This is a genomic window from Streptomyces sp. NPDC013317 (assembly GCF_055563155.1).
In genome coordinates this window covers 1-107598 of record NZ_JBVHDX010000010.1, presented here as the reverse complement: position 1 = coordinate 107598, position 107598 = coordinate 1, and the positions used below count along the sequence as shown (strand labels likewise).

The following is a 107598-nucleotide window of genomic DNA, read 5'->3' as shown; positions in this document are numbered from 1 at the left end:
TTCGTCCTGGTCACCGAACCGCTGCCGCGTGTGGTCCGCCACAAGGTCTACGCGGCCGACTACGTGGCCGACGTGGCCAGCGGATCGGCGGCCCTGCAGACCTCGGCGGTGGTCGAGGGGACCCCGGCCGGTCCGGTCCTCATCGGCGCCAGCCGGGAGCGCGTCGGCTTCGACCGCACCCTCTCCACCGAGGTGCTGCGACGCCTGGCCGCCGGGGCCACCGAGCTCTTCCCGGTGCTCGCCGGGGTCCGGGCGATCCGGACGTACGCGGGCTTCCGCCCCTACATGCCGGACCATCTGCCGGCGATCGGCCCGGACCCACGCGTCCCCGGCCTGTTGCACGCCTGCGGCCACGAAGGGGCCGGGATCGGTCTCGCGCCGGTGACCGGACAGATCGTCGCCCGCTGTCTCACCGGCGGCGACCTTCCGCTCGACATCACGCCCTTCCGGCCCGAACGATTCGCCTCCGCGTCCTTCTGATCCCCAGCCGTCCACCGTCCCGAGAGGAGAGGCCCCGTGGCCCGTACCCCCACCGCCCTGGTCGGGGCGCAGCCAGGTCCGCCGTTCGAGTTCACCTTCGACGGCCGCCCGGTCACCGCCCTGCCCGGCCAGTCCGTCGCCGCCGCGCTGTGGGCGGCCGGAGTCCTCGCCTGGCGCACGACCAGGAAGGGCGGCCGGCCGCGTGGCGCGTTCTGCGGCATCGGCCAGTGCCACGACTGCCTCGCCACGGTCAACGGGCAGCCCAACCGGCGGGCCTGTCTCGTCCCCGTCCGGCCCGGCGACACGATCACCACGCAGGAAGGGCAGGGCCATGACGACCTCGGGGTGTGAACGGGACGAGCCGTACGACCTCGCGGTCATCGGCGCGGGCTGCGCAGGAATGGCCGGGGCCGTCGCCGCGTCCGAACTCGGCCTGACCGTCGCCCTCGTGGATGCCTCGCCGCAGACCGGCGGGCAGTTCTACCGGCATCCGGCACCGGCGCTGGGCGCCGCACGGCCGGAAGCGCTGCACCACGACTGGTCCGCGTTCCGCGACCTGAACCGCCGCCTGGCAGCGGGCGATGTGACCCATCTGGCGGGGCATCACGTATGGGGCCTGACCAGGAGTGACGCTGCGCCCGACGGTCCGTGGACCGTGCACGCCGTCACCGGATGCGACGGCACGGGGGAGTCCCCCGCGACGGTACGCGCGCGCGCCGTCCTGCTCGCCACGGGAGCGTACGAGCGTCAACTGCCCTTCCCCGGCTGGACCGTGCCCGGGGTCGTGGGGGCCGGGGGAGCGCAGGCCATGCTCAAGTCCGGCCTGGTGCTCCCCGGCAGGCGGATCGTGGTGGCCGGCAGCGGCCCCCTGCTCCTCGCGGTCGCCTCGTCGCTGGCGGTGGCCGGGGCGCGGGTACCGGCCGTGGTGGAGGCCTCCGGGTATCTGCGGTACGCCCGGAGTCCGCGGGCGCTCGCGACCAACCCGCGCAAGGTCGCCGAGGCCCTGCTGCACGGCGGCGCGCTGCTGCGGCACGGCGTACGGCTCCGGACGCGCAGCGCCGTCACCGAGGTCCACGGCGCCGACCGGGTGGAAGGCGTCACCGTCTCGCGACTCGACCGTGACTGGCGGCCCGTACGGGGGTCGGGCCGGCTGATCGCCTGCGACGCGCTGGCCGTCGGGCACGGGCTGGTTCCGCAGATCGAACTGGCCACGTCACTCGGCTGCGCCACCCGTCGACTGCACGACTCCACTCTCGCCCTGGACCTGGACGGACTCCAGGAGACCTCGGTGCGCGGCCTCTGGGCGGCGGGCGAGCCGGCAGGCGTGGGCGGTGCCGAACTGGCGCGTACAGAAGGTGAGCTGGCCGGAATCGCGGTGGCGGTACGGCTGCGGGGGACCGGTGCTCCTGCCGGCAGGGTCCGTGAACTGCGCCGCCGCCGGGACCGGATGCGCGCCTTCGCCGACGTCATGACCGCCGCCCATGCGCCCGGCCCGGGGTGGTCGCGATGGATGACGGACGAGACGGAGGTGTGCCGCTGCGAGGAGGTCACCGCCGGCGGGGTCCGTGAGGCGGTCGCCGACCTCGGGGCGCGCGACGCGCGGACCGTCAAGCTGTTCACCCGGGCCGGCATGGGCTGGTGCCAGGGCCGGATGTGCGGGACGGCCGTGGCCTGCCTGGCCGCCTCCGGGGGCGCGTCCGCCCCCGAACCTCCGTCCGAACGGCGCCCGTTGGCCGTCCCCGTCCCGCTCGCGGCGCTGGCCTCGCTCGACGAGGAGTCCTAGGCGGCCCGCCCCTTGTGGGCGCCTCGGAACGCTCAGTAAAATGTCACACCATACAGAAAGGTACGTCGACATGACCGGCACCTCCTGGACCGTCACCACCCCCTGGCGCGGCATCATGGTCGCCACCACCCTGCCCCTGCGCGACGACCTCTCGGTCGACCACGACGCCTACGCCGAGCACGTCCGACGGCTCATCGACAACGGCTGCGACGGAGTCGTCCCCAACGGATCGCTCGGCGAGTACCAGACCCTCACCGACGAGGAGCGCGCCCGCGTGGTCCGCACCGCCGTCGAGGCGGCGGGCGACGGGGCGCGCGTGATGCCCGGCGTGGCCGCCTACGGCAGCGCCGAGTCCCGGCGCTGGGCGGAGCAGGCCGCCGAGGCCGGGTGCGGCTCGGTGCTCCTGCTGCCGCCGAACGCCTACCGCGCCGACGAGACGGCCGTGCGCGCCCATTACGCCGACGTGGCCGGCGCGGGGGTGCCGGTGGTCGCGTACAACAACCCGATCGACACCAAGGTCGACCTCACCCCCGACCTGCTCGCCCGGCTGTACGACGACGGCTCCGTCGTCGCCGTGAAGGAGTTCAGCGGTGACGTCCGCAGAGCGTATGAGATCGCCGAACTCGCCCCGGAAATCGATCTGTTGATCGGCGCCGACGACGTCCTGCTCGAACTGGCCCTCGCCGGGGCCGTCGGCTGGGTCGCCGGCTACCCCAACGCCTTCCCCGCCACCTGCGCGGAGCTGTACCACGCCGCGGTCGCCGGAGACCTGGCCATCGCGCTGCCGCTCTACAAGTCCCTGCACTCGCTGCTGCGCTGGGACTCCAGGACGGAGTTCGTCCAGGCGATCAAGCTGTCCATGGACATCGTCGGTCTCCCCGGCGGACCCACGCGTCCGCCGCGCCTCCCGCTCACCGGCGAGACGGAGGCCCGCGTGCGGACCGCCACCGAGAAGGCCGTCGCCGACGGCCACCACTGACCACGGCCAACGGACCAGGCCACCAGCGACCATGACCCACCCACCGGGCCACGGCGCACCACCGGGCCACGGCCCACCACCGGGCCACGGCCCACCACCGGGCCACGGCCCACCCCACCCCGTCCAGCGAAAGGAAGCCCGTGCGGACCCGTCATGTCTTCCACGCCGTCGACTCGCACACCGAGGGCATGCCCACGCGTGTGATCACCGGCGGCGTCGGAGTGATCCCCGGCGCCACCATGGCCGAGCGCAGGCTGCATTTCATCGAGCATCTGGACCACCTCCGGACGCTCCTGATGTACGAGCCGCGCGGACACGCCGCCATGAGCGGAGCCGTCCTCCAGCCGCCCACCCGGCCCGACGCCGACTACGGCGTCCTCTACATCGAGGTCTCCGGGCTGCTGCCGATGTGCGGACACGGCACGATCGGCGTCGCGACCGTTCTCGTGGAGACCGGCATGGTGCCGGTGACCGAGCCGGTCACCACCGTGCGGCTCGACACCCCGGCGGGACTCGTCGCCGTCGACGTACAGGTCGAGGACGGCGCCGCGAAGTCGGTCACCTTCACCAACGTGCCCGCGTTCTGCGTCGGCCTGGACCGCAAGGTCACCGTGCCCGGGTACGGAACGGTCACCTACGACCTCGCCTTCGGCGGCAACTTCTACGCCTTCGTCCCTCTGGACGACCTGGGACTGCCCTTCGAACGTGCCCGCAAGGACGACCTCCTGGCCGCCGGACTCGCCGTCATGGAGGCGGTCAACGCCTCACCCGACCGCCCCGTCCACCCCGCGCAGCCGGAGATCGCAGGGGTCAAGCACGTCTATCTCGCGGCCCCCGGCTCCGACGTCCGCCACTCCCGCCACGCCATGGCGATCCACCCCGGCTGGTTCGACCGCTCCCCGTGCGGAACCGGCACATCGGCGCGGATGGCTCAGCTCCATGCCCGGGGCGAGCTGCCGCTCGACCGCGACTTCGTCAACGACTCCTTCATCGGGACGAGCTTCACCGGCAGGCTCGTCGCCGAGACCGAGGTCGCCGGAGTGCCCGCCGTCGTACCGACCGTGACGGGCCGGGCCTGGATCACCGGCACGGCGCAGTACTTCCTCGACCCGGACGACCCGTTCCCCGGAGGCTTCCTCCTGTGACCGCCCACCGCACCGACCGCAGCACCCTCACCGATCCCCTGGCCCTCACCGACGCCCCGGTCCTCACCTCCCTCAACCCGGCCGATCCGGCCGACGTCGTCCTGCGCATCCCGACCCCCGGCGCCTTCGCGGTGGCCGACGCGGTCGAACGGGCCCGCGCCGTCCAGGCCGACTGGCTGCGCGGCGGGGCGGCGGCCCGCTCCGCCGCCCTCGGCGCCGTCGCGGCGGCCGTCGAGGCCGCGGGGCCCGAACTCGCCGCGCTCGCCGTACGCGAGGTGGGCAAGCCGCTGACCGAGGCCAGGGCAGAGGTCGCCCGGACCGTCGCGATCTGGCGCTACTACGCCCAGGCCCCCTTCGCGGCCACTGGGGCCGTCCACGAACCCGCCGCCGGGCCCGGGCTGCTCCTGACCCGGCGCCGGCCGCACGGCGTGGCGGGGCTGATCACCCCGTGGAACTTCCCCTTCGCCATCCCGAGCTGGAAGGCCGCCCCGGCCCTCGCCGTCGGCAACGCCGTGGTCCTCAAACCCGCCCCCGAGGCCAGCGCCTGCGCGCTTCGCCTGGCCGAGATCGTCCGGAAGGAGCTGCCCGAGGGGGTGTTCACGGTGCTGCCCGGCGGGGCGACCGAGGGCAACGCACTGGTCTCCGCGGCCGACGTCGTCTCCTTCACCGGCTCGACCTCGGTCGGCCGGGCCGTCGCCGCGTACGCCATGGCCCGCGGGGTCCCGGTCCAGGCCGAGATGGGCGGTCTGAACGCGGCGATCGTGCTCCCGGACGCCGACATCGGCCGGGCCGCGGCCCACATCGCCATGGCGATCGCCGGGTACGCGGGTCAGAAGTGCACCGCCACCGGTCGGGTCGTCGCCGTCGGAGCCGCCCTCGACCCGCTGCGCGAGGCCCTCACCGAGGCCTTGCGCGCCCTCCCGGTCGGCGACCCCGCCGACCCTGGCACCGTCTGCGGCCCGCTCGTCGACCGGCGGGCCCGCGACCGGGTCGCCGCAGCCTGGCTGGGGCTGTCCACGCTCGCCGGCGGCACGCTCCCCTCCGGGGGGCCCGGCTGGTACGCGGCACCGACGCTGGTCGAGAAGGTCGCCCCCGAACACCCGCTGCTGCACGAGGAGGTCTTCGGCCCGATCGCCGCCCTGCTGCCCGCCGACGATCTGACCCAGGCCGTCCGGATCACCAACTCCGTGCCGTACGGCCTGGTCACCTCGGTCCACACCGCCGATCTGACCACCGCCCTGCACGGCCTCGACGCGCTCGACACCGGAATGGTCCGGGTCAACGCCCCCTCCAGCGGGGTGGACTTCCACCTGCCGTTCGGGGGGTCCAAGGAGTCGAGCCTCGGGGCGCGCGAACAGGGCGGGGCCGCGCTCGACTTCTACACGTCGAGTCGCACCTACACCCTGTCACCTGCGGAAACAACGTGACATTGTACGGTGGTGGTTCAGAACCGAACCAACGGACCCGGTCCGGACCCGAACGAAGGGACCACCGTCACCATGGGGCATCTGACCCACCGCGACCTCAACGCCTCCGTGGAGCGGCTGCGCGACCAGGTCGCCCACGCCCTGCGGGCGGCGCTGATCTCAGGCGAACTGCGGCCCGGTGTCGTCTACTCCGCGCCGACCCTTGCGGAGGACTTCGGGATCTCCGCCACCCCCGTCCGTGAGGCCATGCTCGACCTGGCGCGCGAAGGCCTGGTCGAGCCGGTCCGCAACAAGGGGTTCCGGGTCACCGAGGTGGACGAGCGCGACCTCGACCAGTACACCGAGATCCGCGCGCTCATCGAGATCCCGGTGGTCGGACGGGTCACCCGCACCGCCGCCCGGGAGGACCTTGAGGCGCTGCGGCCCGTCGCCGAGGAGATCGTGCGCGCCGCCAGGGAGCACGACCTCATCGGCTACCTGGAGGCCGACCGGCGGTTCCACCTCACGCTGCTCGGGCTCGCCGGCAACGAGCGCCTCGTCGAGACCGTCGGCGAGCTGCGCAAGCGGTCGCGGCTGTACGGGCTCACGGCGCTGGACGAGCGCGGCGAGCTCATCCCCTCGGCCGAGGAGCACCTGGAGCTGCTCGACCTGATGCTCGCGGGGGACGCCAAGGGAGCGGAGCGGTGCATGAAGAGGCACCTGGGCCATGTCCGCTCCCTGTGGGCCACGAGCGACCGGGCCACGAGCGACCGGGCGACGAGTGGCCGGGCGACGAGCGGCCGGGCGACTCGCACCACCGGGTGACGCCGGCCCCCGGTGACGCCCCGGCCGCGGCACCCGCCCGGTCACTCGTGACGGGCCTCCTTCGCACCGAGCGTTTTCGCACCTAAGGTGGGGCTGCGTCGAGGAGACCGGGAGCACGATGAAGATCCTGATCAGCGCCGACATGGAGGGCGCCACCGGTGTCACCTGGCCTGGGGACGTGCTGCCGGGTACGCCCCAATGGGAGCGGTGCCGGGCCATGTTCACCTCCGATGTGAACGCCGCGGTGCTGGGGTTCTTCGACGGGGGCGCCGACGAGGTGCTCATCAACGAGGCCCACTGGAGCATGCGGAACCTGCTGCTCGAACAGCTCGACGAGCGCGCCGAGATGATCACCGGGCGGCACAAGACGCTGTCGATGGTCGAGGGAGTGCAGCACGGTGACGTGGACGGCATCGCCTTCGTCGGCTACCACACCGGGGCCGGTACCGAGGGCGTCCTCGCTCACACCTACCTCGCCAACTCCGTCACGGGCGTCTGGCTGAACGGCGTCCGGGCGAGCGAGGGGCTGCTCAACGCCCATGTGGTGGCGGAGTACGGCGTGCCCGTCGTCCTCGTCACGGGCGACGACCTGACCTGTGACGACGCGCTGGGCTACGCGCCCGAGGCGCGCAAGGTCGCCGTCAAGGACTACGTCTCCCGGTACGCGGCCGTGTGCCGGACCCCGAAGCGTACGGCGAGCGACATCCGGGCCGCCGCGCAGTCCGCGGCCGCCCTCGCCGTACGGTACGAACCCGAGCCGGGCGGGCCGTTCACGATCGAGCTGGAGTTCGACGCCGAGCATCTGGCGGGCGCCGCCACCGTCGTCCCGGGCGTGGCCTGGAGCGGCGAGCGCCGGGTCGCCTACACCAGCGAGGCGATGTACGAGGGCATTCGCACGTTCAAGGCGGTCACCACGATCGTCTCCGCAGCGGTGGAGGAGCAGTATGGCTGAGCCTGCCCAGGACGGCCCGGACGCCGCGGCGCTGGACGAGGTGGTGACCTTCACCTCCGAGCTGATCCGCATCGACACCACCAACCGGGGCGGCGGGGACTGCCGCGAGCGGCCCGCCGCCGAGTACGTGGCCGAGCGCCTCGCCGCCATCGGCCTGGAGCCCACGCTCCTGGAGCGCACCCCCGGCCGTACCAACGTGGTGGCCCGCATCGAGGGCACCGACCCGTCCGCCGACGCCCTGCTCGTCCACGGCCATCTCGACGTCGTCCCGGCCGAGCCCGCCGACTGGGCCGTCCACCCCTTCTCCGGAGAGGTCCGCGACGGGGTGGTCTGGGGGCGCGGCGCCGTCGACATGAAGAACATGGACGCGATGGTCCTCGCCGTCGTCCGCTCCTGGGCGCGCCAGGGCGTCCGGCCGCGCCGGGACATCGTCCTCGCCTACACCGCGGACGAGGAGGCGAGCGCCGTGGACGGCTCGGACTTCCTCGCCGAACGGCACCCCGGGCTCTTCGAGGGCTGCACCGAAGGCATCAGCGAGTCCGGCGCGTTCAGCTTCCACCCCAGCCCCGGCATGACGCTCTACCCGATCGCCGCGGGCGAGCGGGGCACCGCCTGGGTCAAGCTCACCGCCCACGGCCGCGCGGGCCACGGCTCCAAGGTCAACACCGCCAACGCGGTCACCCGCCTCGCCGCGGCCGTCGCCCGCATCGGCGCCCACACCTGGCCCGTACGCCTCACCGCGACTGTACGGGCCTCGCTCACCGAACTCGCCGCCGTCCAGGGCATCGAGACCGACGTGAACGCCGAGGGATTCGACGTCGACCAACTCCTGGAGAAGCTCGGACCGGCCGCCGCCCTCGTCGAACCGACCGTGCGCAACAGCGCCAACCCGACGATGCTGGAGGCCGGTTACAAGGTCAACGTCATCCCCGGCCACGCCGTCGCCTACGTCGACGGCCGGATGCTGCCGGGCGGCGAGGAGGAGTTCGCCGAGACGATGGACCGGCTCACGGGACCGGACGTGGAGTGGGAGTTCCACCACCGCGAGGTCCCGCTGGAGGCTCCGGTCGACTCGCCGACCTTCGCCCGGCTGAGGGCCGCCGTCGAGCACTTCGACCCGACCGGGCACGTCGTCCCGTTCTCCATGTCCGGCGGCACGGACGCCAAGCAGTTCTCCCGGCTCGGCATCACCGGCTACGGCTTCTCCCCGCTGAAGCTACCCCCGGAACTCGACTACGGAGCGCTGTTCCACGGCGTCGACGAGCGGGTTCCGGTCGAGGCCCTGCACTTCGGCGCACGAGTCCTCGACCGCTACCTCAGGTCCGCGTAGCTTCGGTCGGGTTCGACCGCGTCACATCACGTCCGCGTATCCGCGTAAAGGAAGTCGCGATGGTCCCCACGGGCGCCTACGGCACCTGGCCCTCCCCGATCGACGCCCCGCTGGCCGCCCGCCACGACGGCCGGCCCGAGTACGTCGGCGTCGTCGGCGACGAGGTGTGGTGGACCGCGCCCCGCCCCACCGAGGGCGGCCGCCGCGCGCTCGTACGCCGACGGGCCGACGGCACCGAGGAGTCGGTCCTCCCCGCCCCCTGGAACGTCCGCAGCCGGGTGATCGAGTACGGCGGACAGCCCTGGGCGGGCCTGGCGCGCGAGGACGGCGGACCGCTCGTCGTGTTCAGCCACTTCGACGACCAGCGGCTCTACGCCTACGAACCCGACGCCGGTACGGAGAGCGGACCCGGCCCCCGCCCCCTCACCCCCGTCTCCGCCGTGGGCGGCGGACTGCGCTGGGTCGACCCCGTGCTCCACCCCGAACGCGGCGAGGTCTGGTGCGTCCTGGAGGAGTTCACCGGCCCCGCACCCACCGACGTGCGCCGCGTGCTCGCCGCCGTACCCCTCGACGGATCGGCGGCCGACGACCGGGCGGCGGTCCGCGAACTCTCCGACGGACGGCACCGGTTCGTCACCGGACCCCGGCTCTCCCCGGACGGGCGGCAGGCCGCCTGGATCGCCTGGGACCATCCCCGGATGCCCTGGGACGGCACGGAGGTGCTCCTCGCCGACATCACCCCCGACGGCGCCCTGCGCGGGGCCCGACCCGTCGCCGGCGGCCCCGAGGAGTCCGTACCGCAGGTCGACTGGACCGCCGACGGGCGGCTGCTGTACGTGAGCGACGGCAGCGGCTGGTGGAACCTCTACCGAGCGGAACCCGGGGGAGAACCGGTCGCGCTCTGCCCCCGCGCCGAGGAGTTCGGCGGACCGCTGTGGAAGATCGGGCTCAGCTGGTTCCAGCCCCTGGCGAACGGCCTCGTCGCCGTCATCCACGGCAAGGGCGCCACCGCACTCGGCATACTCGACCCCGAGAGCGGCGAACTCGTCGACGCCGCCGGCCCCTGGACCGAATGGGCCGCCACCCTCGCCGTGCAGGGCGACCGGGTCGTCGGCGTCGCCGCCAGCCCGCGCAGCGCCTACGAGGTCGTGGAACTCGACACCCGCACCGGGCGGGCCCGGGTGATCGGCTCGGCACACGACGACCCGGTCGACCCGTCGTACTACCCCGAGCCCCAGATCCGCACCTTCACCGGGCCGGACAACCGCGAGATCCACGCCCACGTGTACCCGCCGCACAGCCCCGACCGGATCCCGCCCGGCCAGGAACTGCCGCCCTACGTGGTGTGGGCCCACGGCGGACCGACCGGCCACGCGCCGCTCGTCCTCGACCTGGAGATCGCCTACTTCACCTCGCGCGGCATCGGCGTCGCCGAGGTCAACTACGGCGGCTCCACCGGCTACGGCCGCGCGTACCGCGACCGGCTGCGCGAGCAGTGGGGCGTCGTCGACGTGGAGGACTGCGCCGCCGTCGCCGAGGCGCTCGCCGCCGAGGGCACCGCCGACCCCGCCCGGCTCGCCGTCCGCGGCGGCAGCGCCGGCGGCTGGACCACGGCCGCCTCCCTCGTCACCACCGACGTCTACGCCTGCGGCACGATCATCTACCCCATCCTCGACCTCCTGGGCTGGGCCACGGACGAGACCCACGACTTCGAGTCCCAGTACCTGGAGTCGCTCGTCGGCCCGCTCGCCGACGTGCCCGCCCGGTACCACGAGCGCTCGCCGCTCCACCACGTCGACCGGATCTCCGCGCCGTTCGTGCTGCTCCAGGGTCTCGACGACGTGATCTGCCCGCCGGCCCAGGCCGAGCGGTTCCTCGCGCGGATGGCCGGGCGGGGAATCCCGCACGCCGCACTCACCTTCGAGGGCGAGGGCCACGGCTTCCGCATGGCCGAGACGATGGAGCGGGCCCTGGAGGCCGAACTCTCCCTGTACACACAGACCTTCGGCATCTCCCGATCCGACGTCCCCCTCCTGGAGCTGAAGAAGTGACCGTGACTCCCCTGATCCGGCCCCCGCGACTCCGCCCCGGCGCCCGCGTCGCCGTCGTCGCGCCCAGCGGGCCGGTCCCGGAGGAGCGGCTCGCCGCGGGCCTGGACATCCTGCGCGGCTGGGACCTCGAACCGGTCGTCGCACCCCATGTCCTGGAGGTGCATCCGGAGTTGGGGTACCTCGCCGGCGCGGACGAGAACCGGGCCCGTGACCTCCAGGAGGCCTGGTGCGATCCCGCGGTCTCGGCCGTGATCTGCGCCCGGGGCGGCTACGGCGTCCAGCGGATGGTGGACCTGGTCGACTGGACGGCGATGCGGGCGGCGGGCCCCAAGGTCTTCGTCGGCTACAGCGACGTCACCGTCCTCCACGAGGCGTTCGCCGTCCGCGCCGGGCTCGCCACCCTGCACGGGCCGATGGCCGCCGCGTCCACCTTCCTCAAGGACCCCCGCACCCAGGAGTCCCTGCGGGCCACCCTCTTCGAGCCCGAGTCCGTACGGACCCTCGGCCTGGACACCGCACGCCCGCTGGCCCCCGGCCGGGCCCACGGCGTCACCCTCGGCGGCTGTGTGAGCCTCCTCGCCTCCGACCTCGGCACCCCGCACGCCCGCCCCTCCGCGCGCGACGGGCTGCTGCTCCTGGAGGACGTGGGGGAGGAGCCGTACCGCCTGGACCGGATCCTGACCCAACTGCTCCGCTCCGGATGGCTGGACGGGGTCGCCGGGATCGCCCTGGGCTCCTGGGCGGAGTGCGGCCCCTACGACGAGGTCCGCGCGGTCCTCGCCGACCGGCTCGGCACTCTCGGCGTGCCCGTGGTGGAGGAGCTGGGCTTCGGGCACAGCGAGACGGCGCTCACCCTCCCGCTGGGCGTCCCGGGCGTGCTGGACGCGGAATCCGGGACGCTGACGCTGGACGTGCCGGCGCTCGGCTGACCCTCCCCGACTTTCACCGAATCTCCGTCAGCAACCGCTGTCCGGCGCGTTGACGGGATCTGACACGTGTCACACCATGGGCCCGGTTCGGTACTTACCAGTCGGTATCCTCAGCGTGGAGGCCCCGTGTCCGTGTCCCGTGCGCTACCGCTCTCCCGGAAACTCCTCGCTCTGGCCGCGAGTTCGGCGCTCGCCGCGCCGCTCGCCCTCGCCGGCCCCGCCAGCGGCGCCGAGCCGGCGCCGTACACCGTCACCCCGCTGACCTTCACCGTCGAGGCGGGCGGGCGGACCTGCGCGGTCGACGCCGATCTCTACCGGCCCGCCGGTGTCGACGCCGGGCATCCGGCGCCCGCCGTCCTCGCCACCAACGGCTTCGGTGGGAGCAAGGCCGACGGCTCCACCGACGCCATCGGGAAGGCCTTCGCCGCCCGTGGCTACGTCGGACTCGTCTACTCCGGCCTCGGCTTCGGCGCATCCGGCTGTCTGATCTCCCTCGACGACCCCCGCATCGACGGGCGGGCCGCCACCGCGCTCGTCGACTTCCTCGGCGGCACCCGTGCGGCCGACGACGGCTCCCGCGCGGACTTCGTCACCCGGGACGGCGCCGGCGACCCGCGCGTCGGCATGATCGGCGGTTCCTACGGCGGCGCCGTCCAGCTCGCCGCCGCCTCCGTCGACCGCCGACTCGACGCGCTCGTCCCGCTCATCACCTGGAACGACCTCGCCTACTCGCTCGCTCCCAACGGGGCCGACCGCGACACCCCCGGGGTCTTCAAATGGCAGTGGGCCAACGGCTTCTACCTGATGGGCGAGGGGCAGCCGCTGCTCGTCCCCTCCCTCGACCCCACGCGCGTCAACAGCCTCCGCTGTCTGCACTTCGTCACCGACGCCTGCGACACCGTCCGGCTGCTCAACTCCGGCCGCTACCGCGACGCGGACACCCGGAAGATGCTGGACTTCGCCCGGAGCGTCTCCCCGGTCTCCTACCTCGACCGGGTCGAGGCCCCGACGCTCCTCGTCCAGGGGCAGTCCGACAGCCTCTTCAACCTCAACGAGGCCCAGGACACCTACGATCGGCTCCAGGCGCGCGGTGTCGAGACCAAGATGATCTGGCAGTCGTGGGGACACAGCGGGGGACAGGCGCCCGGTGAACTCGACCTAGCCCAGGGCGATCTGGAGACCAGCTACGTCGGACGGCGCGTCCTCGCCTGGTTCGACCGGTACCTGAGGCGCGACGCGAGCGCCGACACGGGGGCGGAGTTCGCCTACTACCGCTCCTGGCAGAGCGGTTACGGCACGGCGGCCCGGGTGCCGGCCCTCAGTCAGAAGCTCTACCTCTCCGGGGACGGCAAGCTCGTCGACAACCGGGCCAAGGTCGCCCGGGGCTCGCTCGAATACCGCAACCGGCTCGTCCCCACGAGCCACTCGGAGTCCTCGCTCGCCGGGCTGATCGGACTGCCCGACCCCCAGCCGTACGATCTCGCGGGCACCCATCTCGGCTGGACCAGCGCCCCGCTGACGGCCCCCGTCGACGTCGTCGGCTCCCCGAAGGCCACCCTCCGCGTCCTCTCCCCGAGGACCGAGCGCGTCCAGGACTCCGGCGACGCCGCCGACAAGCTGGTGCTCTTCGCCAAGGTGTACGACATCGCCCCGGACGGCAGGAAGACCCTGGTCAACCGGCTCGTGGCGCCGGTACGGGTACCGGACGTCACTCTGCCCTTCACGGTGGAGCTCCCGGGCATCGTGCACCGCTACGAGACCGGTCACCGGCTGGAGTTCGTGATCGCCGCGAGCGACGACGCCTACTCCGGCAACCGGGGCGTCAGGCCCGTGACGGTCACCGCCGCACCCGACGACACGGGCACCCTGGAGCTGCCCGTTGTCAAGGGCCAGGTGAGGTAGCAGCCAGAAGGGTGGATTCACGCGACCTTCGGGTGTTCTTTACCTGTTCTTTTCCCACTCTGCGGGCGGTGGGACGGAGACTGTGCCTCCGCCTTCGCGCCGTGACGTCGGTGCGGGGCGCAGCTCCCTCCTCGCAGAAGGACCGAAGGCCCCGTGCCACTTCCCGTTGTGCTGTCCGGCCGCACCGTACGGCTGGAACCCCTCGCACCACAGCACGCCGCCGCGATCGCCGCGGCCGGCTCCGAGGACCGTACGACGTACGCGTTCACGCCCGTCCCCCACAATCTGGACGCGGCAGAGATCTATATCGAACGTGCCCTGGCCGAACAGGCCGCGGGCCGAGCGCAGCCCTTCGCCGTCGTCAGTACCGCCGACGGGCGGATCGTGGGATCGACGCGGTTCCTGGAGCTGGACTACTGGCAGGGGCCGCTGGTCTGGCCCTCGGTGCCGGGCGTCCCACACGGTGATCCGCTCACCTCCGTCCCGGACGCGGCGGAGATCGGCAACACCTGGCTCTCGCCCCGGGCCCAGGGCACCGGCGTCAACACCGAGGCCAAGCTGCTGATGCTCCGGCACGCCTTCGAGGCGTGGGGCGTCCGCCGGATCTCGATGCGCGCGGACGCCAGGAACCTGCGTTCCCGGGCGGCCATCGAGCGGCTCGGTGCCACCTGCGAGGGCGTGCGCCGGGCCCATTCGCGCGGCCTCGACGGGGCCGTACGGAGCACCGCCTTCTACTCGATCCTGGACGAGGAGTGGCCCGCGGTGCGGGCCCACATCGAGGCGCGGGTCGACCGCGCCACCATGCTCGGCCGCTCCGCCCGCTTCGACGCGGTGCCAGGCCTCGACACGGCGCCCCGAGGACCTCTGGTCCCGGCCTAGGCAGCCGGCGCGCCACAGCGCGAAGAGCCCCCGTCCCGCGCAGGACGGGGGCTCTTCGCGTGGCCCTCGGCGTTACGCGCGAGCCGCGAGCGCCGCGTAGCCGGGGCGGACGACCTCGTCGATCAGCCGCCGCCGCTCCGGCAGCGGCAGGAAGGCCGCGTCGAGCGCCGCGACGGTGAACTCCTCGAAGACCTCCGGGCCGTAGCCGAAGGTGTCCGCCATGTGCTGGAACTCCTCGCTCATGGTGGTGCCCGAGACCAGCCGGTTGTCCGTGTTGAGCGTGATCCGGAAGCCGAGGCGGCGCAGCTCGTCGATCGGGTGAGAGGCGTAGTCCTTGGCCGCGCCCGTCTGGAGGTTGGAGGTCGGGCAGACCTCCAGGGCGATCCGGTTGTCGCGGACGTACGCGGCGAGGTGGCCGAGCGTCCCGTCCTCGGCGATGTCGTCCGTGATCCGCACGCCGTGACCGATCCGCTCGGTGCCGCAGACCTGGACGGCCTCGTGGATCGACTCCGCACCCACGGCCTCGCCGGCGTGGATCGTGAAGTGGCAGTTGTGCCGCTTCAGGTGCTGGAAGGCCGGGAGGTGACGGGCCGGGGGGTTGCCGATCTCGCCGCCGGCGATGTCGAAGCCCGCGACGCCGTTCCCGCGGTGGGCGACCGTGAGCTCCGCGATCTCGAGCGACCGGTCGGTGTGGCGCATGCCGGTGAGGAGCGTACGGACGGTGATGCGGCCGCCGGAGCGGAGCTCGCCCTCACGGAAGCCGTCGTTCACGGCCTCGACGACCTCGTCGAGGGTCAGCCCGGCCGCCAGGTGCTGCTCGGGGGCGTAGCGGATCTCGGCGTACACGACACCGTCCGCCGCCAGGTCCTCGGCGCACTCGGCCGCGATGCGGTGCAGCGCCTCGCGGGTCTGCATCACCGCGCAGGTGTGGGCGAAGGTCTCCAGGTACCGCTCCAGCGAGCCGGAGTCGGCGGCGTCCCGGAACCAGACCGCGAGCGCGGCCGGATCCTCGGTGGGCAGCGCGGTGTAGCCGCACTCCCGGGCCAGTTCGACGATCGTGGCGGGGCGCAGGCCGCCGTCCAGGTGGTCGTGGAGGACGGCCTTCGGCGCGCGGCGGATCCACTCGGCGACGGGTATGGAGACCGGGCTGCTGAGCGGGGCGGCAGGGTTGTCAGACAAGTGCATGGCGCGGAAGTGTACGCCACGCCGGGGGCGGGCCGCTGTGACGGCGGTCGCCCCGGGTGCCGGACCTCAGTTGGACTGGAGCACCGGCAGGGCGGGGGCGCCCGTGGGGAGCATGTGCTTGGCCGCCAGGATCGGGGTGTCCCCGACCCGTACCACCTGGGTGACGAGCACCGCAGGGGTGTCGGCCGGCCGGCCGAGCTGCTCGCCGCGGCGCTGTCCGAGCAGCGTCGCGGTCACGCTGCTGTGCGCTCCGAGCGGCATCCCGCGTGAGGCTCCGGCGAGCACCGCGAGCATCGAGGTCCGCTCCGGCGCGGGCGTCGTGCGCAGCGCCTCGGCGAAGTCGGGATGCGTCGCCTCCAGGACGTCGTCGGCCGCCGCCCACTCCTGGCTGAGCGCGGTCGCCGCACCCTCTCCGGCCAGCAGTGACTCCCAGAAGCGCAGCTCCGCCCTGGCGGGGGCGAGCAGGTGCTGGGTGGTGAAGTCGGTGGGCTCCTCCACCGCCCGGAGCAGGGCGCGGACGCGCAGCGGGGCGCCCGCCCCGATCAGCTCCTCCAGGGGCTGGATGTGCTCGAAGCCGCGGCGCGGCGGGTGGTCGTTGACGGTCCGCCCGACCCCGCGCCGGACGGACAGCAGGCCGTCCTCCTGCAGCAGCAGCAGGGCCTCGCGCAGGGCGGGCCGGCTGACGCCGAGCTCGCCGGCGAGCTTCGGCTCGGAGGGGAGGGTCGAGCCCGGGGGATAGGTGCCGTCGTGGATGGCGTCCGCGATCCGTTCGTAGAGCACCACGACCGGTCGCCGCTGCTGTCCGCCGACTGCCACTGCCCCTCCTCCGCTCGGTTGTCGGCAAGTGAACGGTATTCGGAATCACAGGTCAAAGGGACTTGACGTTTTACGCGCGTAGAACTCACTCTGTCTGGGCGCTGCTTGTCTGACAAGCTCGGTTTCATCGAATGACATCCACGGCAAAGGGGCCCACATGTCAGCCACATCCGACCTCAAGGGCCGCGGGCCCATGCTCCTGGCGATGGTGCTCGCCGTACTCGGGTACCAGATCAACGCCACGATGCTCAGCCCCGCCCTGCCGGATGTCATCGAGCGCCTGGGCACGACCACGGCCGCCGCCGGTCTCTCGCAGACCCTTTTCTTCCTGATGGCGGCCATCGGTCAGGTCACCCTCGCCCGCCTCAGCGACCAGCGCGGCCGCAAGCCGATGATGATCGTCTGCGCCTTCGTCCTGATCGCCGGCAACCTGCTCTGCGTCTTCGCGCCGAACATCGAGATCTTCATCGCGGGCCGCATCCTCCAGGGCATCTCGGCCGCGATGTTCACCCTCGCCTTCCTCACGCTGAACCAGCTGCTCACCCCGGCCGGCTTCGGCAAGGCCGCGGGCATCATCACCGCCGTCAACGGCGGCCTCGCCGGCGTCGACGCCATCGCCGGCGGCCAGATCGCCGACACCATCGGCTTCCGCGGCATCTTCGTCTGCTCCACCGTCATCGCCGTCGCCGGCCTGATCGGCGTCCGGAAGTACGTCCCCGACGTCCCGGCCACCGCCGCCGACGGCCGCTTCGACTCCCGTGGCATCGCCGCCCTCGCGCTCGGACTCACCGGCGTCCTCGTCGGCCTCGCCCAGGGCGGCGCCTGGGGCTGGACCTCCGTCCTCACCCTCGGCTTCCTGCTCGGCGGCCTCGCCTCGCTCGTCTTCTTCGTCGTCTCGCAGAAGACCGCCGCCAACCCGGTCATCGACATCGAGGTCCTGGCCTCGCGCCGCGCCTGGCCGCTGCTGCTCACCACCGTCTGCACCCTGGGCGGCGCCTTCGGTGCCGTCGCGCTGACCATCCCGCTCTTCTCGCAGGACGGCCGGGTCGGGCTCGGCCTCTCCGCCGTGACGGCCGCCGTCCTCTTCCTCACCCCGATCCAGCTGATCGGCGTGATCTCCGCCCCGCTGACCGGGCGCCTCGGCCCGAAGATCGGCTGGCGCAGGATCGTCGTCACCGGCGCCATCGCCAACTTCGCGATCTTCCTCGTCGCCACCTTCTTCCTGCACGACGAGTGGGTCCTCGTCGCCTCGCTCGCGGCCCTCGGCGTGACGTACGGCGGCTTCATGCTGACCGGCCTCAACGGCCTCGCCGTCACCACGGCACCCAAGGACAAGCCCGGCTCGCTCTCCGGCCTCAACGGTGCCTGCTTCGGCATCGGAGCCTCCCTCGGCATCGCCCTCGCCTCCGCGATGATCACCGCGGGCAGCGACGCGGGCGGTCCGACCGAGGCGGGCTACCAGCACGCGATGTACACGGCGCTCGCCCTGCTCGGCATCGGCGTGGTGACCGCGCTGCTCATCCAGCGCCCCGACCCCGCAGAGGCGGCCGAGGCGGACGCCGACGAGCAGCGGCTGGTCCTCGCCCACCACTGACCGGGCACGACGGGAGAGGCCGCACCCTCACCCGTACGGCCCCTTCCACCGCCCCCGTGGGGACCGGATCCCTCCATCCTGGTCCCACGGGGGCGGCCGCGTACGACGGAGGAGAGGTCCGGGTATGAGTCCCACCGAGACAGCGAGCGCCGGCGGCCACCGGCGCTGCGGACCCCTCCCGTGCGGCTGGGTCGCGAGACCGGCCGTGCCCGGTCGCGTCGCGCGGGCGAGCGTGCCGGGCGAGGCGTGCGCCCGCCAGGCGGCGGACCGGCGGCGCTCATGAGGAAGGCGGCGCTCCTGGGCGCGGGCGCCGTCGTCGCGCTCGCGGCCATGGCGGTCGCGTCGGTGGAGGAGGTACCGGCGGAGAAGGCGCCGGGGAGGGACGACCGGCCGATGCCCGAGCTCCTCGGCAGGGGCCTCTGGCGGGTCTTCACCGCCCTCGATCCCCGTACCCGCCTCGACATCCATGACGTCGGCGGTCGCGACCGGCGGGTGCTCTGGCCGCCGAACTGGCAGGTGTGCACGCAGTACCCGACCGAGGGCGCGGTGATCGACGGCCGGACGACGGTCGTGATCGGTGTGGTGAAGAAGGGCGAGAGCTGCCCGGCCCGGGTCACCTCGGCCCGCCGCTGACCCGCCACCGGTCCGGCCGCTGCCTCCGGCCGCCGCTCGGTCCGGCCGCTACCCCTCGCCGCCGCTCGGTCCGGCCGCCGGCCCGTCGCCGCTCCCGCCTGCCGACGCCTCCTGCGCCGGCGATCCCGGCCCCGTAGCCTGAGCCCATGTCCGACGATCTTGGTCAGTACCTCACCGGCGGTCCCCGGGTGGGTCTGCGGCCCTACTCCCTCGACGACGCCGAGGAGTTCACCGCGCGGGTGCGCGAGAGCCGGGAGCTGCACCGGCCCTGGCTCTTCCCGCCCGACCGGCCCGAGACCTTCGCCACCTACGCGAGCACGCTGACCGACGACCCCGCCAAGGCCGGATTCCTCGTGTGCGACCGCGGGGCGGGGGGCGGGATCGCCGGATTCGTCAACATCAACAACATCGTGCTCGGCGCGTTCCTCAGCGGAGCCCTCGGCTACGGGGCCTTCGCGCACGCGGCCGGGCGGGGCCTGATGGGCGAGGCCCTCGGCCTGCTCCTCCCGTACGCCTTCGGCCCGCTGGGCCTCCACCGGCTCGAGGCCAACATCCAGCCCGGCAACGCCGCCTCCCGCGCGCTCGTGCTCCGGGCCGGCTTCCGACTCGAAGGCTTCTCGCCCGCCATGCTCCACATCGACGGTGCCTGGCGGGATCACGAGCGCTGGGCGGTCACCGCTTGTAGTTGATCTTCATGGTGTCCATGTCCGTGACGGTGGACCTCAGCTCGCCGTGGCCGTGCCCGAGTTCCCGCAGCGCCGTCTCCACCCGGTCCTCGGCGATCGCTCCGGCCATCTCCGCGCCGTCCGCCGCGTCCGAGACGACGACCAGGCGGTACGAGAAGTGCTTCAGCGTCCTGTCGTAGGCGAGCGAACCGTCCGGGGTGAACCGCATCGCCGACATCCCGTGCGCGTCGACCTCGGCGAGCAGCCGGGACCGGTTCTCCTCCGAGAGCCCCTCGAACGTGCCGCGCACGATCACCCGATAGGTGTGCTGGGTGGTCATTCTCCTGGTCCTCACGTCGTTGTTCCCGCAGCGCCGTTCCGCGCGGAGCGCGTTCGTCAAAGGCGTTGAAGATCCAGAGTACGGCGGCGAGGATGAGGCGCATGCGGAATATCGTCGCCCTCGACGCACCGTCCAACCTCGGCCTGCGTCCGCCGGTCCCCGGCACCGTCCCCGGCTGTCACAAGCTGGCCGGAGCCCTCCGCGAGAACCGGATCGTCCAGCGGCTCGGCGCCCTGGAGGGCGGCGTGGTCGTCCCGCCGCGCTACGACCGGGGTGACTGGCAGGAGGGCGACGGCGTCTTCAACGCCGCCGCGCTCGCCACGTACACCCGTGCCCTGGCGGACCGCGTCGAGCGCCACGTACGGGCCGGTGACTTCCCGCTCGTCCTCGGCGGCGACTGCTCGATCCAGCTCGGAGCCTCGCTCGCCCTGCGCCGCATCGGACGCTACGGCCTCGCCGCCGTCGACGCCTCCCCCGACTTCCGCCACCCCGGCAACTCCGACGGCGTCGGGGCCGCGGGAGGCGAGGAGCTGGCCCTCGCGACCGGGCGCGGCCAGGCCGACCTCACCGACCTGGAAGGCCTGGGGCCCTACCTCCGAGAGGAGGACGTTCGGCTGTTCGGCATCCGTGACGCGTACCAGGACGATCCCGAACTCGTCGAGCTGCGCGCCCTGAAGGTCCCCGTCGTCACCGTCGCCGACCTCCGCGCCTGGGGCCCGGCCGACCTCGCCGCCGCCACGGTCACGGCGTTCGGGGCCCCGGAGCTCGACGGCTTCTGGGTGCACCTGGACGCCGACGTCCTCGACCCCGCCGTGATGCCGGCCGTCGACAGCCCCGACCCCGAGGGCCTCTTACCCGACGAACTCGTCCCCCTGCTGCGGACCTTGGTCCGCGCCGAGCGCTGCGTCGGGCTCAACGTCACGATCTACGACCCCGATCTCGACCCCGACGGCACCGCCGGAGCGCTGCTCACGGACGTCGTGGTCGCCGCCTTTGCCGAAGCCTGACGGACAGACCCCCTGGTCGGACGCCCGTCCGCCGTGTTCCATGGCCGACATGACGACCGTACGACGTGCCGTACTGACCCTGCCCGCCGCCCCGTTGGGCCCGGACAACCCGCTGCCCGCCCTGCGCACCCTCGACGGGGCCCCGACGGTCGACGCCCGTGCAGCGGAAGGACTGCCGCGCGACATGGCCCGGCAGCTCGGGTACGCACCACTGCGCACCGTGCTGCCCGTCCCGCTCCGGGACGGCTACGGACGCGAGCGCGTGGACACGGAAATCGACGCGATCGTCGTCGAGAACGACCGGCTGCGGGCGACGGTGCTGCCCGGCCTGGGCGGTCGCGTCCACTCCCTGCGCCACAAGCCCAGCGGTCGTGAACTCGTGCACCGCAACCCGGTGTTCCAGCCCGCCGCCTTCGCCCTCAACGGCGCCTGGTTCGCCGGCGGCATCGAGTGGAACATCGGCGCCACCGGCCACACCACCCTCTCCTGCGCGCCGCTGCACGCCGCGATCGTCCCGTCCCCCGACGGCGGGGAGATGCTCCGGCTGTGGGAGTGGGAGCGCCTGCGCGACCTGCCCTTCCAGGTCGACCTGTGGCTTCCCGAGGGCTCCGACTTCCTCCACGTGGGCGTGCGGATCCGCAACCCGCACGAGCGGGCCGTCCCGGTCTACTGGTGGTCCAACACCGCCGTCCCGGAGGCCCGCCGGATCCTCGCCCCCGCCGACGGGGCCTGGTTCCACGGATACGAGCGGGGCCTGCGCCGCGTCGCCGTACCGCGCGGCGAGGACGGCGCGGACCACACCTGTCCGGAGCAAGGCGCCCTGCCCGCCGACTACTTCTACGACCTCGCCGACACGCAGCGGCGATGGATCGCCGCCGCCGACGACAACGGCGCGGGGCTCGTCCAGACGTCGACCGACCTGCTGCGCGGGCGCAAGCTGTTCCGCTGGGGCTCGTCCCGGGGCGGGCGGCGCTGGCAGCGGTGGCTCACGGAACCCGGCGCTCCCGGCTACGCCGAGATACAGGCGGGTCTCGCCCGTACCCAGCTGGAGCACCTGAAACTGGAGGGCGGAGCGGAGTTCAGCTGGCTGGAGGCGTACGGGCCGCTGGCCGCCGAGCCCGGGGCCGTGCACGGAGAGGACTGGGCGGCGGCCCGCGCGGAGGTGGAGCGCGCCCTGGAGTCCGCCCTGCCGCGCGCGGCCGTCGACGCCGCCCACGAGGCGTGGCGGAACGGCCCTGCGGACGCCGAGCCGGAGACGGTGCTCGGCGTCGGATCGGGCTGGGGCGCTCTCGAAGTCCTCTGCTCGGGGCATGAACTGCCCGGTACGCCGTTCCCCGAGTCGACCCTGGGGGAGGAGCAGGAGCCGTGGTTGGAGCTGCTCCGCACCGGCGCCCTGCCGCCGTCGGCCGACGGCGCCGTCCCCGGCCCGCCGCTGGTCGCCGACCACTGGCGGGACATGCTGGAGACGGCTCCCGCCACGGCTCCGACCGAGTACCACCTCGGGCTCGCGCAGTGGCGTGCCGGCGATCTCGCCCAGGCCGTACGGAGCTGGGAGCGCGGGCTCCGGCAGGAGGGCCTGCGCTGGCCCCTGCTCTACTGCCTGGCCGTCGCCGACCGGGACGGCGGACACCCGGCGCGCGCCGCCGAACGGTACGCCGAGGCCTTCGACGCCCTGCCCGCCGAGGCCGACGAGGTGCTGACCGGGGCCCTGGGCCGCGAGGCCCTCACCGCGCTCCTGGCGGCCGGGAGCGTGGCGGGGGCCCGGGCGCTCCGTGACGCCCTGCCGGAGACGGTGCGCGCCCGTGGCGCGTTCCGTCTCCTGGAGGCCCGCCTCCTCCTCGCCGAGGGCAGGAAGGACGAGGCCCGTGCGGTCTTCGACGAGGGCTTCGAGGTGGCGGACCTGGCGGAGGGCGCCGAAGTCCTGGGCGAGGTCTGGTCGTCCCTGACGGACGAGCCGCTGCCGGACTTCTACGAGTTCCGCATGCGTCCCTGACCCTCCGCCGGTCCCGCCGGCCCCCGAAGGTCCCCGCCGTCGTTCTCCCGGTCAGAAGATGTGCTGGCCGGGGGTGAGGACGCCGTCGGGGTCGTAGCGGTGCCGCGCGGCCTCGAACTCGTCCCAGAAGCCGCCGAAGTGGCGCACCCAGTCGTCCCTCGTGAGGGGGACCGACCCGATGGGGTACCAGCAGCCGCCCGCCTCGACCGTGGTGTCGTACTGGCGGCGGTTCGCGGCGACCATCTCCTCGGCGGAGTCCGCACCCGGGGAGGCGGTCCTGAGGATCGAGAAGAGGTAGGCGAGCTCCTCGCCCGGCATGACCGGGAGCGGGGTGCGGCACTTGGCGGTGAGCACCGGATAGAGCAGGATGACCGCGCTCGCTCCGATGGCCTGCGGCTTGAGGCCGGCGAGGGTGTCGGTGACGACGCCGTTCACCGCGGAGGCGGGGAGCAGACCGTCGTACCAGGGGTGGGGGCGTGCCCACTCGCCCATGGCCGTGAGGACGTCCACCGTCTCGGCGAGCCGGTTGACGAAGTCGAGGTACGGGACGTCCCGGGCCTCGACGGAGGCGGCCCCGAGGTCGTCCGTGAGCCGGGCGTCGTCGGCGCTGGTTCCGTCGTGGGAGGCCGCCTCCATCATGTACGTCCAGCCGTCCGGGGTGGGCAGGGCCTGACCGACGAGATAGTCGAACCGTCCTTCGCCGATCAGCTGGGCCTGCCGGGACGTGAGTTCGGCGACGCTTCGGAACATCAGGGTGTGGAGCCGGACCGAGCGGGGCGCGGGGATCAGGGAGAGCGTGGCGCGGGTGATGATCGCGCACTGACCGAGGCCGCCGAGGGCGGCGCGGAAGAGGTCGGGGCGCTCGGCGGGGGAGCAGGTGGCGATCTCTCCCTCTCCGGTCACGACCTGGAGTTCGAGCACGTTGTCGGCCTGCGTGCCGTGGTGGCCGATCTGCCCGCCCAGGCCTCCGGCCGACAGGGTGCCGCCGACGGACAGCTCCAGGTAGTCGGTGAAGGCCGGCGGGGTGAGGCCGCGGGCCAGGGAGGCCCTGACCACGGAGCTCCAGAGCGCCCCGGCCTGGACCACGGCCGTGTCGTCGCGGATCTCGACGGAATCCAGCGAGCCGAGGTCGACGACCAGCCCGGAGGGGACCTGTGCCTGACCGTTGGTCGAGTGTCCCTGGCCGCGGGGGGCGATCTTCAACCCGCGCTGCCGGCAGTGGCGCACCATCGCGGCGACGTCCTCGACCGAGCCGGCTCGGAGGACCGCGGCGGGCGGCCGACGGACCAGGCCGCCGAAGTCGGTGGACGCCGCGTCCAGTGCGGCGGAGTCGAAGCGCAGCTCCCCGTCCAGCGCGGGAACCGCGTCGAAGGGGGCCGGGGCCGCGCCCGCACCGCCGACCGGACCGGGCTGTGGCTCGGGGAGTTGAGGAGGCGTCATGGTGACTCCAGATCGACGTGGTGAAAGGAACTCGGCAGGAGTGCACAGTTCCCTCACAATGTGATCATTTTTCCGCCGAATCGGTCATCGGATTTCTCGAATGTCAACTTCGGTTGACATGGCGGGTCGCGTCAACGTAGGTTGACACCATGACCGATGCGACCGATCTCGCGGCGCGGGCGGGTGACCGGGACCCCCGGGTCGGCCTGCGCGCCGTGTCCGCCCTGAGGCGGCTCCTCGAACAGTTGGAGGCCGTCCAGGTCCGCAGTGCCCGCGCCCAGGGCTGGTCCTGGCAGGAGATCGCGGCCGAGCTGGGTGTGAGCCGTCAGGCCGTGCACAAGAAGTACGGGAGGCATTGATGTTCGAGCGATTCTCGGCAGGGGCCCGGGCCGCGGTGATCGAGGCCGTGGAGCTGGCCCGCCGCGGACGCGCCGCCGCGGTCACCGAGGAGCACCTGCTGCTCGCGCTGCTCGACGCGGAGGGGACCAAGGCGTCCTTCGTGCTCCGGGCCCTCGGTGCGAGCGACCGGCGTGCCTCGCTCGAGGCGGAACTCTCCGTGGCCCATCGGCGGGGCGGCCTGTCGAAGGCCGACATGGAGGCGCTCGCGGGTCTCGGGATCGACGTGCCGGAGATCGTCGCCCGCGTCGAGGAGGCCCACGGCCCAGGTGCCCTCGCCGACGACCGCGAGGGGGGTTCCCGGCGCTTCGGAAGGCCCTCGTTCAGCCGGGAGGCGGCGAGCGTCCTGGAGCGCGCCCTGCGGATCTGCCTGGGCCGGCGCGAGGCGGCGATCGGCGACGAACACCTGCTGCTGGCCCTCACCGCCCGTCCGGGCGTCGTCGCCGAGGTCCTCGCCGACCACGGCATCACCTACGCGGCGGTGGAACGCGCCCTCGGGCAGGGCGCGTCCTCCCCCTGATCCGTACGCGACCGGGCCGCTGTCTCAGTGAAGCCGCTGTCTCAGTGAAGGCGATCGCACGCCGCCCGCTGCGGGCGGCTCAGGACCGCCGGTCGACGTACTCGAAGACCGAACCGTCCGGGTGGACCGCGATCAGGTTGCGGCCCACCGGTGTCGGGACGGGGCCGGCCAGGATCTTGGCGCCCGCCTCCGCCAGCGCGGTGAACGCCGCGTCCACGTCCTGGACGGAGATGGTCGCGGCGACCTTGCGCAGGACCTCCAGCTCCGCCTCAGGACCGCTCATCAGGAGGAAGCAGCCGACGGCCGCCACCGACACCCCGCCCCGCTCGAAGCGCAGGGCGGGAGAGCCGGTGAGCCGCTCGTAGAAGTCCACGGCCGGTTCGAGCTCGTCGACGCAGACACGAAGAGTGGTCCCCAGAATCTCCATGCGGGCGAGCCTAGTTGAGGATCAGGAGACCCGGCAGAGGACCTCGCCGTGCGGGACCATGAACCAGGCGTCCTCCTGTCGGCCCCACTCGCGCCACGCCTCGGAGATCGCGTTCAGCGTGTCCGGCGTCGCGTGGCCGCCCTCCACCACCAGCTTCGCATAGACCGACTCCGTCGTCCGGTCCGCCCACAGCCCGCTCCACCACGCCCGCTCCTCCGGCGTCGCGTAGCACCAGGTGGCGGCCGTCGTCGTGACGTCCGTGAACCCCGCCCGCCGTGCCCAGGAGAACAGCCGCCGCCCGGCGTCCGGTTCGCCGCCGTTGGCCCGTGCGACCCGGTGGTACAGCTCCTGCCAGACCTCCAGGGCGGGCGGCTCCGGGTACCAGGCGAAGGCGGCGTAGTCGCTGTCCCGTGCGGCGACCACACCGCCCGGACGGCAGACGCGCCGCATCTCGCGCAGTGCCCGCACGGGGTCGCCGACGTGCTGCAGTACCTGGTGGGCGTGGACGACGTCGAAGGAGTCGTCCGGGAAGTCCAGGGCGTGGATGTCCGCGACCCTGAACTCCACGTTCTGCACGCCGCGTTCGGCCGCCACGGCACGCGCCTTGTCCAGGACGTCCTCGGCGGCGTCGACCGCGGTCACCCGCCCCGGCGCGACCAGCGCCGCCAGATCCGCGGTGATCGTGCCCGGGCCGCAGCCCACGTCCAGGACGTCCAGGCCGGGCCGCAGCTCGGGCAGCAGATACGCCGCGGAGTTCGCGGCGGTGCGCCAGCTGTGCGAGCGCAGCACCGACTCGTGGTGCCCGTGGGTGTACACGGCGGTCTCGTGAGGACTGGACTCTTCGGCGGCATGCGTCATGACCGGACTCCCTCGTATGAGTGGCTACGGCAACGGTACGCGCATCACCCGTATAGTGAGACCGCAATCTCGCGATGTGGACGACGTTCATGGTCGGCTCAGGTGAACAGGCGCCTCCGATACCGGAGTTCGTCGAGGGTCCGGCCCGCCGTCGTGTCCTGGACGACCGTTCCGTCCGGCCGCCAGCCCGCTCCCTCGTAGAACCGGCGCCCCCGTGCGTTGCCCGCGAGGACCCACAGCGCGGCCTCGCGGAACCCGTCCGCGGCCAGCGCCTCCTCGGACGCGGCGAGGAGGCCCCGGCCCACCCCCGCGCCCCACACCTCCGGGAGCGCGTAGAGCGCCGCGATCTCCCCGGTAATGGCGGCGTCGAGGTCGTCGTCCGGCCACGCCCGGAAGCAGCAGAACCCGACCACCCGTCCACCGCTCTCGGTCGCCACCAGCACCGGCGCGGGCGCGGCCGCCGCCAGCCTGGCCGACCAGACGGCGGCGCGCTCCGCGACGTCCAGACCGTCGAGGTACGGGTGCGGGAGCAGGTCGCGATAGGCCGCCCGCCAGGACCGGACATGGACGTCGGCGATCGCCGCCGCGTCCGCGGGGAGTGCTGCACGGATCGACATGCCCCGCATTCTCGACGAGTGCCGGCGCCCCCGGCGAGCGGATATCCCCGGGCATACGGGGCGCAGGCCTGGGTAGCCGGGCGGTGTGGGACCGCCGGCGGCCGGCCGCCGCCCATGCAGGCCGAGGAAGGCTTTCGATGCGGTACGAAACGATGTCCTCGCTCGCCCAACAGCTCCGTGTCGACGCCGTGCGCGCCACCGACGCGGCCGGCTCCGGCCATCCGACGTCCGCCATGTCGGCCGCCGAGATCGGCGCCGTGCTGCTCACCCGGCATCTGCGCTACGACTTCGACCGCCCCGACCACCCCGGCAACGACCGGCTCGTCCTCTCCAAGGGGCACGCCTCGCCCCTGCTCTACGCCATGTACCGGGCCGCCGGCGTCGTCGGCGAACCGGAGCTGCTGACCTTCCGGCAGGCGGGCAGCCTCCTCGAAGGCCACCCCACGCCCCGGCTGCCCTGGGTCGACGTCGCCACGGGCTCGCTCGGGCAGGGGCTGCCCGTCGGCGTCGGCATGGCGCTCGCGGGGAAGTTCCTCGACCGCGTCCCGTACCAGGTGTGGGTGGTGAGCGGCGACAGCGAGATGGCCGAGGGCTCCGTCTGGGAGGCCGTCGAGCACGCCGCGTACTGCGGTCTCGACAACCTCACCCTGATCGTCGACGTCAACCGGCTCGGCCAGCGCGGCCCCACGCGCCACCAGCACGACCTCGGCGCCTACGCCGGCCGCCTGGAGGCCTTCGGCTGGCACACCGTACGGATCGACGGCCATGACGTGCAGGCCGTCGACGAGGCCCTTCGCGAGGCGCGCGCGACCGTCGGCCGGCCCACGGCCGTCCTTGCCGCCACCCGCAAGGGCCGTGGCGTGGCGGCCGTCGAGAACCGCGAGGGCAAGCACGGCAAGCCCCTCCCCGACGCCGGGGCCGCCATCACCGAGCTCGGCGGGTACCGGGACCTGAGCGTCCGCGTGACCGACCCGCCCGCCGCCCTGGTGTCCCGTCCGGCCCCCGACGGCTCGCCGGACCTCCCGAGGTACGAGCGGGGCGAGAAGGTCGCCACCCGGGACGCCTACGGGCAGGCTCTCGCCGCCCTCGGGCAGGCGCGCGGCGACGTCGTCGCGCTCGACGGCGAGGTCGGCGACTCGACCCGTACCGAGAAGTTCGCCAAGGCGCACCCCGAGCGCTACTTCGAGTGCTGGATCGCCGAACAGCAGCTCGTCGGGGCCGCCGTCGGCCTCCAGGCGCGCGGCTACGTCCCGTACGCCTCGACCTTCGCCGCGTTCCTCACCCGCGCCCACGACTTCATCCGCATGGCCGCCGTGAGCAGGGCCGGGATCAACCTGGTCGGCTCGCACGCGGGTGTCTCGATCGGCCAGGACGGGCCGAGCCAGATGGGACTGGAGGACCTGGCGATGATGCGCTCGGTCCACGGCAGCACAGTCCTCTACCCGTGCGACGCCCACCAGACGGCGCGGCTCGTCGCGACCATGGCCGACCTGGACGGCGTCCGCTACCTGCGCACCACACGCGGCGCCACGCCCGTGGTCTACGGGCCGGACGAGGAGTTCCCGGTCGGCGGGAGCAAGGTGCTCCGCAGTCACGGCGAGGACGACCGGGCGACGATCGTGGCGGCGGGGGTGACCGTGCCGGAGGCACTGAAGGCCGCCGACCGGCTGGAGGACGAGGGGCTGCCGGTGCGGGTGATCGACCTCTACTCGGTCAAGCCCGTCGACACCGCGACCCTCGACGACGCGGCGGGGACGACCGGCTGCGTCCTGACCGTGGAGGACCACCGGCCCGAGGGCGGTCTCGGCGACGCCGTCGCCGAGGCGTACGCCAACGGCCACGGCGGGGTGCCCCGCCTGGCCCGGCTCGCCGTCCGCTCCATGCCCACGTCGGCGACCCCGGAGGAGCAGCTCCATGACGCGGGCATCGACGCGGACGCGATCGTCTCCGCGGTCGAGCTGATGCTCGAACGGGTTCTGGTCCGCTGAGCGCGCACGCGGTCCACGTGGCGCACCCCGCACGGCCCGGCGCTCACCCGAACGGCCCTGCGCGTCCCCACCGGGGACGGTGCCCCGGCCTCCCGGGGCGGCGGGACGGAGCCTCCGGCAGCCCAGCCCCCGGCCGGGCGGCGCCCGACCCCGCACCCGCTCCCGTGTCCCCTCCCGTGTCCGCGGCCATGGCCGAGGCCGGGTCGGTGCCCTCTGGAGCGGCGAACCCCCGTCAACCTTCGTATAAAGGGCATTGAGGCGCCGTACGGGGCGGCGGCCGGTGTTCGGGAGGTGCGGGAGATGCGGCAGACGGCCCCGGAAGGGCGCGGCCCGGTGCGCTACGGACCACCCGCCCCGGAGCCCGGTCTGCCCGTGCTGCCCGGGCTCGCCGCGATCCTGGCCGCCGCCGCGGGGCGCACCGCCGTCGAACCGCCCGGCGGCGGGCCCGTGCTCCGCGAGGCCGCGAGCGGCTACTGGTGGCGGCGCGGCCTGCGGACCCACGCCGAGGACGTCGTCGCCGCGCCCGGTGCCCAGCCCCTCATGCTCGCCCTGATCGCCGCCCACGGCGGCGACATCCTGCTGCCCCGGCCCTGTCCCGCCTGGTGGACCCCGCAGGCCCGGCTCCTCGGCCGCCCCGCCTACCACGTGCCCACCCCCGCCGAATGCGGCGGCGTGCCGGACCCGTACGCCCTCCTCGAAACCGTCCGGAGGGTCCGCGCGGAGGGGGGCCGGCCACGGCTGCTGCTGCTCTCCGTCGCCGACGACCCCACCGCCACCGTCGCCCCGCCCGAGCTGGTCCGCGAGGCGTGCGAGGCCGCCGTCGCCGAGGGGCTGCACATCATCAGTGACGAGACCTGGCGCGACACCCTGCACCGCCGCCACGACACCGTGGTCCTCAGCCCCGCCGAGATGTGTCCCGACGACGTGACCGTCCTGTACGACCTGGCCGGCGCCCTCGCCCCGGCCGCCTGGCCCTGCGCCGTGGCCCGCTTCCCGCCCACCGGCCCCGACCGTGCGGACCGGTACACCGACCCGCGCGCCCGCACCCTGGACATCCTCACCGCGCTCGGCGCCTTCGTCGCCGGACCCGTCGCCCCCGCCGCCGCCCACGCGCTCGACGAACCGGAGGAGGTCGCCGTACGGGCTTCCCTCGCCGCGGCCCTCTACGCACGCGTGGGCACCGCCGCCCACCGCGCCGTCCTCGGCGCGGGCGCCCTCGCCAGGCCGCCCCAGGCCGGCCGGCACCTCTACGCGGACCTGGGACCGCTGCGGTCCGGGCTCGCCGCGCGGGGCGTCACCGACTCCATGGAGCTGGAGAACCACCTCGGCCGGCGGCTCGGCACCCCCGTCCCCGGCGGCCACCGCTTCGGCGACGAACTCGGCGCGCTGCGGGTGCGTTTCGACACCGGCGCCTTCCTCGGCTCGACCGAGGAGGAGCTGACGGAGGCCCTAACCTCCGCGAACCCGGTGGAACTGCCTCACGTGGAAAGCGCGTTGAGGTCGTTCGGAGAGGCTCTGGAGGAACTCCGGTGACACGACCGTCCCGACGAACCGCGTAGAACGGAGCCCGCAGATGACGGAACGGACGGCACGGCCCACGCAGGCCCCGCACTCCGTACGCGACGGCCGGACCACCACCGCTCACGCGACCACCCCCACACCCGCCGAGACCTCCACACCCGTCTCGCCCTCTCCCCCCGCGCCCACCCCCACCCCCGCGCCCCTTCCGTCCCCGGTCCTCCAGCCCCTCGGCCGGATCCGGACCGACTGGCCCCGCTCCTTCGTCGAGCGCCTCACCGCCCCGCTCCCCGGCGTCCGCGCCATGGCCCGGCTCGCCCGCGAAGGCGCCGTGCGCCCCGACGCCGACGGACTCCGCGACATCCCGCTGCTGCCCTTCGCCCCCGGCCCGCTGCCCGACGCGGGCCCCGACACCCTCGCCGTCACCTGGGCGGGCCACGCGAGCTGGATCCTGCGCGTCGGCGGCCTCACCGTGCTCACCGACCCCGTCTGGTCCCGCCGCATCCTCGGCACCCCCGCCCGGATCACCCCCGTCGGGGTCCGCTGGGAGGACCTGCCGCCCGTGGACGCCGTCGTCATCAGCCACAACCACTTCGACCACCTCGACGCCCCCACCCTCCAGCGGCTGCCCAAGGACACGCCCGTCTTCGTCCCCGCCGGTCTCGGCCGCTGGTTCCTGCGCCGCCGGTTCAGCCGCGTCACCGAGCTCGACTGGTGGGAGGCGGCCGAACTCGACGGCGTACGGATCGAGTTCGTCCCCGCGCACCACTGGTCCAAGCGGACCCTCCGGGACACCTGCCGCTCGCTGTGGGGCGGCTGGGTGCTCACCGACCGCGCCGGGCACACGGTGTACTTCGCCGGAGACACCGGCTACGGCCACTGGTTCGCCGAGATCGGCGCCCGGCACCCCGGGCTCGACCTCGCCCTGCTCCCGATCGGCGCCTACGACCCGCGCTGGTGGCTCAGCGACGTCCACACCGACCCCGAGGAGGCCGTCCGGGCCTTCCAGGACCTCGGCGCCCGCCGGATGGCGCCCATGCACTGGGCGACGTTCGTGCTCTCCTCCGAGCCGGTCCTGGAACCGCTCACCCGGGTCAGAGCCGCCTGGGAGCGGGCCGGGCTGCCCCGCGAGGACCTCTGGGACCTCCCGGTCGGCGGCTCACGCGTGCTCGTTCCCTGACCCGCCGCCCCGCCCGGAACCCCGTACCCGATGCCCCGCTTCCCGTACCCGCCGCCACAGCGCCGGAGCCAGGCTGATCAGGACCGTGAGCGCCACCGCCGCAAGCACGCCCTGCCACGGCTCCGGAAACAGCGAGCCGCCCAGGATGCCGATCAGCCCGTACGTCGCCGCCCAGGCCAGGCAGGCCGGCAGGTCCCCGCGTACGAACCTCCGCAGCGGCACCTCCGCGAGGAGGCACGCCAGCATCACCGGGATCCGGCCCGCGGGAATCAGACGGGACAGCACGAGCACCGACACCTGATGCGTGTCGAGCTTCTCCTGCGCCTGTGCGAGCCGGTCGGGGGCCGCCCGCCCCCGCAGCACCGACAGCCACCGGGAGCCGTTCTTCGAACGGACCCCGCGCTGCCCCAGCCAGTACAGCGCCACATCCCCCAGGAGCGCGGCCGAGGCCGACACCAGGAAGACGACGAGCAGGGTGAGGGGAGCCGTCTGATGGAAGGCGACCACCGCCGCAGAGCTGACGATCGCCCCTGTCGGCACGACCGGCACCAGCGCCCCGAGCGCCACGAGCAGGAAGAGCGAGGGGTAGCCGACCGCGTGCTGGGTCGACTCGGTCGGCAGGTCGCCCGCCGCGCGCAGCAGAGCGTCGATCACCGGGCGACCTCGGGCCGTACGCGCTCGCCGTGTCCGAGCAGATGCACCGCCACCTTCGGCGCGAGCCGCGCCGCGTGCCGCACGAACTCGTCGCCCGGCGCGTGGAACTCGTGCGGTCGCACGGCGTCCATCCCGATCGGCCAGTACGTGCCGTAGTGCACCGGGACCGCCGCCGCCGGGCACAGCTCCGCGAGCGCCCGCGCCGCGCGCCCCGCGTCCAGATGTCCGTGCCCCAGATACGGTCCCCAGCCGCCGACCGGCAGCAGCGCCACGTCCACCGGCCCGACCGCCTCCGCCATCCCGTCGAAGAGTCCGGTGTCACCGGCGAAGTACGTCCGCGCCTCGCCCTCGACGACATACCCGAGCGCGGGGGCGCGGTGCGGCCCGACGGGCAGGCGCCGCCCGTCGTGCAGCGCCGGTACGGCCCGTACCGTCACGCCCGCCACCGTCACCGAGTCACCGGGGCCGACCTCCGTCAGCCGCAGCCCCCGCCCGTGGAGCCGGCGCAGGCCCGCCACCGACGCGGGCGCACCCCGGGGCACGATCAGCCGCGTCCCGGGCGTCAGGCGGGCGAGCGACGGCAGATGCAGATGGTCGGCGTGCAGATGGGAGACGAGCACCGCCTCGGCGCGCCCGGCCTCGGGCGGCGGCAGCGCGCCGCGCCTGCGCCGCAGATGCGCCAGCCGGCGGGCGAAGAGCGGATCGGTGAGGAAGCGGACCCCGGAGTCCTCGACCGTGCAGGTGGCATGACCCCACCAGGTGACCTCCACCGGCCCGCCGCCCTTCCGCTCGGCACTCCACTTGTCACGAGGGTAGTTCTCCGAAGCGGGCGGCGCGGGGCGTCTACGGTGGTTCGCGGGGGTAGCCATCCGTCAGCACGGGGATGGGAGTCGCGGTGAGCACGATGGGGACGACCTGCAATTCGGCGCAGTGTCCGCGCTGCGGAGGCGTCCTCGCCGTCACCCAGGACGGCTGGAGGATCTGCCACACCTGCGGCTACTCCTCACCGCCCTGAGGTCCGGCCGGACCCCCGGAGGGCCCTCCTCGGGTCCCCGCGATCGGAGTAGGGTCGGGCCATGGACGACGTTCGGGTGGCGGCGATCGCCAGCCTCACCCCGCTCGAGGAACTCGACAGCGACCCCTTCCTGGTCGACACCCGAAGCCAGCACGCCATGTGCGCCCGCTGGGCCCTGGACAAGGGCTACGTGGTGGCGAGACAGCTGCTCTTCTACGGGATCCGGCCCGACCACGCCGCGCTCTGGGCGGACGTGGACGACGGCCATGTCGACCTCTTCGTCGCGCCCAACGAACGCGTCCTGTCCCGGGCGTTGACCGACGTGCCGGGGTTCGCGGCGGAGTGCGGGCGCCGTGGCGTACGGCTGGAGACCGCGGGTCTCGACGAGCCGTCGTACGACGCCGCGGCCAAGGCCGACGTGCACCGCCGCCTCTCCATGCCCACCGCCGGTTACGACGGCTGCTAGGGCGTGTTGCGAAAGTCCCGCCTGCCCCGCGACGCCTGGCACGCACGCTCGCTGCGTTGTCGGGATCGTCCGAGCACACCCGGTACGAGGACGACCCTCCGCCTTGCGATCGCACGCACCAGACGCCGCGGGGCCCGCCCTTCGGGCGGACGGCGCTACTTTCGCAACACGCCCTAGCGGGCGCCCCCGCCCCGCCCTGGCTGCGCCCTGCACCCGCCCTGGCTGCGCCCCCCGGGTGATGTGCCACGCTTGAGGCAGGTGACGGGTGAAGGGTGAACCACGCGTGGGTGACGGGCGATGGCGTACCGCCGGACGCTGGCGGACCGCGGGGAGCGCCCTGGTGCGGGTGATCGTGGTCTGGGCGGTCTCCACCCTGACCATGCTGGCCCTCGCCGGACTGCTGCCCGACTTCGAACTCCAGTCGCCCGACGGCGACAGCATCACCCGTACCGCCCTCACCGCCGTGTGGGCCGCCGGCGCCTTCGGTCTCCTCGGCGCGCTGGTGTGGCCCGTCGTCGTCCGCGCCCTGCTGCTCGTACCGGCCCTGGTCCTCGGCCTGTTGGTCTTCTTCCTCAACGGCTCGCTGCTGCTGATCGCGCTCTGGCTGATCCCCGACGGGCGCGGCGCCGCCGACCCCGAGACCGCCGTCGTGGTCGCCGCCGTCATGTCGGCCGTCGCCTCGGCGACCTCCACCGCGCTCGCCGTGCGCGACGACGACGCCTACCGCCGCCGCCTCCACCGACTCGCCGACCGCACGCGCCGCCGGGCCGTCACCAGGGGCCCCGAGCCCGTCCCCGGCACGCTCTTCCTGCAACTCGACGGCGTCGGCCACCGGGTGCTCCACGACGCCGTCGCCGACGGTCTGATGCCGACCGTCGCCGGCTGGCTCGACACCACCCATCGGCTCACCCCCTGGCGCACCGACTGGTCCAGCCAGACGGGCGCCAGCCAGCTCGGCATCCTGCACGGCTCCAACGAGGACGTGCCCGCCTTCCGCTGGTACGAGAAGGACACCGGCCGGCTGATGGTCTCCAACCGGCCCGCGAGCGCCGTCGAGCTCCAGCGACGGGCCATAGCCCGCACCGGGGACGGCGGGCTGCTCACCGTCGACGGCGCCTCGCGCGGCAACCTGTTCAGCGGCGGCGCCGACCAGCTCGCGCTGGTCCTGTCGATGGCCGCCCGCCGAGGCCGCCGCAACCGCTCCCGGGCCGGCTACTTCGCGTACTTCTCCGACCCGGCCAACGCCGTCCGCACGGCCGGCTCCTTCGTCGCGGAGGCCGTCCGCGAGGTGTCCCAGTCGACGCGGGCACGGCTGCGCAAGGAGACCCCGAGGGTGTCGCGCGGGGGCGCCTACCCGTTCATCCGGGCCTTCGCCACCGTCGTGGAACGGGACGTGGTCGTGGCAGCGGTGATCGGGGACCTGCTGGCCGGGCGGACCGCCGTCTACGCCGACCTGGTCGCCTACGACGAGGTGGCGCACCACTCGGGCCCGCACGGCCACGACACCGACCGGGTCCTCGCCCGCCTCGACCGCTCGATCGCGCTGATCGCCAAGGTCGCGGAGCACGCGCCCCGCCCGTACCGGATCGTGCTCCTCTCCGACCACGGCCAGAGCCCCGGCGCGACTTTCGAGGGGGTGTACGGGCTGTCCCTGCGGGAGCTCGTACGAGCCGGGTGCGGGCTGCCCGTGCCGCGCCGCGTCCGGCGCGCCCGCTGGGGGCACCCCCAGACGGAGGCCGGGGGCGGCTCCGAGGCCCGGGTCGCGGCCCGTGACGCGCTGCGCAGCGCCCTGCACCGGCCGGTCGGCGAGGACGAGGACGGGGAAGGGGTGGGCGAGCGGGTGGGCCGGCACGAGCGGGACGAGGCCGAGCCGATCGTGCTCGCCTCGGGAAACCTGGGGCTGATCTCGTTTCCCGGAGTGCCGCACCGGCTGACCCGCGAGGAGATCGACCGCCGCCACCCCGGGCTGCTGCGTACTCTCGCCGACCATCCCGGCGTCGGCTTCCTGCTCGTCGCGAGCGCCGAGCACGGTTCGGTCGTCCTGGGGCGCGACGGCGCGGAGGTGCCGGTCGCCGAACTCACCGACGACGGGCCGCTCGCGGTCTTCGGGCCCGGCGCGGCGGACGCGGTCCGGCGCACCGACCGCTTCCCGCACGTCGCCGACATCATGGTCAACTCGATGTACGACCCCGCCACGGGCACGGTCCACGCCTTCGAGGAGCAGATCGGCTCTCACGGCGGCCTCGGGGGCGAGCAGGGACGTCCCTTCCTGCTCTGGCCCGTGGACCTCTCCGCGCCGGTGCGGGACGGGGGCGAGCTGGTGGGCGCGGAGCAGCTGCACCAGGTGCTGAGGCGGTGGCTGCGGGAGTGCGCGGGTCCTCAGGTGCCGCTGGAGATTTCCCCGCCCGGCAGCGGTGCGGAAGCGTTTCTTCCGGTTGACGGGCCGGTCGTACGGGAGAAAAAGAGCTGATTTGGTGGCGCGTCTCACGTGTCGGACCATGTCCGGGTTTGCACGACGAGAGGCGCACCACCCCCATGAGCACGGCCCTGTCCGACCGGTCCACAGTCGATTCCCCGGACACCTCCGACACCTCGGACTCCTCCGACTCCTCGGAAACCCCGGTCACCTCCGAGACGTCCGGCGGCCACGGGGAACGGCACAAACACGCCCGGCGGTTCGGACTCCCGATCGCCACCGCCCTGGTCATGGGCAACATCATCGGCGGCGGAATCTTCCTGCTGCCCGCCTCCGTCGCCCCGTACGGCACGATCAGCCTGGTCGCCTTCGGCGTCCTCACCCTCGGCGCCCTCGCCCTCGCCCTCGTCTTCGGCCGGCTCGCCCACCGCCACCCGCAGACCGGCGGACCCTACGTCTACGCCCGTGCGGCCTTCGGCGACTTCGCCGGCTTCCTCGCCGCCTGGTCGTACTGGATCACCGCCTGGGTCTCCAACGCGGCCCTCGCCGTGGCCGCCGTCGGCTATCTCGACGTGCTGATCCCCGTCCACGAGTCGACGGCCGCCACCATCGCCGCCGCGCTCACGCTCCAGTGGCTGCCGGCGCTCGCCAACCTCGCGGGCACCCGCTACGTCGGCGCCGTCCAGCTGGTGGCGACCGTCCTCAAGTTCGTCCCGCTCCTCCTGGTCGCCGTCGGCGGGCTGTTCTTCTTCGACAGCGCCAACCTCGGGCCCTTCCAGGCCGGGGACGGCGGCGCGCTCGGCGCGGTCTCAGCCTCCGCGGCGATCCTGCTCTTCAGCTACCTCGGCGTGGAGTCCGCGGCCGTCAGCGCCGGCGAGGTCCGCGACCCGCGACGCAACGTCGGCCGGGCCACCGTCCTCGGCACCCTGGGCGCGGCCGCGATCTACCTCCTCGGCACGGTCGCCGTCTTCGGCACGGTCGCCCACGACCGGCTGGTCGACTCCTCCGCACCGTTCTCGGACGCCGTGAACGCCATGTTCGGCGGCTCGTGGGGCGGCACGGCCATCGCCTGCATGGCCCTCGTCTCCATGCTGGGCGCGCTCAACGGCTGGACGCTGCTCAGCGCCCAGACCCCGTACGCGGCGGCATGCGACGGGCTCTTCCCGAGCGTCTTCGCGCGCAAGCGGCGCGGCGTCCCGACGATCGGCGTGATCGTGACCGTCGTCCTCGCCTCGCTCCTGACGGTCTACAACTACACGGTCGGCACCGAGGGCGTCTTCGAGATCCTGGTCCTCGTCACCACCTTCACCGCCACCGTCCCGTACCTCCTCTCCACCGCCGCCCAGATCTACTTCCTCCTCTCCGGCCGCTCCGAGCGCGTCGACCGCGGCCGACTGGTCCGTGACGGGGTCCTGGCCGCGGCCGCCTTCGGGTTCTCCATGTGGCTGGTGGCGGGCTCGGGTCACGCGGCGGTCTACCAGGGCGTGCTGTTCCTCTTCGCCGGGGTCCTCGTGTACGCGTGGATGTCGGCGCGCAAGGCGCGGCGTGAGGCGTGCGACGGAGCACCCGACGGAGCAGCTGAGCAGCGGACGGCGCGTCCGAGCGCGTGAATCCGTGCCGGCCCGCGTAGGCCGCCCGGGCGGAACCACCGCTCCCACCGGCACGTCGGGCCCGCCACGGGGCAGTACGCAAGTCCATGAGCCCCGCGCCAGAGCCCCGCACCGAAACCGCCGCCCCGGCGGGCGTGGCCCGGCGCGCCGTGCTCGTCCTGACGCTGGTGCTCGCCGCCCTGTTCGGCGTGGGCGCGGGTGCCGTCTGCCCGGCCGGCGCGGAGGCCAGGCCCGCTTCCGCGAGCCAGGCGCCCGACCTGGGCGGGGAGACGCACGAGGCCGCCGAGGCCGAGGCCACGGCGCCCGGACGGCACCGCCGGCGCCACGGCGACATCCGCGTCCGCGTCGCGCGCCCGGCCCCGGCCGGGATCCGGGCCGTCACCCCCGTACCCGTACCCCGCCCGCGTGGCGAGGCCTGCAGGTGCGTGGTGATGCGCTGCTGAGAGGCCCCACCTCTCCCAGCACCTCACCCCCCCCACCGCAAGGAGCTTCACCATGCCCGTCGACCCCTTCGTCGTGCTGCGCGCCCTGCTGCGCGCCGAGGCCGCCCGCGACGCACGCGTCGCGCCCGGAGAGCCGGAACGCGCGGCGGTCCGAGAACCCGAACCCGCCCCCGCCCGCGACGAGCGACCCGCCGGCTAGGAGGGAGCCGGCGGACCGCATTGCGGAAACGCTGCCCGGTGAGCGAGGCTGAGCCGATGACCTCGACCGACCGGCACACGCCTCCCGATCGGTCCGCCGGCCCGGCCCGCCGCCGCGCCCCACTCCCTCCGAAGACCATCGAGGCGCTCGGCACCCGGCTCGTCTCCGCCGCCCGACGCCCGTACTGGGACCGACCCGACCCCGCGTACCTGATCCGCCGCTGGCCCGACCTCACCGCCCTCGGCGTCGCCACGCTCTTCTTCTGGGCCTCCCTCACCCCCTCGCTCGTCCCGCGTCCCTGGTACCTCCAGGGCGTCGTCGGCGGCATCACCGCGGCCATCGGCTACGCACTGGGTTCCTGTGCCGCCTGGCTGTTCCGGGCGCTCGTGCGCCGACGCCCCGGCGAGCGGACACGGGCCAGGTGCTGGCAGGCGTACTGGGTGATCGCCGTGGTCCTCTCGGTCCGGCTCATCTCCGAGAGCGCCCGGATGCAGCGTCAGCTCCGGGTCCTGCAAGGCCTGCCGCCCGCGCTCACCTGGCACACCCCGATGATCGTGCTCATGACGCTCGCGCTGCTGCTCGCGCTGCTCCTCGTGGCCCGCACCGTCCGGCTCGGCTCCGCCAAACTGATTTGCCGGCTCGGCCGGCACCTGCCCAGGCCCGTCGCCTTCGCCGTCGGGGCGGTCCTCTCCACCCTCGCCGTCCTCGTCGGCGTCCGGGACGTGGTCTTCGACCGGGGAGTCGTGGACATCGCCGACCGGATCGCCGAGGCGACCAACGGCGGTACGAAGGACAACATCCACCGCCCGGTCTCCCGGTACGTCTCCGGCGGCCCGGGCTCCCTCATCCCCTGGCAGGACCTCGGCTACCAGGGCCGCAACTTCACCGGCTCCGTCCCCACCCGCGCCCGCATCACCGCGGTGAGCGGACGACGCGCCGCCGCCGACCCCGTACGCGTCTACATACCCTCGGCGCTGCCGGCCGCCTTCGAGGACGAACGCCCCTTCGCCGCACAGGCCCGGCTCGCCGTCCGCGAACTGGAGCGCACCGGCGCCTTCGGCCGCCGGGTGCTCGCCGTCGCCGGCACCACCGGCACGGGCTGGGTCAACCCCAACGTGGCCGAGCCGCTGGAGTTCATGTACGGCGGAGACACCGCGATCGTCGCCGTCCAGTACTCGTACCTGCCCAGCTGGGTCTCCTTCCTCGTCGACAAGGAGAAGGCCGGCCAGGCCACCCGCGCGCTCGTCCGGGCCGTACGCGCCCGCGTCGACGCGCTCCCCGCCGAGCGACGGCCCAAGCTCCTGGTCACCGGCGAGAGCCTCGGGGCGTACGCCATCGAGGCGTCCTTCGACGGCCCCGACGACCTCCTTGCCCGAACCGACGGGGCCCTGCTGCTCGGCACCCCGAACTTCTCCCCGATCTCGGAGGAGATCCGCCGCGACCGCGACCCCGGCAGTCCGGTGTGGCGCCCCCAGTACGAGGGCGGTGCGCGGGTGCGCTTCGCGCAGTTCCCGGCCGCCGACCTCGGCCGGCCCCCGGCCCGCTGGCAGTGGCCCCGCGCGGTCTATCTGCAGAACGCCTCGGACCCGGTCGTCTGGTGGTCGCCGGACCTCCTCCTGGACCGCCCCCAGTGGCTCGCGGACCCGCTCGGCCCGGACATCACCCCCGAGATCGACTGGTTCCCGTTCGTCGCCTTCTGGCAGACCTCCGTCGACATGGCCGTCTCGTACGGCGTGCAGGCACCGCACGGCCACCGCTACGGAGCCGGGGCCGTGGACGGCTGGGCGGCGGTGGCCCCGCCGGAGGGCTGGACGGCCGCCGACACGGCCAGGCTGCGCGCCTACATCCAGCACCGGGACGCCGCGTACTGACGCGAAGAGGCCTCAGGCTTCGCCGTGGACGCCCTGCGCCCGGGCGCCCCTGCCGTGCAGGAGGACGAGCGCCGTCAGACCGGCGGCGAGCAGTACCAGCGCCACCATGGCCGGGACCAGACCGACGAGCGCGCCCGACGCCAGCGCGCACACCCCGCCCACGGCGAGGACCGTCGGCCGGCGGCCCGAGGTGCGCAGCACGATCGCGGCGCCGCCGAGCAGGAAGACGCCGACACCTCCCGTCAGCGACCAGGCCACGACGCCGTGCAGCGGCTCGGCCAGGCCGTAGTGGCCGGTGTCGGCGACCTGTTGCAGGACCTTCTTCATCCCGAGCGCGCAGAGCACCACACCCGCGACCAGCGGAAGGTGCAGGAAGGTGTACACGTCCCGGGCGAACCGGGTCCGCTCGTCTCCGTCGAGCCCGGCCAGCCGGTGCTCCGCCCCCTCCGCGAGCCGCCGGAAGTACAGCGCCCAGAGCGCGGCCGAGAGCAACAGCCCCGCCGCCGAGGCGCCCAGGACGGCGACCGTGATCGGGAGGCCGGACACCCCGACGCCCATCGCCACGATCGACTCGCCGAGCGCGATGATGACGATCAGCCCGTGCCGCTCGGAGAAGTGCCCGGGGGAGTTGACCCGCCAGCCCGAGGCTCCCGTGACGTAGATCCCGCCGTAGTCGATGACCACCGCGCCCAGCCAGAGCAGGAGCTGGACCTTCCCGGAGTACGCGGAGCCGATCAGCAGCAGCACCATCGGCGGAGCCACGGACAGCAGCGCCGTGCGGCGCAGCGTGGCCCGAAGGGCGGCGTCACCGGGGCTGGAGATCCAGTACGAGACCAGATGGAGCGTGCGCACGGCTCCGTAGCAGAGCACGAAGAGGAGCGGAGCCGAGAGCCCGCCGGGAGCGTCCGCGAACACCTCGGGCACCACGAGCGACACGATGAAGACGACGGCCATCACGACCACGAGCACCGCGAACAGCGCACCGGAGTCGGCCCGGACGACATTGCCCAGCCACGCGAAGCAGCACCAGCACCACCACAGCAGCGCGAGCACGATCATCGCGCCGAGCACGCGGATCACCGACGGATCGGCCGCCATCAGGGCGGTGACCTGAGTGATCGCGTACACGAACACCAGGTCGAAGAAGAGCTCGGCCGGTGTCACCCGGTGTTCGTCCCCGGCCGCCACCATCCCCGCCCGGTCCCTGCGCCACGCCATGTGCGTCTCCCGCCGTCCCGTTGGCGGCCCCCGCCACCACGGCGCGAACATTACCCATGCTCCGCAACGGAGTTGCCGCCGGACGGCTCCGGGTGCCGGCGCGGTGTTCCCGCGGCGGGGCCCCGCTCACCTGCCGGGCCGGTACACCTTGAGGTCACGTACCTCGAACGACATCTCGTCGGTGTCCGCGTCCGGTGCCGGATGGTAACGGCCCGCGCAGACCGACAGATTGACGATCAGACAGGCGTGCCAGGAGTGGCCGACCCCGCGACGGTCGTCGAACACCCGCACGTCGTCCAGCCACCACACCACGGACCGCGCTCCGAACTGCGTCCGCAGCGTGACCCAGCCGCCGGGGCGCACGGCGGGGGAGCGGTGGTAGCGGTGGGCGCCGCGCACACGGTTCGACAGTTCGAGCAGGTCGGGGTTGTCCGGGTGGTACTCGAAGACGTCGATCTCCTGTCCGCCGTCGCGCCAGGTCCAGATCGCCGGCCAGGCCCCGGTCTCCTCGGGCAGCCGGACCCGCGCCTCCAGCACGTCCCCCGCGCGCACCTCGAACCCCTCGGGGCTGCCCTCCGTGGTCAGCAGTCCGCTGTCCCACAGCCCGTCGGGGCGGCGGGTCGCGCGGAAGACTCCGGAACGGCTGTAGGCGGGGTCCTCCACCAGGTGGTCGAGTTTGTTGTCGCCCGGGTTGACCGGCCCGCCGTCGGGATAGGCCCACGAACGGCCGGCGACCCACTGCTCCGGAGAGCTGAAGTCCGCGATGAAGACCGGCTCGGAGGCCGGAGGCGAGGATGACATGGGAGGCTCCCCGGGGTAGGACGGTCGTGCCACAGGCGTTCTGCCCTCACCGGCCGCCGCCATGCGGAGTTCATCACTCCGTGTCGAGAACTCGTCACGAAGAGCAGTCGGGGGTTCGACCCTGCCCCGCCCCTGAGGTGACGGCGGCCGCCTCGGGGCATAGTGGAACCACACCCCCGGTGAGGAGGTCCGCCGTGGCCCCGCCAGCATCCCCCCGAAACCTTTCCGTCGCTCTGGGCGACCACCGCGAGCGCCTCATGTCCGGCGCCCGCCCGGTGGACTTCCCCGAGGGCACCCGACTCTTCGAGGAAGGGGGCATCGCCGACCAGTTCTGGATCATCCGCACGGGTACGGTCACCCTCGACGTCCAGGTGTCCGGCCGTTCCGCCGCCGTCGTCGAGAGCGTGCGCGCGGGCGAACTGGTCGGCTGGTCCTGGTTGTTCCACCCCTACCGCTGGCACTTCGGCGGAGAGGCCATGACCCGGGTGCGCGCCTTCGAGTTCGACGCCCCCTCCGTGCGGCGGGAGATGGCCGAGGACCCCGCGTTCGGCTACGCCCTGGAGCACGCCGTGGGCCAGATGCTGGCACACCGCCTGGTCTCCGCCCGAACCCGCCTGCTGGACCTCTACGCCCCGCACAGAAGCCGCCTGTGAGCACGGGCCCACGCGGTTCCGAACCCTCATTACCTCGCACGTAATCGACCCGCGGCAGGACCGGCGGCATCGTGGTGTCCACCGGGGCTCGGCCGGCGCACTCCGGCCGGGCTCCGGCACCACCATCAGCGGTTACGTCCCCCAAGGAGGGTGATCCGCCATGTCCCAGGCCCTGCTCGCCGGCCTCTCCCGCACCACTCGGCCCCTGTCCACGCTGCGCCGGTTCCTCGCCCTCGACGCCCTCGTCACGGGGGCCAACGGGCTCGCCTATCTCGGCGCCTCCGGGCCGCTCGGCGAGCTGTTCGGCGTCGAGCCCGGGCTGCTCCTCGCCCTCGGCGCGCTGCTCACCGCGTACGCCGCCGCCGTGGCCTGGGTCGGCGGCCGGGCCCGCCCGCCCGTCCTCGGCGTCAGGCTCGTCGTCGACGTCAACGTCCTCTGGACCGTGCTGAGCGTCGTCGCGCTCGTCGCCTGGCTCGAGCCGACCACGGCGGGGACCGTGTGGACCATGGCACAGGCCCTCACCGTCGCCGGCTTCGCCGTCCTCCAGTGGTCGGCGCTGCGCGCCGCTACCCCGTGAGCGACCGCAGGTAGTCGATCGTCGCCGGGTCGGCCGGGAGCAGCGTCTCGATGGCCAGCTCGGCGACGGTCACGTCCGTCGGGGTGTTGAAGGTGGAGATCGAGGAGACGAAGGACAGCACCCGCCCGTCGTGCTCGATCCGCATCGGGAGCGCGAAGTACGGATACGGCTCCGGGTCCTCCCGGTCCTCGGGGTCCGAGGCGCCCTCCGGCAGCGGGTACGCCGCCACCTCCTCGTACAGCGTCCGCAGCGCGGGCGAGCGGGAGAGGGCGATCTGACGCTCCATCTGGGCCAGCAGATGACCCCGCCACTCCCGGAGGTTCCGGATCCGCGGTGCCAGCCCCTCGGGGTGGAGCGTGATCCGCATCGCGTTCAGCGGCGGTGTCAGCAGGTGCTCCGCCACGCCGGAGAGCAGCACGCCGATGCCCTCGTTGGCCGCCACCACCGTGTACGAACCGTCCACCACGAGCGCCGGATACGGGTCGTACCCGCGCAGCAGCTGCTCGATGCCCGCCCGCAAGGTCTCCAGCTGCGGGTCGTCGAGCGTCGACTCGGTGTACTTCGGTGCGTACCCCGCCGCGAGCAGCAGCGCGTTCCGCTCCCGCACGGGCACCTCCAGGTGCTCGGCGAGGCGGAGGATCATCTCCTCGCTCGGCCGGGCCCTGCCGGTCTCGATGAAGGAGATGTGCCGGGCCGAGGAATCGGCCAGCAGCGCCAGCGCCAACTGGCTCAACCGCCGCTGCTCGCGCCAGCCGCGCAGCAGCGGCCCTACTCCCGTGTCGGTCGCGACTGTTGTCATGGCCCGACGCTATCCCAGGTGTCGGCCGGGGTATCGAACCCCCGGGACCGTATCGTCACCGTGAGCAACCCCGACCGGAGGGAGTACGGACATGCCCACAGAGCCGCTGTCGCAGAAGGAGATCGAGGACCGCCTGCGAGAGCTCCCCGGCTGGTCCCTGACGGACGACCGGATCAGCCGCACGTACAGCCTCGGCGACCACTTCGCGGCCACCGCGATGGTGGTCCACGTGGCGCAGATCCAGCAGGAGCTCGACCACCACTCCGATCTGACCCTCGGATACAACACGGTCGCGGTCTCCGTGAACACGCACTCCGCCGGACCCGGCATCACGGACAAGGACTTCGAACTGGCCGCCCGGGTCGACGCCGTCGCCCCCGGCCACGGCGCGAGCTGACCTCCGCGGACTAGGCTCTCCCCCATGGGGGAGACCTTGCTGGACTACGACGCCGAGGCGGACCGTTACGACGAGACGCGCGGCGGAGTCCCGCGGGCGCGGGCCGCCGCCGAGGCGGTACTGCGACTGGTGCCGCCCGGCGCCCGCACCCTGCTCGACCTCGCCTGCGGCACCGGGCTCGTCACCGAGCGGCTCACCCGTCCGGACCTGCGCGTCTACGGCGCCGACGCCGCATCCGGCATGGCGCGCAGGGCCGTTCGGCGCGTCCCGGGCGGGATCGTCCTCGCCGACGCCCGGCGACTCCCGCTCCCGGACGCCTCCGTGGACGCGGTCAGCGCCGTCTGGCTGCTGCACCTGGTCCCCTTCACGGCCGCGATCGTCGCCGAGGCGGCCCGCGTGCTGCGCCCCGGCGGCGTCCTGATCGTCACGGTCGACAAGGACGCCGCCCACGACGTCGGCAGCGACATCGACGCCGTCCTCGCGCCCCACCGGTCCTACGAGGCGAGCACCGACCGGGCCGATCTGGTCGCGGCCCACGCGGCCGCGCACGGCCTCGAACCGGCCGGCGCCACCCGTTTCACCGGCCACGGCCAGGGCAACACCCCGCGCGCCACCGTCGAGAAGCTGCGCCGCGGCTACTTCGCCTCGTGGTTCGACGGCTCCCCCGAGACGGCGGCCGCGCTCGCCGCCGAACTCGGCGCACTGCCGGACCAGGACCGCCCCCGTGACGACCCCGACTACCGGCTCGTGTCCTACCGGCGGCCCGTCAGGCGCGACTGAACTCCATCACCCAGTTCGTCACCCACTCCCCGCCGCCGACCGCGAACGCCTGCTCCCAGCGTGCCGTGTCGGCCGAGATGCCCGACCAGCGGAAGCGCACCCGCACGTCCGTGCCGGCATAGGTGTCCACCCCGTGGAACTCCCCGGTGCCGTCCTCGGACCACCGCCCCCTGACCGGCGGTTCGAGGCGGCCCGTACGGCTGTTGGACCAGTTCAGGGTCCACTCGCCCGTCTCGGGTTCGTACAGCCGCAGCGTCAGCCCGCTGAACCCCTTCGACGGGAAGACGATCTCGTCGACATGGGCGCGGCCGCCCCAGTGGAGACGGCCCGAGGTGTGCCCGTCGAACTCCTCCCAGCCGCTCGCGGGATCGAGGAAGTCGCCGAGGCGGCGGTTGCGGACGTTCCAGCTGCCGTCGAGGAAGTCGAATCCGCCGACGTGGTCCACGCCGCTCACGCGCGGTCTCCCGTCGAGCCGGCGGGCAGGGAGTCGAGCACGTAGCCGTCGAGGTCGGGCGTGTCCGGCGCCAGCATGTGCCGTACCCAGGCGTCCCGTTCGTGCAGGATCGGCGGGAGCTCCCAGACACAGCCGATCCAGGGCTTCGACGTCTTCACGAAGTGGGTGGGGTCGGTGTCCGGGCAGCCGAGGACCGGCTGCCCGGCGGCCGCGCCGCCGAAGTGGAGCACGTTGTCCCACACCCAGCTGTACGCGTTCAGGTAGGCGCCGGTGTCGCCGCCCCGGTGGAGGACGACGAAGGTCGCGGGCGGTGTCCCGTCCGCCTCGGGGAGCAGGTCGGGCAGCAGGGCGTAGGCCGCCTTCTCCACCTCGGGTTCGATCCCGGCCGGGTCCAGGGTGACGTGGTAGCGCTTGATGCGACGGCCGCCCACGTCGAGGGGCGGCGGAACGAAGAGCAACTTCTCTGCGAAAGCCATGGCTGGACTGTAGGAGGGCTTCACTGACACCTTGTGTCAGTGAAGTCCAGCCGTCTGATCTCCGTCCTTCTGCTGCTCCAGACCCGGGGCCGGATGACCGCCGCCCAGCTCGCCGAGGAGCTGGAGGTGTCCGTACGGACCGTCTACCGCGACGTGGAGGCGCTGCACGCGGCCGGAGTCCCGCTCTACGGCGACGCGGGCCACTCCGGCGGCTACCAGCTGCTCGCCGGCCACCGCTCACGGCTGACCGACCTGTACACGGGCGAGGCCGAGGCGCTCTTCCTCGCCGGGATCCCCGGGGCCGCCGCCGAACTCGGCCTCGGCGCGCACTTCGTCGACGCCCAGCTCAAACTGCGCGCGTCCCTGCCCGCGCCGCTGCGCGACCATGTCGACCGGCTGCGGGCCCGCTTCCACATCGACGCCCCGGGGTGGTACGCGGAGGACACCGACGCGCCCTTCCTGCCCCAGGTCGCCGAGGCCGTACGGGCCGGCCGGGTGATCGCCGTCCGCTACCGGCGCTGGAAGGAGCCCACCGACGTCGACCGACGCCTCGCACCGTACGGACTCGTCCTCAAGGCCGGCCGCTGGTATCTGGTCGCGGGCCCCGGACCGCGCACGTACCGGGTGGACCAGATCCTCGCCATCGACGTCACCGACGAGGAGTCCGAGATTCCGGAGGGCTTCGACCTGGCCGCCCACTGGCGGGCGTCCCAGGCCGGGTTCCACGCCCGGCTGCACGTCGGCGACGCGCTCGTCCGCCTCTCCCCGGACGGGGTGAAGCGCCTCACGGGCGCGGCGGCCCGCGCCGTCGCCGCGAACGGATCCGCCGAGCCGGACGGCTGGACGCGCGCCGCGCTCCCGATCGAGTCCCTCGCCCACGCCCACGACACCTTCCTGGGGCTCGGCACGGACATCGAGGTCCTGGAGCCCGCCGAACTCCGTGCCCGCGTCGCCGAGACCGTCGCCCGCCTCGCCGCCCGCTACGGAACCGCCGCCCCACCGACGGCGAGCACTTCGCCGGCCGTCCCCACGCCCCCGCCGGCCGTCCCCACGTCCCCGCCTGGCGTCTCCATGCCCCCGCCGGCCGTCTCCACGCCCCCGCTCGCCGTCACGCCTCCGCCCGCCGTCACGCCTCCGCCGGCCGTCCCCACGTCCCCGCCGGGCGTCTCCATGCCCCCGCCCGCCGTCACGCCTCCGCCGGGCGTCCCCACGCCTCCGCCGCGAAGGCCGTGAAGTCGCGCGGCTCGCGGCCGAGGACCCGCTTCACACCGTCCGTGACCGACGCGTTGTGGCCGTCGAGCAGCATCGCGAACAGCGCTGCGAGCCACTGCGCGTCCTCGGCGGGCAGCCCGAACGTGCCCAGCAGCGCGGCGTATTCGCCCTCTCCCATCGGGATGTACACGACCTCACGGCCGCACACCCGGGAGACCTCCGCCGCCACCTCCGCGAAGGTCAGCGTCCGGGGACCGGTCACCTCGTGGACCAGGCCCGCGTGACCGTCCCGCGTCAGCGTCTCGACGATGACCTCCGCCAGGTCGTCGGCGTCGATGAACGGCTCCGCCGTGTCGCCCGCGGGGAACGCGATCACGCCCTCCGCGACGCCCTCCGCCATCGCGCCCTCGGTGAAGTTCTGCGCGAAGAACGCGGCTCGTACGACGGTCAGTTCGGCTCCCGAGGCGCGCAGCGCCTCCTCGGCGCGGACCGCGTCGGGCTCGCCGCGCCCGGAGAGCAGCGTCAGCCGCCGCACGCCGTTCGCCACGGCCAGTTCGCCGAAGGTCCTCATGGCCTCGACCGCGCCGGGCGCGGCGAGGTCCGGGTAGTAGTTCACGTACGCGGAGTCCGCGCCCCGCAGCGCCCCGGCCCAGGTGGTCACGTCCTCCCAGTCGAACCGGGTCGTACCGGAGCGGGAGCCCGCCCGGACGCTCGCGCCGCGGGCCGCGAGCAGCTCCGCCACCCTCCGGCCCGTCTTGCCCGTCGCGCTCGTCACCAGAATCGTCCGTGTGTCGTTCGTGTGCGTCGTCATGGCTCAAGACTCGTGGGATCCGGGCGCGATTCCCATGTCCCACAGGCTCACTCCCATACGCCTCCGTCCACGACCGCCCTCCGTCTACCCTTGCGCTCCATGGACGCTCTCGCCGGACTCCTCGACGGACCGCGGGCCAAAGGGGCCTTCCTGCTGCGGATGATCATGGAGCCGCCGTGGTCCGTCCGGATCGAGGACCGGGCGCCGCTCTGTCTGATGTGCGTCACCGAGGGAGAGGCCTGGATCGTCCCGGACCGGGGCGAGCCCGTCCTGCTGCGGCCCGGCGACGTCGCCGTCGCCCGCGGCCCGGAGCCGTACACCGTCGCCGACGCCCCCGACGCCCCGCCGCGCGCGACCATCGGCCCCGGCGGTGTCTGCACGACCCTGAGCGGCGAGCCGCTCGCGGAGTCGATGCACCTGGGCGTACGGACCTGGGGGAACGCCCTCGACGGCTCCACCACCGTGCTCGTCGGCACCTACCAGATGGACGGCGAGGTCAGTCGCCGCCTCCTCGACGCGCTGCCGCCGCTGCTCCATCTCCCCGCGGACGCCTGGAACTGTCCCCTGATGCCGTTCCTCGACGAGGAGATCGCCCGCGACGATCCCGGACAGAGCGTCGTCCTCGACCGTGTCCTCGACCTGCTCCTGATCGCCGTCGTCCGGACCTGGTTCTCCCGGCCCGGCGGGCAGGCCCCGGCCTGGTACCGCGCGATGGCCGACCCCGTCGTCGGCCGCGCCCTGCGCCTGCTCCAGGACGACCCGGCCCACCCCTGGACCGTCGCCTCGCTCGCCACCAGGACCGGCGCGTCGCGCGCCGGCCTCGCCCGCCGTTTCGCCGAGCTCGTCGGCGAGCCGCCCATGGCGTACCTGACCGGCTGGCGGCTCGCACGCGCCGCCGACCTGCTGCGCCAGACGGACGCCACGGTCGAGTCCGTCGCCCGCCAGGTCGGCTACAGCACGGCCTTCGCCCTGAGCGCGGCGTTCAAGCGGGTACGGGGCGTCAGCCCGCAGGAGTACCGCCGACGGGAGTGAATCCTTTGCCGGAACGGCAAGAATTCTCGCGTTCCCCGGGTGTCGGCCGCACGCTGACACCATGACTCACGACCACCAGCACACCCACCTCGACTGGGCCGCGATGGCGCCGCTCCTGGAACGCCAGGCCGAACTCCACAGCCCCCTCTACACCCGGGCCGCCACCTGGCTCGGCGAGCTCGTCCCGTCCGTCGCCGTCCGCCGCGTCCTCGACGTCGGCAGTGGTCCCGGGGTCGTCACCACCCTGCTCGCCGAGGCGTTCCCGGCCGCCGAGGTCGTCGCCGTGGACGCGTCCCCGGAGCTCCTGGAGCGGGCGCGCGACCGCGCCGAGGCCGGCGGCCTGGCCGGCCGGGTCACCACGCTCCGCGCCGAACTGCCGGAGGACTTCGACTCCCTGGGCGAAGCCGACCTGATCTGGGCCGGCAACTCCACACACCACATCGGCGACCAGCGGGCCGCTCTCGCCTCCTTCGCCGGAGTGCTGCGGCCCGGCGGCCTGATCGCCCTCGTCGAGGGCGGGCTATACGCCCGCCATCTGCCCGCGAACATCGGCTTCGGCCGCCCCGGCCTGGAGACAAGGATCGAGGCGGCGCACGCCGACTGGTTCGCCGAGATGCGGACCGATCTGCCCGGCAGCAAGGACGAGCCGGACGACTGGCGCGAGCTCCTCGCCTCCGCCGGACTCACACCCAGCGGCACCCGTTCGTTCCTCACCGACGTCCCCGCGCCCGTACCGCCCTTCGTGCGCGAACAGGTCGTCGCCCACTTCACGCGTCTGCGGCACCCGCTCGCGGAGCGGATCGATGCCGAGGACGTCGCGACTCTCGACCGGCTGCTCGACCCGGCGGAGCCGCTCTCCCTGCACCGCCGAGCGGACCTCTTCCACCTCTCCGCCTCGACGCTCCACACCGCCCGCAAGGGCTGAGCGGCCCGCCGACGGTCAGGACACCGGCTCCAGCTGCCACCACTGGGAGGGGGAGTCGGTGTCCTCCCACTGCCGTACGTTGCCCCCGTCGTCCATCGAGCCGTCCTCCACCTCCAGCAGCAGCCCGCTGATGAAGCTCACCAGCGCGACCGTGCCAGGCGCCTGGAGGTCCTGTTCGATGATCCACTCCTGCGCGCCGAAGTTGTTCGCCTTCCACTGCTGGATGTTGGCGCCGTTCTCCGTCGAGGCGTTCGCCACGTCGAGCCGCTTGCCGCTGGCCGCGCTCACCAGGTGGTAGAGGCCGCCGCCGTTCGGTACGGGCACGATGTGCCAGTGCTGTCCGGGCGTACCGTTCTCCTTGCCCTGCTGGACGTTGGCGCCGCTGCGGTTCGATCCCTCGAACACCTCCAGCAGCAGCCCGCTGGCCACGTTCCGTACCCGGTAGAGCCCCTCGTCGACCGGCGCGGGCGAACCGCTCACTGTGCGAACTCCTTTTCCCTGGTGGTGAGATGGAAGGCGCGCCGGTAGGCGGCCGGGGAGATCCCGACCAGGGCGCGCATGTGCTGACGCAGCGAGTTCCCGCTGCCGAAGCCCGTGCGGTCCGCGATGTGATCGATCGTCAGGTCGCTGGTCTCCAGCAACTGCTTCGCCAGTTCGACCCGTTGGGCGGTGAGCCACTGGCCGGGCGTCGTCCCGGCCTCGTCGCGGAAGCGGCGCGTGAAGGTCCGTACGCTCATCCGGGCGTGCTCCGCCAGCTCGGTCAGCGTCAGCGGCCGGTCGAGCCGTTCGAGCGCCCAGGCGCGGGTCGGTGCCGTGGTGGCGGTGGTCGGCTCGGGGACCGGGCGCTCGATGTACTGCGCCTGGCCGCCGTCCCGCCACGGCGGGACGACGCAGCGCCGCGCGACCGCGTTGGCAGTGGCGCTGCCGTGGTCCTTCCGCACCAGGTGCAGGCAGAGGTCCACCCCGGCCGCCGCACCCGCCGACGTCAGGACATCCCCGTCGTCGACGAAGAGCACGTCCTCGTCGAGCAGGACATCGGGGAAGAGCGAGCGGAAGTGGGCGGCCTCCCACCAGTGCGTGGTGGCCCGGCGGCCGTCGAGCAGTCCGGCCGCCGCCAGGGCGTACGCGCCGGTGCAGATCGACACCACCCGGGTGCCCGGACGGATCAGCCCCAGCGCCTCCCGCGTCATGTCGGCCAGGCGGCCCTCGTCGGCGAGCGTCCGCAGCTCGTACGTGGGCGGAACGACGACGGTGTCGGCCGCGGCCAGCTCCTCGGGCCCGCGCTCGGCCACGATCGAGAAGCCGTCGGAGGTGCGGACCGGGGCGCCGTCGAGCGTGCACACGCGGACGTCGTAGAGGGCCGTGCCGTCCTTGGCGTACGCGGCGCCGAGAATCCGGGAGGGGATGCCCAGCTCGAACGGGATCACCCCGTCGAGAGCGAGCACGGCGACCCGGTGGGGCGGCGACTCGCGCGGGGTGCTCTCTGCTGCCGGCACGCATGTGGTCATGGCCAGATTCTGTCACATCATGGCTATCTGGCCAGTACCGGTGGGTGGGAATCTCGCCGAATCTGGGAGTCGACCAGGAAACACCGGCACCAGGAGCCCCTCCCCATGAACGACACCGCCACCGCAGCCCCCACCACCATGCGCGCCATCACCGCCACCGAGTGGGGCGGACCCGAGGTCCTGACCGAGGACCGGATCGCCCGGCCCGAGCCGGGCCCGACCGAGATCCTCGTCCGGGTCCACGCGGCGGGCCTCAACCCCATCGACTGGAAGTCCCGCGCCACCGGCGGCTTCGGCATGTGGGCCGAGACCCCGGTCCTCGGCTACGACGTCTCCGGCGTCGTCGAGGCGGTCGGCCTCGGCGTGACGCTGTACGAGCCCGGCGACGAGGTCTTCGGCATGCCCCGCTTCCCGGAGCAGGCGGGCGGTTACGCCGAGTACGTCACCGCTCCGGCCCGTCACTTCGCCCGCAAGCCCGCCGGCCTCACCCACGTCGAGGCGGCCGCGCTGCCCCTCGCCGGGCTCACCGCCTGGCAGGGGCTCGTCGAGACCGCCGCGCTGCGCGAAGGACAGCGGGTCCTGATCCACGCGGCGGCCGGCGGTGTCGGCCACCTCGCCGTGCAGATCGCCAAGGCCCGCGGCGCGTACGTCATCGGCACGGCGAGCGCCGCCAAGCACGACTTCCTGCGCGGTCTCGGCGTCGACGAGCCGATCGACTACACCACGACCGACTTCGCCGAGGCCGTACGCGACGTGGACGTGGTCCTCGACGCCATCGGCGGCGACTACGGCACGCGCTCGCTGCCCGTGCTGCGCGACGGCGGCACGCTGGTGACGCTGCCGTCGCCCGACGCCGTACCGACGGCCCCCGGGCGCGGCATCCGCACCGGGTTCACCCTCGTCGAGCCGGACTACGCCGGGCTGCTCGCCCTCGCCGAGCTGGTCGAGTCGGGACGGCTGCGGCCCGAGGTCGACACCGTCCTGCCGCTGGCCGAGGCGGCCAAGGCGCACGAGCTGGGCGAGTCGGGCCGGACGCGCGGCAAGATCGTCCTGACCGTCTGAGCCGGTACGCGCGCGGGGGCGCCGGAATCCGGCGCCCCCGCGGCCCATGCTCGATCGGTCGATCGGCCGATCGGTCGATCAGGCGCCGGCGTTGAACTCGCCCGGGTGCGGACCCAGGCGCCGGTCCTCGTCGAGGACGGCGATCGCCGCCATGTCCTCGTCGTCCAGCTCGAAGCCGAAGACGTCGATGTTCTCCCGGATACGGGACGGGGTCACCGACTTCGGGATCACCACGTTCCCCGTCTGCAGGTGCCAGCGCAGCACGACCTGGGCCGGCGTACGGCCGTGCTTCTGCGCGACGGCGACGATCGCCGGCACCTCCAGGAGACCCCGGCCCTGCCCCAGCGGCGACCAGGCCTCGGTCGCGATGCCGTGGCGGGCGTGCGCCTCGCGCGAGGCCGCCTGCTGCAGATGGGGGTGGAGCTCGATCTGGTTGACCGCGGGGACGACGGAGGTCTCGCCGATCAGCCGCTCCAGGTGCTCCGGAAGGAAGTTGGAGACGCCGATCGCCTTCGCCCGGCCGTCGGCGTAGATCTTCTCGAACGCCCGGAACGTGTCGACGTAGGCGTCCTTCGCCGGTACGGGCCAGTGGATCAGGTACAGGTCGACGTAGTCCAGGCCAAGCTTGTCGAGCGAGGCGTCGAAGGCCTTCAGCGTCGTGTCGTGGCCCTGCTCGCTGTTCCACAGCTTGGTGGTGACGAACAGCTCCTCGCGGGGGATGCCGGACTCGGCGATCGCCCGGCCGGTGCCCGTCTCGTTCTCGTAGATCGCGGCCGTGTCGACGGAGCGGTAGCCGGCCTCCAGGGCCGTCGCCACCGCCCGGGTCGCCTCGTCGTCCGGCACCTGCCAGACGCCGAAGCCGAGCTGCGGCATCTCCACGCCGTTGTTCAGGGTGAGGGAGGGGACCCTGCTGTCCATGCTCACGTGCGGTCGATCCTTACGTCGTCGGGTGGTACTCCCCACGTCAACGAGCGGAGGCGCCGTCGCATTCCGCCGCTCCGGGGGCCGTGTCGGTCTCCTCGATCACGTGTCCATGACCGTGCCCGGTGCGGAGCCGAGGTACGCCTCCCGCACCGCGGCGTCCGCCCGGACCTCTGCCGCGCTCCCCTCGGCGAGGACCCGGCCGAGGTCCAGGACCACGACACGCGAGCACAGCTCCATCACGAAGGCCACGTCGTGCTCGACGAGCAGCACCGCGCAGTTCTCCTCGCCGGCCGCGTGGCGCACGACGGCGGCGAGCTGACGGCGCTCCTCGGCGGTCGTGCCGGACGCGGGTTCGTCCAGCAGGAGGACCCGGGGCGGGTCGGCGAGCGCCCGGGCGAGTTCGACCATGCGGGCCTGCCCCACGGGGAGCGCACCCGCGTACGAGCCGGCGAGCGCGTCCAGCCCGCACTCGTGGAGCACGGCGGCGGCCCGCTCCCGGTGGCCGCGCGCACCCCGGCGCGGCCCGCCCCGCCAGTCCTGGGCCACGACCAGGTTGTCCGCCACCGTCAACTGCCCGAAGAGCTGCTGGCGTTGGAAGGTGCGGCGGATGCCGTGGCGGGCCCGCCAGACGGGGGATCGCCGGGTGATGTCCGTGTCGGCGTACTCGATCGAGCCGGCGTCCGGCCGTCTGATCCCCGACAGGACGTCGAAGAGGGTCGTCTTGCCCGCGCCGTTGGGGCCGATGAGACCGCAGATCTCACCGGGGCGTACGGCGATGGTCACGTCGCGCAGGGCGTGGACGCCGCCGAAGCGCACGTCGATCCCCTCCGCGCGGAGCAGCGCACGGGTCATCGGCGGACTCCCGTCCCCAGGTAGGCCTCGGCGAGCCGGTCCGGATCCACCTCGGAGCGAGGCCCGGACCAGGCGATCCCGCCCTGCGAGAGGTACGCGACGGTGTCGGCGATGCCGAGCACCTCGGCCGCCTTCTCCTCGACCAGGACCAGCGCGGTGCCGTGCGCGCGGAGCTCGGTGAGGAGCCGGAAGACCTCGTCCACGACCCGGGGGGCGAGACCGAGGGAGGGCTCGTCGGCGACGAGGACCTCCGGCGGGTGCTGGAGCAGCGGCGCGAGCGCGAGGAGCTGCTGTTCCCCGCCCGAGAGCGACCCGGCGTGGACCGTGCGGCGGGCGGCGAGCACGGGGAAACGGGCGTAGACCGCCTCCCGGTCCCCGGAGGCCGGCAGCTGCAGGGCCAGGTTCTCCTCGATCGAGAGCCCGGCGAAGATCCCCCGGCCCTCGGGCGCGAGCCGCACCCCGCGCCGCGCCCGGTCGACCGCGCCGTCCCGGGTGCCGTCCGCTCCCCGTACCCGTACCAGACCGTCGGCCGGGCGGAGCAGGCCCGCGGCCACCCGGCACACGGTGGACTTCCCGGCACCGTTCGGGCCGAGCAGGACGAGAACCTCGCCGCCGCGCACCGCGAGATCCACGCCGTGCAGCACGGACGCGCCGCCGTATCCGGCCCGTACACCGCGCAGTTCGAGGGCGTACGGCTCCGAAGGGGGGCCAGCCGTGGGGGCGACGCCGGCGCCGTCCGGAGCGAGCCCGGTCGCGTCCCTCGTACCCGTACCCGTACCCGCGGCCGTACCCGTATGCGCGGCCGTACCCGTACCCGTCGCGGCCGCGCGGGCGCTCGTCCGCGCCGCTCGTCTGGACGGCAGCGCCGCGCAGTACCCGTCCGGGTCGTTCGCGAGGGCGAGGCCCGCCAGACCGAAGAGGATCACCGGCAGATGCGCGGACTCCGTCACGTACGTCGCCAGAAGATGCGGGACCACCGCGAAGACCAGCCCCGCCACCACGGCGAACTGCGGCCTGCGGACCCCCGCCGCGACGACGACGGCCAGCCACACCAGCCCCGTCATCGCCGTGAAGTCGGTCGCCGTGATCCGCGTGCTGTACGAGGCGTACAGCACGCCCCCGAAGCCCGCGAGCCCCGCCGACACCGTGAAGAGCAGGAGCTTCGTCCGCACCACCGAGACGCCCGACGCCGCGGCGGCCTCCGGCGCCGAACGGACCGCGAGGATCGCCCGGCCCCACCGGGAGCCGCGCAGCCAGGTCAGCCCCGCCACGACCGCGCCGCAGAGCACCACGAGCGCGAGCCCCAGCGCCCGGTCGTCGGCCAGGTCCACGGGACCCACGACCGGCCGCGGGATCTCCCACCCGGTGTCGCCGTTGCGCAGCCACCCCAGCTGGAAGAGCACCTGGTCCGCGAGGAAGGCGAGGGCCAGGGTGGCGAGGGCCAGCGACCGCCCGCCGAGCCGCAGCGCGGGCAGCGCGACCACCGCACCCAGGAGCGCCGCCGCCGCCGTGCCGGCCGCCGCGGCGGCCACGAACGGCCAGCCGTGGCTCATCAGCAGTCCCGCGACGAGGGCGGCCCCGGTCACGAACGTCGCCTGGGCGAGCGACACCATCGCTCCGAGGCCGGTCACCACGGTGAAGGACATGAACACCAGCCCTATCGCCAGCCCCTGGGCCAGGATCCCGCTCCAGAACGGTGTGGTGACGGTGTAGAAGGCCGTACCGAGCAGCACGGCCGACACGATCCAGGCCCCCCAGCGGCGCCGCCGGCCCTTCCCGGCCAGGTAGTCGACCGGCGGCGGGTCCGCCGCGGCCGTGCCCGCCGCGCGCCGCCGCTGTGCGAGGACGACGAGGCCGGCGAAGAGGATGAGGAACGGTACGGCGGTACGGAAACCGGTGATGTCCTCGGCGAAGGAGGAGTACCCGGCGACGAGGTTCTGCAGCACCCCGAGCCCGAGCCCGCCCGCGAACGCCAGCGGCACCGAGGCGAAGCGCCCGAGGACCGCCGCCGTCGCGGAGACGAAGAGGAACAGGGTGTAGTCATGGGCGGAGAGCCCGAGGAGCGGGGTCGCGAGGACGCCGGCCAGGCCCGCGAGACCGGACGAGAGCATCCACGCGATCGAGGACAGCCGGTCCGCGCTGACGCCCCGCAGCTCGGTCAGCGAGCGGTTGTCGACGGCCGCCCGCAGCAGCAGCCCGAGCCGGGTGTGCCGCATCAGCACCCACAGTCCGGCCGCCGCGAGCGCCGTCGCGACCCAGGTGATGAGCTGGTCGGAGTCGATGCCGACGCCGTCGAGCGGCTGCCAGGACACCGCGGGGCTCGGGCCGACACCGGGCAGCCCGAACTGGTTCTCCGCCGGCAGGACCGGTGCGCCGGCCCGCTCCAGCAGCTCGACCACCCACAGCCCGGCCGCCGGCAGCGCCACCAGCAGGCCGATCGTGGCCACGATCTGTGCCGTCTCCCCTACCTCGGCGAGTCTGCGGAACATCAGCCGGTCGAGGCCCCAGCCGAGCGCGGGCGCGACCACGAACACCAGCAGCAGGGCGGTGGGCACGGCGGGCCAGCCGAAGCCGGAGTGCAGCTCGTAGAAGGCCAGTGCGCAGAGGTAGGCGGTGGCGCCGTGCGCGAAGTTGAAGAGCCCGGAGGCGGAGTACGACAGGACGAGCCCCGTCGCGAGCAGCGCGTACAGCGCGCCCGAGACCAGCCCGCTCAGGACGAAGCCCAGCAGGTCACCCACGCGAACGCGCCTCTCAGCCGAAGGGGATCGGCGGATAGCACCTGAAGGGCACCGCCACCTCGTACCGCCCGTTCTTCAGCCGGACCAGCGCTCCGCAGCCGAAGCTCTCCTTCTGCCCCTTGGGCTCGGCCCGGTCGCCCACGAGCGTCCCGGTGTCGGAGAAGCCGTTCGCGGCCCGCTGGAAGGACTCCACGGTGAGGTCCTCGCCCGCCTTCTCGGCGATGGAGAGGAAGAGGTCGGCGCTCATGTATCCGGTCATCATGTGCATGTTGAGGGAATCTGTAGTTCCGACCCCTTGTCGGCACGCTGACCTGCACTAGACCGTTCCCGTCATGCACCAGTGGGAAACAACTGGGAAACGGGAACTACACGCTGGCCAGCAACCGTCGTCGCGCCTGAAGCACAGAGTTCCTGAGCGAGCCCGGCCGGATCTCCTCCACGCGCGCCAGGACGTGTTCGGGATCGGTGACCCCTTCGGCGAGCAACTGCCGGACGAGCGTGCTGATGGAAGCCACGGCGTTCCGCCTCACAACCCGCTCGTCCCGGACCGGCCGCACCCTCAGCTCCGCAGGCAGAGCCTCCCAGCGGGCCTGCAGAGAGCGCATGATCTGCTGCTCCATCGCGACAGTCAGGTTGCTGTACGTCCCCTCGACGCCCTGCAGTTCGTGACCCATGCGGGCTTCGACGGCGTACCTCGGGTGCCCGTCCTCGTCGAGCCACTCCTTGTGCCCGTGCCGCACCAGGTACTGCCGTTTGCCGGCGAAGCGCTCCACCGGCTGGAGCTCCTCGCGCCACAGCTTCGGCCCGGCCGACGGGGGAGCGCCGTCGGCCACGGGACGCCAGTACTCGCGCGTGAACGACACCGCGCCCAGGCTCCCTCCCTCGATCGCAGGGAACACCCAGGGGGAGTCGTGCGAAGCCAGCAGAGCCTCGAGCAGCGACGCGAGGAAGGGCGGGATGACGAGCGTGCGGAAGCTGTCGTACTTCGGGGGATAGAAACTCAGCGTGCTGTCCTCGTACTGGACTTGCCGCTCCACCCGGATCGCCGGCAGCAGGCCCCCGCCAGCGCCGTAGCGCTGCAGGTCATCGTCGTAGCGCTCGGACTCGGCCGGGTCGAGCCGGAGGTCAGTCTTGGGCCAGTGCGGAAAGCAGTACTCGCGCGTGAGTCCGTACAACTCGGCCGGCCGCATACCCGTCATCGCCATCGTCCACGTATAAACGAAGCCGGCGAAGCCCCACCGGATGTCCGCGTTGTGGGCCAGCTGTGCCACCGACTGCACAGCCATGTCGCGCTTCCGCTCACGCGGCTTCCGCTTGTACTTGCCGCGCCTGCTCTGTCGCTCCACGGGCGCCGACTTGAGGAGGCCAGCTTTGACCGCGTCATCCATGACCGTGGCGAAGGTGCTGAGGATCTGCGTCTGACTCTCGGTGCCTAGCGGCACGGCGGCCAGGTACTTCTTGAAGGCCCGGTGGTCCAGGATAGTCAGCTCACTGACAGGGCGGTCCTTGAAAAAGGCCTTGATGTGCTTGACGCGCCACCGGTAGTTCCGGATGGACAGGTGCCGGAGGTCGAGGGACTCGAACCACTGCTGCACCCACGCGGAAGTGGATGTGGCGCCGTCCCGGTTGCTGATGTGCGTGCCGTGCCGGATCTCGTACAGCTTGTCTTGGCCGTGCCTGTAGGCCGCGCCCTCGTCGACGAAGCCGCCCTTGGACTCGTAGCGCTTGCGACCCGAGGGCAGAGTCTCGCCAGTCCACCACTTCACACGGCAGGTTCCGCCGCGCCACTCGACATGGATGTACTGATCGACTTGGGCCATGAGTCACCCTCCTCTGTGCTGGCGAGGATGCGGTGTCCGGCAGTACCCGCTGCCGGACCTCCGCATGACCATGATCTCAGTCAAGGTCGCGGACAAAGCAACCTCGACAGTCGTCACAGTTCCCTCCGAGCGTCCTCACCAACTCCCGCATGGTGCTTCGTGCTTCGTCGCGGGCCTGCGGTTGGCTAGGGACGGCGCAGACGATCCCGTGGTCGGTCTTCAGGGCCTGGCCGTTGAAGCCGGGTCCGTAGTCGACTATGAGCGCGTCTCGATACAGCATGGCTCCCCCTAGATCCGGGCGGTTGCGGGAGCCTCCAAGGACGTGTTCTGACTCTGCCACGTCTTGTGCAACTTGGAACCACTTGAACGGAAAGTAGCTGGTCCGTTTTTCTCAGTATCTGCACAAGCGGAAAAGGTTGTACGACTTTCGGCTTAGTTTCAGTCGCCGAGCAGCCCGTTCTTGCGCAGGTCTCGCACCACGCGGTCGCTGAGCTCCCGGACCTGTTCGACCGTCAGGCCCTCGGTGGTGGCGATCGCCGCCAGCTTTACGACGTCGCGCACCTCTTCATCGATCATCTCGGGCGGGATCTCGCTGATCACTACGCCGGGCGTGGACTCGGACGGCGTCACCGGAATCGGCTCCTTGCCCTCCCCGATGGCGACGAGGCTGCCCGGTGCCCACTCGAGCAGCACGTCGACCTTGACGTAGTTCATGACGCGGATCGGCAGGCCCTTCTCGACCCTCTGCCAGGTCTTCTTAGAGGTGCCGCCGGCGGCAGCGTTCTTGTCGTTGAGGGCCAGTCCGAGCTGTGCGCGACGCTTGCGCGCTCGCTCTGCGATCCGGCCGAGGTCGAGGTCACTGGGTGCCATGGTGCCCATATTGGCAGGACTCGCGGGGACCAGCCAGGACTGGGGTCACTTTCCGACCCAACTTGGCCCATCGTTTACGCAGCTCAAAGGGCATGTAGGGGTGCCTCGTGTCCACAGCCGGGCACTTACTTACCCACTAGGAGCTAGACGGGATGGGTAGCTAGGGGTAGCTTCTTAGTCATGCACCAACCCGGAGCCACCTTCCAGGTGGATGGGGCGGCCATACGCAAAAAGCGCATGCAAGCGGGGATCGAAACCGAGCAGCTCGCCGAGGCGGTCGGCATCACAGCCAACTACCTCAACAAGCTCGAGCGAGGCGCCCGCAGGCGCTTGAGGCCCTCCAAGTACGTGCGCCTTCGAGCCGCTCTGAACGCTACCGACACTGACCTTCTCGCCTCCAGCGAGGCACAACGAAAGGACTAGGAGTGGCTGCCTACGGTAAGCCCACCAAGCCCGAAGACCCGGACGCCCCGTACCTCAACCCCGCCGAGGCTGCCTGGGTGATGCGGTGCAGCGTCAAGACGATCTATCGGCGGATCAAGGACGGCATGCCTCACAGCCGCGCCGTCGACAACGGCAACATCCTGATCAGCCGCGAAGACCTGGACCACCAGTACAGGGCCCACCGGGTCGAGCCGACCCCGCTCCGCCGCCCGCGCCGTGCAGCTGGCCGGCCCGCGAAGCAGACCCCCATCGCCGCCTAGCCGGCTATGCGGGCCGCCGCCGGTGTGTCAGAGCCCGACGGACGGCCCTCCGAGAGCCACCCCTCCACCGCAATCACCTGCGAGAGAGAAGAGGACCCCGTGTCCCGAGTATCCCCCGGCTTGCCGGAGATCGTCCAACAAACCCCGGTCGTAACCGACTCCAAGGATCTGCTGGTCTCCACCGTTCGGATCGGTGGCGGCTACTACGACACCGTCGTCTTCGACGAGAGCCCCGAGAAGCGCCACGCCGGGATGATCCTGGGCGGCTTCGTCATCAACCACTCCTCGAAGAAGGCCGGTACCCGCGAGGCGGCCATGGAGCAGCATCGTGCGGCACTGCGGGCGGCCCGCAACGAGGAGCCCAAGGCGGTGACGTTGTGATCGCCCTTCAGCTCCCCAAGGTCCCCATGCCGGAGCGGGTCTTCGAGCTCGTGATGAGCGGGATCCCCGAGGCCGCTTGTGAGGCGCTCTACGCCGCCGAGGACGCCAAGCGCGAGGTACTTCGCTACCGCCCCCTGGCCTGCGACGAGGACCGCGCCGACCGCGAGATGGCCCTCGGCCTCATCGCCCGCGAGAACAAGGTCCTCGCCAAGTACGACCCGCGCTTCATCGTGCGAGGTGCCGCATGAACGACTCCCGCAACCTGCTGAACGCCCTCCTCGCGGCGCCGCCGTTCATCCCCGAGCTGCACGCGGACGACTGCGACAACCCGGCCTGTGTCCGGTGCGAGCCGGAGCCGGCGGCCAACCCGATCGAGCGCCTGGATGTCACGCAGGCCGACCTCGAGCAGCAGATCGCCGAGACCCGTGCCAACGTCCTCGCCGCCCACCCTGACCCCGACGGCGCCCACTGGGACCTCATCCACGAGTGGCTCGACATCGACCCCGACCTCCGCGGTCGCGACTACAGGACCGGAGGAACCCGATGAGGGACGAGTACGCCGAGGCCGCCGCCCGCTTCCAACGCGAGGCCGGCAGCCCCCGAATGGAAGTCAAGCTGGACCAGGGCTTGCACCGGCATCTGCGGTTCACCAGCGGCGAAAGCTCCCTCTACTGGTGGGACCTGATCACTTGGCCGTACAACCTCATTGTCAACGGGTCACACGGCAGCTACCACTTCTGCCGGTTCGGCCCCGACACCGAGGACATGTTCCACCTCTTCCGCGGCTCGCGGTCAGGCAGGTCGATCAACCCTGACTACTGGGCCGAGAAGGTCCGGGCGGGCAAGATCCGGGTCTGGTCGGAGACCAAGTTCCGCGCCTGGGTTGCGGAGGAGTCCGCCGCACTGGAGCCGCGATACCCCGGCGTCACCGCAGAGCTGACCGCCAAGGTCCTCCAGTCCGACGATCACAACCTGGAGTACGAGGAGTGCGCTCGCGTAGCCCTCGCCAACTTCTCCTTCGGCCATGCACGCATCCGCTTCCCGGACGCGTGGGAGCTCAAGTTCGACGAGTACCACTGGCAGTACCTGTGGCAGTGCCACGCCATCGTCGCTGGCATCAGCCACTTCGACGCGGTCCGCCAGGACGAGGCGGTGGCGGCATGAGCGACTACCGCGCGAAGCTCGAGCGGGCGAAGGTCAAGGGCCAGAAGCAGGCCGACGCTTGGAACCAGAAGTACTCGGTCGGCACCCGTGTCATCGCCTACCCCGACGTCCGGCCCGAGTATGACGCGGCGGAGGCGGCTAGGACCCGCCTCGTCACCACGACTCGCACCCCGGCCTGGATCCTCGGCCACGGCGAACCGATCGTCTCCGTCCACGGCTACGCCGGCGGCATCACCCTGGAACACGTCGACATCGATCACGACAGCCCGCCCCGGGATGGTGAGCTGCTGGCCCTCACGCTGACGGCCAAGACGCTGACCCGGATCGACAACTGGCTCGACAACCTCGGCGTGTTCGCGAAGGCCTACTGGGAGTACGTCGACGGGAAGCTCACCGTCACCGGCCTCCGTATCGGCTCGGACTACGCGGACCGGGTGGTCGCCAAGTACGGCGACCTGATCATCCGCCACACCGACGGATCCTTCTCCGTCCGCACGCCCGAGGTGGTGGAGTCATGAGCGAGGGCGTAGACCTCACGACTGATGAGCGGTATTCGTTCTGCTCGCACGGAGTCCTTGTCGCGGGCCCGGTCAGCGACAACGTGTTCATGACCGTCCATCCGTGGCCGTGCTCGGCGCCTGGCTGTACACGGGCCCGCTTCGAGCAGTCCCTCGACGAGGCCGTCTCATGACCCCGCAGGCCGGCATCGTCTCGGAGCTCCTGTGCGAGCTGCCCGCTGCCAGGCAGGAGATCCGGCAGACCATCTGCTCCGGACTCCTCCGCGCACTCGACCTCGTCGAATCGGTACAGGCTGCACGGACCGCCGCCGACTACGCCACATCGGACGCTGCCGGCCACGTCGATCACCTCAACGACTGGGCCCGCCGAGTCCTCGGACCGGAGGCCATCACATGACCCGCGCCTGGCTGGCCGTCGCCGCCACTGCCGCCGCATCCGCCGCGCTCCTGGCCCTGGGGCGCCACCTCAACCGTGGGGGAACCCGATGAGCGTCGACGACGACAGCAAGATCCTGAAGGCCGCACCTCCGAGCTCCGACGACTGGGACGACGCGACGTGGGCGGCGTGGTGCCGGTTGGTCGACCGCGTCCACCGAGACCGGCGAGATCGCGTGGCACGCCTGGAAGCCGAGAACGAGCAGCTGCGTACCGAGCTCAACGAGGTGCGCCACGAGAACCGCGACCTGACCCGCGCACTCGGGCTGAACGAGGAGGCCGCGGCGCGATCGAGACCATCGTCCGCTGTCCGATGCCGCGCTGCAGCGTCAACGTGAAGCCCGGCCCGGCCGCGCAGGACGCCATGACCGAGCACCTCATCAGCGCCCACGGCCTGCCCGAAGTGTCGGCCAGCTACCAGGCCGCGCTCCTCCTGCCCGTCACCACACGGGCCGCCTGAACTCGCCGGGCCGGCGGTGCGGACTCACCCGCCGCCCCGGCGCACAACCGCCCAAGCAGGACGCCCCGTCGAGGCGAAGTCGACGGGGCGCAACCCCAGCATCCCACGGAGGACCCGTGACCCAGATCAGCTTCAACCTCGACCAGGCCAACGAAGCACTCGACCAGTTCCTCAACGACGGCGCCCGCGAGCACAACGGCCGCCGCATGAGCCGCAATGTCCTCGACGCCAAGGGCGACGCCTGCCTCGCCGTCATCCTCGACCCGGCCGAGCACCGAGAACTCCTCGACGCCTACCGAGCCTTCCAGGACTCCCAGCAGCCGAAGGACGACGCCGACCTGCCCGCCGGCTACCGGCCCTACCTCCACTCGCCAAACGCCACCACCGACCGGCTCCTGCCCACAGAGCCTCTCCGCGCACCGCTTGCGTGGTCTATGTTCCGCAAGCCCTTCGACGAGCTGACCCAGGGCGAGCAGGACCAGGTGACCGGCGCTGCCATCGGCTGCCTCATCCGCACAACCCTCGACCCAGACAGCCAGGGCGCCGTCCCAATCCTGATGATGAGCCACGCCGAGGACGACCCGGAGCCCCGCCAGTTCTGGCAGCTCGCCTACAAGACCGACGTCGACGGCCTGTTCCTGCGGGCCACGTCGAACGGCTTCTTCGGCGAGGAGTGGGCGATCGTCACCGGCGGCGGCTGGAAGCTCTTCAGCGGCTGGTGGTCCCGCGACGACGCAGCCCGAGCTGCGGCAGCGATCGGCCGAGTCCTGCCCTTCATCGACTGGATGTCCGCCACGCCGGACGCCTTCACGAAGAAGTCCCGCGAGGCGCTCCTGCAGGTGCTGCGCAGGTACCACGTGACCGGCCTCCGTGAGGACCAGCCGGACCCCGAGCCGCTCACCGCCGGCTGACCACAACCCCATAGACGGCGCGTCGATCCCCCAGATCCGCGCCAGCCAGGCCCGCCCCCGCGAGCCCCCGTCCAGGGGCGGGCCTGGTCAAACACACCCTCAGGAGCCCGACATGGACAGCATCACTAGGGACGTCGCCCGCGTCGTCCTATGGCACTACGGCGCCGAAGGAGGCGCCCAGCCCGGCACCTACACCCGCCTCCTCGTGCAAGCCGTCGCGCACGCCGACCGCAAGCACACCGAGATCCTCCGCAACGGCTACCCGGCCCTCGTCGCAGCGATGGCCATGGCAGGCAACGACCCGGATGGCATCGCCAAGCTGCAGCAGATCGCGGGTGTCGGCGAGGTGGCCGCGTGATCGCCTGCGTCCGCTGCCAGAACACGGCCGGCCCGTTCTCCCGGCAGCCCGAGGGCCCGGTTTGCGAAGGCTGCCTCGACGAGCAGGACGGCGAGCAGTGAGCGCCGGGGTCGCCGTCCTGGACGGGATGAGCGCCGACGAGTACCACGCCGACGACTCGCTCTCGTCGACCGGTGCCCGCAAGCTCCTCCCGCCCTCCTGCCCCGCCCAGTTCAAGTACGACCGCGAGCACCCGCCGGCGCCGAAGAAGGAGTTCGACTACGGCCACGCCGCACACAAGCTAGTCCTGGACGACGGCCCCGAACTCGCTCTCATCGACTACGCCACCTACCTCGGCGGCAAGGCCAAGGCGGAACGCGACGAAGCCCGCGCTGCGGGCATGGTGCCGCTCCTGCGCCACGAGTACGAACAGGTCGAGGCGATGGCCGCCGCGATCCGCCAGCACCCCGTGGCCGGGCCCCTGTTCAAGCCCGGCAGCGGCATCGCCGAACGGTCCATTTTCTGGACCGACGAGACCACCGGCATCCGACGCCGCTGCCGACCGGACTGGCTGAAGGAACTGCCCGGCCTCACGATCTGCGCCGACTACAAGACCACCACCGACGCCAGCCCCGAAGCCGTCAGCAAAGCCATCCGGGACCACGGCTACCACCAGCAAGACCCCTGGTACCTCGATGGCCTCGCCGCAGTCGGCGTCACCAACGCCCGCTTCGTCTTCGCATTCCAGTCCAAGAAACCGCCCTACCTGGTCACCGTCCGCGAACTCGACGAACTCGCCCGAAGCATCGGCCGCGCCAAGAACGAGCGCGCTCTCCGCCTCTACGCCGAGTGCATCGCCACCGGCCAGTGGCCCGACTGGACCGGTCCCGCCGACGACATCCCCGTCATCTCCCTGCCCCCGTGGGCGTCCATCAAGGAAGCCGAGGAGTACCTCCAGTGAACGAACTCGCCATCCCCGACCCCACCGGGCAGATCGAGCAGGCCAGCGGCCAGAACCTCGAACCGTCCATGGACAGCGACCTCATGCAGTGGGTGCAGGACGCCCGGCAGGCCGCGCTCGTCGCCCAGTCGCTCGCCAAGACATCGTTCGTCCCGGCGTCTCTTCGTGGGAAGCCCGACGACATCACGGCCGCGATTCTCGCCGGCCAGGAGCTCGGCATGAAGCCGATGGCGACTCTCAAGTCCATCGACGTCATCCAGGGCACCCCCGCGCTCCGGGCCCACGCCATGCGGGCCATCGTCCAGTCCCACGGCCACGAGATCGAACTCGTCGAGTCGACCCCGGAACTGTGCCGGATGCGGGGCCGACGGAAGGGCTCCGAAGCCTGGCAGGAAGTCACGTGGGACATCGCCCGCGCCGAGCTTATGCAGCTCACCGGCAAGGCCGAGTGGAAGAAGCAGCCGCAGACCATGCTCGTCGCCCGCGCCACGGGCGAGATCAGCCGCCTCGTCGCCTCCGACGTCCTGCACGGCATGCCCTACGCCGCCGAGGAACTTGCGGGCGTCGCCCACGCCGAGATCGTCGAGGACAAGCCTCGCCTCTCCATCGCCGAACTCGCCGGAGAGGGGCAGACGTCATGAACTCCATCCAGCCCGCCCTCGACGGCACCGTTCCCGAGCAGCCGAAGGCCCGGCCGCGCGCCGAGGACTACGAAACGTGGCTCGCCCAGGTGTGGCCCAAGTACCTCGAGGCAGCCGCCGTCGGGCGGACGTTCACCTGCTTCGAGATAGCCGACGAGAACAAGCTGCCCGAGCCCCCCGACTCCGCACACCACTGGGGGCGGCTCATGACCCTCCTCAAGGACGAGGGCTACATCCGGACCGCGGGCTGGGCCTGCAGTGACCGGCCCACCGTCCACCACTCCGGCGTCCGCACCTGGAAAGGCACCGCAGCAGCAAGGCGGGCAGCCGCATGATCCCCGCCCCGGCCGGCATCACTCTCGTCATCCTCGTCGCCGTCGCCATCGCGGTCACCATCCGCCGGATCCGCCGGGCCGATACAGCCGCCATCGCCGCCTTCCAGACCCGCGAATCCCTCGCCATCTGCGAAGCCATCTGGAACCTCCCCACCACCCCGCAGCGGAAGGAGAAGTAGCAATGGGACGCACCGGCCCCCTCGTCGACGCAGAACCGGCACGACGCCACGTTCGGGAACTCATGGCTGCCGGCGTCGCCTACGCCCGCATCGCGCAGGCTGCTGGAGTCGCCACCTCGACCATCAACCACATGCTGTACAGCCGCCACAACCGGCCGCCTACAGCCCGACTGAACCACGACAACGCCCGCCGCATCCTCTCCGTCACCGCAGCGGACGTCGTCACCGGCCTGGTGGACTCGACTGGTTCCGCCCGCCGCATCCGGGCGCTCATGGCTGTCGGCTGGCCCCCCATGCACCTCGGGGCAAGCCTGCACACCCACCCCCGCTACGTGAGCGAAATCCACCGGTCCACCCGCGTCTACGCCTCCACGGCACACGCCGTCGCTGTCGCCTACAACAAGTACTGGGACAAAGACCCCCAGCGCTTCGGAGTCAGCCAGCAGGCCGCCAACCGCTTCCGCAACTACGCCCGAGTTCATGGCTGGGCACCGCCCGCAGCGTGGGACGAAGAGACCATCGACGACCCGAACGCGCACCCCGAGTGGACCGGTCACTGTGGCAGCGACCGCGGCTGGTGGACCCACCGCATCGAGCAGATCCCAATGTGCGAGCGCTGCCAGACCGCACACGACGAATGGCTGCAGGAGCGCAAGCACCTCGCACCCGTCGAGCGCGGCAGGGCCCTCGGCAAGGCCCGCGCCGCAGCGTCCAACCGCGGCGCCGCCATCGCCGAAGACGGCCGCGAGCTCATGCGCTACGGCGCCGACTACGAGGTCGCCGCCCAGCGCCTCGGCATCAGCCGGCAGCACCTTCAGCAGGAGCTGTGCCGCCACCCCGAACAGACCGCCGCCTAGACCACCCACCGCCTTAGCCAGAGAGAAGACGACACATGGGCTACGAGCTCCGCCGGCAGCTGCGGGAAGCGCTCGGACCGGACATCACCGGACTGCAGCGTGCCGTGGCCCTCGAGATCGCCGACGACGCCAACGACGTCACCCGCGAAAGTATCGCGCTCCTCGAAGACCTCGCCCGGTGGGCTGGCGCTAAGAGCACCGAGGTTGTCCGGAACGCCCTGAAGCGGCTTGCACAGGACGGTTGGGAGTTCCGCGTCGCGATCGGCAAGGGCAAGGACGGCCGCATCCTCTACGCCGTACCCGGCACCCGGATGACGTTCCGTGTCCCTTCATTCGAAGGGGGAGCCGGGGCTACCCCTAAGGGGGAGCCGGGGCTCACTCAAGGGGGAGCCGGGGCTCACTCTGAACGAGCCACGGCTACCCCTTCGGACGGGCAAGGGGGAGCCCCTGCTCATTCAGAAGGTGCCGGGGCTCATTCAGAAGGTGCCGGGGCTCCCCCCTACTCCTCAGACCCCTCAGACCCCTCAAAGAGAAGTAATAGAGAGGCCGCAGCCCGAGCCGGGGCTACCCCTTCGCCAGCAGAGCGTGACCACCACCTGACGAAGTTCGGCGCCTTCTGGTTCAGCTACCCGAAGAAGAAGGCCCGCGAGGAAGCCAAGAAGGCATGGATCGCCGCCATTGAACGCGGCGCAGACCCCGACCACCTCGTCGCTGCCGCCACGGCCTACGGCCAAGAGCGCAAGAACCAAGACCCCAAGTACACGAAGTACCCGGCCACCTGGCTGAACAAGGGCTGCTACGACGACGAGCCCGACGCCACCCCGCCGGCCGCTCCCAACAACCCGCAGCACAACGACTGGACCATGGAGGACTTCCACAGTGGCTTCGCCAGCTGACAACCACGACGCAGATCAGGAATGGCTCCGCGACCGCGCCACCGCCTTCCTCAACCGCGTCGACGCGGCCACCCCCGCCCTCTACCGCCGGCCCGTCCCCGTACCCGAGACCGTTCAGGCTTGGGCCGAAGGGCGCACCACCACCGGGCTCGCCATCGTCGGCCTCATGGGCCGCGGCAAGACGCACCTCGCCTGGCAGGCCGCCCGCCACTGGGTGACCGCACGGGTCGCCAAGCCCGGCATCCCCAGCGTCATCACGTACCGGGCGACCGAACTCTTCGACAGGCTCCGGCCCGACGCCCACACCAACCCCTACACCGTCCTCGAAGAGGTCAAGAACGTCGGCCTGTTCATCCTCGACGACGTTGCTGCCGCCAAGCCCACCGTGTGGACCCAGGAGCGCCTGTACGAGCTCATCGACGAGCGCTACACCGAACAGCGGCCCCTGCTCATCACAGCGGACGTGCCGCCGAAGAAGCTTGGCGAATGGGTCGGCCCCCGCGTCGCCTCTCGACTTACTGAGATGTGCAGCGTCCAGGTGCTCGACGGCCCTGACTACCGTGCGGCGGTGGCCCAGTGAACGACATGTGGCCCGAGGAGGAGGAGCCCCAGGGGCGAGACGTCTTCAGCCGTCCCGCCGACGTCCTCGCTGAGAGGATTGTGGCCGGCTCGGTCATGGCGCGCCCCGACCTCATCGACGAACTCGCCGCCGATTTCGACCCCGCCGACTTCACCGAACAGCGCTGCGCCTGGATCTGGCACGCAGTCGACGAAATCCGCAACAGCCTCACCGACGGCAAGATCCCGTGGCACGAGGTCTCGATCCAGCTCAAGAAGTGGCAGGCCGAGAAGTATCTGCCGATCGTGCCCTACGACGACGTCGAACTGTCCCGGGTCTACATGGAAGCCGAACCGGCATCCGCCGCCTGGTACGCGGGCCGGATCAACCGGATCGCCGAACGCAACCGAACCCTCGACCTCAGCGCGCGCGCCCGGACCCTCGCCCTGTCGCCCAGCTTCGACCGCGACCGGGACCTGGCTGCACTGCAGCAGCAGTTCGACGCCATCATTCGCGGCCAAGCCGGCAACACGCCCCGCCCCCTCGCCGAACTGCTCGGCGACGCGCTTGAGAGGGCAGTCACTCCCCGCACCAATGAGAACCGGATCCCGACCGGCCTCGCCGACCTCGACGCCCTCACCGGCGGAGGCTTCTCGCCTGGGCGGCTGATCATCATCGGCGCCCGCCCCGGCGTCGGCAAGACCACCGTAGGCCAGGGATTCGCCCGCGCCGCAGCCATCACGAACAAGATCCCCACCCTGTTCACCAGCCTCGAAATGGGCGAGGACGAAATCCTCGAAGGCATCCTCGCCGCCGAATGCCGCGTCCCGCTGAACCACATCAACACCGGAACGACGAGTGACGCCGACGCGTTCCGCCTGGCGAAGGCTGCGGGCCGGCTTGCCGAAGCCCCCCTCTACGTCGATGACGCGACGAACGTGTCCCTGCCCTCACTCCGTGGCCAGGTCCGCAACCTCGTTCGCACCGCCGGCCTGCGCATGGTTGTCGTGGACTACCTGCAGCTCATGCAAGCACCCAAGGCCGAGAACAGGCAGGTCGCCGTCTCCGCCCTCTCCCGAGGCCTGAAGCTCATGGCCAAGGAGTTCGGCATCACCGTCGTCGTCCTCTGCCAGCTCAACCGGGCCTCCGAGCAGCGCTCCGACAAGAGGCCCACCATCGCCGACCTGCGCGAGTCCGGAGCGATCGAGCAGGACGCCGACATGGTGATCCTCCTGAACCGCCCCGACATGTACGAGCCCGAATCCCACCGGGCTGGCGAAGCCGACCTCATCGTCGACAAGCACCGCGGCGGACAGCGCACCACGATCACCGCCGCCTGGCAGGGCCACTACGCGCGGATCTTCGACATGGCCTACACCCCGTCCACCCCCCAGCAGCAGGAGGCTGCCTGATGTCCACCTACCTCGACTCGTGCGGCCGCTGCCTGATACCCGTCACCCCTGCCGCCGGCCTCAGCGACGGCGACTCAGGCCTCGTCTGCGGCTATCGCTGCCCCAACTGCCGTGGCGTGTGGACCTGCTCGTGGATGACCGTCCCCGGCCGCATCGATCCGCCGTCGCACACCGCCGACCCTCACGTGGCCGCCGTCCTGCACGAGCAGGCCGCCATCAACCGGTCGCACAAGAAGCCCGCCCGCGACACCCCCGCCGCCTGACCCAGGAGACCCACATGCCCGACATCCGCATCGCCATCGCCACCGCAGCTGGCCCGGCCCACCCCAGCCGCTACGCCCACACCGACATCGACGGCGACCGACTCCTCATCAGCACCGCCCTCATGCCCGGCAACGCCCCCGGCATTTACTTCCGCACCGACCCCAACGGCTCCTCCGTCCCCCTCACCGACCTGCCTGCCCTCATCGCTCAACTCCAGGTCATTGCCGACGTCGCACAGGCCGAAGCCGACGAGCAGGCCTGACCGCCCGCTGATCCGGTTCCACCACCACACACACAGGAGACCCACCGTGACCGAGCCCACTCTGCGGCTGCTGTCCCTCGGCGCCGGCGTCCAGTCCACCACCCTCGCCCTGCTGTCCGCCGCCGGCAGCCTCCCCAAGCTCGACGGCGCAATCTTCGCCGACACCGGCTGGGAGCCCGCCGCCGTCTACACCCACCTCGACCGCCTGGAGCAGGAGGTCCTGAAGCCCGCCGGGATCCCGCTGTACCGGGTGTCGACCGGCAGGATCCAGGACGACGTCCTCGATCCCGACAAGCAGCGCTCGCTGCCCGCGCACACGCAGGACCCCGAGACCGGCGACCGGGGCATGCTCAACCGGCGCTGCACCCAGACCTACAAGCTGACCCCGATCCTGCGGCAGGTTCGCCTCCTCCTCGGCGCCACCCAGTCCGACCCGACCCCGTGCCGCTACTGCGACGGCACCGGCCGGCGCATCGCCCCCTGGCGCGCCAAGCTCGACGACCACACCCCCGGCGCGTGCTCCGTCTGCACCGGCACCGGCACCCTCGCCCGCGTCGGGCAGCCGCCCAAGGGCGTGTGGGCCGAGCAGTGGGTCGGGTTCTCCACCGACGAAATCGGCCGCGTCTCCACCCGCGCCGACACCCGCTACTCCCAGTCCCGGCACCCGCTGCTGGAGCTGAACATGTCCCGCACCCAGTGCGAGGCGTACCTGAAGCACCACGGCTGCACCTCGGTGGAGAAGAGCTCCTGCAAGGGCTGCCCATTCCACGGCAACGCCGAGTGGCGCCGAATGAGGGATACCTGCATCTGCGGCCATCACCGATCCGCACACAGCCTCGAAGGCATGCGGGACTGCCCAGGATGCGACTGCCCCGGCTTCCAGACCCCGGACTGGGATGAGGCCGTCGCCTTCGATAAGGCGTACCGCACCGGGCCAGGCCTGCGGCACCAGCGCTTCTTGCACATCAGCCGGCTGCCCCTCGACCAGGCGCCGATCGACAAGATCCGGCCGTCCGAATGGCGTCAGGACGACTTCTTCGACGCCGTGTACGACGCCGAACTCGCCGAGAACGGCGACCCCGACGGCTGCTCGCCCTACGCCTGCCGCTCCGGCCACGCCGCCTGACCGCCTCGTAGCCGTCTGCCGGCCCGCCCCACCCGAACCCACGAAGGAGCACCACATGTACCCGACCCTCTTCAGCACCCCCGGCGTGAAGGACTTCGCCGAAGCCATCGACGCCGAGCGCGCCCGCCAGATCGCCAAGTTCGGCGACCAGAAGCACCCCGACGGCACCGGCATCACCGAGGACCGCGAGCGAGCTGACCGGGCCCGCCACACCTGCGAGTCCATGGCTCGCCTGGGGCAACTCACGTGGCGCGACATCCTCCACGAGGAAGTCCAGGAAGCCTTCGCCGAGTCCGACCCGGCCAAGCTGCGCGCCGAGATGCTCCAGGTCGCCGCCGTCTGCGCCGCCTGGGTTTACGACATCGACCGCCGCACGCACGAGTCCTGAGCACGCAACGGCCCGCCCCGCACGAAGGAAGCGCGCGGGGCGGGCGTCACCCCGACCCTACCCAGCCAGGAGAGACCATGACCGACTACCCGCCCACTGACGACCGCCTCCGCCACCTCGTCGCCCAGGAGATCAACCCGAGCGTTGACTCTTGGAAGCTCGCGTTCTCCATCGCCAACGACATCGTCAACAGCCACGAGTTCCGTGCCGAGCTGGACCGCATTGCGGCCGCCCACTCCACGGGTCAGCCGTGCGGCGATCGGAACTGCCCGCGCTGCTTCGAGGCGCAGCTCGCGGCCGGGGTTCGGGACGCCGCCCGCCAGGCCGCCGGACAACCCGCCGCCCAGACGCCGTCCAACTGTGGACTGCCCCACCCCGACTACTCCGAGACGCTGTGCACTCGATCCCCCGGCCACGACGGGCGGCACGGTGGAGCGTTCATCATGTACGGGAAGTCGGTTGGCGGCGCATCGTGGGTCAAGTCCACCCCCGCCGTCGGGGGGCAGGACGCCACACCGCCGGCCGACCGCGCCGTCGACCCGCTGGCCGGTCACGCCACCGAATACCGCGTGCCCGTCGCCGAGAACGGCGGCACCACCCTCCTCGTCCGGCGCCAGGCCTTGGCCCACGGCGACGGATGGGCCGCGACCATCTCGGCATACGGCGGCGGCCGCGCCTGGACCACCGAGGGCTGGCAGGAGTCCATCAGCGCCCTGTCCGTCGACCGGCTCTTCTGCTGGCCCGACGCGGTGACTGCCGTGACCGAAGCCCGCCGCGCACTCACCAACGCCGAGGCCACCCCGTGAGCGGCTGGGCATGGGCCGCCCTCGCCTGGCCCACCACCGCCGTCCTCGCCACCGCCCTGCTCGCCCGCATCGGCTACGTCCTCAAGAAGCCCCGCCGAGGCCCCCGATGATCGCCGTCCTCGCCTTCGTCGCCCTCACCGTCACCCTCGCCGGCCTCCCCTGCGGCCACTGGACCCACCACCCCAGGAGCACCCGATGACCCAGCCCAGCCCTCTCAACCCGTTTGTTCCCATTGGAGAACCCCGCCCCCTCGGTGGCCAGACCTGCGACTACAAGCCCCGCACCGCCACCGACGTCTGCGGCAAGCCCGGCACCTGGCACGTCGCGTGGGACCTCGACCCCCTCGACAACAGCGTCACCTGCGACGAACACATGGCCCTCATCCAAAGCCGCTGGGTCTACGTCGACCGGCACCCGGTGGGCCCCGACTGCACCATGCCCGGAGGGCTCTGGGAGTTCAGCGACAGGTGGTGCGTAGTCCCCGACGACCACCCCGCCCTCGCGGTCGCTCGTGGCATCAGCGGAGACGCCCGATGACCGACCCCACGCCCGCCGAGCAGCTGCTCAACCTCGCCGACAGAGCCGAACGCCACCAGCTCACCGGGGCCGAAGCCGCACGGCTCCGCGAAGGGATCAACGAACTGGTGCTCCTCATCCGGCTGAAGGACGGGCTGCACCGGAGCGCCGAGGCCGCCCTCGAACGCGTCCGCAAGGCACTCCACGGCATCAGCATCGACATCGGCCGCCACCGAGGCACCAGCGACCCCGAGACGCTCGGCTACCACCTCGGACTCATCGACGCCGACCGGCAACTCCGCGCCGCCCTCGACGAGCAGCAGGAGCAGCAGCCCACCCGCCAGCACCACTACTTGTCCACCGGCTGCCTCCACGGCCAACACGACTACTGCCAAGGCAAGACCGGACAGGCCGGCCCGAAGCGCCCCGCGGAGTGCAAGTTCTGCGCCGCGCCGTGCCGGTGCGACTGCCACAACCTGGAGCGGCAGACGTGAGCGCGATTCAACCGCCGCTCTTCCTCGACGGCTGGGAGGCGGAGGCCGACGCACATGCCGGCCGCCGCCCCCAGCCCCGCCGACGGTGGGCCCGCCACGTACCCGCCGACCACGGCCGGTCTTCGGCCAGACCGCAGATACCCGAACGACCCGTCGTGAACGTGATCAGGAGCCTCTGATGAGAGATCCCCGCCCGCTCACCCCGCGGCAGCGAGAGGTCCTCCTCCTCGCCGCCAACGGCAACACCAACGCTGCGATCGCCGCGTGGCTGGGTGTCGGCCATCACACGATCGCCGAGATCCTCACGGCCGCCTACCGCCGGCTCGGCGCCTCCGACCGGGCTCAGGCCGTCGCGATCGCCCTCGCGGTCGGCGAACTCGGCGTCCACCAGATCCACATCCCGCAGCAACACGAGGCGGCATGACCGACCGCACCCGCACCTAGCCCCTGAATCAGAACAGGCCCGAGAAGGCCCCTGGGTGCCCGTCTAAGCGCCGAACTCCCGCCCGGCGCACTCCGCGACGTCGGGCCCCGAGAACGTCAGCGAGGGCCGCAGCCCCGCCGAACCGACCAACCGCCCCGCCCGCACCGCCGCAAGGAGAGAGCCGTGAACGACTTCCCCGCCTGCACCCGCTGCGCCTACGACCTCCGCGACGACGAGCTCGGCCGGCTCCTTTGCTCCCGGTGCGAGGACCGCGTCGGACAGCAACTTGCCGCCATCCAGGGGCCTCGGGGCCTGTACGCCCAGCTCGCCCACCACCTCCAGCGCGGCAGCGGCAGCGGTGGGCCTGCGGTCTCGGGCAGCAAGAGCGCACCAGCGCCGCTGCGGGTCGATGTGCTGTCGCTGCAGTGCGCCGGCGGCGCCGTCCTTGGCCCGCTGGAGACTTGGGTCCGCGACTGGGAGGAGCAGGAGCACGCTGAGCTCAACGAGGGCGGGACGCTGCAGCAGCGCGTCGACCACGCGTGCCGGACGCTCCGCTTCAACCTCGCCTGGTGTGCCGGGAATCATCCCGCGGCCGATGCTTTCGCGAGCGAGGTCGCGCTGATCCACCGGACTCTCCAGGGCATCACCGCCGGCGAGAAGCCGGCCCGCAAGCTGTACGCCCAATGCCCCTGCGGCGGTACGTTCCCGTTCACCCTCGCCACCCACGGCGAGACCTGCCGACGCTGCGGCACCGAATACGGGCACGGGGAGATCATGCGGATGCAGCTTGCGGAGAGGCGGGCTGCGGCGTAGGACTATGGGATTCGCTCGCAGTTGAGGAGGGGTCTTGCCCATCCAACCGATCCAGACCTGGTACGCCGACCACCACTTCCGGTCCCGACTGGAAGCGAGGTGGGCAGTCTTCTTCGACTCGCTCGGCATCCAATGGGAGTACGAGCCGCAGGGCTACCGTGTCGGCCCCGAAAGGCGGCCTTACCTGCCGGACTTCTGGCTTCCCAAAGCGAAGCTGTGGGTTGAAGTCAAGGGCGCCGAGGAGCATCTGGACATAGAACTGCTCCTGCACGCGTGCCTCACCGAAGACGGGCTGCCGCGGTCGGCTGAGCCATACACCATCTCGGAGCACGAGGTTCGCATGCTCGTTCTCGGCCCGCTCGGCCGCGGGGTCGAGGTCGTCCGGCACCAGAAGACGAAGCAGTACCTTGGCTACGTCCAGCCCACTCACGGTGCGATCGTGACCCGTAAGGGCGAGTACTACCAGGCGGACGCCTCCTTCGAAGCAGGCGGAGTTCGCGTGGACGTCGTGGATCGCTCATTCGGAGATGACAGTCCTCAGGTTCACTGGGAAGGCCAAGGGACTGCCTGGGGCAACTTCGTAGGCGGAGGGGCCCTGCTCAGCGACGGAGCGGTGGACGACGCCGTGGTTGACGCTTATCGGGCGGCGATCTCCGCGCGATTTGAGCACGGGGAGTCGGGGGCATCCCGCTAGCCTTCCGCCGGCAGCCGCATCGCCAGATCCCCGGCCAGCCGGCCCGCAGCCTCACCCCGCGGTGTCAGATCCAGCGACTCCAGCAGCTGCAGGTACGACACCGCCTCCCGGGCCTCCGCCGCCGTCAGCAACGGCAGACGCGGGGCATCGAGGGCTGGGTCGGGGGCAGGGGCGGTGAAGGTCTCGTAATCCATGCCGGAACAACCGGCCAGCAGCAGGTCAGGACACGACGAAGCCCGCCACCCGTTGGGGTGGCGGGCGCCTTTGCGTTCAGAGGGCGAACGACTCGACCGTCAACGTCGCAGGCAGCGGAACGAGTGATACACCCAGCGCCTGACCGAGGAGCACTCGTGCAACTGCGTCGCGTTCAGCCGCTGATCGACCGCGCGGCATGAGTAGGGCGATCCCCGCTGGCGACAGGTGCGCGGCGCCGAAGAACTCGACGTCGTCGATCGAAGAATCGATCAGGCAGGCCCCGGCCTGGTCGAGCAGGGACTCGAGAGGGTGTGTCGCTAAATCGGCAGGGCTGGGCTTGAGGCCCTCAGCTACGCTCACGGAGGAACTCCGATTCTGACTGGGTTGGGATTCCTTGATCAGCGAGTTGCACCTCGCTGGTGCTTCACCGGCCGGGGCCTGACCGCCCCGGCCGTTCTGCTGCCTGGCCAATATGCACGTGTAGGCCGAGGTGTTGGGCCAGATCCGGATCATCCGCCGTACCGCTTCGGACCTGCGGTGACCGTCGACTTGACCGACTCGGTAGGATTCGTCGCGCTCCCCTCCATCTCGCGCGGCCGACCATTGGCCAACGATTAGAGCGGCTGGAAAACACCGCCCCGCGACCCAGGTGGCGCAGCCGCTGTGAGACCACTCTGGAGCCTGCGAGGGGTCTCTTTCTACGCTCAATATTTATTAATAATTCGAGCGCCAATAATTGCTGCCGTGAGACAACAGAAGGCCTCACCGGCTTCCCGGCGAGGCCTTCATCCCGCTGCCGGCGTCAGGCGCCGAGCGTCTCATCCAGGTACTCCTGCACCGGCTCGAAAAGCCCCCACGGTACGTAGTCGGGGATCTCTGCCAGTCGGATCCATGCGACCTCGGCCAGCTCCTCCTCGTCCGCGACCCGGGCCTCGCCCCCGACGACCTCGCACGCGACGTAGGACATGTGCCGGCCGGTCTGCGGGTGGACCCGGGCACCGAGGGAGTGGACGGCCTTCACCTCTAGGTCGACCTCCTCCGCGGTCTCGCGCACGGCAGCCTGCTCTGGGGTCTCGCCCTCCTCGATACCGCCGCCGGGGAATGCCCACAGGAGCTTCCCCTCTCGCTCCCGCCGCCGGATCATCAGCACGCGGTCCCCGTCCGTGATGATCGCGGTGGAGATGCCCTGCTCAGTCGTCGTCTCGGTCATGCCAGCGCCTCCAGGATCGGCGGATAAATCTGCTGTTCAGGGATGAAGCGGGTCAGCTGCGACCGCGGCACCCACGCCACGTCGCTGTTCTCGTCGGCGTCGCGGTTCTCCGCGTCGCCGAGCAGATACTCGGCCAGGTGGTACTCCACGAGCACCCCAGTTTTCGGATGGACGCGCTCGCCGAGGAACTGACGGACCGCGCACCTGACACCCGTCTCGGCGCGCGTCTCATCGACAGCCACGGTGGCCCCAGCCCGGCCCGGCTTCACGGTGCCAGCCGGGAACTGCCAGGAGAGCGCGTCGTCGCCGCGTCGGCAGACGAGGAGGACATCCTGTTCGCGGGTCACCACAGCGACCGCGACGCGGAATGCTTGGGCGTGAGGAGCGGCCGGTCGGGGCCGAATGAGTAGGTCGAAGCGCTGCTTGGCCTCCACAGAGGCGCGCTTGTATGCGGCGTCCAGCAGCCGCTGGACATCCGAGCGAGGCCGCCCGTCGTGGCTGCTATGCCACTTGCCTACTGTGCGAACTGATACCTCCACGAACTCGGCGAACTGCTCCTGAGTCATGCGAAGTGCCTCCTGCAGGAAGCACGCTCGCCGACCGTCCCATGCGTCGATCACGTCCACTATCCGGCCTCGGGTGAGTCGTGGGCGGGGAAGTGCTGACAACGTGCAGGCCCAATGCCGACTGCGTGCCGACCTGGGCAAAAGAGCGCTGGGGAGTGCTGACGCCGCTCATGGTTCGGTAAGCCGCTGGCGGCTTGACTCGAAGGCATGAGCTCTTACCCAGCGCCCTCTTCGGCGGCAGAGCGTTCTGCGGCCACTCGATCGGCGATCTTGCGAGCCCACTCCCTGCTGTACGGACTGTGCTCCGCGATCGAAGTGAGGGGGACGCCGGCCGCCCGAGCATCAGTCACCAGGTCGTCCAGCGTCTTGCGGGCGCGCTCGTAAGCAGCCGTCGCGCGGTCCAGCTGGCGCAGCCAGGGCTGCCGATCCTTCTCGTCGAGTCTCGTGGGCGTCGGGGTCATGTCCGGAATCGTCTCATGGCGGACTGCCAACTGAATAGCCGCGCCACGGAAATCAGATCCGCCAAGTTTGTTGCACTCGAAGACCGCGCCGTGCATCATGGGGGTGCCAAGAAAGTTTGCAGCCCCGCCCGGTGCGCCAACACCAAACGGGGCCTAGGCCGCACGCCCTTCACTACAAGGGAGTACAACCGTGAGCACCACTGTACCTAGCGGGACCTGCACGAACGACCCCGCCCCGCTTACCATCGGTCGGCTTCTCGCGGCTCCGCTTCCGGAGCTGCTGGAGACGTCGGGTGCCGAGATCATCGACTCGTCGATCACCGATGCTCACTTCTACGGCGCCGCGGTCCAGCACCGTAGCGGGCGCATCCACCTGCACCTGCCGACGAACCGGTCGGCCCAGGAGCGGGACCTCATGGTCCGCACCCTCGTCGGCCGGCTGATCGCCGAGACGCATGGCGGTGCCCGATGAGCGCCCCCGCGGTCGAGGCCGTCGCCCCGTCCCGTCGCCGGATCGCCGTCGGCAGGAAGACCGGCCGTGGTCCGTTCGTGGTCGAGATGCCGGACGTCGACGAGGCCGCGCACGCCGCGCTGGACGAGCTGTTCCGCCAGCGCCAGGAGCAGTCCCGTATCGCCGAGAAGGCGGCTGAGGACGCGAAGTACCAGGCTGACTGCCTGCTCGCCGCCCGCCGCTAGCACCCCCTAGACCGCCGGGGTCGGCGGTACATCCCCCTGCCGCCGGCCCCGGCAACCCACCCCATCCCGCACCTCTGCCACGAGGAGATTCGCCATGCCGCTCACCCTGATCCCGTCCGATGGCCCGTCCGAGCAGGCCCTCGCCGAGGCTGAGGCCGCCGTCCGCGCCGGTGTCGTCGCCGACTACCTGACCGCTGTCCGCACCGGTGACCGACTCGGCCAGCTGTCTGCCGAGTACCTCGCCGCCCAGATCGACGCCGCCACCTCCGACGGCCCCCGGCTCCTCGACGAGCTCGCCGGCCTCACCCAGCCCGCTGCGGCCTGAGTCATGGCGCAGGACACCTGCCCGCAGTGCGAGGAGCACGCCGAACTCCACCGCGGCAACTGGCTCGGACTCGGCGACCAGAAGACGCCCTGCGGACCGTGCGAGGACCACGCCCAAAACGGCTGCCCCGACCAACGGAAGAGCTGGAGCTGGTGGTAGCCCACCCGCCTACGAAAGGACCCGTCATGCGCTACGCCCGCCATCTGATCCCCGTCTTCGCGCTTCTCGCGCTCGTCGCCCTCGGCCTGAACCTCGGCCCGACCCTCGCCCGGATCGCCAACATCAGCGAGCTTCAGGCCGGCCTCATCTTCGGCGCCGTCATGACCTGGGCCGTGTTCCAGATCGACGCGCTGGCCAGCAGTGCCAAGCCCGAGCCCAACAACCCGCAGAACTAGCCAACCCGGAAGGAGCCCGCCATGGGCCTGTTTAGCCGCTCCGAGTCGAAGAAGGACGACGACGCCCGCACCACCCGCATGCTCCAGGGGCTGGAGGACGCCTACGCCCAGCGCACCGGCGACCCGGTCGACGGCGGCGAGCTGAGCCGCTTCGAGGAGGTCGTCCTCGAGGGCGCTGCGCCCCGCTACGGCGACACGTATCCGCCGGCCGGTCACAGCTACCCGAAGCGGCGGCGCTGACCGCCATTCCCGCCTGACTCCGGCCCCGCCGATCCCGGGGCCGTCACCCAAGGAGAACCGTCATGCTGCGCCGACCCGCCGCTCTCTGGCTCACCGCCCTCATCGCCTTCCTGATCGTCGTGGGCATGTGGCCCGCCGCGATCGCCCCGATCACCCTCGCCACCTCCGGCCTCGCCGCCGTCCTCGCCACCATCCCCGGGCCCGTCTACCTCCTCGCCGGCGCCATCGCCTGGCTCAAGTACCGGCCCCAGCCCAAGCCCCCCGCCACCGCCTAGCCCTCTGACACTCGGAAGGAGAGATCATCGTGGGTACCGCCATCGACAGGGTCAACGGCCACGCCGTTACCGAGTCCCGGTTCGACCCGGTCGCGCTCGCCGAGGCGGACGCCATCCGGAGCCGCACCGAAGCCGAAGCCAAGGCGATCCTCATCGAGGCCGAGGGCAAGGCCAAGGCCGAGCAGCTCCTCGCCGCCGAGGAAGCCGAGAAGCAGCGCATCGCCAACGAGCGCGCCAACATGCGGCTGGAGAAGGAGAAGGCCGACCACGACGCGCACCTTGCGAAGAAGGCCGCGGAGAAGGCCAAGTCGGATGCGGAGAAGGAGCGCGCCGAACAGGCCGAGGCCGAGCGGGAGGCCGACGAGGCTGCCCGTGCCAAGGAGCAGCAGCGCAGCGAGAAGTTGTGGCGGTGGGGCGCCTACGGCATCTACGCCGTCGGTCTTGTCATCGCCGCCCCGGTTCAGTTCCTCGCCTTCTGGGATGAGGAGCGTCCGTTCATGGTGGCCGCCCCTGCGCTACTTGAAGGCCTCGCGCTCGTTCTTGCCTGTGGAGCCGCGTGGGCGGTCGCCCACCGGCGGGATGTGCTGCCGTACCGGATCGGCATCATGCTGGGCGCCGCGGTCGCCGCGACGATCAACCTGTGGCACGGAGTCACCGACCCCGAGATCGGTCTCAACGCCGGCCTCATCGGCGCCCTCGCCTCCCTCGGCGGGCCGATCGTCCTCATGGCCTACGAGCACGGCATCGCGCAGAAGGCCGACGGCATCCCCTCCGCCCGCGAACGGCGCGCCGCACGGCGGGCCAAGGCGAAGGAGGAAGCAGCCCGGCAGAAGTCGAAGGCGGAGAAGGCTGCCGCGGAGACTGCCGCGCGCGAGGCCAGGCGGGTTTCGGAGCTGCGCGAGTCGGAGGAGCAGAAGCGGCGCGACGACGACCGTCGCAAGACCCACGGAGACGTGTGGAACGTGGCCGATGCCCTGCGCTCTGCCCGCGGCTCGGCTGTCGTCACCGAGGCGATCTGGAGTGAGGCTTGGTACCGGGTAACCGGCTCCAAGGTGGTCGGCATCACGGCTGAGATCGAAGCGCAGTCGAAGGCCGCTCAGGCCCGCATGAAGGTGGCGACGGACGTTCCGATAATCGGTGACTTCTCGCAGGTCAGTTCCCAAAAGGACCCGCGCCCGAAGAAGGACCCGAACGCCCCCGACGGACGCCGCTTCAACGGGGGAACCCCGCCCCGCCGCGTGCCTGGTGACACCCCGGCCTACAGCGGCATCGCGAAGAAGCAGGCCGCCCTCGAACAGAACTCCGCCAGCCGCTCCGCCTTCTCCGAGGAGACGTCGTGACCATCGAGACCCTGCCCGGCGCGACCCCCGACCCCGAGTGGGACCGGCTGGTCGCCAACTATGGGGCCACATACAAAGAGCCCGCGCCCGCCGACCCGATGGCCGACCTTCCGCTGGTGCCCGCCTGGACGCGCACCACCGGCGGCTGGAAGGACCGTGGCGGCGCGGCCCGTCTCAACTCCACCCGCGCCTTCCGCCGCTGGGTCCGGCGGCAGGCCACCGAGCACGGCCACACCTCCCAGATCGGCCGCGGCCTGCGCCGCACCTTCATCTGGATCCAGGGCGTCGAAGGCACCCAGGTCGCCGTCGCCAAGCACGAAGCCCGACGCGCCCACCACGACTACAAGGCCGCCAAGTGGGCCCACGACAAGCGCCTCATCCCCGGCAAGGAGAAGGACAAGCGCCGCAGCGACATGGACAAGGCATCCACCGGGTCCGTGTCCGCGATGGCCGGCTACAAGAAGGCCCGCAACGAGGCCCGTACCAAGCGGGCCCTCCGCGGGGCCGCCGCCCTCGCCCCCATAGCTGCCGTCGAGGGCGCCGGCCTGTACCTGATCGGTACGCCCGGCGGGATCCTCGCCACCGGCTCCGCCCTTGTCGCCTTCGCCCTCATGGGCCGCCGTACCGACGACGGGCAGGTCTACAACGACCGCACCGCCAAGATCGGCGACGGCGACCGCATGACCGACGACATGATCGACCGGGCGTTCCGCGACGCCGGCATCATCCGAGGCGACCAGGCCGTCATCTTCCGCAGCCCCGTCATCCAGGACGGCAAAGCCTGGCTCGTCCACATCGAGGTCACCGGCAGCGTCACCGTCGACGACGTCCGCAAGAAGAACAAGCAGCTCGCCTCCGCCCTCGGCACCCAGAGCCACCAGATGGACATTCGCCACGAGGGCCGCGAGGACCACCTCAGCCTGTGGGTGTCCATGACCGACCCGTTCGGCAGGGCCATCCACAACCCGCTGATCGGCACCAGCGACAAGGTCAACGCCTGGCGTGACGGCCTGCCGCTCGGCTTCGACAAGCGCGGCTCGATCGTCCTCGCCACCATCTCCGACTACAGCCTCCTCGTCGGCGGCGCGACCCGCTCCGGCAAGGGCATGGCCGTCGCCAACATCCTCGTCGGCGCCATGCTCGACCCCCGGATCCGTGTCCGCCTTTTCGACGGCAAGGGCACCGGCGAGTACGTCGGCATCGCCAGCAGCCTCGACACGTTCGTCCGCCGCAACCCTGAGCGGCTCCTCGCCTTCCTCAAGGTCCTCGCGGCCGAGCTGGAGAGGCGTACCGAGATCCTTGTCGACCTCGGCGTCTCCAAGGCCACCGAGGAACTTCTCGAAGAGCTCGGCGGGATCGAACTCGTCATCGTCGACGAACTCGCCACCTACACAGTCAAGGGCGGCCTCAACGGCCAGCACGCCGAAGAGATCGTCGAACTCCTCGCCCAGATCGCCGCCGTCGGCGCCGCCGTCGGCATCGTCCTCATCCTCGCAACCCAGGCGCCCAAGGTCGACGTCGTGCCCTCCCGCCTTCGCGGCAACTGCGCCGGAAAGTGGGCCATGCGCGTCGAGTCGGCCGCTGCCTCCAACGCCATCCTCGGCGACGGTGCGGCGGGTGACGGATACGACGCGAGCGAGATCCCCAACTCCAAGGCGACGCGGGGTCGCGGCTGGCTCACCACGCCCGACACCGGCTTCATCGAGGCCCGCAGTCTGTTCGTCGACGTTGAGAGCGGGGACCTCCGCAAGGCGGCCAAGGCCGGTCTTGAACTCCGGCAGGCCGTCGGCCGGGTCCCTGGCCAGTACCCCGACCCCATCGAGGATCAGCTCGCCGAGGAGACCGGCATCTCCATGACGGCCGGCGGACCCACAGGCAAGGGCACCGCCGTCCAGGCGGAGCGTGAGGCCGACGTCCTCGACCACCTCATCAAGGCAGCGACCGCAACCGGGCAGGAGAACCTGTCCCGCGCCGAAGCGTTCGCCCACCTCGCCCACGTGGACGCCGAGTTCGTTCGCGGGGACGACGAAGCGGACGCGGCCTACGCCACCCGAGTCGGCAGCCTCCTCAAGGCCCGCCTCGACGCAATCGGCGTAGAGCTGCCTGTTGCCACCGTTCAGCGCGGCACGCAGCGCCCCCGCGGCTGGCGACTCGAAGACCTCCTCGCCGCCCGATAGATACCGATTCGTCGGCTGCTTGCAGGGTGCGTGAGCCTGCATACGTCCAGGTCAGAGGGTGCATGCAGGATGCGCACCCCGCCTGGAGGCTGCATGACCGCACGCAGTCTCCCATAGCGGCAGACACCCACCAAGCAGACCCCAAACCGCCACAAACCCACCTCGAGGAAGCCATGTCCACCGACCAGGCCCAGCAGCTCATCACCGCCGTCGAAGAAGCCCTCCAGCCCGCCACCAGCTACCGCGACGACAGCCCCCTCCCCGTCGTCGGACCCACCCCGCCCGTCGCCCAGCCCGGCCGGCCCCCGATGAGCAGCAAGGCCGTCGACGACACCGCCCGCATGATCGGCGCCAGCATCCTCATCGCCACCACCGGCGGCGCCACCACCGGCATCCTCTGGGCCTCCGGACTCGCCGACCCCGTCGTCGTCGCGCTCCTCGCCGGCGCACCCACGGCACTCGTGCTCGCCGTCAGCCGCCTCGTCAGCCGCGCGCGGCAGACCGTCACCGGCGACACCCACAACTACTTCAGCGGCAACGTCCAGCAGACCAACACGACCGTCACGTCGCACAGCACGTGGCTCGGCAAGACCACCAACCAGCTCTGAGGAGGCAGGCATGAGCAGCGGCCCCAGCCCCAGCAAGCCCCCCAAGCGATGGTCCGGTATGGCGGACAAGCGGCCCGGCGGGCGGTACTACTTCCGCTCCCGCCCCAACACCGCACCCCGCAGCAGCGAGTACTTCGACACCCAGCGCAAAGAGATCAAGCGCAAGGACTCCTAGACCGACCGGCCCTCGCCGCCCGCGGGGGCCGACGGCGTTGCCCGAGCCAGCCACCGGCCCGTGCCCGACGACTCCGTCGGCGCCAACACCGGCCGCAGACCGAAGTCGCGGCACAAGCGCTCCAACTCCCGCTGGCACTCCGGCAGGGAATCCGACTGCACCGTGAACACCGTCGCCATAGCAGGCAGTCTGTCGCAAGGAAAGGCCCTGGAGAGGGAGAACTTGACATCAGGACAGACCGAAGCCATGATCTGCTCAAATAGAACTTCTGCGCTTTTGAGGCCGCCCCCGGGCGGTCTTTCGCGTTTCAGGAGGTGCCATGCCCTGGCTAGTTGCCGCCGAGGATGCCGCCTACTACGCCGGCCGCCCCGTCGGAACCATCTGGCGATGGGCCTCCGAAGGCCGACTACCCAAGGTCGGGACAGGCAAGAAGGCCCTGTACGACGTGTCAGCCCTCGATAAGGCCATACGAGACGAACAGACGCTGGCGCTCCTGGAGCCCGGCAGGGTCCCGCCACTGCCTACAGGAGCAAAGGCCGCGTAGGTAACAGAACGGAGACACCGCCTCCGCTCACCCCGCCACGGTCGCATGATGAGCCCTCTCATCACGCAACGTCCTGGGGGGACTATGCGACGCATCATCGCCACGGCCTTTGCAGCTCTGCCGCTCGCTCTCGTTGTCGGCTGCAGCTCCTACAGCGCCGAGGACTGCCAGAAGGCCCTCACCGAGTCGTCCACGAAGACGAATCGGCCCACCGAATGCCAGGAGCTCAGTCAGGACGACTACGACACCCTGCTGACCGGCTACGCGCTGAAGAAGGCCCTCGACGGCATGAGCAAGGAAGACCAGGACCTCCTCGACTACCACGACGACGGTTCGATCAACGACAGCATCATGGGCGACTGAGCCAAGGAGGCACCGATGGCAAGTGCCCTGTACCCGTCCTTCAAGCAACTCCTCCTGGGCGGCGACATCGACCTTGCCGCCGACGACATCCGCCTCGCCATCGTGGACACCGCGGACTACACATACAGCGCCGCCCACGACTTCCTCGACGACGTTCCTGCTGGCGCCCGTGTGGCGGTGTCCTCCGCCCTCGGATCCAAGACGATCACGAACGGCGTCTTCGACGCGGCCGACGTCACGCTCAACGCCGTCACCGGAGACAGCGTCGAAGCCATCGTCCTGTACAAGCACACCGGCAGCGACGCCACCGCCTCGTTGATCGCCTACATCGACGGCGTCTCCGTCACACCCAACGGAGGCTCCGTCCAGATCCAGTGGGACGCCGCCGGCATCTTCGCCCTGTGAGGTGAGCCGTGGCCGTAGGTCAGCTCACCCACCTCGCTGACGCCGTCACCCTGTCGACCAACAGCTCGGCGTCCGTCACAGTCCCCAATGACGGCAGCGTAGTCGTCGGCGACCTGCTGCTCGCCGCTTGCGTTATGCCGTCCGGCTCACGCACGTTCGCGATCAGCGGCGGCGCAGGTGCGTGGGCAAGCCTCGGCACCGCCATGCAGGCCGGCCACATGTCCCAGCTGTGGTGGCGGATCGCTGAAGCCGGAGACCTGGCCGCAGTCATCACAGTGACCCCGAACACCGGCAACATCCGCCAGGTACTCCTCCTCGGCCGGATCCGCGGCGCTCTGGCGTCCAACCCGGTCACGGCGGCCACGAACACGTCCGCTGCCGCCGCTACGAAGACCACACCCTCTCTCGGCTCCGTGGGTCCGGCCTGCCGCGAGATAGGTGTCGTCTGGGACTCGCGCGGTGCCACCAGCCCGAACACGTCCGCATGGACCGCCCCAAGCGGTCACACGCGGCGCGGACAGGCCTTCACGACCGCAGGCTCCGGCTCATGCTCAGGAGCATGGGGAGACTCGGACACCACCGGCTCCGGGACCTTCGGATCTCGCATCTGGTCGGCAGACCAGTCGGCACTCGGCTCGGCCTGGACTCTGGCCATCGCCCCTGGCGAGCAGACCGTCAGCCCGGCCCGCATCGCGTCCACTGCAACGCTCGCAGCACCCGCCATGGCGCCAGGCACGGCCACGCTGCAGCCCAGCCTCGTCGGGCCTGCGGCAGCTGTATACGGGTCCTCGCTGACGCCTGGAGCGGTGACGCTCTCCCCGGCGGCCATCGCGGCCACGACGGTCGTACAGGCACCATCGCTGACTCCGGGACCCGTCACACTGGCTCCAAGCCGCGTCGCAAGCACAGCGACCGTCGGCGCCCCTTCACTGGGCGCATTCGACGTGGACATCACGCTCACCGTCGGCCGCCCGGAAGCCCGATGGGCGGTCGACAAGCCGGCCTGGAGATGGGAGGTCGGCGCCCCGTGGTGATCCCCGCCAGCAGCCTTGAGTACCTCAGCGTGACCGTCACCGCGTCACCCGCCGACGTCGTCCTCACAGGGACGACACCACGCTTCGCGTTCCTTCTGACCACGAGCCGGTCCAACCCCACGTCGGGCGACTGGATCGACGGAGAGTGGGACGGCGACAACACGGCCCGCATCCTCATCGGCCCCTCGGGCGACCGGACACTGACCCGCGGCAGTTGGAACGTCTGGGTCAGCATCAATCCACCGAACGACGAGCTGGTCGTCCGAAACGCAGGCGTACTCAACGTCACCTGAGTGAGGGAGCGGCGGTGACGCATGGCCGGCAACCCCCGCAACGGGTCCCGCTATCGGCGCCTCCAGGCGCAGCAGCGCGCCCTGGGTCTGCCCTGCTGGTGGTGCGGCCACGACATCGATTACACGATCACGGGCCTCGAAGCGCAGAGATCCTCGTGGGCCTTCACCCTCGACCACTACAGCCCCGTGTCGAAGCGGCCGGACCTGCTCCTTGACCCCGCCAACGCCCGCTCAGCACACCGACGATGCAACTCGGCCAAGGGTGACAGGATGGGCCGGAGCGCACCACAGCGAGCTTCCCGGAGGTGGTGACCGTATGACCTCGGACGAGGCGATAGCCAACGCTGTGCGCATTCTCCAAGCTGCTGAGGGCGAAACCAACCTCGCCCTCATGGAGCGCCTCGATGAACTTGCCTGCTCGTGGCTGACCGTAGCCAACCTGCTGAGTGAGCGCGAGCGGGCTTGAGGAACCCACGCAAGGGGTGACGCGCCGTGGCGCTCCATGTCATCACCGGCCCGCCGGCCGCAGGGAAGTCCAGTTGGATCGCGGCACGCGCCAAGCCGACCGACATCGTCATCGACCTGGACCGCATCGCCCTCGCATTGGCAGGACCTGGGGCGCCGCAGTGGCAGCACGACGAGACCCTGCTGAAGGTTGCTCACCGTGCACGCTTCGCAGCCATCGACGAGGCGATTCAGCACCGCGACAAGGTCGACGTGTACCTCATCCACACCATGCCCAGCGCCAAGGCCCTGGCTCGCTACCACCGCCTCAACGCCAAGGTTGTAGCGGTAGACCCAGGCAGGGACGTCGTGATGCAGAGGGTCAGGGACATGCGGCACGACGGCATGCTGGCCGTGGCTACACGCTGGTACAACCAGCAGGCCAAGCGCGGAGCATACAGCGTGACTCGCCAGTCATCACGCTCGTGGTGAACTCGCGAAACTCACTCGACGTGATCGAGCACGGCATGACTGCATGTCGCTGGTCGCAGTCAGCGTGGACGAGCGGGAGCCGGGTTGTTGCCGGCGACAGCGCTGACGGGGTTGGCAGCGCGCGGCGTTACGGCGAGCGACTGGATCACGCGATTCCTGGCTGAGCAGCCTGGATCGTGCCCGCCGATCACGGCGGGAGGGGGGCCTCGGGTCATCGTGAAATTCGGAGGACCCGGCGACCCAACCGCCCTTCTCGCCGGGATCCCTCCCCTTGATTTTTTCCTGGCGATCTTGAATTTCAATTTTAGCAACAGTCACTCTCCGTAATCATCGAGATGTGACGTTAAGTCACTTAATGCGCGGTGACTCCTTGTAGTCGCCCTTGATCACAGAATGGCGCCCGCCGTTGATCCCGGCGGGAAGGAAGGCCCGAGTCTCCCGGCTCGGGCCTTCCGCATTTCCGGGAGTCGAACATGATCGGTGTCAAGTCCTTCACTTGCCTCGACTGCGGGTCGACCGGCGAGCAGCAGACCAGGGGGCGTGCCCGGCTCCGATGCACCCCCTGCAATCGAGTGCGTCAAGCAGACCTCGAGTCGGCGCGAGAACGACCCCCTCGCCGACAGGCAACGCTTCCCGTGGCCTCCTGTAGCGGCTGCAGCAAGGTGTACCAACCGCGTCGCCGCGACCAGCGTTGGTGCTCGGGACAGTGCAAGAACGCCCACTACAACGGGCTCTTCCGCGAGTCCGGGGCACTCTCCACTGAGGCTCGTGAACGCCAGCGGCTGTACTGGCAGGCGAAGTGCCGACGCCGTCGCGCAGCCAAGCGAGGAGGCGCTTCAGAGCGGTACTCGCTGCCAGAGATAGCCGAGCGCGACGCCTTCCGCTGTCAGCTCTGTGGAGGGCGAGTTCCGATGGACGTCAAGGTCCCCAACGCCTCGGCTCCGACGATCGATCACGTCGTCCCCGTGTCGCGGGGAGGGGATGACACCAGGGCGAACGTCCAGCTGGCCCACTTTCGCTGCAACAGCGCCAAGGGGGCCCGCGACGTACAGCGGATGTCGCTAGCTGCTCTGGAGGTCGGCAATGGGGCCTGTTGAGGAAGGCGTAGCCGCGGACATCGAGCGACTCGGGCTGGATTCGACCGCTTCCGGGCTTGCCGCTACTGCGCTCGTACTTGCTCGAGCTCTCGACGGTGCTGACGAGCCGCGGGAGGCCGCGGTCGTAGGCAGGGAACTGCGCGCGGTGCTGGCACAGATGGGCGTGAAGCCGGCTGTGGCGCCGAGGAAGGACGTCGTCGATGAGCTCAGTACTCGAAGGCCCAAGCGCCGCCGGGCGTGAGCTGCTCGGCCATCAGCGTCCTCGGATCCTGTCGGTGCCGGAGAGCTACTCCTCGCTCGGGCAGCAGGCGATCGACCTGGCGGCCCATGCCGGACTGCAACTTGATCCGTGGCAGCAGTTCGTTCTCGATCAGGGCCTTGGCCTGAAGGAGGACGAGAAGCACTGGGCGGCCTTTGAAGTTGGGCTCATCGTGAGCCGTCAGAACGGCAAGGGTGCGGTGTTCGAAGCTCGCGAGCTTGCCGGGTTGTTCATCTTCAAAGAGCAGATGATCATCCACACTGCTCATGAGTTCAAGACGGCCCAGGAGGCCTTCCGGCGCATCCTCACGCTGATCGAAAACACCGATGAGTTGCGCCGCCGAGTGGCACGCGTCAGGACCTCGCACGGCGACGAAGGCGTTGAGCTGCTTAGCGGCCAGCGGCTTCGTTTCCTGGCCCGCTCCGGGGGCTCCGGGCGTGGATTCAGCGGCGACTGCGTCATCATGGACGAGGCGATGATTCTGGGTGACTCGGCGATGGGCGCCCTTCTGCCGACGATGGCGGCGAGGCCGAACCCCCAGCTCTGGTACGCCGGTTCGGCTGGAATCGGCCCTCTGTCGACCCAGCTGGCTCACGTGCGACGCCGAGGGCTCGAAGGGGACGATCCTTCCCTGGCCTTCTTCGAGTGGAGTATCGACCCCCACGTGGCGGAGTGCTCCATGGGGTGCTCGGAGCATGATGATCCTGCGGACCCGCAGGCGTGGGCCAAGGCGAACCCTGGCCTCGGAATTCGCATCACCCAGGACTATGTCGCCCGTGAGCGGCCCGCTATGGGCGCTGCGGTTTTCGCTCGTGAGCGGCTCGGTGTTGGCGAGTATCCGTCCGACTCGGCAGACACCTGGTCGGTTATCGGCGAGGATGCCTGGCGGGCGCTGGCGGATGGCGAGTCGAGCGCGGCAGATCCGGTGGCGTTCTCTATCGACATGACCCCTGAGCGGTCTCATGCGTCGATCTGTGTTGCCGGGGCGAACGGTTCGGCGGTCCACGTGGAGGTGGTGGAGAACCGGCCCGGCATGGACTGGGTGGTTGAGCGGGCCCGTGACCTGCATGAACGCTGGTCCCCGCGCTGCTGGGTGGTGGATGCGGGGGGCCCGGCCGGCTCTCTTATAGCCGATCTGGAGCGCGCTCTGGATATCACCGTGCTGTCACCGAAGGTGCGCCAGTACGCGCAGGCGTGCGGCTCTTTCTTCGACGCCGTGGCATCCAGCGACATCGTTCATCTGGACCAGGCACCCTTGTCGACCGCGCTGGCGGGTGCGAGGAAGCGCGACCTGGGCGAGGCCTGGGCCTGGGCCCGCAGGGGTGTCGGCGTGGACATCAGTCCGCTGGTGGCCGTCACTCTGGCCCGCTGGGGCCTGACTGCCGAAGTCGAGGAGCCCGAGGAGGAGGTGGAGCCGTGGGCCGCATACGGATGAGCAGCAAGAGCCTGGCTCGCTGCGGCGTGCTAGTCGGCGGCCTTGTCGCCGCAGTTGGCGTGGGCCTCGCACTGGACCTCGCTGCGGCCCTGATGACGGGCGGCACCGTCTTCGCGTCCTGGTGCCTCTTCCTGCCTGATGTCGTGCCCTCCGAGGGCGGCAGGAAGGCGGGCCGGCCGTGACGAGCCTGTGGCGGATGATCCGAGACCGCCCTCGAGAGCCGGAGCGCGCGATCTCAACGATCGAGGACTACGCGTCGGCCCTTGAGGCGTCTCTGGGGTACGGAGCGTGGTCCTCCCAGGGCGTGACGATGACACAACCGGGGCAGGCCGCAGAGAAGGCGCCGGGCGACTTCCCGGGCTATGCCCAGCTCTTTGCGACGAATCCGATCGTCTGGGCCTGCATGGTGGCCCGCCAGTCGGTCTTCTCATCGGTTCGATTCACGTGGCAGCGCCTGAACGGCGGCCGACCGTCCGAGATGTTCGGCACCACAGACCTCTCGCGGCTGGAGCAGCCGTGGGTCGGCGGGACGACTCAGGACCTGCTGGCGCGTGTGATCCAGGACGCCGACCTGGCGGGCAACTCGTACTGGACGGGGGATGGCCCGGAGCTGGTCCGTATGCGGCCGGACTGGGTGCAGATCGTCCTGGAGCGCCGCGAGATGCACGGCGGTGTCCTTGGGTGGCGCCGGTACGGCTACCTGTACCAGGAGCCGGGCGAGGAGCCGGTGTTCTTGTGGCCGAACGAGGTTGCGCACTTCGCTCCCACTCCGGATCCGCTGGCGACGTTCCGCGGCATGTCGTGGCTGACTCCAGTCCTGCGGGAGACGCAGACCGATGGTCTGATGGTGCGCCATAAAAGGGCGTTCCTGGAGAACGCTGCGACGCCGAATATCGTGGTCCGGCTCGCCCGTGAGGTTACGCCGGAGGCCTTCGAGAAGTTCAAGGCCAAGATGGACAGCGGCCACCGCGGCGTCGAGAACGCCTACAAGACCCTCTATCTCGGCGGTGGGGCGGACGTCACAGTCGTCGGGAAGGACTTTCAGCAGCTGGACTTCGCGAAGGTTCAGGCAGCTGGGGAGACACGCATCGCTGCCGCCGCCGGCACGCCCCCGATCATCGTGGGCCTCTCCGAAGGCCTGCAGGCTGCGACTTACTCGAACTACGGCCAGGCAAGACGCCGATTCGCGGATGGCACGATCCATCCCCTCTGGGGGAATGCTGCCGGGTCCTTCGCAACTCTTCTGCGGTCCCCAGGCACGGCCACCAGGCTCTGGTACGACCCTCGCGACGTCCCCTTTCTCCGCGAGGACCGGAAGGACGCGGCCGAGATTCAGGGCATCCAGACGAGGTCGATCCGCACGCTCGTGGATGCCGGCTACGTCCCGGAGACCGTCGTAGCGGCCGTGGAGGCCGAGGACATGACCCTTCTGAAGCACTCCGGCCTGTACAGCGTCCAACTCCAGAAGCCAGGCGGTAACGGGCCGCCGACCGAGCCCACACCACCTGAGGAGGGGACCTGATGGGCACCCTGCACCCCGCGGCGCGAGACCTGGAAAGGTCCGCGCCGTTCTCATTCCAGCGAGCCGACGACGATGGCGAGGGCGACGGCCGCAGCCTTACTGGCTATGCCGCGGTCTTCGGCCAGGACACCGAGATCGACTCCTGGGAGGGCCGGTTCACGGAGACGATCCGCAAGGGCGCCTTCCGCAAGACGATCCGCGAGTCGACGCCGGTGATGCAGTTCGATCACGGCCGGCACCCGCTGATCGGCTCCCTGCCGATCGGCTCGATCGTCGACCTTCGCGAGGACGACGAAGGCCTTTACGTTGAGGGGCGTATCACCGACAACTGGCTGATGCAGCCGGTCCGCGACGCCATCGCCGAGAAGACCGTGAACGGCATGTCCTTCCGGTTCGAAGTCGTCCGCGAGGAGTGGCGCGACGCGGCGGGCAAGTTGGTGAAGCCGGAGGAGGTTCTCGATCTCCTGTGGATGCCGGGTGACCGCGGTCCGCTGCGGCGGGAGCTCATCGAGCTGAAGTGCCGCGAGCTTGGTCCTGTCGTATTCCCTGCCTATGTCGGCACCTCCGTCAGCGTCCGCAGCGCTGGACTCGCTTCCGAGTTCGTTCGCAGTGACGAGATGGCGCGCCAGATCCGGCAGTCCCTTGCCAGGGATGCAGCTGTGCCGCAGGTCCCTGAAGACCCGGAGCTGCGTCGCGAGGTCGCGACCGCTCTGCTCTTTCCTACCGTGACGCGTGGCCCCCTGCAGAGGGCCGCCCGCGAGGCCGAGCCCCCCAACGGACACCCGGCCCCCGAGACCGACCCGAATGGCGCGCCGCTCGCGCGAGAGCACCCGCCAGCCCTCAGCACCACTGACGCGCCGCCCTCTGGTGGGCACCCGTCGACACCTGACAACGCCAGGCCGCCTTCCGTCCTTCGCGAACGAATCCGCGAGATCGCCGGGCTCATGAAGGACAGGCTGCCGCCCATCGAAGAGGACAAGGACTGATGGAACTTTCCCACTCTCAGGCGGTGATCCGCCTCCAGGACATCCAGGCAGAGCTTGAACGGCTCGGCGAGAAGGATGACCTCACGACTGAGGACGAGACGTCGTTCGACGAGCTCACCCGCGAGTTCGCCGAGGTCGACGGACACCGCCGCCAGCTGGAGCGCAAGTCCGCCCTCGAGCGCGTCCGCTCGGCAACCAAGACGACCGAACGCCGCCCGGCTGCCACTCAGGTCCGTGCCATCGGCGGCAGTTCGTCCGGCGACACCTACGGCAACGACCCGATCCTCAACCCGGACTCCGTTGAGGACTGCCGCTTCCGCAACCCCTGGGACCTCTCGCAGGTCCGCACCTTCGGCCAGTCGAAGGGACAGGTGGCTCGCGAGATGCGTGCCCGCGCCCTGTCGGCCATCACGAAGATGGGCGGCGCCAGTGACCGTGTCCGGTCCGCGGCCACCGACATCATCGAGAAGTGGGACGACGGTGACGGCCGGATCGCCCGTCACTGCCTGGCCACCAGCTCGCCCGAGTACCTGCGCGCCTGGTCGAAGGTCGCGGCCGGCAAGGGCCACATGATCACCCCGGACGAGCAGCGCGCCCTCGAGCGCGCCATGTCGCTCACCGACTCCGCCGGTGGCTACCTGGTCCCGTTCCAGCTCGACCCGACCGTCATCATCACGGCCAACGGATCCCGCAACCAGATCCGCCAGGTCGCCCGCCAGGTCGTCGCCACCGGCGACGTCTGGAACGGCGTCTCCTCTGGCGCCGTGTCCTGGAGCTGGGACGCGGAGGGCTCGCAGGTCTCGGACGACTCGACCACGTTCGCTCAGCCGACCGTTCCGGTCCACAAGGCGGCGGGCTTCGTCCCGATCTCCATCGAGGCCCTCGAGGACGAGGCCAACGTCACGCAGGAGGTCGCGAGGCTCCTGGCGTTCGGCCGCGACACCCTCGAGGCTGCGGCCTTCACCACCGGATCCGGCTCCGGCCAGCCCACTGGCATCGTGACCGCCCTCGCCGGCGGCTCGAGCGAGGTGGCGCCGACCACGGCGGAGACCTTCGCCGCGGCTGACATCTACAAGCTCGACAACGCCCTCCCGGCCCGCTACCGCGCTGGCGCGTCGTGGCTCGCCAACCGGGCGATCTACAACCTCATCCGCCAGTTCGACACCGGCGGCGGCGCGCAGATGTGGGAGCGCATCGGCGCTGACGTCCCGCCCGAGCTCCTGGGCCGCCCGGCCCTGGAGGCCGAGGACATGGACGGCGCGTTCGACGCTGCCGCAACGGCGAACAACTACCTGGCGGTGTACGGCGACTTCTCGAACTACGTCATCGCCGACCGGGTCGGCATGACAGTCGAGTTCATCCCGCACCTCGTGGGCGCCAACCAGCGCCCGACGGGCCAGCGCGGCTGGTACGCCTACTACCGGGTCGGCGCCGACAGCGTCAACGACGGTGCGTTCCGCATGCTCAACCTGGCCACCACCGCCTGACGGTCGCGAGCTCCACAGCGGGCCCCGCATTCCCGGGGCCCGCTGTGCTGCAGAGAGGAAGCAGAACATGGCTATCAAGCGGTGCAAGGCGGCATTCGCCGCCACAGTCAACGGGACGCCGCACATGTTCAAGGTCGGACAGCTCGTCGACGCCAGCGACCCTGTCATCAAGGGGCGCGAGGCCCTCTTCGAGGATGTGGAGACCTACATGTCCGACCGGTCGGCGTCCCGCGTGGAGAGCGCCACGGCCGAGCCGGGAGAGAAGCGTTCCGTCGGCAGGCCAGCAGTCAAGAAGACCGCGGCGCCCGTGAAGAAGGCGCCGGAATCCGAGCCGAAGGCCGAGAGCAAGCCCGAGGACAAGAGCGCTGGCGGAGGTGCCAAGTGAGGTCGAGCCTCTACAACGTCGCGCTGGCCAAGTCGACGATCCTGCCTGCCGCAGCGCGGACTACGGGCGCGACGGGCACGACCGTGGACCGGATGACCGACGAGGGCGGATTCCGTTCCGCACTGGTCGTCATGCATGCCGGGGTCGTCACCGACGGTACGCACACGGTCGAGGTTCAGGACAGCCCGAACGGCTCGGACTGGACGGCCGTGGCTGACCAGTTCCTGCAGGGCACCGAGCCCGCGCTGACATCGTCGAACGACGAGCGGATCCACGAGATCGGCTACACCGGCCACCAGAGGTACCTGCGTGCCGTCGTGACCGCGTCGGGTTCCCCGTCCACGGGCGGCCTCTACTCGGCGGTGATCCTGCTGGGCTGGCCGCGGAAGATGCCCCCGTCGAGGGCGTAAGGGTGGTGGCGGGGAGTGCCTTACGACCTTGGCGGGACCGTGCGCCTTCAGGCCGACTGCAGGGATGCCGCAGGCGCTCTCACCACTGCTGCAGCGGTGTCGCTGACGATCACCCTGCCTGACGGAACGGTTGCGTCGCCGACTGTGGCGGCGCCCGTTCAGGCTGGCGACTACGTCCACGACTTCGTGACCGCGCAGGCGGGTCGGCATACGGTCCGCTGGGTCTTCACGTCGCCAGCGGACGCATATACGGATTCGTTCGACGTCCGGGAGTCGGCGCCACCAGGGATTTTGTCTCTGGCGGACGGGAAGCGACACCTCAGTAAGACTGATACCACGCAGGACGACGAGATCCGCAGCTGGATCGAGTCCATCACTGCCGGCATCGAGGGCTATTGCGGGCCTGTCATTGTCCGGACGGTGGTTCAGCGAGTGGACTTCCGCCGGGCATCGGCAATCGCTCTGCGAGCGACTCCTGCGATCGAGCTCGTCTCTGTGTCGGCGCTGCTGAGCGGTGGCAGCGGCTATGAGATCGGCGACCTGGACCTGGACCCGGACACCGCCATCGTGCGTCGCCTCGACGGAGGCGCGCTCGCCGGTCCGCTGATCTTCACATACAAGGTGGGGCGCCCGATCGTGCCGGCGGCGCTCACCTCGGCTGCCCGCATCATCCTGCAGCACCTGTGGCGGACCAGGCAGGGGCCGACGCGACCTCAGCGCGGGACGCAGGATTTCGATGTGAGCGAGCCGATGCAGGGGTTCGGCTATGCGATCCCGAACCGCGCGCTCCAGCTGATGGAGCCGTACCGACTGCCGCCGGCGGTGGGCTGATGGCTACCTCTGCTGTACCGGGCGCGATCGCGGCGCTCTTGGACATCCTCCGCGCCGCACCAGGCCTGGAGGGTGTCCAGGTCGCTGACGGGCCGCCCACGACCGACCAATCCGATCCCGAGCTGATCGCTGTCGGCTGGACCCCGGAAGGGGACCTTTCTGCCGAGGTGGCTCAGGACTTCAATGCCGCGGGCGCACGAACGCGTAATGAAGACTTCGACATCTCCTGCTGGCTGGACGTCTGGAGCGGGGACGAAGACTTCGCGCCTTGCCGCTCGCGGGCTTACGAACTCCTCGGCGTAGTCGAGGACCTGATCCGCTCCTCTGGCGGAGCGCCGACGGCTCCGACCCTCAACGGGGCAGTGCTGTGGGCGCACCTGACCCGCTACTCCCTGAGGCAGTCGTATGGCGATGGCGGCGTTCACGTGAGCCTGCCGTTCGTCATCTCCTGCCGCGCCCGAATCTGACCACCCCCTTCCGATCAAGGAGTACAGCGATGGCGCGTGTGCGCTTCATCGGCCCGGAGCCGGTCACCGTGCCGGAGCTGGGCGGACGAGAGATCCACCCTGACCAGCTCGTCGAGGTACCGGACAACCGGTTCGAGGCCTACGTCTGCCAGCCCGAGAACTGGAAGGCCGTCGAGGAACCGAAGCGGGCGTCTGCCCCTGCGAGTGCGGCGCCTACGGATAGCGAGCCGGCCGCACCGAAGAAGACCGCGGCCAAGTCCGCAGCGAAGGAGGGCTGATCCATGGCGATCGGTTCCGGGCTTGGAGCCCAGATCGGCATCGCGGCCGAGTCGACCTATGGCACCTACGTGGCGCCGACACGCTTCGTCGAGTTCACCAAGGAATCGCTGGTCCTGAAGAAGACCACCGCACAGTCCAGCGGCATCGCGGCGGGCCGCCTGATGGCGCTGTCGTCGCGACGCGTGGTGACGCAGCGCGAGGTGTCCGGTTCCCTAGAGATGGAGGTCACCAACAAGCGGATGGGCCTGCTGCTCCAGGCCCTCATGGGCACTACGGTGACGCCCGCCCAGCAGGAGGCGACGACCGCCTACCTCCAGACCCACACCCTGGCGGACGTGTTCGGGAAGAGCCTGACGATTCAGAAGGGCGTGCCGCTCACCACGGGCACGGTGACGGACAAGTCGCTGGTCGGCTGCAAGATCATCTCTGCCGAGTTCTCCTGCGAGCAGGGTGGCATGCTCACTGCGTCGTTCGAGATCGACGGCCGTGACTGTGACGAGGGTCAGACCCTGGCGTCCGCGAGCTACGTCTCGATGTCTCCGTTCCACTTCGGGCAGATGGGCGTGAAGGCTGGCACCTTCGATTCGGAGGCTGCGCTCGACGGCGTCCGGAAGGCCAGCCTCAAGATCGAGCGTGCGCAGGCCGTGGACCGCTTCTACGCCAACCAGTCCGCCCTGAAGGCCCAGCCCATCTCCAACGACTTGGTGAAGATCACCGGCAGCCTGGAGATGGACTACGTCGCCACCACGGTCGACGACCTCCACACCTCGGACGGCGCCACGTCCCTCATCTGGGAGTTCATCGGCCCGGTCATTGAGGACGACTACAACGAGATGATCCGGTTCAAGCTCCCCGCGATCAAGATCGACGACGCGCCCCCGACTGTCGATGGGTTCGAGGTCATTCGCCCCACGTTCAACTTCACCGCCCTGTACGACGGCACAAACGCTGTCGCCATCGAGTACATGTCCGTCGACACCACGGTGTGACAGGGGGTAGGTCATGGCCGTCGGCTCGGTACAGATCACCGGCACCGGACAGCTCGTCGAGCTGTCCCGTCGCCTGCACGCCGCCGGCGGCCCCCGGCTCAAGCAGAATTTCTCCCGCCGCATCCGCCGCGCGGCTGAGCCCCTCAAGAGCGACATGCAGCAGACCATCCGGGGCCTGACCATCACGTCCCAGCAGCGCCGCTCGGGCAGCCGAGGAGGTCCCTCACCGACGACCCGCCCCCTGCGGGCGACGATCGCCGAGGCAGTGAAGCTCTCGGTGCGCACGTCCAGCAACCCTGGCGCCCGTGTGTGGATCGACCGGTCTGCCCTCCCGTCCGACCTGCGCGGCATGCCGAAGGTCCTCAACGAGGGACGCGTCCGGCACCCCGTCTTCGGCAACCGGCGCCGCTGGGCGCAGCAGAGCACCACCCCCCTGTGGTGGGACAAGACCGTCCGCACCCACACCCCCCGCATGCAGGCCGAGGTCGCCCGAGTCCTCACCGATGTCCGCCAGTCCATCACCTAGGAGCACCCTTTGCTGATCGTGTACAGCCCTGCCGGCGGAGAGGCCGAGCACTTCGACCTGAAGAGCGTGCGCACCAATGAGGCCGCGATCATCTCCCGCACCGCCGACATGACCTGGAAGCAGGTCAAGGAGAGGCTGGGCGAGGACGATCCCGCCGCGATGCAGGTGGTGGCATGGGCACTGAAGAAGCGGTCCCAGCCCTCGCTGCGGCTGGACGACTTCGACCCGCTCATCGACGAGCTCGCCGTCCGACTCGACAAGGATGAAATCGAGGAGTGGGCGACCACTGCTGTCGAGGGGGCGGCAGGGCACAACCTCACCCCGGAGCAGGTGCTCCTGGCCCTCCAGATCATCGTCGACGTCGCGGTCGATCCTGACTGGGCGCGGGAGCTGATCCTCAAGCTCGCGTCGGCCCCAAAAGACCCGGCGGACCCAGACGCCGTGACACCGGCCCCCAGCGACCAGACCGAGGAATCGAAGCCGACCGAGCCCAGTACCTCGGACTCTTCGCCCACCTCCTCCACATCCCCGCCCCCGTCGTAGACGAGCTCCTGGTCGACGACTTCGAGAGCTACGTGCTGTGGATCGAGCAGTACCTCGCCGACCAGCGATCCGGGGGTGAATGATGGCGGAGCGCCTCACCTTCGTCCTCGACGGCCGCGACAACCTCTCCCGGGTCCTCGGTCATGCGGGAGACTCGGCGGAACGTCTGCGTCGTCAGATGGAAGACGCGTCCGACGGTTCCGGGCAGGCGCTCCTCACCCTGACCCGTGATGCCGACGGGCGCCTGCACGACCTCGAGGGCCGGTTCGTGTCCGTCGCGGATGCCGCGGCGCTCATGGGGCACGAGACCCAGGGGGCCGCCCGGCCGCTGGCGAACTGGTCGCGTGCTGCAGACGAGGCGCGCCGGCTGGGCAAGGAGCTGAAGTGGTCCTGGCTTGCCCTGACGCCCGCCGTGATCCCGATGACTGCCGCGCTGGCGCCGGTCGCATCAGCGACGGCGGCCGTGGGCGTGGGTATGGGCGTTCTCGCCATCGCGGCGGGCCGGCAGGTCGCGGCGATGATGGAGGCGTCGCAGGCGGAGAAGAAGTACACCGACGCCGTCGAGGAGCACGGCCGTAGCTCGGCCGAGGCGACGAAGGCGCAGGTCGCCTACGCCAAGACGATGGCGAAGCTGCCGCCGGCTTCACGTGAGGCCGCAGCTGCGCTTTCTGTGTTCAAGGACGAGTACAAGGCGTGGGCGGACTCCCTCGCCCCGGACACCACGAAGCCGCTCATCAAGGGCATGGGGCTGCTCCAGGGGATTTTCCCCAAGCTTTCCCCGACGGTTGCAGGCGCGGCCGATCAGCTCGACCGCCTCTTCACCATTGCTGGCGGCCGGGTCGCCAGCCCGGGGTTCGACACCTTCATGGCGAAGTTCGAGCGCTGGACCACGGGCACGATGGAGCGAGCCAACGACGCACTCGTTCGCTTCCTTCGCACCTCCGACCGCGACGGCTTCAACAACGGGCTCTCCAGATTCATGGACTTCGCCCGCGCTCAGGGCCCGGCGGTGTCGGCAACGCTGCGGGACCTCGGCCGCGCACTGATGAACGTTCTGGAAGCGGGCGCCGATGTCGGCGTTGGAATGCTCGCCGTGGTCCAGGCGATCAGCCACCTGATCGCAGCGGTGCCCCCTGGCGTACTCACGTCACTGATGCAGATGGCCATCGCGCTCAAGGCCGTAAGCATTGCCGCGGCGGGCCTTGCCGCGGCCCGCGTAGCCATGGCCGCATTTGCCGCGCAGATAGCTGCGACCCGCGCCGCAGCTGCGGGCGGTGCGGGGGCGATGGCCGCGTTCGGTGCCAGCGTCGGAGCAATGTCTCGCGCGACCAAGGTGGCGATCGCAGGCACCGGACTCGGCCTGCTGCTGATCCTGATGACGCAACTGTCTTCGGCGGGCAAGGGCGCCCCGGCAGACCTGGACAAGATGACGTCCAGCATCAGCCAGTTCGCCCGGACGGGGAAGGTCAGCGGCGAGGCCGCACGGATCCTGGGCGCCGACTTCGGCGAGCTCGAGACGTCGCTGCGCACCCTGTCCCGGCCGTCGAACTACGAGGGTGCGATCCAGTGGATCGGCGACCTCGTCGGAATGGACTCGGCTCCGGTCGGTGCGGCCAAAGAGCAGATCGGGGCCCTCGACGACGCTCTCGCGAACCTTGTTCGCAGCGGGAATGCGGAGCTCGCCGAGGCGGCGATCTCGAAGGTTGCCGGCCGGATGGGCAACCTGACTGAGTCGGAGCTGCGAGACCAGCTCACCAACTACAGCGAGACGATCAAGGACGTCGCCTTCGAGCAGGAGCTTGCCGCAGAGAGCATGGGACTCTTCGGGCAGCAGGCCCTGGCTACGAAGCAGAAACTGGACCAGCAGAAGATGGGCGCGGACGGCCTGCGCCAGTCGCTGCACGCCCTGAATGAGACGACCCTGAATGCCCGGTCCGCGAGCCGCGGCATGGAGGCGGCGATCGACGCCGCGAACGAGGCGCTCAAGAACAACGGCCGGACTCTCGACGACAACACCGCCAAGGGCCGTGCCAACAACCAGGCCCTCGACGAAATAGCCAGTACCACCATGAAGGCGGTCGAGGCCAAATACCAGGAGACCGGTTCCTGGGAAGAGGCCATGAAGGTCTGGGAGCGCGGACGCGGACAGCTCGTGTCGGTAGCCACACAGATCAACGGCAACGAGAAAGCGGCCCGGTCCCTGGCCGACCAGATTCTGCGGACGCCGGACAAGACCGCGATGTTGAAGGGCAACCTCGAGGACCTGCAGACCAAGCTAGCCGCGGCCAAGACGCAGCTCGGCAAGGTGCCGGACGCGAGGAAGGCGCAGGTCCGGGCGAACATCGCGCAGTTGGAAGCGCAGCTGGGCGAGGCGCGGCGGAAACTCGCCGCGATCGACGGCACCGTGGCCACGGCCTCGGTCATGGTGCAGTACCGGGCCTCGCACAGCGGTGCGTCGGACTTCGCCAAGTCCATCGGCGGATACGCCGGCGGCGGTACGCCGAAGGCCGGCGAGTGGGCGTGGGTGGGCGAAGAGGGCCCCGAGCTGGTGCATTTCGGGAGCAATGCCCGGGTCTACGACCACAGCACGTCCATGGCGATGGAGTCACAGGTTGGTGCCGGGCAGGATGTCGGCCGAGGCCTCATCGCCGGCATGACGTCGTCCCGGTCCGACGTGGATCGGGCTGCGCGGCTCATGGCGTCCGGTGTCGCCTCGGGCGTCCGGGCCGAGCTCCAGATCGCATCGCCGTCGAAGAAGATGCAAGCCCTGATGCGAGACGTCAGGGACGGCATCATCAAGGGGCTCACGGGATCGAAGTCCCAGATCCAGGCCGTGGCGAAGGATCTGGTCGCGGACATCTGGAAAGCGTGGGAAGGCACCAAGTCCACCAAGGACACCTCCCTGGTCAGGATGGTCAACCGGGAGCACGCCAAGCTGCAAAAACTGGCAAGCCAGCGGGATGCCCTCAAGACAAAGATCGCCGACGCGCAGAAGTTCCGGGCCGACACCCGCACGTCTGCGCGTGACTCGGCGTCGCTTTCGAGCCTGGGCCTGGACCAGGAGCAGGTCAACGCGGGCACCATCCGCGGCGGCCTCGGGCAGAAGCTCGCAAAGCTTCGCCAGTTCCACGCCGCAGTGAAGACGCTGGCGAAGCGGGGCCTGTCCAAGGGGCTGCTGAGTCAGGTGCTGGCGATGGGCCCGGAGAGCGGATTCGCCTACGCCAATGCTTTGGCGGGGATGACGACGACCGAGTTTAAGGACGTCAACAAGCTCCAGGCGCAGATCGACAAGGAGTCCGACAGTCTCGGCATGTCCGCTGCGGACGCCATGTACGACGCGGGGAAGAACGCCGGGAAGGGCTTCCTGACCGGCCTGACCTCGCAGCAGAAAGCCATCGAACAGCAGATGGTCACGATCGCCAAGGGCATGGAGAAGGCGATCAAGAAGGCACTCGGCATCAAGAGCCCTTCGAGGGTGGCGCACGGCATCGGCCTCAACTTCGGCCAGGGCCTGTCCGGTGGCACGCTCGACTCCCTGCCGGTGGTCGGCCGCGCCGCCGATGCTCTCGCCGGGCGGATGGCGGGCATCCGTCCGCTGCCCGGCCGGCCTGCCGCAGGGCGTCCGCTCGCTGCTGGTGCGGGCGGTGGCATGACCGTATACATCACGGTGACCGGGGCAATTGACCCCATGTCGAGTGCCAAGCAGATTCAGCGAGCTCTGCTGGAGCTGAGCCGGACGAGCGGCCAGACGATCACCTTGGGGGTGGGATGACCAGGGTGACCGTGCAGGCCGGGTTCGGGTACTCGGCCGTGGCTCCGGATCTCGCGTGGACCGACATCACGCGGTATGTGCGGATCGCGGGTGGTGGGAGGATTTCCATCACCCGCGGCGCCGCAGATGAGCTGTCCGATATCCAGACCGGAACGATGTCCCTGGAGCTGGACAACAGCGACGGCCGGTTCACCTCAGGCCGGGCGTCGTCGCCCTACTATCCGCACGTTCGCCGCAACTGCCCGATCAGGCTGATCAGCACCGTATTGGGCGGAAAGAACTACCTGACCCAACCTGGCTTCGAGGTCTCGGATAACGGCTGGGAGGAAGACCCTGAGGCTGAGCCGGACCTCGCCACCATCGACACCGATCATATCCGGTCCGGGACTTACGGCTTCAAGATCGGCTGGACCAACTCTGGTACCGGCGGGGTCATGCAGTGCCCGCTGTTCGGACTGACCATCGGCCAGGCCTACACCGCATCCGTGTACGTCTGGGTGCCGACCGGCGACCCGGCCGTGCGGCTAGACATCGATGGGGCCACGGTGGGGACGGCCTCGTCGCTAACCAACCAGTGGCAGAGGATCCACGTCACATGGACGGCCACGGCCGCCTCGCACCAGCTGCGAATTACGACCAACACCACGTCTCCGGCACTGGGGGATCTGGTGTGGCTGGACGAAGCACAGGTCGAGGAGGGAGCCTCGCCCACGACGTGGGATGGGACAGCCGCCACCCACCACCCAAGGTTCTTCGGCATGGTCACCTCCTGGCCGATGGCCTGGGAGGGCCTGCACTCCACGGTTCGGATCGTGGCGTCGGACATGATGAAGTGGCTCGGCAGACGGCCGGCGCTCGGGCCGATGCTCGTCGAGGAGATCCAGGGCGACGAGGCCCAGCTGTACTACCCACTGTCTGAGCCGAGCACCTCAGTGTCGGGCGGTGACCAGTCCGGCTATGCGCGACCGTCGCTGACCATCGGGCAGGCAGGCTCGGGCGGCACGCTCACGTTCGGGACGGGTGAGGGACCGTCGTCGGACGACCTGCCCGCACCTGAGTTCGCGCCGTCGAATAGCACCAACGGCAAGTTCCTCCGGTGCTTCGTCACTCCGCGACTCACCTCAGACGGGTCGACAGGGACGCCGATCCCAGGTGACCTGGCCCTGGAATGCTGGTTCTCGACGTCGACAACGGGCCGCGTCATCATGACGTGGTCTCTCGGCGCCGCTGTGGCGTTCGACTCCGGCATCTACTTCTACCTGGAGTCGGGCACTGGAAAGCTCAAGATCAACGAGTTCTTCCCGATCGGCAACACCTTGACCACGGTTGCCACGCCCAACCTCGCAGACGGGCAGCCTCACCACTTGGTGTGGGACGAAGCCGGGCACGACGTGTGGGTCGACGGTGTTCAATACGCCGTACCGACTGGTATCTGGCAGGACCTCGCTGTGCTGACCGTCGGCGCCACGTCGACCGGCACGGACTTGTGGGCGGGCACCATCTGTCACGTCGCCGCATACGTGCGCAACGGGGGCTTCCCGGCCATCTCCGAGCTCGTCGAGCACTACGCAGCCGGGATGACCGGGCACTCCGGCGAGTCGGCGTGGATCCGCATGTACCGCCTCGCCGGGTACGCCCGCATTCCTGGGGTCACACCGGAGGGGACGTTCTCCGTGGTGGCCTCGCAGGGGCAGCTCGGTTCGTCGGCCCTGTCGCACATGCGGGACGTCGAACGCACCGAGGGCGGGCGGCTGTTCGCCGACCGGGCATCCGCCTGGCTGATCTTCCAGAGCCGGACTGTGCGCTACAACCCTGCGCCGGTTGCCACGATCAAATACGCCGACCTGGAGACCGGCAATGTCGAGTTCTCCGACGACGACCAGAAGCAGGTCAACCTCGTCACGGCCACGCGGCCGGGCGGGGCGACCCAGCGGATCCAGGACGCCGAGTCGATCGAACTCGACGGCATCGCCGAGCAGCAACTCGACATCCTCAAGACCAGCGACTCCGAGGTCATCGACGCGGCCACCTGGCTCGTCGTCCGCTACGCCGACCCGCAGCCCGAGATGCGGCAGCTCCCTGTCGAGGCGTCGACGCTGAGCCTCGCCACCTACCGAGCCCTGCTGGACGCTGACATCTCCAGCGTGTTCACCGTCACCGACTTGCCCGACGAGGCGGCCTCCGCGTCGACGGTGGTCGTCGCCGAGGGCTACACCGAGAGCATCACCGAAGCTCAGCACATCCTCGATTTCCACACCTCGCGTGCGGACCTCGACGCGGTGTGGGTTCTCGATGACCCGGTGTACAGCGTGCTCGGCTCCTCGACCCGCCTGGCCTACTGAGAGGAGATTCCGCATGCGCCCTGTTCTACGGGCCGAGGACTTTTACCAGCCACCGCCACGCATGCGCGCCAACGCGTGGGAGCTGACGCCCCCTGCGATGCGGGCAGTCCGCTGGTACGAGGAGGTACAGCAGCGGCGGATCACCGTCACCGACGGTGTACTGCTCGGCCAGCATCTTTACGCCCGCGTCAACCACGGCCGTTGGGTGGCGGACTGCTCCTGCATGTCGGCGCAGGTCGTCACCCCTGCGGATCCCCGGATGTGGTGCGTCGAGTGCGGCACCGGCTGGTGGCAGCTGCGCTTCCCCGAAGAGCCGGAGGCGGTCGAGCAGGAGATTTCGCTGCTGCCGGTATCGGAGCGGAACTGGTGGCACCCAGACGACCCGGTCCGCATGCTCGCCCCGCCCGCACCTGAGCCTGACGAGCCGGAGGTCCAGCAATGACCCTTGCTACGCCGCGGACCTGGGTCGTCGGCGAGGTCGTCACGGCGGCCATGCAGAACGCCGAGATCCGCGACCAGTTCAACGACCTGATCGCTCCCTGGGTCGCCTACACCCCGGCGTGGGCGTCGACCGGTACCGCCCCCAACATCGGCAACGGCACGCTCGTCGGCTGGCACAAGGACATCGGGAAGACGTGCACGTCCCTTTGGGAGATGACCTGCGGGACGACGACCACCTTCGGTACTGGCACCTACTCGTGGTCGCTGCCGCACACCGCGAAGAACCCGTCCGGCTCCACCACCACCCTGGCCTACCTCGGGCACGCGCGCGGCCACGGCGCGGACTGGTACGCCGGCGTTGTCGGCGTCACGCGTGGCGGCAGCGTCGCGCGGGTCTATTCCCACAAGGAGTCGACGGAGTGGTCGCCGACGATGCCCGTCACATGGACAGCCGCGTCTACCCGCTACATCTCTGGTGAGGTCACCTACGAGATCGCCTGACCCTCGCCCGCCCCGCACGCCCCGCGCCGCCGGCCGGGGCATCTCAATAACCGGTGTCAAGCGGTAGGGGCATCGGCGTGGAGTGGGTGAAGGTGCGTTTGTCGCGCAGCATGGCCCACAGAACATCGAC

133 protein-coding genes (1 of these 133 only partly in view) are annotated in these 107598 nt (G+C 71.1%); 105 read left to right on the top strand and 28 right to left on the bottom strand.

Annotated features, from left to right (window positions below):
• The 13 genes from ACZ3IJ_RS25005 to ACZ3IJ_RS24945 all read left to right on the top strand — a co-directional run.
• Window positions 1-480 carry the end of an NAD(P)/FAD-dependent oxidoreductase gene (locus tag ACZ3IJ_RS25005; protein ID WP_467471633.1) on the top strand. 702 nt of this gene lie to the left of the window's left edge, so only the last 480 of its 1182 coding nucleotides appear in the window; its start codon lies off the left edge, out of view; it ends in the stop codon at window positions 478-480.
• 36 nt (window positions 481-516) lie between these two features.
• Window positions 517-831, top strand: coding sequence for a (2Fe-2S)-binding protein (locus tag ACZ3IJ_RS25000; protein WP_467471632.1), 315 nt, complete (start codon window positions 517-519; stop codon window positions 829-831).
• Window positions 812-2263 carry an FAD/NAD(P)-dependent oxidoreductase gene (locus ACZ3IJ_RS24995; protein WP_467471631.1) on the top strand — a complete coding sequence of 484 codons (1452 nt, stop codon included), beginning with the start codon at window positions 812-814 and terminating at the stop codon, window positions 2261-2263. Before ACZ3IJ_RS25000 ends, ACZ3IJ_RS24995 begins: the two co-directional genes overlap by 20 nt.
• 70 nt (window positions 2264-2333) lie before the next feature.
• Entirely contained in the window at window positions 2334-3242 is a 909-nt protein-coding gene (locus ACZ3IJ_RS24990; protein ID WP_467471629.1) for a dihydrodipicolinate synthase family protein, read from the top strand.
• Between the two features lie 140 nt (window positions 3243-3382).
• The gene (locus tag ACZ3IJ_RS24985) at window positions 3383-4387 is read left to right on the top strand and encodes a proline racemase family protein (RefSeq protein ID WP_467471628.1); all 1005 of its coding nucleotides are present in this window, start codon (window positions 3383-3385) and stop codon (window positions 4385-4387) included.
• A 38-nt stretch (window positions 4388-4425) separates the two neighbouring features.
• Window positions 4426-5814, top strand: a complete 1389-nt coding sequence (locus ACZ3IJ_RS24980) for an aldehyde dehydrogenase family protein (RefSeq protein ID WP_467471905.1) — start codon at window positions 4426-4428, stop codon at window positions 5812-5814.
• Between the two features lie 72 nt (window positions 5815-5886).
• The gene (locus ACZ3IJ_RS24975) at window positions 5887-6618 is read left to right on the top strand and encodes a GntR family transcriptional regulator (RefSeq protein WP_467471904.1); all 732 of its coding nucleotides are present in this window, start codon (window positions 5887-5889) and stop codon (window positions 6616-6618) included.
• Between the two features lie 118 nt (window positions 6619-6736).
• A complete protein-coding gene (locus ACZ3IJ_RS24970) occupies window positions 6737-7570 on the top strand; it encodes a M55 family metallopeptidase (protein WP_467471627.1) in 834 nt (277 codons plus the stop codon).
• On the top strand, window positions 7563-8900 hold the full coding sequence (locus ACZ3IJ_RS24965) for a M20/M25/M40 family metallo-hydrolase (RefSeq protein WP_467471625.1): 1338 nt from the start codon (window positions 7563-7565) through the stop codon (window positions 8898-8900). The genes ACZ3IJ_RS24970 and ACZ3IJ_RS24965 overlap by 8 nt, the downstream gene beginning before the upstream one ends.
• A gap of 59 nt (window positions 8901-8959) precedes the next feature.
• Complete coding sequence (locus ACZ3IJ_RS24960; RefSeq protein WP_467471623.1) at window positions 8960-10951, top strand: prolyl oligopeptidase family serine peptidase; 1992 nt, start codon at window positions 8960-8962, stop codon at window positions 10949-10951.
• The gene (locus tag ACZ3IJ_RS24955; protein ID WP_467471622.1) at window positions 10948-11880 is read left to right on the top strand and encodes a S66 peptidase family protein; all 933 of its coding nucleotides are present in this window, start codon (window positions 10948-10950) and stop codon (window positions 11878-11880) included. The genes ACZ3IJ_RS24960 and ACZ3IJ_RS24955 overlap by 4 nt, the downstream gene beginning before the upstream one ends.
• 132 nt (window positions 11881-12012) lie before the next feature.
• Entirely contained in the window at window positions 12013-13782 is a 1770-nt protein-coding gene (locus tag ACZ3IJ_RS24950) for a CocE/NonD family hydrolase (protein WP_467471903.1), read from the top strand.
• 153 nt (window positions 13783-13935) lie between these two features.
• Window positions 13936-14661 carry a GNAT family N-acetyltransferase gene (locus tag ACZ3IJ_RS24945; protein WP_467471621.1) on the top strand — a complete coding sequence of 242 codons (726 nt, stop codon included), beginning with the start codon at window positions 13936-13938 and terminating at the stop codon, window positions 14659-14661.
• A gap of 72 nt (window positions 14662-14733) precedes the next feature.
• Here the strand turns inward: ACZ3IJ_RS24945 and ACZ3IJ_RS24940 are convergent, their stop codons facing one another.
• Together ACZ3IJ_RS24940 and ACZ3IJ_RS24935 are read right to left on the bottom strand one after the other, a co-directional pair.
• Window positions 14734-15846, bottom strand: coding sequence for an adenosine deaminase (locus ACZ3IJ_RS24940; RefSeq protein ID WP_467471619.1), 1113 nt, complete (start codon window positions 15844-15846; stop codon window positions 14734-14736).
• Window positions 15847-15912: 66 nt separating this feature from the next.
• The gene (locus tag ACZ3IJ_RS24935) at window positions 15913-16662 is read right to left on the bottom strand and encodes a GntR family transcriptional regulator (RefSeq protein ID WP_467471618.1); all 750 of its coding nucleotides are present in this window, start codon (window positions 16660-16662) and stop codon (window positions 15913-15915) included.
• Window positions 16663-16819: 157 nt separating this feature from the next.
• Between ACZ3IJ_RS24935 and ACZ3IJ_RS24930 the strand changes: the two genes are divergently transcribed.
• The 3 genes from ACZ3IJ_RS24930 (at window position 16820) to ACZ3IJ_RS24920 (ending at window position 19578) form a co-directional block, all read left to right on the top strand.
• Window positions 16820-18256 (top strand): MFS transporter, encoded by a 1437-nt coding sequence (locus ACZ3IJ_RS24930; RefSeq protein WP_467471616.1) that lies wholly within the window; start codon window positions 16820-16822, stop codon window positions 18254-18256.
• A 279-nt stretch (window positions 18257-18535) separates the two neighbouring features.
• Window positions 18536-18889 carry a hypothetical protein gene (locus ACZ3IJ_RS24925; protein WP_467471615.1) on the top strand — a complete coding sequence of 118 codons (354 nt, stop codon included), beginning with the start codon at window positions 18536-18538 and terminating at the stop codon, window positions 18887-18889.
• Window positions 18890-19035: 146 nt separating this feature from the next.
• Window positions 19036-19578 carry a GNAT family N-acetyltransferase gene (locus tag ACZ3IJ_RS24920; RefSeq protein WP_467471613.1) on the top strand — a complete coding sequence of 181 codons (543 nt, stop codon included), beginning with the start codon at window positions 19036-19038 and terminating at the stop codon, window positions 19576-19578.
• On the opposite strand, the gene ACZ3IJ_RS24915 is transcribed toward ACZ3IJ_RS24920, so the two are convergent.
• Complete coding sequence (locus ACZ3IJ_RS24915) at window positions 19562-19894, bottom strand: DUF6204 family protein (protein ID WP_467471611.1); 333 nt, start codon at window positions 19892-19894, stop codon at window positions 19562-19564. The genes ACZ3IJ_RS24920 and ACZ3IJ_RS24915 overlap by 17 nt on opposite strands.
• A gap of 101 nt (window positions 19895-19995) precedes the next feature.
• On the opposite strand from ACZ3IJ_RS24915, the gene ACZ3IJ_RS24910 reads away from it, so the two are divergent.
• Both ACZ3IJ_RS24910 and ACZ3IJ_RS24905 read left to right on the top strand, forming a co-directional pair.
• Window positions 19996-20901 carry an arginase family protein gene (locus ACZ3IJ_RS24910; protein WP_467471609.1) on the top strand — a complete coding sequence of 302 codons (906 nt, stop codon included), beginning with the start codon at window positions 19996-19998 and terminating at the stop codon, window positions 20899-20901.
• A 49-nt stretch (window positions 20902-20950) separates the two neighbouring features.
• Window positions 20951-22894 carry a DUF5107 domain-containing protein gene (locus ACZ3IJ_RS24905; RefSeq protein ID WP_467471607.1) on the top strand — a complete coding sequence of 648 codons (1944 nt, stop codon included), beginning with the start codon at window positions 20951-20953 and terminating at the stop codon, window positions 22892-22894.
• A gap of 51 nt (window positions 22895-22945) precedes the next feature.
• Here the strand turns inward: ACZ3IJ_RS24905 and ACZ3IJ_RS24900 are convergent, their stop codons facing one another.
• The gene (locus ACZ3IJ_RS24900) at window positions 22946-24334 is read right to left on the bottom strand and encodes an FAD-binding protein (protein WP_467471605.1); all 1389 of its coding nucleotides are present in this window, start codon (window positions 24332-24334) and stop codon (window positions 22946-22948) included.
• Window positions 24335-24483: 149 nt separating this feature from the next.
• Here ACZ3IJ_RS24900 and ACZ3IJ_RS24895 point away from each other — a divergent pair, with 149 nt between their 5' ends.
• A complete protein-coding gene (locus tag ACZ3IJ_RS24895) occupies window positions 24484-24693 on the top strand; it encodes a helix-turn-helix domain-containing protein (RefSeq protein ID WP_315894318.1) in 210 nt (69 codons plus the stop codon).
• On the top strand, window positions 24693-25250 hold the full coding sequence (locus ACZ3IJ_RS24890; RefSeq protein WP_467471604.1) for a Clp protease N-terminal domain-containing protein: 558 nt from the start codon (window positions 24693-24695) through the stop codon (window positions 25248-25250). Before ACZ3IJ_RS24895 ends, ACZ3IJ_RS24890 begins: the two co-directional genes overlap by 1 nt.
• A 79-nt stretch (window positions 25251-25329) precedes the next feature.
• On the opposite strand, the gene ACZ3IJ_RS24885 is transcribed toward ACZ3IJ_RS24890, so the two are convergent.
• From ACZ3IJ_RS24885 to ACZ3IJ_RS24875, 3 genes are all read right to left on the bottom strand, one after another.
• Window positions 25330-25677, bottom strand: a complete 348-nt coding sequence (locus ACZ3IJ_RS24885; protein WP_383166508.1) for a VOC family protein — start codon at window positions 25675-25677, stop codon at window positions 25330-25332.
• Between the two features lie 21 nt (window positions 25678-25698).
• A complete protein-coding gene (locus tag ACZ3IJ_RS24880; RefSeq protein WP_467471601.1) occupies window positions 25699-26535 on the bottom strand; it encodes a methyltransferase domain-containing protein in 837 nt (278 codons plus the stop codon).
• A 98-nt stretch (window positions 26536-26633) separates the two neighbouring features.
• Window positions 26634-27152 carry a GNAT family N-acetyltransferase gene (locus ACZ3IJ_RS24875; RefSeq protein ID WP_467471600.1) on the bottom strand — a complete coding sequence of 173 codons (519 nt, stop codon included), beginning with the start codon at window positions 27150-27152 and terminating at the stop codon, window positions 26634-26636.
• Between the two features lie 137 nt (window positions 27153-27289).
• Between ACZ3IJ_RS24875 and ACZ3IJ_RS24870 the strand changes: the two genes are divergently transcribed.
• From ACZ3IJ_RS24870 to ACZ3IJ_RS24860, 3 genes are all read left to right on the top strand, one after another.
• Entirely contained in the window at window positions 27290-29140 is a 1851-nt protein-coding gene (locus ACZ3IJ_RS24870; RefSeq protein ID WP_467471598.1) for a transketolase, read from the top strand.
• A 300-nt stretch (window positions 29141-29440) separates the two neighbouring features.
• Entirely contained in the window at window positions 29441-30673 is a 1233-nt protein-coding gene (locus ACZ3IJ_RS24865; protein ID WP_467471596.1) for an aminotransferase class I/II-fold pyridoxal phosphate-dependent enzyme, read from the top strand.
• A 40-nt stretch (window positions 30674-30713) separates the two neighbouring features.
• Window positions 30714-31838, top strand: coding sequence for an MBL fold metallo-hydrolase (locus ACZ3IJ_RS24860; RefSeq protein ID WP_467471594.1), 1125 nt, complete (start codon window positions 30714-30716; stop codon window positions 31836-31838).
• Here ACZ3IJ_RS24860 and ACZ3IJ_RS24855 read toward each other — a convergent pair.
• Both ACZ3IJ_RS24855 and ACZ3IJ_RS24850 read right to left on the bottom strand, forming a co-directional pair.
• Window positions 31818-32492, bottom strand: coding sequence for a DedA family protein (locus tag ACZ3IJ_RS24855; RefSeq protein ID WP_467471592.1), 675 nt, complete (start codon window positions 32490-32492; stop codon window positions 31818-31820). The genes ACZ3IJ_RS24860 and ACZ3IJ_RS24855 overlap by 21 nt on opposite strands.
• Window positions 32489-33262: an MBL fold metallo-hydrolase gene (locus tag ACZ3IJ_RS24850; protein WP_467471902.1), complete on the bottom strand. Its 774-nt coding sequence runs from the start codon at window positions 33260-33262 to the stop codon at window positions 32489-32491. Before ACZ3IJ_RS24850 ends, ACZ3IJ_RS24855 begins: the two co-directional genes overlap by 4 nt.
• A gap of 306 nt (window positions 33263-33568) precedes the next feature.
• Here ACZ3IJ_RS24850 and ACZ3IJ_RS24845 point away from each other — a divergent pair, with 306 nt between their 5' ends.
• From ACZ3IJ_RS24845 to ACZ3IJ_RS24820, 6 genes are all read left to right on the top strand, one after another.
• Entirely contained in the window at window positions 33569-33973 is a 405-nt protein-coding gene (locus ACZ3IJ_RS24845) for a hypothetical protein (protein ID WP_467471591.1), read from the top strand.
• Between the two features lie 283 nt (window positions 33974-34256).
• Window positions 34257-36443, top strand: coding sequence for a phage holin family protein (locus tag ACZ3IJ_RS24840; protein WP_467471589.1), 2187 nt, complete (start codon window positions 34257-34259; stop codon window positions 36441-36443).
• A gap of 236 nt (window positions 36444-36679) precedes the next feature.
• On the top strand, window positions 36680-37999 hold the full coding sequence (locus ACZ3IJ_RS24835; protein ID WP_467471900.1) for an amino acid permease: 1320 nt from the start codon (window positions 36680-36682) through the stop codon (window positions 37997-37999).
• A gap of 86 nt (window positions 38000-38085) precedes the next feature.
• A complete protein-coding gene (locus ACZ3IJ_RS24830; protein WP_467471587.1) occupies window positions 38086-38442 on the top strand; it encodes a hypothetical protein in 357 nt (118 codons plus the stop codon).
• Window positions 38443-38494: 52 nt separating this feature from the next.
• Window positions 38495-38641, top strand: coding sequence for a hypothetical protein (locus tag ACZ3IJ_RS24825; RefSeq protein WP_391796810.1), 147 nt, complete (start codon window positions 38495-38497; stop codon window positions 38639-38641).
• Between the two features lie 56 nt (window positions 38642-38697).
• Window positions 38698-40512, top strand: a complete 1815-nt coding sequence (locus tag ACZ3IJ_RS24820) for an alpha/beta hydrolase (RefSeq protein WP_467471585.1) — start codon at window positions 38698-38700, stop codon at window positions 40510-40512.
• Window positions 40513-40524: 12 nt separating this feature from the next.
• Here ACZ3IJ_RS24820 and ACZ3IJ_RS24815 read toward each other — a convergent pair whose 3' ends face one another.
• Complete coding sequence (locus ACZ3IJ_RS24815) at window positions 40525-41730, bottom strand: low temperature requirement protein A (RefSeq protein ID WP_467471584.1); 1206 nt, start codon at window positions 41728-41730, stop codon at window positions 40525-40527.
• Window positions 41731-41856: 126 nt separating this feature from the next.
• A complete protein-coding gene (locus tag ACZ3IJ_RS24810; RefSeq protein WP_467471583.1) occupies window positions 41857-42531 on the bottom strand; it encodes a beta-glucanase in 675 nt (224 codons plus the stop codon).
• 257 nt (window positions 42532-42788) lie between these two features.
• Between ACZ3IJ_RS24810 and ACZ3IJ_RS24805 the strand changes: the two genes are divergently transcribed.
• Together ACZ3IJ_RS24805 and ACZ3IJ_RS24800 are read left to right on the top strand one after the other, a co-directional pair.
• Window positions 42789-43184: a cyclic nucleotide-binding domain-containing protein gene (locus tag ACZ3IJ_RS24805; RefSeq protein WP_467471899.1), complete on the top strand. Its 396-nt coding sequence runs from the start codon at window positions 42789-42791 to the stop codon at window positions 43182-43184.
• Between the two features lie 160 nt (window positions 43185-43344).
• Entirely contained in the window at window positions 43345-43761 is a 417-nt protein-coding gene (locus ACZ3IJ_RS24800) for a hypothetical protein (RefSeq protein WP_467471581.1), read from the top strand.
• Here the strand turns inward: ACZ3IJ_RS24800 and ACZ3IJ_RS24795 are convergent.
• Window positions 43751-44560 (bottom strand): MmyB family transcriptional regulator, encoded by an 810-nt coding sequence (locus ACZ3IJ_RS24795; RefSeq protein WP_467471579.1) that lies wholly within the window; start codon window positions 44558-44560, stop codon window positions 43751-43753. The two genes, ACZ3IJ_RS24800 and ACZ3IJ_RS24795, sit on opposite strands and share 11 nt — an antisense overlap.
• Before the next feature lie 91 nt (window positions 44561-44651).
• Here ACZ3IJ_RS24795 and ACZ3IJ_RS24790 point away from each other — a divergent pair, with 91 nt between their 5' ends.
• Window positions 44652-44957, top strand: coding sequence for a 4a-hydroxytetrahydrobiopterin dehydratase (locus ACZ3IJ_RS24790; protein ID WP_467471577.1), 306 nt, complete (start codon window positions 44652-44654; stop codon window positions 44955-44957).
• A 36-nt stretch (window positions 44958-44993) separates the two neighbouring features.
• Window positions 44994-45737: a class I SAM-dependent methyltransferase gene (locus tag ACZ3IJ_RS24785; protein ID WP_467471897.1), complete on the top strand. Its 744-nt coding sequence runs from the start codon at window positions 44994-44996 to the stop codon at window positions 45735-45737.
• On the opposite strand, the gene ACZ3IJ_RS24780 is transcribed toward ACZ3IJ_RS24785, so the two are convergent.
• Both ACZ3IJ_RS24780 and ACZ3IJ_RS24775 read right to left on the bottom strand, forming a co-directional pair.
• Window positions 45724-46191: a hypothetical protein gene (locus ACZ3IJ_RS24780; protein ID WP_467471576.1), complete on the bottom strand. Its 468-nt coding sequence runs from the start codon at window positions 46189-46191 to the stop codon at window positions 45724-45726. The genes ACZ3IJ_RS24785 and ACZ3IJ_RS24780 overlap by 14 nt on opposite strands.
• Window positions 46188-46667 (bottom strand): hypothetical protein, encoded by a 480-nt coding sequence (locus tag ACZ3IJ_RS24775; protein ID WP_467471574.1) that lies wholly within the window; start codon window positions 46665-46667, stop codon window positions 46188-46190. The genes ACZ3IJ_RS24780 and ACZ3IJ_RS24775 overlap by 4 nt, the downstream gene beginning before the upstream one ends.
• Before the next feature lie 39 nt (window positions 46668-46706).
• Here ACZ3IJ_RS24775 and ACZ3IJ_RS24770 point away from each other — a divergent pair, with 39 nt between their 5' ends.
• On the top strand, window positions 46707-47900 hold the full coding sequence (locus tag ACZ3IJ_RS24770; protein WP_467471573.1) for a helix-turn-helix transcriptional regulator: 1194 nt from the start codon (window positions 46707-46709) through the stop codon (window positions 47898-47900).
• On the opposite strand, the gene ACZ3IJ_RS24765 is transcribed toward ACZ3IJ_RS24770, so the two are convergent.
• Entirely contained in the window at window positions 47854-48690 is an 837-nt protein-coding gene (locus tag ACZ3IJ_RS24765; RefSeq protein ID WP_467471571.1) for an NmrA family NAD(P)-binding protein, read from the bottom strand. The genes ACZ3IJ_RS24770 and ACZ3IJ_RS24765 overlap by 47 nt on opposite strands.
• 99 nt (window positions 48691-48789) lie before the next feature.
• On the opposite strand from ACZ3IJ_RS24765, the gene ACZ3IJ_RS24760 reads away from it, so the two are divergent.
• Entirely contained in the window at window positions 48790-49722 is a 933-nt protein-coding gene (locus ACZ3IJ_RS24760; RefSeq protein ID WP_467471570.1) for an AraC family transcriptional regulator, read from the top strand.
• Between the two features lie 61 nt (window positions 49723-49783).
• A complete protein-coding gene (locus ACZ3IJ_RS24755; protein ID WP_467471568.1) occupies window positions 49784-50647 on the top strand; it encodes a class I SAM-dependent methyltransferase in 864 nt (287 codons plus the stop codon).
• A gap of 15 nt (window positions 50648-50662) precedes the next feature.
• Here ACZ3IJ_RS24755 and ACZ3IJ_RS24750 read toward each other — a convergent pair whose 3' ends face one another.
• Both ACZ3IJ_RS24750 and ACZ3IJ_RS24745 read right to left on the bottom strand, forming a co-directional pair.
• Window positions 50663-51127 carry an RICIN domain-containing protein gene (locus ACZ3IJ_RS24750; protein ID WP_467471567.1) on the bottom strand — a complete coding sequence of 155 codons (465 nt, stop codon included), beginning with the start codon at window positions 51125-51127 and terminating at the stop codon, window positions 50663-50665.
• On the bottom strand, window positions 51124-52155 hold the full coding sequence (locus ACZ3IJ_RS24745; RefSeq protein WP_467471565.1) for a GlxA family transcriptional regulator: 1032 nt from the start codon (window positions 52153-52155) through the stop codon (window positions 51124-51126). The genes ACZ3IJ_RS24750 and ACZ3IJ_RS24745 overlap by 4 nt, the downstream gene beginning before the upstream one ends.
• A 105-nt stretch (window positions 52156-52260) precedes the next feature.
• Between ACZ3IJ_RS24745 and ACZ3IJ_RS24740 the strand changes: the two genes are divergently transcribed.
• Window positions 52261-53217, top strand: coding sequence for an NADP-dependent oxidoreductase (locus ACZ3IJ_RS24740; protein ID WP_467471563.1), 957 nt, complete (start codon window positions 52261-52263; stop codon window positions 53215-53217).
• A gap of 78 nt (window positions 53218-53295) precedes the next feature.
• Here ACZ3IJ_RS24740 and ACZ3IJ_RS24735 read toward each other — a convergent pair whose 3' ends face one another.
• From ACZ3IJ_RS24735 to ACZ3IJ_RS24710, 6 genes are all read right to left on the bottom strand, one after another.
• The gene (locus tag ACZ3IJ_RS24735) at window positions 53296-54135 is read right to left on the bottom strand and encodes an aldo/keto reductase (protein ID WP_467471896.1); all 840 of its coding nucleotides are present in this window, start codon (window positions 54133-54135) and stop codon (window positions 53296-53298) included.
• 105 nt (window positions 54136-54240) lie between these two features.
• Window positions 54241-54993, bottom strand: coding sequence for an ABC transporter ATP-binding protein (locus ACZ3IJ_RS24730; RefSeq protein WP_467471562.1), 753 nt, complete (start codon window positions 54991-54993; stop codon window positions 54241-54243).
• Window positions 54990-57731, bottom strand: a complete 2742-nt coding sequence (locus tag ACZ3IJ_RS24725) for an ABC transporter permease subunit (protein ID WP_467471560.1) — start codon at window positions 57729-57731, stop codon at window positions 54990-54992. The genes ACZ3IJ_RS24730 and ACZ3IJ_RS24725 overlap by 4 nt, the downstream gene beginning before the upstream one ends.
• 13 nt (window positions 57732-57744) lie before the next feature.
• Complete coding sequence (locus ACZ3IJ_RS24720) at window positions 57745-57999, bottom strand: hypothetical protein (RefSeq protein WP_467471558.1); 255 nt, start codon at window positions 57997-57999, stop codon at window positions 57745-57747.
• 97 nt (window positions 58000-58096) lie between these two features.
• Window positions 58097-59551, bottom strand: coding sequence for a phage integrase SAM-like domain-containing protein (locus ACZ3IJ_RS24715; RefSeq protein WP_467471556.1), 1455 nt, complete (start codon window positions 59549-59551; stop codon window positions 58097-58099).
• A gap of 438 nt (window positions 59552-59989) precedes the next feature.
• On the bottom strand, window positions 59990-60421 hold the full coding sequence (locus ACZ3IJ_RS24710; protein WP_467471553.1) for a hypothetical protein: 432 nt from the start codon (window positions 60419-60421) through the stop codon (window positions 59990-59992).
• Between the two features lie 180 nt (window positions 60422-60601).
• Between ACZ3IJ_RS24710 and ACZ3IJ_RS24705 the strand changes: the two genes are divergently transcribed.
• The 31 genes from ACZ3IJ_RS24705 to ACZ3IJ_RS24555 all read left to right on the top strand — a co-directional run bounded on the left by ACZ3IJ_RS24705 (window position 60602) and on the right by ACZ3IJ_RS24555 (window position 76958).
• Window positions 60602-60844: a helix-turn-helix domain-containing protein gene (locus tag ACZ3IJ_RS24705; protein WP_467471551.1), complete on the top strand. Its 243-nt coding sequence runs from the start codon at window positions 60602-60604 to the stop codon at window positions 60842-60844.
• Between the two features lie 2 nt (window positions 60845-60846).
• Window positions 60847-61125: a helix-turn-helix domain-containing protein gene (locus ACZ3IJ_RS24700; protein WP_467471549.1), complete on the top strand. Its 279-nt coding sequence runs from the start codon at window positions 60847-60849 to the stop codon at window positions 61123-61125.
• A gap of 99 nt (window positions 61126-61224) precedes the next feature.
• A complete protein-coding gene (locus ACZ3IJ_RS24695) occupies window positions 61225-61506 on the top strand; it encodes a hypothetical protein (RefSeq protein WP_467471547.1) in 282 nt (93 codons plus the stop codon).
• Entirely contained in the window at window positions 61503-61754 is a 252-nt protein-coding gene (locus tag ACZ3IJ_RS24690) for a hypothetical protein (protein WP_467471545.1), read from the top strand. The genes ACZ3IJ_RS24695 and ACZ3IJ_RS24690 overlap by 4 nt, the downstream gene beginning before the upstream one ends.
• Window positions 61751-62053 carry a hypothetical protein gene (locus ACZ3IJ_RS24685; protein WP_467471544.1) on the top strand — a complete coding sequence of 101 codons (303 nt, stop codon included), beginning with the start codon at window positions 61751-61753 and terminating at the stop codon, window positions 62051-62053. The genes ACZ3IJ_RS24690 and ACZ3IJ_RS24685 overlap by 4 nt, the downstream gene beginning before the upstream one ends.
• Window positions 62050-62670: a hypothetical protein gene (locus ACZ3IJ_RS24680; RefSeq protein WP_467471542.1), complete on the top strand. Its 621-nt coding sequence runs from the start codon at window positions 62050-62052 to the stop codon at window positions 62668-62670. Before ACZ3IJ_RS24685 ends, ACZ3IJ_RS24680 begins: the two co-directional genes overlap by 4 nt.
• Window positions 62667-63188: a hypothetical protein gene (locus ACZ3IJ_RS24675; RefSeq protein WP_467471541.1), complete on the top strand. Its 522-nt coding sequence runs from the start codon at window positions 62667-62669 to the stop codon at window positions 63186-63188. The genes ACZ3IJ_RS24680 and ACZ3IJ_RS24675 overlap by 4 nt, the downstream gene beginning before the upstream one ends.
• Window positions 63189-63357: 169 nt before the next feature.
• On the top strand, window positions 63358-63585 hold the full coding sequence (locus ACZ3IJ_RS24670; RefSeq protein ID WP_467471539.1) for a hypothetical protein: 228 nt from the start codon (window positions 63358-63360) through the stop codon (window positions 63583-63585).
• Window positions 63586-63673: 88 nt separating this feature from the next.
• Entirely contained in the window at window positions 63674-63961 is a 288-nt protein-coding gene (locus ACZ3IJ_RS24665; RefSeq protein ID WP_467471537.1) for a hypothetical protein, read from the top strand.
• Window positions 63937-64083, top strand: coding sequence for a hypothetical protein (locus ACZ3IJ_RS24660; RefSeq protein ID WP_467471536.1), 147 nt, complete (start codon window positions 63937-63939; stop codon window positions 64081-64083). The genes ACZ3IJ_RS24665 and ACZ3IJ_RS24660 overlap by 25 nt, the downstream gene beginning before the upstream one ends.
• Before the next feature lie 116 nt (window positions 64084-64199).
• A complete protein-coding gene (locus ACZ3IJ_RS24655; protein ID WP_467471534.1) occupies window positions 64200-64994 on the top strand; it encodes a hypothetical protein in 795 nt (264 codons plus the stop codon).
• Window positions 64995-65106: 112 nt separating this feature from the next.
• Window positions 65107-65352 (top strand): hypothetical protein, encoded by a 246-nt coding sequence (locus ACZ3IJ_RS24650; RefSeq protein WP_467471532.1) that lies wholly within the window; start codon window positions 65107-65109, stop codon window positions 65350-65352.
• Between the two features lie 97 nt (window positions 65353-65449).
• Complete coding sequence (locus ACZ3IJ_RS24645) at window positions 65450-66292, top strand: PD-(D/E)XK nuclease-like domain-containing protein (RefSeq protein ID WP_467471530.1); 843 nt, start codon at window positions 65450-65452, stop codon at window positions 66290-66292.
• Window positions 66289-66933 (top strand): hypothetical protein, encoded by a 645-nt coding sequence (locus ACZ3IJ_RS24640; protein WP_467471528.1) that lies wholly within the window; start codon window positions 66289-66291, stop codon window positions 66931-66933. The genes ACZ3IJ_RS24645 and ACZ3IJ_RS24640 overlap by 4 nt, the downstream gene beginning before the upstream one ends.
• On the top strand, window positions 66930-67268 hold the full coding sequence (locus tag ACZ3IJ_RS24635; RefSeq protein ID WP_467471526.1) for a hypothetical protein: 339 nt from the start codon (window positions 66930-66932) through the stop codon (window positions 67266-67268). The genes ACZ3IJ_RS24640 and ACZ3IJ_RS24635 overlap by 4 nt, the downstream gene beginning before the upstream one ends.
• Complete coding sequence (locus ACZ3IJ_RS24630) at window positions 67265-67447, top strand: hypothetical protein (RefSeq protein WP_467471525.1); 183 nt, start codon at window positions 67265-67267, stop codon at window positions 67445-67447. The genes ACZ3IJ_RS24635 and ACZ3IJ_RS24630 overlap by 4 nt, the downstream gene beginning before the upstream one ends.
• 2 nt (window positions 67448-67449) lie before the next feature.
• The gene (locus ACZ3IJ_RS24625) at window positions 67450-68304 is read left to right on the top strand and encodes a hypothetical protein (protein WP_467471523.1); all 855 of its coding nucleotides are present in this window, start codon (window positions 67450-67452) and stop codon (window positions 68302-68304) included.
• Window positions 68305-68339: 35 nt separating this feature from the next.
• Entirely contained in the window at window positions 68340-69200 is an 861-nt protein-coding gene (locus ACZ3IJ_RS24620) for a hypothetical protein (RefSeq protein ID WP_467471521.1), read from the top strand.
• Window positions 69184-69780, top strand: a complete 597-nt coding sequence (locus ACZ3IJ_RS24615; RefSeq protein WP_467471520.1) for a DnaA ATPase domain-containing protein — start codon at window positions 69184-69186, stop codon at window positions 69778-69780. The genes ACZ3IJ_RS24620 and ACZ3IJ_RS24615 overlap by 17 nt, the downstream gene beginning before the upstream one ends.
• Window positions 69781-69785: 5 nt before the next feature.
• A complete protein-coding gene (locus ACZ3IJ_RS24610) occupies window positions 69786-71171 on the top strand; it encodes a DnaB-like helicase C-terminal domain-containing protein (protein ID WP_467471895.1) in 1386 nt (461 codons plus the stop codon).
• Complete coding sequence (locus ACZ3IJ_RS24605; RefSeq protein ID WP_467471518.1) at window positions 71171-71434, top strand: hypothetical protein; 264 nt, start codon at window positions 71171-71173, stop codon at window positions 71432-71434. Before ACZ3IJ_RS24610 ends, ACZ3IJ_RS24605 begins: the two co-directional genes overlap by 1 nt.
• Window positions 71435-71448: 14 nt before the next feature.
• Window positions 71449-71697, top strand: coding sequence for a hypothetical protein (locus ACZ3IJ_RS24600; RefSeq protein ID WP_467471516.1), 249 nt, complete (start codon window positions 71449-71451; stop codon window positions 71695-71697).
• A 46-nt stretch (window positions 71698-71743) separates the two neighbouring features.
• Complete coding sequence (locus tag ACZ3IJ_RS24595) at window positions 71744-72823, top strand: hypothetical protein (protein ID WP_467471514.1); 1080 nt, start codon at window positions 71744-71746, stop codon at window positions 72821-72823.
• A gap of 55 nt (window positions 72824-72878) precedes the next feature.
• Window positions 72879-73211 carry a hypothetical protein gene (locus ACZ3IJ_RS24590; protein ID WP_467471513.1) on the top strand — a complete coding sequence of 111 codons (333 nt, stop codon included), beginning with the start codon at window positions 72879-72881 and terminating at the stop codon, window positions 73209-73211.
• A 77-nt stretch (window positions 73212-73288) separates the two neighbouring features.
• Window positions 73289-74017, top strand: coding sequence for a hypothetical protein (locus tag ACZ3IJ_RS24585; protein WP_467471511.1), 729 nt, complete (start codon window positions 73289-73291; stop codon window positions 74015-74017).
• Between the two features lie 195 nt (window positions 74018-74212).
• Entirely contained in the window at window positions 74213-74554 is a 342-nt protein-coding gene (locus ACZ3IJ_RS24580; protein WP_467471510.1) for a hypothetical protein, read from the top strand.
• Window positions 74551-75027, top strand: coding sequence for a hypothetical protein (locus ACZ3IJ_RS24575; RefSeq protein ID WP_467471508.1), 477 nt, complete (start codon window positions 74551-74553; stop codon window positions 75025-75027). Before ACZ3IJ_RS24580 ends, ACZ3IJ_RS24575 begins: the two co-directional genes overlap by 4 nt.
• On the top strand, window positions 75024-75206 hold the full coding sequence (locus tag ACZ3IJ_RS24570; RefSeq protein ID WP_467471507.1) for a hypothetical protein: 183 nt from the start codon (window positions 75024-75026) through the stop codon (window positions 75204-75206). The genes ACZ3IJ_RS24575 and ACZ3IJ_RS24570 overlap by 4 nt, the downstream gene beginning before the upstream one ends.
• The gene (locus ACZ3IJ_RS24565; protein WP_467471505.1) at window positions 75206-75451 is read left to right on the top strand and encodes a helix-turn-helix domain-containing protein; all 246 of its coding nucleotides are present in this window, start codon (window positions 75206-75208) and stop codon (window positions 75449-75451) included. Before ACZ3IJ_RS24570 ends, ACZ3IJ_RS24565 begins: the two co-directional genes overlap by 1 nt.
• Before the next feature lie 183 nt (window positions 75452-75634).
• Window positions 75635-76264, top strand: coding sequence for a hypothetical protein (locus ACZ3IJ_RS24560; RefSeq protein ID WP_467471504.1), 630 nt, complete (start codon window positions 75635-75637; stop codon window positions 76262-76264).
• Between the two features lie 34 nt (window positions 76265-76298).
• Window positions 76299-76958, top strand: coding sequence for a PDDEXK family nuclease (locus ACZ3IJ_RS24555; protein ID WP_467471502.1), 660 nt, complete (start codon window positions 76299-76301; stop codon window positions 76956-76958).
• Here the strand turns inward: ACZ3IJ_RS24555 and ACZ3IJ_RS24550 are convergent.
• The 5 genes from ACZ3IJ_RS24550 to ACZ3IJ_RS24530 form a co-directional block, all read right to left on the bottom strand.
• Entirely contained in the window at window positions 76955-77152 is a 198-nt protein-coding gene (locus ACZ3IJ_RS24550) for a hypothetical protein (protein WP_467471501.1), read from the bottom strand. The two genes, ACZ3IJ_RS24555 and ACZ3IJ_RS24550, sit on opposite strands and share 4 nt — an antisense overlap.
• Window positions 77153-77228: 76 nt before the next feature.
• Window positions 77229-77513 carry a hypothetical protein gene (locus ACZ3IJ_RS24545; protein ID WP_467471499.1) on the bottom strand — a complete coding sequence of 95 codons (285 nt, stop codon included), beginning with the start codon at window positions 77511-77513 and terminating at the stop codon, window positions 77229-77231.
• 442 nt (window positions 77514-77955) lie between these two features.
• Window positions 77956-78363 (bottom strand): NUDIX hydrolase, encoded by a 408-nt coding sequence (locus ACZ3IJ_RS24540; protein ID WP_467471497.1) that lies wholly within the window; start codon window positions 78361-78363, stop codon window positions 77956-77958.
• Window positions 78360-78989 carry an NUDIX hydrolase gene (locus ACZ3IJ_RS24535; protein ID WP_467471496.1) on the bottom strand — a complete coding sequence of 210 codons (630 nt, stop codon included), beginning with the start codon at window positions 78987-78989 and terminating at the stop codon, window positions 78360-78362. The genes ACZ3IJ_RS24540 and ACZ3IJ_RS24535 overlap by 4 nt, the downstream gene beginning before the upstream one ends.
• Window positions 78990-79144: 155 nt before the next feature.
• Window positions 79145-79489: a hypothetical protein gene (locus ACZ3IJ_RS24530; protein ID WP_467471494.1), complete on the bottom strand. Its 345-nt coding sequence runs from the start codon at window positions 79487-79489 to the stop codon at window positions 79145-79147.
• Window positions 79490-79580: 91 nt separating this feature from the next.
• Here ACZ3IJ_RS24530 and ACZ3IJ_RS24525 point away from each other — a divergent pair, with 91 nt between their 5' ends.
• The 37 genes from ACZ3IJ_RS24525 (at window position 79581) to ACZ3IJ_RS24345 (ending at window position 107468) form a co-directional block, all read left to right on the top strand.
• Window positions 79581-79862 (top strand): hypothetical protein, encoded by a 282-nt coding sequence (locus ACZ3IJ_RS24525; protein WP_467471492.1) that lies wholly within the window; start codon window positions 79581-79583, stop codon window positions 79860-79862.
• Window positions 79859-80086, top strand: a complete 228-nt coding sequence (locus ACZ3IJ_RS24520) for a hypothetical protein (protein ID WP_467471490.1) — start codon at window positions 79859-79861, stop codon at window positions 80084-80086. The genes ACZ3IJ_RS24525 and ACZ3IJ_RS24520 overlap by 4 nt, the downstream gene beginning before the upstream one ends.
• Window positions 80087-80180: 94 nt before the next feature.
• Window positions 80181-80411, top strand: coding sequence for a hypothetical protein (locus ACZ3IJ_RS24515; RefSeq protein ID WP_467471488.1), 231 nt, complete (start codon window positions 80181-80183; stop codon window positions 80409-80411).
• 3 nt (window positions 80412-80414) lie between these two features.
• Window positions 80415-80570 carry a hypothetical protein gene (locus tag ACZ3IJ_RS24510; RefSeq protein ID WP_467471486.1) on the top strand — a complete coding sequence of 52 codons (156 nt, stop codon included), beginning with the start codon at window positions 80415-80417 and terminating at the stop codon, window positions 80568-80570.
• A 26-nt stretch (window positions 80571-80596) separates the two neighbouring features.
• Window positions 80597-80806 (top strand): hypothetical protein, encoded by a 210-nt coding sequence (locus tag ACZ3IJ_RS24505; RefSeq protein ID WP_467471484.1) that lies wholly within the window; start codon window positions 80597-80599, stop codon window positions 80804-80806.
• Between the two features lie 21 nt (window positions 80807-80827).
• Entirely contained in the window at window positions 80828-81046 is a 219-nt protein-coding gene (locus ACZ3IJ_RS24500; RefSeq protein ID WP_467471483.1) for a hypothetical protein, read from the top strand.
• A 62-nt stretch (window positions 81047-81108) separates the two neighbouring features.
• A complete protein-coding gene (locus ACZ3IJ_RS24495) occupies window positions 81109-81321 on the top strand; it encodes a hypothetical protein (RefSeq protein ID WP_467471482.1) in 213 nt (70 codons plus the stop codon).
• 29 nt (window positions 81322-81350) lie between these two features.
• Window positions 81351-82661: a hypothetical protein gene (locus tag ACZ3IJ_RS24490; protein ID WP_467471481.1), complete on the top strand. Its 1311-nt coding sequence runs from the start codon at window positions 81351-81353 to the stop codon at window positions 82659-82661.
• A complete protein-coding gene (locus ACZ3IJ_RS24485) occupies window positions 82658-84838 on the top strand; it encodes an FtsK/SpoIIIE domain-containing protein (RefSeq protein WP_467471479.1) in 2181 nt (726 codons plus the stop codon). The genes ACZ3IJ_RS24490 and ACZ3IJ_RS24485 overlap by 4 nt, the downstream gene beginning before the upstream one ends.
• A 173-nt stretch (window positions 84839-85011) precedes the next feature.
• On the top strand, window positions 85012-85446 hold the full coding sequence (locus ACZ3IJ_RS24480; RefSeq protein WP_467471477.1) for a hypothetical protein: 435 nt from the start codon (window positions 85012-85014) through the stop codon (window positions 85444-85446).
• 10 nt (window positions 85447-85456) lie between these two features.
• The gene (locus ACZ3IJ_RS24475; RefSeq protein ID WP_467471475.1) at window positions 85457-85621 is read left to right on the top strand and encodes a hypothetical protein; all 165 of its coding nucleotides are present in this window, start codon (window positions 85457-85459) and stop codon (window positions 85619-85621) included.
• 319 nt (window positions 85622-85940) lie between these two features.
• Window positions 85941-86165, top strand: a complete 225-nt coding sequence (locus ACZ3IJ_RS24470; protein ID WP_467471473.1) for a helix-turn-helix domain-containing protein — start codon at window positions 85941-85943, stop codon at window positions 86163-86165.
• An 84-nt stretch (window positions 86166-86249) separates the two neighbouring features.
• Window positions 86250-86528, top strand: a complete 279-nt coding sequence (locus tag ACZ3IJ_RS24465) for a hypothetical protein (RefSeq protein WP_467471471.1) — start codon at window positions 86250-86252, stop codon at window positions 86526-86528.
• Window positions 86529-86543: 15 nt separating this feature from the next.
• Window positions 86544-86933, top strand: coding sequence for a hypothetical protein (locus ACZ3IJ_RS24460; protein ID WP_467471469.1), 390 nt, complete (start codon window positions 86544-86546; stop codon window positions 86931-86933).
• Between the two features lie 8 nt (window positions 86934-86941).
• The gene (locus ACZ3IJ_RS24455) at window positions 86942-87967 is read left to right on the top strand and encodes a hypothetical protein (protein WP_467471468.1); all 1026 of its coding nucleotides are present in this window, start codon (window positions 86942-86944) and stop codon (window positions 87965-87967) included.
• Window positions 87961-88260, top strand: coding sequence for a hypothetical protein (locus ACZ3IJ_RS24450; protein ID WP_467471466.1), 300 nt, complete (start codon window positions 87961-87963; stop codon window positions 88258-88260). Before ACZ3IJ_RS24455 ends, ACZ3IJ_RS24450 begins: the two co-directional genes overlap by 7 nt.
• 21 nt (window positions 88261-88281) lie before the next feature.
• Window positions 88282-88572: an HNH endonuclease gene (locus tag ACZ3IJ_RS24445; protein WP_467471464.1), complete on the top strand. Its 291-nt coding sequence runs from the start codon at window positions 88282-88284 to the stop codon at window positions 88570-88572.
• Between the two features lie 4 nt (window positions 88573-88576).
• The gene (locus ACZ3IJ_RS24440) at window positions 88577-88726 is read left to right on the top strand and encodes a hypothetical protein (protein WP_467471462.1); all 150 of its coding nucleotides are present in this window, start codon (window positions 88577-88579) and stop codon (window positions 88724-88726) included.
• A 26-nt stretch (window positions 88727-88752) separates the two neighbouring features.
• Window positions 88753-89196 carry an AAA family ATPase gene (locus ACZ3IJ_RS24435; RefSeq protein WP_467471460.1) on the top strand — a complete coding sequence of 148 codons (444 nt, stop codon included), beginning with the start codon at window positions 88753-88755 and terminating at the stop codon, window positions 89194-89196.
• Window positions 89197-89669: 473 nt separating this feature from the next.
• The gene (locus ACZ3IJ_RS24430) at window positions 89670-90293 is read left to right on the top strand and encodes an HNH endonuclease (protein WP_467471458.1); all 624 of its coding nucleotides are present in this window, start codon (window positions 89670-89672) and stop codon (window positions 90291-90293) included.
• A gap of 200 nt (window positions 90294-90493) precedes the next feature.
• Complete coding sequence (locus ACZ3IJ_RS24425; protein ID WP_467471456.1) at window positions 90494-91987, top strand: terminase; 1494 nt, start codon at window positions 90494-90496, stop codon at window positions 91985-91987.
• Window positions 91984-92169 carry a hypothetical protein gene (locus ACZ3IJ_RS24420; protein ID WP_467471455.1) on the top strand — a complete coding sequence of 62 codons (186 nt, stop codon included), beginning with the start codon at window positions 91984-91986 and terminating at the stop codon, window positions 92167-92169. The genes ACZ3IJ_RS24425 and ACZ3IJ_RS24420 overlap by 4 nt, the downstream gene beginning before the upstream one ends.
• A complete protein-coding gene (locus ACZ3IJ_RS24415; protein ID WP_467471453.1) occupies window positions 92166-93509 on the top strand; it encodes a phage portal protein in 1344 nt (447 codons plus the stop codon). Before ACZ3IJ_RS24420 ends, ACZ3IJ_RS24415 begins: the two co-directional genes overlap by 4 nt.
• Window positions 93509-94495 (top strand): HK97 family phage prohead protease, encoded by a 987-nt coding sequence (locus ACZ3IJ_RS24410; RefSeq protein WP_467471451.1) that lies wholly within the window; start codon window positions 93509-93511, stop codon window positions 94493-94495. Before ACZ3IJ_RS24415 ends, ACZ3IJ_RS24410 begins: the two co-directional genes overlap by 1 nt.
• A complete protein-coding gene (locus tag ACZ3IJ_RS24405; RefSeq protein ID WP_467471449.1) occupies window positions 94495-95982 on the top strand; it encodes a phage major capsid protein in 1488 nt (495 codons plus the stop codon). Before ACZ3IJ_RS24410 ends, ACZ3IJ_RS24405 begins: the two co-directional genes overlap by 1 nt.
• 67 nt (window positions 95983-96049) lie before the next feature.
• Window positions 96050-96367 carry a hypothetical protein gene (locus ACZ3IJ_RS24400; RefSeq protein ID WP_467471447.1) on the top strand — a complete coding sequence of 106 codons (318 nt, stop codon included), beginning with the start codon at window positions 96050-96052 and terminating at the stop codon, window positions 96365-96367.
• A complete protein-coding gene (locus tag ACZ3IJ_RS24395) occupies window positions 96364-96777 on the top strand; it encodes a hypothetical protein (RefSeq protein ID WP_467471446.1) in 414 nt (137 codons plus the stop codon). The genes ACZ3IJ_RS24400 and ACZ3IJ_RS24395 overlap by 4 nt, the downstream gene beginning before the upstream one ends.
• 15 nt (window positions 96778-96792) lie before the next feature.
• Window positions 96793-97608 carry a hypothetical protein gene (locus ACZ3IJ_RS24390; RefSeq protein WP_467471444.1) on the top strand — a complete coding sequence of 272 codons (816 nt, stop codon included), beginning with the start codon at window positions 96793-96795 and terminating at the stop codon, window positions 97606-97608.
• Window positions 97608-98075 (top strand): hypothetical protein, encoded by a 468-nt coding sequence (locus ACZ3IJ_RS24385; protein ID WP_467471442.1) that lies wholly within the window; start codon window positions 97608-97610, stop codon window positions 98073-98075. The genes ACZ3IJ_RS24390 and ACZ3IJ_RS24385 overlap by 1 nt, the downstream gene beginning before the upstream one ends.
• Window positions 98076-98104: 29 nt before the next feature.
• The gene (locus ACZ3IJ_RS24380) at window positions 98105-98353 is read left to right on the top strand and encodes a hypothetical protein (protein WP_467471440.1); all 249 of its coding nucleotides are present in this window, start codon (window positions 98105-98107) and stop codon (window positions 98351-98353) included.
• Window positions 98354-98356: 3 nt separating this feature from the next.
• Entirely contained in the window at window positions 98357-99343 is a 987-nt protein-coding gene (locus ACZ3IJ_RS24375) for a phage tail tube protein (RefSeq protein WP_467471438.1), read from the top strand.
• 13 nt (window positions 99344-99356) lie between these two features.
• Window positions 99357-99869: a hypothetical protein gene (locus tag ACZ3IJ_RS24370; RefSeq protein ID WP_467471436.1), complete on the top strand. Its 513-nt coding sequence runs from the start codon at window positions 99357-99359 to the stop codon at window positions 99867-99869.
• Window positions 99870-99878: 9 nt separating this feature from the next.
• A complete protein-coding gene (locus ACZ3IJ_RS24365; RefSeq protein WP_467471434.1) occupies window positions 99879-100412 on the top strand; it encodes a hypothetical protein in 534 nt (177 codons plus the stop codon).
• Between the two features lie 79 nt (window positions 100413-100491).
• Window positions 100492-104184, top strand: a complete 3693-nt coding sequence (locus ACZ3IJ_RS24360; RefSeq protein WP_467471431.1) for a hypothetical protein — start codon at window positions 100492-100494, stop codon at window positions 104182-104184.
• Between the two features lie 5 nt (window positions 104185-104189).
• Window positions 104190-106526, top strand: a complete 2337-nt coding sequence (locus ACZ3IJ_RS24355) for a phage head spike fiber domain-containing protein (RefSeq protein ID WP_467471429.1) — start codon at window positions 104190-104192, stop codon at window positions 106524-106526.
• A 13-nt stretch (window positions 106527-106539) separates the two neighbouring features.
• Window positions 106540-106968, top strand: coding sequence for a hypothetical protein (locus tag ACZ3IJ_RS24350; protein ID WP_467471428.1), 429 nt, complete (start codon window positions 106540-106542; stop codon window positions 106966-106968).
• Complete coding sequence (locus tag ACZ3IJ_RS24345) at window positions 106965-107468, top strand: hypothetical protein (RefSeq protein WP_467471426.1); 504 nt, start codon at window positions 106965-106967, stop codon at window positions 107466-107468. Before ACZ3IJ_RS24350 ends, ACZ3IJ_RS24345 begins: the two co-directional genes overlap by 4 nt.
• Window positions 107469-107598 lie beyond the last annotated feature (130 nt).

Excerpts from the sequence above, each read along its gene's own strand:
- ACZ3IJ_RS24875 (WP_467471600.1), bottom strand. The coding sequence starts at position 27,152 with ATGTCGATCCGTGCAGCACTCCCCGCGGACGCGGCGGCGATCGCCGAC.
- ACZ3IJ_RS24370 (WP_467471436.1), top strand. The coding sequence starts at position 99,357 with ATGGCCGTCGGCTCGGTACAGATCACCGGCACCGGACAGCTCGTCGAG.
- ACZ3IJ_RS24565 (WP_467471505.1), top strand. The coding sequence starts at position 75,206 with ATGAGAGATCCCCGCCCGCTCACCCCGCGGCAGCGAGAGGTCCTCCTC.
- ACZ3IJ_RS24585 (WP_467471511.1), top strand. The coding sequence starts at position 73,289 with ATGACCGACTACCCGCCCACTGACGACCGCCTCCGCCACCTCGTCGCC.
- ACZ3IJ_RS24380 (WP_467471440.1), top strand. The coding sequence starts at position 98,105 with ATGGCGCGTGTGCGCTTCATCGGCCCGGAGCCGGTCACCGTGCCGGAG.
- ACZ3IJ_RS24845 (WP_467471591.1), top strand. The coding sequence starts at position 33,569 with ATGGACGACGTTCGGGTGGCGGCGATCGCCAGCCTCACCCCGCTCGAG.
- ACZ3IJ_RS24520 (WP_467471490.1), top strand. The coding sequence starts at position 79,859 with ATGAGCGCCCCCGCGGTCGAGGCCGTCGCCCCGTCCCGTCGCCGGATC.
- ACZ3IJ_RS24550 (WP_467471501.1), bottom strand. The coding sequence starts at position 77,152 with ATGGATTACGAGACCTTCACCGCCCCTGCCCCCGACCCAGCCCTCGAT.
- ACZ3IJ_RS24660 (WP_467471536.1), top strand. The coding sequence starts at position 63,937 with ATGCCGCGCTGCAGCGTCAACGTGAAGCCCGGCCCGGCCGCGCAGGAC.
- ACZ3IJ_RS24590 (WP_467471513.1), top strand. The coding sequence starts at position 72,879 with ATGTACCCGACCCTCTTCAGCACCCCCGGCGTGAAGGACTTCGCCGAA.
- ACZ3IJ_RS24400 (WP_467471447.1), top strand. The coding sequence starts at position 96,050 with ATGGCTATCAAGCGGTGCAAGGCGGCATTCGCCGCCACAGTCAACGGG.
- ACZ3IJ_RS24740 (WP_467471563.1), top strand. The coding sequence starts at position 52,261 with ATGAACGACACCGCCACCGCAGCCCCCACCACCATGCGCGCCATCACC.
- ACZ3IJ_RS24710 (WP_467471553.1), bottom strand. The coding sequence starts at position 60,421 with ATGGCACCCAGTGACCTCGACCTCGGCCGGATCGCAGAGCGAGCGCGC.
- ACZ3IJ_RS24680 (WP_467471542.1), top strand. The coding sequence starts at position 62,050 with ATGAGGGACGAGTACGCCGAGGCCGCCGCCCGCTTCCAACGCGAGGCC.
- ACZ3IJ_RS24600 (WP_467471516.1), top strand. The coding sequence starts at position 71,449 with ATGCCCGACATCCGCATCGCCATCGCCACCGCAGCTGGCCCGGCCCAC.
- ACZ3IJ_RS24800 (WP_467471581.1), top strand. The coding sequence starts at position 43,345 with ATGTCCCAGGCCCTGCTCGCCGGCCTCTCCCGCACCACTCGGCCCCTG.
- ACZ3IJ_RS24540 (WP_467471497.1), bottom strand. The coding sequence starts at position 78,363 with ATGACCGAGACGACGACTGAGCAGGGCATCTCCACCGCGATCATCACG.
- ACZ3IJ_RS24665 (WP_467471537.1), top strand. The coding sequence starts at position 63,674 with ATGAGCGTCGACGACGACAGCAAGATCCTGAAGGCCGCACCTCCGAGC.
- ACZ3IJ_RS24575 (WP_467471508.1), top strand. The coding sequence starts at position 74,551 with ATGACCGACCCCACGCCCGCCGAGCAGCTGCTCAACCTCGCCGACAGA.
- ACZ3IJ_RS24920 (WP_467471613.1), top strand. The coding sequence starts at position 19,036 with ATGTCCGACGATCTTGGTCAGTACCTCACCGGCGGTCCCCGGGTGGGT.
- ACZ3IJ_RS24900 (WP_467471605.1), bottom strand. The coding sequence starts at position 24,334 with ATGACGCCTCCTCAACTCCCCGAGCCACAGCCCGGTCCGGTCGGCGGT.
- ACZ3IJ_RS24735 (WP_467471896.1), bottom strand. The coding sequence starts at position 54,135 with ATGGACAGCAGGGTCCCCTCCCTCACCCTGAACAACGGCGTGGAGATG.
- ACZ3IJ_RS24860 (WP_467471594.1), top strand. The coding sequence starts at position 30,714 with ATGACGGAACGGACGGCACGGCCCACGCAGGCCCCGCACTCCGTACGC.
- ACZ3IJ_RS24500 (WP_467471483.1), top strand. The coding sequence starts at position 80,828 with ATGGGCCTGTTTAGCCGCTCCGAGTCGAAGAAGGACGACGACGCCCGC.
- ACZ3IJ_RS24650 (WP_467471532.1), top strand. The coding sequence starts at position 65,107 with ATGGACAGCATCACTAGGGACGTCGCCCGCGTCGTCCTATGGCACTAC.
- ACZ3IJ_RS24460 (WP_467471469.1), top strand. The coding sequence starts at position 86,544 with ATGGCAAGTGCCCTGTACCCGTCCTTCAAGCAACTCCTCCTGGGCGGC.
- ACZ3IJ_RS24940 (WP_467471619.1), bottom strand. The coding sequence starts at position 15,846 with ATGCACTTGTCTGACAACCCTGCCGCCCCGCTCAGCAGCCCGGTCTCC.
- ACZ3IJ_RS24405 (WP_467471449.1), top strand. The coding sequence starts at position 94,495 with ATGGAACTTTCCCACTCTCAGGCGGTGATCCGCCTCCAGGACATCCAG.
- ACZ3IJ_RS24505 (WP_467471484.1), top strand. The coding sequence starts at position 80,597 with ATGCGCTACGCCCGCCATCTGATCCCCGTCTTCGCGCTTCTCGCGCTC.
- ACZ3IJ_RS24495 (WP_467471482.1), top strand. The coding sequence starts at position 81,109 with ATGCTGCGCCGACCCGCCGCTCTCTGGCTCACCGCCCTCATCGCCTTC.
- ACZ3IJ_RS24910 (WP_467471609.1), top strand. The coding sequence starts at position 19,996 with ATGCGGAATATCGTCGCCCTCGACGCACCGTCCAACCTCGGCCTGCGT.
- ACZ3IJ_RS24895 (WP_315894318.1), top strand. The coding sequence starts at position 24,484 with ATGACCGATGCGACCGATCTCGCGGCGCGGGCGGGTGACCGGGACCCC.
- ACZ3IJ_RS24720 (WP_467471558.1), bottom strand. The coding sequence starts at position 57,999 with ATGCACATGATGACCGGATACATGAGCGCCGACCTCTTCCTCTCCATC.
- ACZ3IJ_RS24440 (WP_467471462.1), top strand. The coding sequence starts at position 88,577 with ATGACCTCGGACGAGGCGATAGCCAACGCTGTGCGCATTCTCCAAGCT.
- ACZ3IJ_RS24925 (WP_467471615.1), top strand. The coding sequence starts at position 18,536 with ATGAGGAAGGCGGCGCTCCTGGGCGCGGGCGCCGTCGTCGCGCTCGCG.
- ACZ3IJ_RS24805 (WP_467471899.1), top strand. The coding sequence starts at position 42,789 with ATGTCCGGCGCCCGCCCGGTGGACTTCCCCGAGGGCACCCGACTCTTC.
- ACZ3IJ_RS24510 (WP_467471486.1), top strand. The coding sequence starts at position 80,415 with ATGGCGCAGGACACCTGCCCGCAGTGCGAGGAGCACGCCGAACTCCAC.
- ACZ3IJ_RS24755 (WP_467471568.1), top strand. The coding sequence starts at position 49,784 with ATGACTCACGACCACCAGCACACCCACCTCGACTGGGCCGCGATGGCG.
- ACZ3IJ_RS24760 (WP_467471570.1), top strand. The coding sequence starts at position 48,790 with ATGGACGCTCTCGCCGGACTCCTCGACGGACCGCGGGCCAAAGGGGCC.
- ACZ3IJ_RS24765 (WP_467471571.1), bottom strand. The coding sequence starts at position 48,690 with ATGACGACGCACACGAACGACACACGGACGATTCTGGTGACGAGCGCG.
- ACZ3IJ_RS24705 (WP_467471551.1), top strand. The coding sequence starts at position 60,602 with ATGCACCAACCCGGAGCCACCTTCCAGGTGGATGGGGCGGCCATACGC.
- ACZ3IJ_RS24825 (WP_391796810.1), top strand. The coding sequence starts at position 38,495 with ATGCCCGTCGACCCCTTCGTCGTGCTGCGCGCCCTGCTGCGCGCCGAG.
- ACZ3IJ_RS24445 (WP_467471464.1), top strand. The coding sequence starts at position 88,282 with ATGGCCGGCAACCCCCGCAACGGGTCCCGCTATCGGCGCCTCCAGGCG.
- ACZ3IJ_RS24530 (WP_467471494.1), bottom strand. The coding sequence starts at position 79,489 with ATGATGCACGGCGCGGTCTTCGAGTGCAACAAACTTGGCGGATCTGAT.
- ACZ3IJ_RS24470 (WP_467471473.1), top strand. The coding sequence starts at position 85,941 with ATGCCCTGGCTAGTTGCCGCCGAGGATGCCGCCTACTACGCCGGCCGC.
- ACZ3IJ_RS24350 (WP_467471428.1), top strand. The coding sequence starts at position 106,540 with ATGCGCCCTGTTCTACGGGCCGAGGACTTTTACCAGCCACCGCCACGC.
- ACZ3IJ_RS24385 (WP_467471442.1), top strand. The coding sequence starts at position 97,608 with ATGGCTACCTCTGCTGTACCGGGCGCGATCGCGGCGCTCTTGGACATC.
- ACZ3IJ_RS24870 (WP_467471598.1), top strand. The coding sequence starts at position 27,290 with ATGCGGTACGAAACGATGTCCTCGCTCGCCCAACAGCTCCGTGTCGAC.
- ACZ3IJ_RS24580 (WP_467471510.1), top strand. The coding sequence starts at position 74,213 with ATGACCCAGCCCAGCCCTCTCAACCCGTTTGTTCCCATTGGAGAACCC.
- ACZ3IJ_RS24745 (WP_467471565.1), bottom strand. The coding sequence starts at position 52,155 with ATGACCACATGCGTGCCGGCAGCAGAGAGCACCCCGCGCGAGTCGCCG.
- ACZ3IJ_RS24630 (WP_467471525.1), top strand. The coding sequence starts at position 67,265 with ATGATCCCCGCCCCGGCCGGCATCACTCTCGTCATCCTCGTCGCCGTC.
- ACZ3IJ_RS24625 (WP_467471523.1), top strand. The coding sequence starts at position 67,450 with ATGGGACGCACCGGCCCCCTCGTCGACGCAGAACCGGCACGACGCCAC.
- ACZ3IJ_RS24420 (WP_467471455.1), top strand. The coding sequence starts at position 91,984 with ATGAGCAGCAAGAGCCTGGCTCGCTGCGGCGTGCTAGTCGGCGGCCTT.
- ACZ3IJ_RS24410 (WP_467471451.1), top strand. The coding sequence starts at position 93,509 with ATGGGCACCCTGCACCCCGCGGCGCGAGACCTGGAAAGGTCCGCGCCG.
- ACZ3IJ_RS24670 (WP_467471539.1), top strand. The coding sequence starts at position 63,358 with ATGACCCCGCAGGCCGGCATCGTCTCGGAGCTCCTGTGCGAGCTGCCC.
- ACZ3IJ_RS24465 (WP_467471471.1), top strand. The coding sequence starts at position 86,250 with ATGCGACGCATCATCGCCACGGCCTTTGCAGCTCTGCCGCTCGCTCTC.
- ACZ3IJ_RS24610 (WP_467471895.1), top strand. The coding sequence starts at position 69,786 with ATGTGGCCCGAGGAGGAGGAGCCCCAGGGGCGAGACGTCTTCAGCCGT.
- ACZ3IJ_RS24830 (WP_467471587.1), top strand. The coding sequence starts at position 38,086 with ATGAGCCCCGCGCCAGAGCCCCGCACCGAAACCGCCGCCCCGGCGGGC.
- ACZ3IJ_RS24905 (WP_467471607.1), top strand. The coding sequence starts at position 20,951 with ATGACGACCGTACGACGTGCCGTACTGACCCTGCCCGCCGCCCCGTTG.
- ACZ3IJ_RS24675 (WP_467471541.1), top strand. The coding sequence starts at position 62,667 with ATGAGCGACTACCGCGCGAAGCTCGAGCGGGCGAAGGTCAAGGGCCAG.
- ACZ3IJ_RS24835 (WP_467471900.1), top strand. The coding sequence starts at position 36,680 with ATGGGCAACATCATCGGCGGCGGAATCTTCCTGCTGCCCGCCTCCGTC.
- ACZ3IJ_RS24990 (WP_467471629.1), top strand. The coding sequence starts at position 2,334 with ATGACCGGCACCTCCTGGACCGTCACCACCCCCTGGCGCGGCATCATG.
- ACZ3IJ_RS24915 (WP_467471611.1), bottom strand. The coding sequence starts at position 19,894 with ATGACCACCCAGCACACCTATCGGGTGATCGTGCGCGGCACGTTCGAG.
- ACZ3IJ_RS24865 (WP_467471596.1), top strand. The coding sequence starts at position 29,441 with ATGCGGCAGACGGCCCCGGAAGGGCGCGGCCCGGTGCGCTACGGACCA.
- ACZ3IJ_RS24885 (WP_383166508.1), bottom strand. The coding sequence starts at position 25,677 with ATGGAGATTCTGGGGACCACTCTTCGTGTCTGCGTCGACGAGCTCGAA.
- ACZ3IJ_RS24620 (WP_467471521.1), top strand. The coding sequence starts at position 68,340 with ATGGGCTACGAGCTCCGCCGGCAGCTGCGGGAAGCGCTCGGACCGGAC.
- ACZ3IJ_RS24775 (WP_467471574.1), bottom strand. The coding sequence starts at position 46,667 with ATGGCTTTCGCAGAGAAGTTGCTCTTCGTTCCGCCGCCCCTCGACGTG.
- ACZ3IJ_RS24790 (WP_467471577.1), top strand. The coding sequence starts at position 44,652 with ATGCCCACAGAGCCGCTGTCGCAGAAGGAGATCGAGGACCGCCTGCGA.
- ACZ3IJ_RS24375 (WP_467471438.1), top strand. The coding sequence starts at position 98,357 with ATGGCGATCGGTTCCGGGCTTGGAGCCCAGATCGGCATCGCGGCCGAG.
- ACZ3IJ_RS24730 (WP_467471562.1), bottom strand. The coding sequence starts at position 54,993 with ATGACCCGTGCGCTGCTCCGCGCGGAGGGGATCGACGTGCGCTTCGGC.
- ACZ3IJ_RS24930 (WP_467471616.1), top strand. The coding sequence starts at position 16,820 with ATGTCAGCCACATCCGACCTCAAGGGCCGCGGGCCCATGCTCCTGGCG.
- ACZ3IJ_RS24795 (WP_467471579.1), bottom strand. The coding sequence starts at position 44,560 with ATGACAACAGTCGCGACCGACACGGGAGTAGGGCCGCTGCTGCGCGGC.
- ACZ3IJ_RS24820 (WP_467471585.1), top strand. The coding sequence starts at position 38,698 with ATGACCTCGACCGACCGGCACACGCCTCCCGATCGGTCCGCCGGCCCG.
- ACZ3IJ_RS24475 (WP_467471475.1), top strand. The coding sequence starts at position 85,457 with ATGAGCAGCGGCCCCAGCCCCAGCAAGCCCCCCAAGCGATGGTCCGGT.
- ACZ3IJ_RS24425 (WP_467471456.1), top strand. The coding sequence starts at position 90,494 with ATGAGCTCAGTACTCGAAGGCCCAAGCGCCGCCGGGCGTGAGCTGCTC.
- ACZ3IJ_RS24890 (WP_467471604.1), top strand. The coding sequence starts at position 24,693 with ATGTTCGAGCGATTCTCGGCAGGGGCCCGGGCCGCGGTGATCGAGGCC.
- ACZ3IJ_RS24810 (WP_467471583.1), bottom strand. The coding sequence starts at position 42,531 with ATGTCATCCTCGCCTCCGGCCTCCGAGCCGGTCTTCATCGCGGACTTC.
- ACZ3IJ_RS24995 (WP_467471631.1), top strand. The coding sequence starts at position 812 with ATGACGACCTCGGGGTGTGAACGGGACGAGCCGTACGACCTCGCGGTC.
- ACZ3IJ_RS24605 (WP_467471518.1), top strand. The coding sequence starts at position 71,171 with ATGTCCACCTACCTCGACTCGTGCGGCCGCTGCCTGATACCCGTCACC.
- ACZ3IJ_RS24430 (WP_467471458.1), top strand. The coding sequence starts at position 89,670 with ATGATCGGTGTCAAGTCCTTCACTTGCCTCGACTGCGGGTCGACCGGC.
- ACZ3IJ_RS24880 (WP_467471601.1), bottom strand. The coding sequence starts at position 26,535 with ATGACGCATGCCGCCGAAGAGTCCAGTCCTCACGAGACCGCCGTGTAC.
- ACZ3IJ_RS24345 (WP_467471426.1), top strand. The coding sequence starts at position 106,965 with ATGACCCTTGCTACGCCGCGGACCTGGGTCGTCGGCGAGGTCGTCACG.
- ACZ3IJ_RS24965 (WP_467471625.1), top strand. The coding sequence starts at position 7,563 with ATGGCTGAGCCTGCCCAGGACGGCCCGGACGCCGCGGCGCTGGACGAG.
- ACZ3IJ_RS24480 (WP_467471477.1), top strand. The coding sequence starts at position 85,012 with ATGTCCACCGACCAGGCCCAGCAGCTCATCACCGCCGTCGAAGAAGCC.
- ACZ3IJ_RS24515 (WP_467471488.1), top strand. The coding sequence starts at position 80,181 with ATGCCGCTCACCCTGATCCCGTCCGATGGCCCGTCCGAGCAGGCCCTC.
- ACZ3IJ_RS24975 (WP_467471904.1), top strand. The coding sequence starts at position 5,887 with ATGGGGCATCTGACCCACCGCGACCTCAACGCCTCCGTGGAGCGGCTG.
- ACZ3IJ_RS24970 (WP_467471627.1), top strand. The coding sequence starts at position 6,737 with ATGAAGATCCTGATCAGCGCCGACATGGAGGGCGCCACCGGTGTCACC.
- ACZ3IJ_RS24715 (WP_467471556.1), bottom strand. The coding sequence starts at position 59,551 with ATGGCCCAAGTCGATCAGTACATCCATGTCGAGTGGCGCGGCGGAACC.
- ACZ3IJ_RS24635 (WP_467471526.1), top strand. The coding sequence starts at position 66,930 with ATGAACTCCATCCAGCCCGCCCTCGACGGCACCGTTCCCGAGCAGCCG.
- ACZ3IJ_RS24960 (WP_467471623.1), top strand. The coding sequence starts at position 8,960 with ATGGTCCCCACGGGCGCCTACGGCACCTGGCCCTCCCCGATCGACGCC.
- ACZ3IJ_RS24360 (WP_467471431.1), top strand. The coding sequence starts at position 100,492 with ATGATGGCGGAGCGCCTCACCTTCGTCCTCGACGGCCGCGACAACCTC.
- ACZ3IJ_RS24685 (WP_467471544.1), top strand. The coding sequence starts at position 61,751 with ATGAACGACTCCCGCAACCTGCTGAACGCCCTCCTCGCGGCGCCGCCG.
- ACZ3IJ_RS24815 (WP_467471584.1), bottom strand. The coding sequence starts at position 41,730 with ATGGCGTGGCGCAGGGACCGGGCGGGGATGGTGGCGGCCGGGGACGAA.